The organism is Agrobacterium sp. CNPSo 2736 (genome assembly GCF_004005385.1).
GTDB lineage: Bacteria > Pseudomonadota > Alphaproteobacteria > Rhizobiales > Rhizobiaceae > Agrobacterium > Agrobacterium leguminum.
In genome coordinates this window covers 339186-421656 of record NZ_RZTX01000003.1, presented here as the reverse complement: position 1 = coordinate 421656, position 82471 = coordinate 339186, and the positions used below count along the sequence as shown (strand labels likewise).

Sequence of the window (82471 nt, the reverse complement as noted above, 5' to 3'; positions counted from 1 at the left end):
TATCCTCAGGTAGTCCCGCAGCGCTGATCAAGGCGGGCAACACACTTTCTGTCGACACGGTCGATCTTACCAATGCCTATAGTGCAATCGAAGCCGGCTCCGGCATGACGCTGAATGGCTCGGGCACGCTGACCAATCTCGGGCTGCAATTGCAGCGCACGACTTCGCTCAATTGCAACCAGCACGGCGGCTGCCAGTATTATCCGGATGTCATTTACGAATGGACGGAAACGAAAACGACCGGCGACACAGGTGGCCATGAAGGTTCATGGCAGGTCGCCGTGCCTGGCCCCAGCCCCTTCGGAACGCGGGATGCGTCAAAGGATATCGGGCCTGGACGAACCGTGGAAAGCGTTGAGGCGATCGGTGGCGTTACCGCGACGATCCGCTCTGGCGGGGCGCTTGGTATCACCGGTTTTGCCGCCGTCAACAATACTGCTTCGGCCGGAACAATCGCCGACCATGCCACCGTTGCTACACCTCAGCCTTCTAGCGATCCGACGGCGTTGCTGGCCGGCTTAACAGCGAGCGGAGCGCTATTCACGCTTGGCGCCGTTGCTACCCCGCAGTCCGGCGGCTTTGGCGGCACCGTTCCCGGCCAGACATTCCTCTATGAGACCCGTGCCGCCTTCCTCGACGTCTCGAAATTCTATGGCTCCAGCTATTTCCTTGGCCGCATCGGCTACCAGCCGGATCGCCAAATCCAGTTCCTTGGTGACGCCTATTTCGAGAACCAATATATTGAGCAGCAGCTCAGACTGGCGACAGGCTCCGGTTTTACCGGGCAGGATTCGATTACCCAGATAAAACAGCTGCTTGACAACGGAGCCGCCTATCTGGGAGCGAACCAGCGCCAGCTCGGCCAACCGCTGACGGCTGAAGAGATCGCCAGCCTCACCGAATCCGTCGTTGTTTATGAGTGGCAGACGGTGAACGGCACGACCGTTCTTGCGCCGGTGCTGCATCTTGCCGCTGACGACAGGGAAAGATTGAACTCCGCTGGCGCGCTGATCGCGGGCAATCAGGTAACGATCGACACTGGCTTGCTTGCAACATCAGGGATGATCGCATCGACTGGCGATCTTACCGTTTCCGGTTCATCGATTGCGGCAATCGGCGGCTCCTTCAGCGCAGGCGGTAATGCTTCAATCAAGGGCGACGAGGGCATTCTGCTCGCCAACGCAAAGGTGACGGCCGGCGGCAATCTCGGACTGACGTCGAATGGAGACATCAATATCTCCGTTACCGAGAGGTCGACAACCAGCACCTTACGTGACAAGCGCAGCACGACGACGGTTGTGAGAACCACAAGTCAGGGTTCCGAGATCACCGCGGGCGGATCGATCACCGCCAATGCGGGTGGCAGCCTCAACCTCATCGGCAGCACGATTGCCGCTGATGGGACGGTCGGTCTGAAAGCGACCGGTGACGTGACAATTGCCGGAGCTGTCGACACCACCACGATCGATTACACCTACAGGAAAAAGGGCGGCCTGTTCGGCGGAAGCAAACAGACGACGAGCCACACGCAAACCGAGACTGCCGTCGGATCATCGGTCAGTGGCGGGAAGGGCGTGTCCATTACCTCGGATGGTGATACCGTCGTCTCCGCCTCGAGGGTGATAGCCGGCGATGATACCAACAAAGCGGATATCAACGTCAGCGCAGGGGGCGATCTGCTGATCGCGTCGGGCAAGAATACTGCTGAGTTCGAGCAGAGCTCCTCATCCAAGGGCTTCCTCTCGAAAAAAAGCTCGACGCAGTACAACTATGATGAAGCCACAGTCGGCTCCGAGCTTTCCGCATCCGGCAACATCAAGCTGGATGCTGGCGGCAACGCTGTCATCGCCGGCTCGAACATAACGGCAGGCGATGCGATCAGCGTCACGGGCGACAGCGTCGCCATCATCGGGGCCGAGGAACAGCATGCGCTGGAGAGCAGCAGCAAAAAATCCGGCCTGTTTGCCGGTTCCGGCGGCGGCTTCCTTTCACTCTGGGGCAAGGAACAGAAAGAAAAAAGCCAGTCGTCCACCCTCAACGTTGGCTCCGCGCTGACTGCTGGGACCGACGTAACCCTCGCGGCACGCGAAAACGACGTCAATGTCATCGGCTCGTCCATCATGGCGGGGCGTGACCTCGCGCTGGAGGCTGCCCGTGATGTCAACATCACGCCAGGGGCAGAAAGTGCCGCATCGGCGGAGAAGGAGCAGCGTTCCGGTTTCGGTCTCTCTTTCAGTTCAGGCAGCGGCAGCGCCTCTGTGGGCATTGGCTATGGCAAGTCTGTCGATCAAACGAGCCAGTCTGCCGAGACCAACGCCAAATCCACCCTTTCTGCCGGTCGTGACCTGACAATATCTGCGGGCCGCGACGCCAACGTGCAGGCGGCTGAGGTGTCCGCTGAGCGCGATGTTGCTATCCTCGCAGAACGTAACGTCAATCTGCTCTCGGCGCAGGACAAGTCGAACTACGAACACATGCATGAGGAGATGTTTGCCGGCGTCAGCCTGTCGGTGTCCTCTGGGCTTGCGAGTGCTGCGGGCAGTCTCGCTAACGCTGCTGGAAAACTTGGCGGTCCGAACGGTGCCTATGCTCTCGCACCGGCTGCCCTTGCGGCGTATCGAGTAAAAGACATCCTCAAGCAGATCGACGGCGGTTCGCAGCCGCTGGCCTCTGCAAGCCTATCCGTCGGGTTTACCTACCAAAAGAGTAGCGCAACGCTTTCGACATTAACGCCGGTTGTCACAACGATTGAGGCAGGGGATTCAGTCAGCATAGTCGCGAATTCTGGTGATTTGACCGGTCGTGGTGTTCAGATTGCAGCAGGCTCCCAAAACGATCCGACATCAGGAAATGTGCTTCTCATGGCTGGTGGCTCCATTCTGTTGGAAAGTGCCCAGTCTGCTTCATCGTCTTCGAGCCGCAGCCAGTCTGCCAATGCTTCAATTGGAGTCAATCTCACGAACGGCGGTCTGAGCGGTGGTTTTGCAGCGGGCAGCGGTAAGCAGGACGCCAACAGCGTCACTCATCTCAACACCCATGTCACAGGCACCGGTAATGTCACACTGGCTTCTGGCAACGACACCACGCTTGCGGGCGCAGTTGTGTCCGGCGACAAGGTCACGGCTGCTGTCGGCGGCGATCTCAACATCGTCAGCCGCCAGGACACGATGGTTTACAACGAAAAAACGGTTGGCGGTGGCCTCAATTTGTCACCAGCGGGTAAGGTCGGTGGTGGAGTTCAGAAAACCGATGTTGAAGGTAATTACGCCAACGTTTCCGAACAGAGCGGACTAATCGCGGGCTCCGGCGGATACAATGTCAAGGTCGGCGGCAATGTCGACCTCGCCGGTGGCGTCATAGGTTCAACAGCCGATCCTACCAAAAATACGCTTTCCGCCGATTCATTGACCTGGTCGGACATAGCCAACCGCTCCGAGGCGTCGAGTTCCAGTCTTGGAGTATCTCTCACACCTGGCGGCATTCCCGTTCCTGTAGTCGGCCAGCCAGCCAAGGAGGAGGATCAAGGTGTTGCCCGTGCCACACTGACACCAGGTCAACTTACGCTCACCAATCAGACACAGGATCTGGCCTCACTTAACAAGGACCTCTCTAAAGCCAACACAACAGTCGACCCGTTCGACATAGAGCGGCTGAAGGCGAAACAGGAGAGTGCAGCTGCCCTCTCGGCGCTTGCCAACATCGCCGTTGGTGACATCTCCGCTAAACTCGGTTTTGCCGAAGGCAGTCCGGCGAAGATTGCTCTTCATGCGGCAGTTGGAGGGTTGGTCGCACAGCTTGCGGGCGGCAATGCCGGATCTGGGGCGTTGGCAGGTGGATTGAGTGAAGTCGTCAATGGCGTCTTGCAGCAGGTGTTGAGCGCTAATCCGAACCTGACCGACGACCAGAAAAGCGCCATCACTCAGTGGGTGGCGGCAATCGTTGGTGCGGCGGTCGGAGGCGAAACCGCCGCAGCCGCCGGGCTAGACAACGTTAATTATAATTACCTCAATCATGCAGATAATGAAAAGTTGAATGAGGCCAAGGTTTCGTGTGCCGGAGGGGATCAGTCAGCGTGCGCGGAGAAAGCACGACTTGAGGCAAAAGACGAACAGCAGCAGAGGGAATACCTCGATTGCCGAAGTAATGGATACAGCGGCGCAGGTTGCTCAGCTGTTCTAGCGGATGCCGTAGCCGCACTCTCCAGCTACGCTGGTGTCGTGTCTTATTGGTCCTCATCAAGTGAGCAACAAGCGAATTTCGATCGTCTCAATGCTTCGGGCGGACTGAGCCAAATTCTAAAGATTTTGGCACCGAATGGCACGAGTGGTCTAAGCAATGAACAAGCGGAACAACTTGCTGGGACGATCAATCTCTTAGTAACCGATCCTCTCATGATCCTTGGATTACCGGAGATAATTCAGAAAGCCAGCGGCGGTGACCCGGCGGCGATGGTGCAAGTGGTCACGCTCGCAACCCGCTTGAAGTTATTCGGATCGGGTGCAGGTGGATCCACCGTCGGTGGTTCAGTCAACGAAATTCCGGGCGACTGGAAGCGAGTCAGTGGAGCTGGAGCGACAATTAACACGCCGAAAGGTTTCGCCTCCTACGTGACTTCGCACGGTGATATTGTTCATGTTTCACCGGCGGGACTCATCTATGGATACGACAAAACTTTTGTTAACCGGATTGATCACGTCTTGGCACATACGCAGCCGGATATTACAAAACCCACCCATACGGTATTTAACGCCCGGGGCGATAACGTGCTGGCCTTGGTCGATGAGGCGTGGGCCAAAAGAGGTGTCTCGGTACCGGGCGATCCGGGAGCTTTTGTTGTTCCAATGGGGCGGGATATCGGTACGAACGGTGAGAGAAATTTGCGGATTATCGTGGCCGTGGAAAACAATGTGGCGACTAACAAAATAATCTCAGCCTACCCCCAGTGAACAACAGAAGGTAACTGATTATGAAGATAGAATGCCCACGCTGCCACCAAGACTGGGTGAAGAAGGTCCACATAGGAGCGGCCCATAGAACAGTATATTTGTGCTATGAATGCGAAGCGACATGGTTTTGTGATGATTCTATTGAATACGCCACTTTTGTAGATCTATCAAATTATCTCACGCGGCTTGGCTTGAGCGACTCTGGTGACGTCTATGAAACATTTATTGATGACGAGGAGTGGTTAGGCTCGCCGAAGTAGGGAGCTCTGCGATGTGACTAAGTGATCTTACTTCATAAAAATGCGCGGCCAATTAGGCGTGGGTTTGCACCGGGTAATCGGATTGGGCCTCCAATCGAACACGCTGCGTTCAGCCCAATGGCGTAAGTCAGCATGTTTGCCTGCGGCGATTTACTTGCGTGCCCTCTAAACGGCGTGCAGCATCCGAGGAAAATGCGCTTATCCCTGCTGGGCTGTTCACGGCCAAAGGGAGGCCTGTCAAATCGCGCGTCCGATACCGTTGCGCTGCCGCACTTTGATGAATCGCCATTTCGTCTGCGCCACCATGCCAACGACCAGTAGAATAGTAGCTTATCCATTTCGCCTTGGTGGATCGTGGGTCAAGGACGGCAACGTGCGCGCTATGCAATGCTGAGATGTGACGGTCGAGGCGATCGAGTCGCGTGCAGATCAGTTCATGCCTGCGTCGGGTCTTCGGGCGGTTACCGTGTGAGAGTAGTACACAATTTAGCTTGACTACGATTAAATTGCACGTAATAGTTGATACAGTCGTAACATAGGGGAAGTGTTATGAGTCGCAAACTTCTTTCGGAATTTCTGGGAACCTTTTGGCTCGTGTTCGGAGGGTGCGGCAGTGCGGTTTTTGCCGCCGGCTTTCCTGAACTCGGCATTGGCTTCCTTGGTGTCGCTTTCGCTTTTGGTCTGACGGTTCTGACCATGGCTTATGCGGTTGGCGGCATTTCGGGCGGTCATTTCAATCCGGCCGTTTCAGTCGGCCTCACGGTTGCCGGTAAATTCCCGGCGGCGAACCTCGTGCCTTACATAGTGGCGCAGGTTCTGGGGGCGATCGTCGCGGCTGCGGCGCTTTATGTCATCCTCACCGGCAAGGCGGGGGCCGATATTGGCGGTTTTGCCGCCAATGGTTATGGTGAACATTCGCCGGGCGGATATTCTCTCGTATCGGCGCTGCTGATCGAGGTCATCCTGACGGCGTTTTTCCTGATCGTCATTCTGGGCTCAACGCATGGCAGGGTTCCTGCCGGCTTCGCGCCGATCGCCATCGGCCTTGCCCTCACCCTTATTCATCTGATTTCCATTCCGGTCACCAACACATCCGTCAATCCGGCCCGCTCCACGGGACAGGCATTGTTCGTTGGCGGATGGGCGCTGCAGCAGCTCTGGCTGTTCTGGCTCGCTCCGATCCTCGGCGGCGCCATCGGGGCCGTGATCTGGAAAATCTTCGGCGAGGAAGAGAAGGCCGGCCATGCCGGTTCGGTTCAACCTGCGCAGACATGAATAAGAGGCTTTGTTTCCTCGAATGGTCGGGGAAACAACTGAGGAGGATGAGATGGATCTTGCTTCGATATTGGCCCAGATCGTCGGCGGTGCGGTAGGCGGCACGGCAGGCGGAAAGATAGTGAAGGACTCCGATCTTGGTTCGCTCGGCAATCTGATTGCCGGCGCCATCGGCGGTCTCGGCGGCGGAACCGTGCTCGGTTCGCTGCTCGGCGCGGCGGGCGATGCGGCAGCCGGCGGCGTGGATATCGGCGCTCTCGCCGGCCAGCTCGTTGGCGGCGGTGTCGGCGGTCTGATCGTTCAGATCATCGTCGGCCTGATCAAGAACAAGCTCGTTACCAAGTAGAGCGGTTCGGTCGCCTTCAGGATGAAATGACGGACCTTGCCGGAGGAGCTTCGTTCGGCAAGGCGCTGTTTCTGTTATCGATGACGGCGGCAACGTAAGGCCTGAAGCGGCTTTGCCGGTAGCAGCAATGTAACTGAAGCCGCGAGTCGCCGCCGCAGCTGGTCGAAAGAAGTATCAGGACTGTTCTGGCTCTGCCGAAGATGCCGGATCATGAGGTATTTTTGACAACCGGTGCATGTGGCGTCTTGTTCCATGCGAAGGGTTTGGTTTTGAGTTCCACCACGGCCCGCCAGGCCGCGATGGACAGCATCAGCCAATATGCGGGCATTGCCAGCCATCGCCTTCCGACATGCGTTCTTTCATAGGCAATCATTCTGCTGCGGCCCATCAGCACGAAGATCGTGTAGCTTCCGACGATATTCAGCACATCGATAAAAAACAGAAGACCCTGCCAGGTGAGCAGCAGGTCGACGCCATTTTCCCGGATGGCGATGGTCATGAATGCGAGCGAAACGAATAGCAGGGGGTGCGCCAGCGACGACAGAAGCATGCCGCCGATCAGCAGTTGAAAAATCACATAGGCGAACCATCCCATGTCGCGCGCTGTCGCAAAGGGCGCACGGGTCATCACCAGCCAGCTTTGCAGCCAACCCTTGTACCAGCGTGTTCGCTGGTTCAGCCACACGGTTAGTGAGGTCGGCGCATCCTCCAGCGTTTGCCGCCGGATGACGCCGCAACGATAACCCAGCCGATGCAGCCGGAGGCCGAGATCGGCATCTTCAGTTACATTATAGGGGTCCCATGCGCCGGCCTTCCGCAGCACGGCGGTCCGGAAATGATTGGAGGTGCCGCCAAGCGGCAGCGGCAAGCCGTGTGTGGCAAGGGCAGGTAACATGCAGCGGAAGAGGCCGGAATATTCCAATGCGAAACAGGCGCTGAGCCAGGAGGAAGAGGCGTTGCTGATGATAAGCGGCGCCTGCAGGCAGGCCACCTCGTCCGGCTTGTTGCGGAAGGCGGCATGGGCTTCGCGCAATTGCTGCGGATGGGGCCGGTCTTCGGCATCATAGACGACAACGAATGCGCCACGCGCGCCGGAAAGCGCGTAGGTCAGAGCCTTGGGTTTGGTGCGTGGCAGGGAGGGCGGCACCCTGACGACCTCCATATGCGGGCCGGGATTTACCCGCCGGATCGCCTCGATGGTCGCGCTATCGTCGGCCTCGCAGACAAGCTTGATGTCCAGTCGGGATTTGGGCCAGTCCAGACGTTCCAATGCGCCGATGAGCTGCCCGACGACCGCCTCTTCCCGGTAAAGCGCCACCAGAACGGTATAGACAGGCAATTCGTTTTCCTGCCGAAGAGGCAAGACGGTTTTCGCGTCGTTTTCCCGGGGTGCATGGAGGAGCGCGAACAGCCTGAAAAGCAGGGTCAAGAGGTAAAGCATCGTCAGGGTGACATGCAGATACGTAAATGCCGCTTCCGTGTAAAACAGCAGCGACAGAATGAGCAGGGTAAGGAGAACGCCGCTGCAAAAACCCTGCTGGCCGTGAAGCGTGATCCTGGCGGAATGGTGCGGCGCCGTATTGAAAAGCCGCTGGCGGGTTTCAGCCGAGCGGCGGGCCTCACCCGCTTTCCAGATTGCGCTGCGCATGGCCTGCGGGGTTGTCACGGCAAATTCGTCGAGAAGACGTGGACGTTGATCCAGCATGTTTTTCAGCGACGTCATCCGCGCCAGCTCCGGCACGATCAGCAGCGTTGGCGTGCCGTTCAGCGGTGTCAGCCGCAGGAACCTCGGCTCGGAGAGCTGAGTGTCCAGCTTATTCAAGTCCATCACCCGGTCCGGCCCGATTTCCGGGAGAAACGGCAACTGGAGGAATGTGGCGAAAGCGCCGAAATAGGCATCCGTCGTGACGAGACCGCTTGCCAGCAATTCGTCCTCCAAAGTCGAGCCATTTTCCAGAGCCCGTTGTTCGAATGCCTCGATATAGGGCCTGCCAAATCCCAGCGAAGAGAGAAAGCGGGCCTCTCCGGCCTGGTCCTGTTCGCAAACGGTTGAAAGCGGATTTTCACTGGCGTGGGAAAATGCAATTTTTCGTGTCGCCGGCGTCATGCGAAACGAATCTCGTGTATATTGCCTAAAATAATCCATGCATCGCCGCCGCCGTCATGGTAACGCCCCACTTCCTGTCACGGATAGTATAGATGAGAATGATGAATGTAACGCGGAATATAAGTCTCGGATTTACTTTAGCTTTCGCTTTACAATTTACTGGTTTTTTTAGCGATGTACGTGCGGAGGGCCTGTCGGACGGGAACCGGATGCCGGTGCTGTTCGATGCGCAGGAGCGGTTTCCGGGCGGCGATCTTTCTTCCGTTCCCCGCATCAGATTTCTGATGTCGGTCGATTTTCCGCCCTTCAATTTTACCGATCAGGAAGGCCGGCTTGCGGGTTTCCATGTCGATCTGGTGCGTGAAATCTGCGCCCAGCTAAAGGTCGAAAGCAAATGCCAGGTGCAGGCGCTGCCGTTTGACGAGCTGGAGGCGGCTCTGGAAATGGGCGAGGGCGAAGCGGTGATTTCCGGCCTCGCCACCACCGCCGACCTGCGCAAGAGTTTTACCTTCTCGCGGCCCTATCTCCTGATGCCCGCCCGTCTTGCGGTGAACAAGGCGGCGAAATTCACCGGCTCCGGTGCCGATGCGCTTTCGGGAAAGAAGGTGGGTGTGGTTGCCGGCTCGCGGCACGAACAGATGCTGAAGGCGTTCTTTCCAAAGGCCGCGGCCGAGGGCTTCGATGGTTACGAGCCGATGTATGACGCGCTGAAGAAAGGCAAGGTGGATGCCATCTTCGCCGACGGTCTGCGCCTGCCTTTCTGGGTTTCGGGAAGCGCTTCCGAAGGCTGCTGCGCACTCTTCGGCGGTCCCTATATGTCCGACAGGTTTCTCGGTGAAGGCCTGTCCATCATGACCGTCGATCCCGATAACGTGCTTGTTCCGGCTTTCGATCAGGCGCTGGCGGCCCTTTCCCGCAACGGCCGGCTGGAAGAAATCTACCGGCGTTATTTCCCTTATGGGCTCTATTAGGGAGAGCCGGCCACCGGATCGGTTCTTACGCCAGCTCCTATTTTGCTGGCGCGAAAACCTCTTCATTGCGGCGCAGGCGCAGTAGCGCGATCCATACGGCGGCGGCGATGGCGGTTTCCACCATGAAATAGCTACCGATCGTTCCCGAAATGCTGAAGGACCAGGTGAAGAAAGCGACGACGACGGAGCCGATGAGGTTGCCGCTGTTCCAGATCTTCGCGCGAATATCCTGCCGCCCGGATGCGCCGAGCGCTTCGAGCGCGGTGGCGGCAACGGCCATGGGCAGAACCGCCCAGCAAAGCACGCGGGTGATGATGGGCAGCGAAACATATTCATCGCCGAACAAAAGCGGCAGGAAGGGCGCGATGATGAAAATGACGAGCGCACTGCCGGTCGCGATGAAAAGTGCGGCCTTCAGCACGTTATAGGCGCGTTCTATGGTCTTGCTGATGCCCTGCAGGGCGGCGGAAGCCGAACCCGGATAGATCAGCCGGTTGAGGGCCTCGACGGAGAGATAGGAACTGTCGAGAATGCGCCGGGCGATGGAATAGCTGCCCAGCACCTCGGCGCTGGCGATGGCGCCGAGAACGAGAATATCGGCATTGCCGCGCACGGCCTTGAACAGGAACTGGGTGGAAAACAGGACGCCGATGCGGATTTCCTCACGCACGATGCGGAATACCGGGCTGCCGAGTCTTGCTATCGCCTTGACCGAGATCATGGCCGCAATGGTGTGGGCCGCAAGGTTCCACAGCGCCCAGGCCTCCACCGTTTCCACCTTGAAGATGAGGCAGGCGACCACCGCGGCAATGGTGCGGGCGACGGCAAACATCACTTCCAGCTTGTTGGCGGAGGCGAAGTCGGAATGGGCGATGAAGCTCTGCGTGGAAAGCGAGATGACTTTCAGGAGGACGAGGTTCGTGAACAGGATCAGGAAGGTGGTGATCAGCGTGTGCAGCAATGTTTCCGAGGTCGGGAAAAATACCGGGATCGTCACCATGCCGATGATGGTCAGCACCACGCCTGTCGCGGCGCTTAAAAGATAGCTGTGGCCGAGCATGACGGGAAACATGCTGCGATCCTGCGCGACACGGCGGATCAGCGATTCCTGCGAACCGATGCCGCAGATCTGGACGCCGAGATTGGTGACGGCCGTGATGGAGGCGTAAAGCGCGAATTGTTCGACACCGAGATGGCGGGCAAGCAGCGCGAAGGTCAGAAGCTGGGCGGCGCTGGACATGAGGAGCGCTCCGCCGGATGCCATGTAGGTCAATCCCAGTCTGACTAGATGGCCGAGCCGCGGCGTATTGAACGACACCTCATTCTCCATGTTTTCCGGCATTGCCGGGCGAATTCAAAAATGACTGCGCTGCTTTTTAAAATCTGGCGAACTGAAAAAGCCGCAACCGGCCAATAAAGTGAAAGTCCGCGACCCGAATGAATGGCAGTTTATCCTGTCTTATCCCTCTTGAGGTAAGAGAGGGTTAAAGCAATTGCATAATAATGATGATAATGACTGTTTATGGTTATTTGGACATGGCCCTGTTTCAGAAGGGTTTCGTTGTTCGTCACAAGGCAGGCCAATGATCCGACTATCCATTTTCGATGCAGGCGACCATGCCGCGTTTGGCTGATACGCAGCCCGTCTCTGCGCAAGGCAGCGCTATATCCCTTGCCGGCAGCCGGCGCGACGCGTTTTTTTTCGTCGCCACCATGCTCTATATCTGGATTTCCGTCGCGCCTTTCGAAAATCTCGCAGCACCGCCCGTGCCGCACGCCGCCGCAAACCAGCTGACCGGCCTCGTGATCGCATTGATCCTTGGCGTTTTTGCGCTGCGCCACCGGCTGACGGGGCTTCTGCTGCGGCCGCGGCTGCCCATTCTGCTGCTGTTCTTCTGGCTGGCGATATGCTCGGTGGTTGGAACCCAGCCCGGCACGTCGCTGCAACGTCTGATCTTCACGGCGCTCCTGTGCTTCATCACCAGCGTCCTTGTCGTCATGCCGCGCGACCGGCGGCAGTTCGACCGGATGATGGCCATCTTCGCCATCATTCTCTTGGCGCTGTGTTATCTGGGGGTGATCTTCCTCAGCTCGCGCTCGATCCATCAGCCCTATGATCTCGATGAGAAAGCGCTGGCGGGTGACTGGCGCGGTATCTTCAATCACAAGAACGCCGCCGCGCCGGCGATGATCATTCTCTTCATGATCGGGCTTTACCTGCGCAACGCCTGGTCGACGCTGGGCGGCATCGCCATCACGCTGCTGGCGGGGTTCTTCCTGTGGAAGACCAACGGAAAAACCGCGGCCATGCTGCTGCCCGTCACCGTGGCGCTGATCTGGATCATGGAAAGGCATGCCAACCGCACTTTGTTGATGATCGGCGGCCTTCTGGCCTTCATCAACATATCCGCGGTCGGCTCCACCTATTTTCCGAGTATACAGAATTTTGTTGAAGGCCTGGGCATCGATTCCACCTTCACCGGGCGGACGGACATATGGCGGTTATCCTTCGACACTTTCGCGCAATCGCCGATCTTCGGTCAGGGGTTCCAGGCATTCTGGGCGAGCGACCGGCTTCTGTCGCAGGCCGATATTGCCGGCACCTGGGCGGTCACGGCCTTCCATGCCCATAATGGCTATATTGAAAGCCTGCTGAATGGCGGCATGCCGGCCTTCATTCTCACCGTCATCTGGCTGGTCATCATACCCGCGAACGATTTCCGCACGGCGGTGGATAAGGGCACGGATCCGGGCCTGACCCGACTTTTTGCGAGAATTTGGGTGTATGCGTTACTTTCTTCGTGTTTAGAGAGTAATTTCTTTACCGGAACCGGGCCTATCTGGTCTTCTCTTCTAATCGCAATCTATTGTTTGAGGCATCAGGCTTACGACATACTCGAAGAGGGACAGTAATTTGCAGACAGGCCGGGGGGCTTTGTATGACGCAAAAAATCGGGACTTTTACAGACCGGATCAATAACCGGCTGGTGCGCTATTTCCCGGGACCGGCGGTGCGGATCGAAACGTCCGAACCGATCGTGTCCTTCACATTCGACGATGTGCCGGCAAGCGCCTGGAGGGCTGGTGCGCGCATTCTGGAAAACGAGGGCGTTTGCGGCACGTTTTACATCGCCGGCGTGTTTATCGACCAATACGATGAACAGCAGCAGATGATTTCCGCGAAAGGCTGCTCGGAACTGGCGGCAGCCGGCCATGAGCTTGCCTGCCACACCTTTTCCCATCGCAAACTCTCGAGCTTTTCCCGACGGGGGCTTGAGGAGGATCTCGATCGCAATGACCGCGTGCTTGGCTCGTTCGATGCAAGCCGCCACGGGCGCAATTTCTCCGTTCCCTTCGGCATGGCCTCACCGGTCATGCAGCCGCTGCTGCGACGCCGGTTCAGGACGGCGCGCGGCATCATGCCGGGGATCAACCGGGGCAGTGTCGACCCGCATAATCTTGCCGCGGTCGAGTTGCGTTCGGATCAAAATTACCTCGACGCCGCCGATGGCTGGCTGGAGGATGTTCTGCAAAAAGGCGGCTGGCTCATCATCTTCACCCATGATGTTTCTCAGGCGCCGAGTTTTTACGGTTGTCCGGAAGGCAGATTTCAGGGTCTCGTCCGCAGGGCGGTGTCGGGTGGTGCGAAGATCATGACGGTCGATGCCGCCGCAAGGGCACTCGGTCTGTAAAGGAACAGCGCGCGTGCCCGGTCGATACCGCGGAAAACGCAGTTGCGGGTTATTGGCTGGCCCAGATGATGCGGGCGATCCATTCCACATCGGCCATGTCGAAGCTGCGGTTCGGATGTTCCGGGTTGAGCGAAAGAAGCTCGATGTTTTTGGGGCTTTGCCGCGCCAGCACCTTGGCCATCACTTCGCCGTCGCGGCTTTTCAGCACCACGCGGTCGCCGCGCCGCACCTGTGCGCCGGGCTCCACGATGAGGATGTCGCCGTCACGGTAGAGCGGCATCATGCTCTCGCCCTGCACCTCCAGCGCATAGACGCCCTGCCTGCGCTCGGGAGAGGAGGGGAATTCCACCACATCCCAGCCCTGACCCGCCGGAAAACCGCCATCGTCGAAAAAGCCGCCGGAGCCCGCCTGTGCGAAACCGAGCAGGGGAATGGCGTTGCCGGCGCCGGAAGGCTGCATGGTCTGCGCCCTGCCGAAAGCATAACCGAAAAACTGGTCGACGCTTGCCCCCGTCGCCTCCAGCACCTTGGAGACGGATTCCGTCGAAGGCCAGCGTTTGCGGCCATCCGGCCCGAAACGTTTCGATTTATTGAACGAGGTGGGATCGAGGCCGGCGCGCTTCGCCAATGCCGAAGGCGTTAGCTGGTGGCGTTCGGCAAGCGTATCGATGGCGCTCCAGATCGTCTCGTGTGACAGCATGATAGAAAGCCCGCAAGTGGAGCCGATAGCGGAAAGCTCCTGTCGTTTACTGACCGGAATCTAGACCATATCCGGTCAGGAGTAAAGCAAGGAAAGGAATAAAATCCTTTTCTATGCCACCATGGCCGATGTATTTATCTTGGCGAGCTGGATCACCGCCTGGGTGCGGCTGTCGACCTTGAGCTTCAGCAGGATCGCGGAGACATGCGCCTTGATGGTGGCTTCGGAAACATTGAGCTCATAGGCGATCTGCTTGTTCAGCAGCCCTTCGGCCAGCATGCCCAGAACCCGGCTTTGCTGCGGCGTCAGCGTTCTGAGCCTGCCGATGAGATCGGCCACGTCAGGATCCTGTTCCTTGTCGCCCTGATGGCCTGCCGGTATCCAGACATCGCCTTCCAGAACCGCACGGATGCCGTCCCTGATATCATCGATACCCGAGGATTTGGAAATGAAACCGGAAGCACCGAGTTCGATGGAGCGGCGCACGGTGGTCGCATCGTCCGTTGCCGAAACGATGACGATCGGCAGGCTGGAGAATTCCGCCCGGAGCGCCATCAGGCCTGAAAATCCGCTGACCCCCGGCATGGCGAGATCGAGAAGCATGAGATCGGCGTCGTTGCGCGCTGCGGCGGCACTTCGGGCGGCCTCGAAATCCCCGGCTTCAATAATGCTCTGTTGCCCGTCGAGGCCGGATACGGCCTGTTTCAGGGCGCCGCGAAAAAGCGGGTGGTCGTCTGCTATGATAATGACAAGTTCCGACATTCTGGCCCCCTCCCAAGGGCGTTATGCGGTTCTTTTTCTGATACTGGCTCACTCCCATTTGCCGGTGGTCGAAACACGTCCGGCTCCTCCGCGAAAGGTTGCGCCAATCGGTTCCGCATTACAAGGAAAAGCTTGTGGACAGGCGGTCTTTCAGGCTCTCCGCAATAAAAATGCCGTGGAAACTGTGGACAATCTTCGAGCTTTGCGGCAAATCCCGCTGAGTGGAAAGCCTTGGAGAGCCCTATGCAGGAAACGCCCGCGATCATCTATAAAATCGTGCCGGAGACGTTATGGAGCGCGGCAAAGGCGAAGGGCGTCTTCGAAGGTGCGGCCATCGACCTGACCGACGGCTTCATTCATTTTTCAACGGCAAAACAGGCGGCAGAGACCGCCGCGCGGCATTTTTCCGGCCAGGTCGATCTGCTTCTGATCGCGGTCGACGGCGCGGCCCTCGGCGACAAGCTGGTTTATGAACCCTCCAGAGGCGGCGATCTTTTCCCGCATCTTTATGCGCCTCTTCCCTTGACCGCCGTGCTTTGGGAAACGCCGCTTTCGCTCGGTCACGACGGCCAGCACCAGTTCCCGGAGATTTTGTGATGAGCGGATTATTTTCCTCGATCGGCCGCAAGGGCCTGTTTCTGGTCGATCCGGAAAAGGCGCATGGCCTGTCCATTGCGGCGCTGAAAAGCGGCTTCCTGCCCACCTGCATGGTGCCTCACGATCCGCGTCTGCAGCAGACGGTGGCGGGGCTCGTCTTCCCCAATCCGCTCGGCATGGCGGCGGGTTACGACAAGAATGCGGAAGTGCCGGGGCCGCTTCTGAGGCTCGGTTTCGGCTTTACCGAAATCGGCACCGTCACGCCGAAAGCGCAATCCGGCAATCCCAAACCCCGTATCTTCCGTCTGGTTGAGGATGAAGGCGTCATCAATCGCCTCGGCTTCAACAATGAAGGCCATGCCACCGCGCTGGAACGTCTGAAGCAGGCAAAGCTGCGCGGCATCGTCGGTGTCAATATCGGCGCCAACAAGGATAGCGAAGACCGCATTGCCGATTATGTCCAGGGCATCGAGGCGTTTTATTCGGTCGCATCCTATTTCACCGTCAATATTTCCTCGCCCAACACGCCCGGCCTGCGCGATCTTCAGGCGCGCGAAAGCCTTGCAGCACTTCTCGCCGCCGTGCTGGAGCGCCGCAAGGCGGAAGCCGAACGTTTCGGCAAACGCATCCCGATCTTCCTCAAGATTGCGCCCGATCTGACCGAAGAGGGGCTGGACGACGTTGCCGAGGAGGCGCTTGCCCATGATCTCGATGGCCTGATTGTTTCGAACACCACGCTTTCCCGCGAAGGCCTGAGGCCGCGCCCGCACAAGGGCGAGGCAGGCGGCTTGTCCGGCAAGCCGTTGTTCGAGCTCTCGACCACGGTTCTCGCCAAGATGCGCCGTCGCGTCGGCGACAATCTGCCAATCATCGGTGTCGGCGGCGTATCGTCTGCTGAAACCGCGCTGGAAAAGGTGAGGGCAGGGGCCGATCTGGTGCAGCTCTATTCCTGCATGGTCTATGAAGGCCCCGGCCTGCCATCCACCATCGTCAAGGGCCTGTCGCAGCTGGTCGCCCGTGAGGGTGTGCAGTCTATTCGTGACCTGCGCGACAGCACGGTAGACCGCTGGGCCGACCGCAAGCTCGGCTGATTCTGGAGCGGGGTAGGGGCGCGGCGACGCGCTTGCAGGTGAACCCCGCTTCCGTCATCTGATCAGGCGCAGAGCACCATCGCCCAATAGGGCCGGTTGCGGCTGGCCGCGTCATAGGCGACCGCGACGCCGAGGCCGTTATAGGGCCCGAGCATGTTTTCGAGGTGGTGTTGTGAGCCGATCCAGGCCTTGACCACCCGCTCGACGCTGTCTTGCCCGGCGGCCACGTTTTCCGCTGCCGGAAGCGGCACATTGCCGTCTTTCATGCGGATCAGGAAACTGTCGGTCAGGCCGATCAGATGCGCCATCTTCTGCGCCTTGACCATGCGGCCGGCCTGATAGGCGGCAGCACCGCTTGCCGCGCCATTGATGGCAAGCGGCGAAAGCCCCTTGGAGCGGCGCAGATCGTTGACCATGGGAAGGGCCGCCGCCGTCTCGTCGCGGGTGCCGGAGGGCATGCCCTTGTTGGTGGGCATGGAAACGCAGGCGGAAAGAACGGACCCGGCGGAAAGCAGCACGAAGCCGCGCCGTGAAAGCGTTTGAAACGTGGAATGGGTCATGTCAGCGGCGGTAGCTCAGGAGACGCAGGATGATGAAAACCGGAATGACGATGGTTGCCCCGAGGATCAGATAGTCGCCGATTGCGCCCAGCGCATGGAAACCGCTGCGCCACAGGTCGACCACGAAATCGCGCGCGCCGTAGATGATGTTCCATGGCGTCAATCCGAAGATCGCCATCAGAAAGCCGACGAGCAATGAAACCACCAGCAGCTTCACCACGGTACGGGCCACCGTGTCACCCAGCATTTTGTTGACCTCACCGGCCATCAGCACGTCTCCTGTTTTGTCCTGACATATGAAGCACGACGCTTCGATGCAAGTTTCGCCGCACTATATCGCGTCAAATTCGCCAATTCCACGAGGCCGCCATGAAATAGGACTTGAGTTTTTTTATGGCTTGATAAATGACAGCCGACATCTTCTCAGGAATCTTGAATGGCCCCAAACCAGTTTTCTTCCGGTGACGTCATTGCGGACCGCCGGGCGGACTATGCCCGCATGCTGGCGGAGAGCGGTGACTTTCCCGCCGCCGCCGAACTCATGGAACAGGCGCTGGAGCTTGCGCCGCGGTGGACAGCGGGCTGGTTTCGCTTCGGGGAATATCACGAAAAAGCGGGCGAAACGGAGAAAGCCGTGGCGGCCTACGGGAAAGTCGCCGAGCTGGACACCGAAGGGCTCTTTGCAGCCGAGTTGAAACTCGCGGTTCTCGGCGCCGCCGAAACGCCGGAGCAACCGCCGAGCCGCTATGTGGAAGGGCTCTTCGACGACTACGCTGACCGTTTCGAAACCTCGCTCGTGGAAAAGCTGGATTACAGCGTGCCGCAAAAGCTGGCGGAACTGATCGGCAAGGCGGCGAAAGGCGGCGTCTTCGACACCATTGTCGATATTGGCTGCGGCACCGGTCTCCTTGGCGTTGAAATCCGCGCTTTCGCAAACCGGCTGGAAGGTTTCGATATTTCCCAGAACATGCTGGCCAAGGCGGAGGAAAAGGGGCTTTACGATCATCTCGACCAAGCCGATCTTTCGCTGGAGCCGGAGGCCTCGGGGCTTTTCACCCCCACGCTCGCGCAGCACCGCGCCGGCCTTGTGGCCGCCGCCGACGTGATGATGTATCTCGGCAGTCTCGAAACCGTCATGCCGCTCGTTTCCGCCCTGCTTGCGCCCTCCGGTTTCTTCGCCTTTTCGGTGGAGGATGCGGGGGAGGAAGACGGTTTCGTGCTTCGGGAATCCCTTCGTTACGCCCACTCGAAGAGCTATGTGAGCGAGCTTCTTGAGCGGACGGGCTTTTCCCTCATCGAAATCCGCGAAACGACCATTCGCAAGGATGCCGGAAAACCCCTTTCCGGCATTCTTTTTCTTGCCCGTGCCAAAGCCTGAACATTCCGTTTCTTGCCATTTTCGCGATAGGTCAGGCTTCCTTACGTATCCATCTTGCTCAGATGTTTTTTGCAGTGCAAAATATGCCTGAAGCTGAGGAAAAAAGCGTGAGCAGAACGAGAAGCGTTTACGGCATGTGGAGTTCCGATCCGGCCAAACATGCGCCGGTGGAAGACGTGCAGGGCATCGTCACCGGTGCCATCGTCTCGGCGCTCGGTTTTTATCTGCTGAACAAGGTCGGCCTTCTGACCGGCGGCACCGCCGGCGTCGCCTTTCTCCTGCATTATGCCTTCGGCATCAGCTTCGGCCTCCTGTTCTTCCTCGTCAATCTGCCGTTTTATTACCTGTCCTTCCGCCGCCTCGGCCTCGCCTTTTCCTTCAAGACCTTCATCGCCATCGGCCTTGTTTCGGTGCTGACGGAGGTGGAAGCGCGCTGGATGGTGATCGACAGCATCAATCCGCTGTGGGCGGCGCTGCTCGGCGGTCTGCTGCTGGGTTACGGCTTGCTGGCGCTTTATCGCCACCGCGCCAGCCTTGGCGGCATCGGCATTCTCGCCATCTATATTCAGGATCGCTTCGGCATCCGCGCCGGCCTGATCCAGCTCGCCTTCGATGCCTTCGTCATGCTCTGCGCCTTCCTCGTCATCGATCCGGCCACGGTTGTCTATTCGATTGTCGGCGCTTTTGTCCTCAACATGTTTCTCGCCATCAATCACCGCTCGGACAGATATATCGTCGTGCGCTGAGCGACAGCGGTTGAAATCCGTCGCAGTTCAGCGCAATAGCTCGGCAGGGGCCGAAAGACAGGGGAACGGGGCATGGACGATACGACTGCGCGCAGGCGCCTGAACCTATGGGTCTCCGCGCCGGATCGTCATTCACTGCTGGAAGATGCGCAGGGCATTCTCGCGGGCAGCATGCTGGTCTCGCTCGGCGTCACCCTGTTTTCCGCTGCCGGCCTTTTGACGGGCGGCACGGTCGGTCTGGCATTTCTCGTGCATTACGGCACCGATCTAAGCTTCGGTACGGTCTTCTTTCTCGTCAATCTGCCGTTTTATTATCTCGCCTTCCGTCGCCTCGGCCTTGCCTTCACGGTCAAGACCTTCTGCGCCATCGGCATGACGGCGCTGCTGTCGGAATATATGCCCGGCTTTTTCGCCTTTCAGAGCATCAACCCGGTTGCCGCCGCACTTTTCGGCGGGCTGACGGTTGCGGCCGGCATGCTGGCGCTGTTTCGCCACCGCACCAGCCTCGGCGGTTTCGGCATTCTGGCGCTTTATCTGCAGGATCGTTTCGGCTGGCGCGCGGGCCTCGTGCAGCTCGCCTTTGATGGCATGGTGCTGGCCTGTTCGTTCTTCGTGGCCACACCTTTCGTCATCATCTGCTCTGTCCTCGGCGCGCTGGTCATGAACCTCACGCTTGCCATCAATCACAGGAACGACCGCTACATCGCCATGTAGCGGCCGCCCGTTTCGGGTTTAAGAGGTCACGCCGCCTTTGCAGCCGCATCCACCGGATGCTGCGAGCGGAAACCGACGGCGATGCGGTTCCAGGTGTTGATCGCGCCGATGGCGACGGTGATCTTCACGATATCCTCATCGGAAAAATGCGCCTTCAGTGTCTCGAAGGCGTCATCCGGGGCGCCGGTTTCGGCAATCTTCGTCACCGCGTCCACCCAGCCGAGCAGCGCCCGTTCCTGCTGGGTATAAACGGGAGATTCCCGCCACACGCTCATCAGGTTGATCCATTGTTCGGAAAGCCCGTCATGGCGGCTTTCCTTCACATGCATGTCCACACAGAAAGCGCAGCCGTTGATGATCGAGGCACGCAGCTTGATGAGGTGAACGAAACGGCGCTCAAGCCCGCTGCTCTGGACATAATTCTCCAGAGCCATGACGGCCTTGAAGGCTTCGGGGGATGCTTTGGCATAGTTGATACGGGTTTTCATGGGTCTCTCCATTGGTTGGGTCTGTTTGAAGTCATGCGTCATCGGTCCGGAAAGCTGTTGGGCTGACCGGCATTGGTTGGTTAAGGTGTGGCTGTATCAGCGCGTTGCTGTTTTGCGCTCGTTCAGCTCCAGAAAGGCGCAGCCACGCGCGGCAATCCCGCCATCGTCATTGGCGGCGAGATCGCCCAGAATGTCGGCGATGGTGGTTTTGGCGAGTTCTGCCCGATAGGCCTTCTCCGCTTTCAGCATTGCGGCATTGATACCGCAGGGCTTGGTGAAATAACGCCCCGGCAAGGGGTTCGGCCCACGCTGGCGGATTTCCGCGCAGCGGAAGGCGGGTTGCGGCCCTTCGACAGCCAGCACGATATCGAGCAGGGTGATCCTGTCGGTCGTTCGGGCCAGACGGTAACCGCCCTTCGGCCCCGGTACGGTGGCGACAATCCCGGCATTAGACAGCGACTGGAGATGCTTCAGCAAATAGCTCGTGGAAACGCCGTGAAATTCCGCCAGCGCCGCTGCCGACAGCACGCCGCCTTCGGAAAGTCCCGCCAGCATGCCCACGCTGTGAATGGCCTGTTCCACGCCGTCGCCGAGTTTCATCCGACTTGTCCCTGTACGGTTCGTTTCAGTATCGTGGATAAAATTTATCCGCGATTACGCTTTCTGTCAAGCGGTCCCGTTCCGCCCTTCTTTTTTGCAGGTTTTTCACTACCTTGAAGACGTGAAACACACCGAGTCTCCCATTTCCGGCACTCATGTCGGCGCTTTGCCCCTTCCATTCCAGAAATGGTTTGCCGAAAAGGGGTGGTCTCCGCGCGCCCATCAATTGGAGCTGATGGCACGGGCGCGCGGCGGCGAGAACATGCTGCTGATCGCGCCGACGGGGGCGGGCAAAACGCTGGGCGGCTTCATGGCCTCGCTCACCGATCTGGCGGAACGCGGCAAGGTGCCGCCGGGCTCGGGCTTCGTCGGCGTGCACACGCTCTATATCTCGCCGCTCAAGGCGCTGGCGGTGGATATCGAACGCAACCTCACCAGACCCGTCTCCGAAATGGGCCTGCCGATTTTCATCGAGACCCGTACGGGCGATACGCCGCAGGGCAAACGCCAGCGCCAGAAGGTGAAGCCACCGGATATTCTGCTGACGACGCCGGAGCAGGTCTCGCTGCTGCTCGCCAACAAGGAGGCCGAGCGCTTTTTCCGTGACCTGAAATATGTGGTGCTGGACGAGTTGCATTCGCTCGTCACCTCCAAACGCGGCCATCTGCTGGCGCTGGCGCTCGCCCGGGTGCGCCGGCACGCGCCCGATGTGCGGTTCATCGGCCTTTCGGCCACAGTGGCGGAACCGATGGATTTGCGCCGTTATCTCGCGCCGCAGGGGGAGGGTGAGCCGCCCGCTGGGCTTATCACCGTCGAAGGCGGGGCAAAGCCGAATATCTCCATCCTGAGCACGGAGGAGCGCATCCCATGGTCCGGCCATTCGGCGCGTTATGCCATGAAGGATTTGTACGCCGCGCTGAAGGACCATCAGACGACGCTGATCTTTGTCAACACGCGCTCGCAGGCGGAGCTGATCTTCCAGGAACTCTGGACCATTAATGACGACAATCTGCCGATTGCGCTGCATCACGGTTCGCTGGATGCCGGCCAGCGCCGCAGGGTGGAAGCGGCCATGGCGGAAAACAAATTGCGTGCCGTCGTCGCCACCTCCACGCTCGATCTCGGCATAGACTGGGGCGATGTCGACCTCGTCGTGCATGTCGGTGCGCCGAAGGGCGCAAGCCGCCTTGCCCAGCGCATCGGCCGCGCCAATCACCGCATGGATGAGCCGTCAAAGGCCATCCTCGTTCCCGCCAACCGTTTCGAGGTGATGGAGTGCCGGGCAGCCCTTGATGCCAATTATATCGGCGCGCAGGATACGCCGCCGATTGCCGAGGGCGCGCTCGATGTTCTCGCCCAGCATGTGCTCGGCATGGCCTGCGCCGAGCCTTTCGATGCGGACGATCTCTATCGCGAAGTAACCAGCGCCTCGCCCTATGCCGATCTGCCGCGGGCCACCTTCGACCGGGTGGTGGATTTCACCGCCACCGGCGGTTATGCGCTGCGCACCTATGAGCGTTACGCCCGCATCCGCCAGATGAAGGACGGTCGCTGGCGCGTCTCCAATCCGGCGGTCGCACAGCAATATCGCCTCAACCTCGGCACCATCGTCGAGGCGGCGGAACTCAATGTCCGCATGGTCAAGCGCAATGCCAAGGGCACGGTCGGGCGCGGCGGCATGTCGCTCGGCAAGGTCGAGGAATATTTCCTTGAGCAGCTGGTGCAGGGCGATACCTTCCTCTTCGCCGGCAAGGTGCTGCGTTTCGAGGGCATCAGGGAGAATGAATGCCTGGTCTCGCAGGCCTTTTCGATGGACCCGAAGATACCCTCCTATGCCGGTGGTAAGTTCCCACTCTCCACCTATCTCGCGGATCAGGTGCGCTCCATGCTGGCAGACCCGACGCGCTGGCATACGCTCCCGGATCAGGTACGCGACTGGCTGGCGATCCAGAAGGAAAAGTCGATCATCCCCAAGCGCGACGAGCTGCTGGTGGAGACCTTCCCCTTCCGCAAGCGCTTCTTCATGGTCATGTATCCCTTCGAAGGGCGACTGGCGCACCAGACGCTCGGCATGCTGCTGACGCGTAGACTGGAACGCGCGGGCGCAAAGCCCATGGGCTTTGTCGCCACCGATTATTCGCTCGCCATCTGGGCCATGGAAGATATCGGCAGGCGGCTGAAATCCCGCCGCCTTTCGCTTGCAGACCTGCTGGACGAGGACATGCTGGGCGACGATCTGGAGGCATGGCTGGATGAATCCTTCATGCTGAAGCGCACCTTCCGCAACTGCGCCGTCATTTCCGGCCTGATCGAACGCCGCCATCCCGGCAAGGAAAAGACTGGCCGGCAGGTCACGGTCTCCGCCGATCTTATTTATGACGTTCTTCGCAGCCATGAGCCGGATCATATCCTGCTGGAAGCGACGCGGCGGGATGCCGCGGCGGGACTTTTGGACATTGGCCGTCTTGGCGATATGCTGAAGCGAATCAAGGGCCACACCACCCACCGCGCGCTGGAACACGTCTCGCCGCTTGCCGTTCCGGTCATGCTGGAAATTGGCCGTGAGACGGTGGCGGGTGAGGCGATGGACGATGTGCTGGCCGAGGCCGCAGACGAGCTGATCGCCGAGGCCGTGTCCTGAAACATCTGAGCGGAATGAAGGAACAAAGGTAAAAGTGCTGAGCCGGCTGACATTGAGCGACAGATTTTCCAATGGCTTCGAATGCTTTGGCAGCAAAACCGCCATCAAAGGCGTCGCCGCTTGGTGCGATCCCTTGGGCGGGCTTTACCTGCCGGACCTGTCGCTGCTCGTCGTCTCCGATCTGCATCTGGAAAAGGGCGCGGCTTTTGCAAGGCGCGGACGCATGCTGCCGCCATACGACACCATCGCCACGCTTAAAATCCTCTCCTCCCTCATCAGCCGTTACGATCCGAAGATCGTCGTCAGCCTTGGCGATAATTTCCACGACCGCGTCGGTTCCGAGCATCTGCCGCTGCCGCTGCGCGAACTCATTCGCGAGATGGCCCGTGGCCGCGAATGGATATGGATCAACGGCAATCACGATCCCGATGGCACGGTCGATCTGCCGGGCTCTTCGGTGGACGAAATGTTTTACGGCACTCTCGTCTTCCGCCACGAACCGAAGCCGGGCGATGCCGCCGGCGAAATCGCCGGGCATCTGCATCCCTCCGCCACGGTCCGCCGCCGCGAAAAGACGGTGCGGCGGCCCTGTTTCGCCACCGACGGCTCGCGTCTGTTGATGCCGGCTTTCGGGGTCATGAGCGGTGGGCTGGATTTGCGGCACAAAGCCATGCGCGGCCTGTTCGATCATGCCGCTCTCGTCGCGCATCTGATGGGGAGGGATCGCATCTATTCGGTGCGGTTTTCAAATCTTCTCGGCTGAGCGTATTTTCCGGACGTAAAACCGCAACGCAGCTTTACTGGAAATGCTCTATTGCCGGTAGACCAGCACCGGTATCTTCGAATTCTTCAGCACCTTGGCCGTGACGCTGCCGAGCAGCATTTCCACGAAGCTCCTGCGCCGGTGCGAGGCCATGGCGATGAGGTCGCAGCCGCTCCTGTTGGCGGCTTCGATGATCGCCTCGTCGGGCCTGCCCGCCCGCGCCAGCAGCGCTTCGCAATCCAGCCCCATGGAAGTGGCCTGCGCCTGCGTATCCCTCAGCAGATGTTCCGCTTCCTCGCAGCGGTGGAATTCTTCTTCGGCAATGGCGGCAATGTCTTCGACATCGCTGGCAATCACGTGAAAGGGTTCCGATACCGTCACGACGGTCACCTTTGCGCCTGCCTCCCTGGCGAGAGCGAACCCTTGCTCGATTGCGATCTGCGCCAGCGGCGAGCCATCGGTGGGAATGAGAATGTGCTTGAACATGACATTTCTCCTTTTCATCCCGGTCACAACCGCACATTTCGCCTTGAGCTGCATGTATGATTGTAACGCCTTGAATTTTACTGCAAACCGATGGCGGAAGCGAATGCTATCTTTGCCGACAGGGGCGGCAGACGCTCTCTTTTGCGGGATGAAAACCGATCAGTCCTTGCGGAAGATGATGCTGGCGCCCCAGCCGGTCACGACGGCAAGCAGAACGCAGAGTGCGCCATAGGCAAGCGGCGTCTGATGCGCGGCGTCGGTGATCGCCTGCTCCATGCCGGTTTTGACGACGCGCAGTTTCAGTTCGCGCTGGGCGATGAATTTGCCGCTCTTGAAGAGATAGGCGCGGGCGGTGTGCACGCCGTTCGGCACATTGGCCGGCAGGCGCAGGGTCGCCCAGAACAGGCCAGTGCGCTCCAGCCGCACCCCGGTCGTGTCGTTGCGATAAATGCCGCTGGAAAGCTTCAGACGCCGATAGGCCTCCTGAAAATCGAAGACATTGTCGGGCACGCCGGAAAAGACCGCGCTTTTCAGTGACAGATGGTCGACGCCAAGCCCCATGGCGCGGAGCGTTCCGGGCGAGGCGACATCGCTGATATTGCGCGTGCTGGCCATGGAATAGGATTCCGGCAGCGGTGTGAAGGTGATGGCGCTGGTATTGATCCAGATGCCCGCCACGCGTTCCTTTTTGCGCACTGTCATGTAATCACTCGGACCCTCAAGCGTCACGACAATGTCATATTGCCCGATGGCGAGCAGTAGCTGGTCGGTATTGTTCAGCGCGCCGAAAAGCGTGAAATCCGCGCCGCGAAAATCGGAAGCAATTGGAATTTCGGTCGTCGATGCGCCGATTTCGATATTTTCCAGCAGGGATCGCTGCTGCGGGCCGGGCGGCAGGGCAAGCGGCGGCGTCTGGGCCGAAGCGATTTGCCCGAGGGTGAGGCATGAGGCCAGCGCAAGGGCGGCAAGCAGCAAATGGCGGGTCAATAACCTAACCCCCCAACGGCCACCGAAAACAGGTCTTCCGGGCGCACCACCAGCGATACGGCAAGGCGAAGCGCGACGGCGAGAACGAGAAGCGCAAGCAGGGCGCGCAGCTGTTCGCCGCGCAGTTTCTGGCCGACGCGCACGCCATATTGCGCGCCGATGACGCCCGCCACCATCAGGATGAAGGCCAGAACCACATCGACGGAATAGTTGGTCGCCGCCTGAACCACGGTCGTATAGGCGGTTACGAAAATGATCTGGAACAGCGAGGTGCCGACAACCACGCTGGTGGGGATGCGCAGGAGATAGATCATCGCCGGCACCATGATGAAGCCGCCGCCCACACCCATGATCGAGGTGAGGATGCCGATGCCGAAACCCAGCGTGACGATGGGAATGATGCTGAGATAGATCTTCGATTTCTTGAACCGCATTTTCAGCGGCAGGCGGTGCACCCAGTTGTGGTGGCCCGGCCGGCGCAGCGTCACGGTTTCGTTGCGGGCGGCGCGGCGAAGCGCCGAAATGCTTTCCTTCAGCATCAGCCCGCCGACGGTGCCGAGCAGGATGACGTAGAGCAGCGAGACGATGAGATCGAGCTGGCCGATGCTGCGCAGGAAGGAGAATATCCACACGCCGACCGTCGCCCCCACCAGACCGCCCACAAGGAGGACGCTGCCGAGCTTGACGTCGAGCGTTCCGCGCCGGAAATGCGTGATCGAGCCTGACACGGAGGAGGCGACCACCTGGTTTGCACCCGTCGCCACGGCCACCACAGGCGGAATATTGTAGAAAATCAAAAGCGGGGTAATCAGAAAGCCGCCGCCCACGCCGAACATGCCGGAAAGAAAACCGACGGCCGCGCCCATGCCGAGAATGATGAAAATATTCACCGACAGTTCTGCGATCGGCAGATAGACAGTCACGGCTCGGACCTCGGGCAAATGGTTCCGGGCGGCAGGGCTTGTCCGGGTGAGGGGGCCGCGCCGCGATTTACACTTTCTGTCTGAAAAGACCGGGCATGCCCGGCCTTCATCCGTCATGCCCGCGAGGGCCTGACCTGTCAACATTCAACGGTAAATACGTTGATAATTTGGAAAGATAGCGGCCGTGTGTCGGCAGCCGGCCACATTCCTGCGCCGGGCTGAGCGAAAGCGGCCAGGGGGCCGCTTCGCCGGTTCTCGAATGTTTATTTGTTGCGGGCGAGAAGCGCGGTCACCAGCTCGTTGGTAATGCGGCCGTCCGGCGTCTGGCCCACGGACTTCTGAAAGTCCTTGATGGCCGTCACGGTGTTCTTGCCGAGCTTGCCGTCAGGCTGGCCGGCATCGAAACCGTTCTTGTTCAGGATCGCCTGAATGTTGCGGATCGCCTTTTCCATGTCCACGGAGGCGGTTTTCACGCCTTCCTTGCCGGCCCATTCTTCGGGCGGGTTGACGCTGTTGGCATCTTCCGAAAGCGGCTTGACCTTCCAGGCGTCCACCTTGGCCTTTGCGCTCTGAAGCTGCTGCGGGTTCAAGGCCCCTGCCACTTCGTCGCGTTTCTGGGCGGCATCGGCGTCACCATCCCTGGCTGCGATGGCGAACCACTTGTAGGATTCCTCGATGTCCTGCTTCACGCCGCTGCCGCGCGCATAGAGAATGGCGAGGTTGAACTGGCTGTCACGAACGCCGAGGTCGGAAGCCTTGATGAACCATTGCGCGGCGGCGGCGAAATCCGGCTGACCGGCCGCATCGGAGGCGAGCAGGACGGCGAGATTGTGCATGGCGCCAGCATTGCCCTGTTCCGCGGCCAGCGTGTAATAGCGCTTGGCTTCGGGAAGGTTGCGTTCGACGCCGTTCGCCTTCTCGTAGAGATTGGCGAGACGATATTGCGCGGGTGCAAGGCCACGATCAGCGGCGAGCTTGTACCACTTTGCCGCCTCGGTGCGGTCGGCGGCAACGCCGCGGCCATCGGTGTAGCGGGCTGCGATCTCGAACAGCGCCTGCGTGTCGCCCTTGGCGGCCGCTTCTGCAAGCGATGCCGGCTCGATGCCGGCGGGAACGGTGATGGCGTCCTGGGCGGGAACAGCCGTGGCGGCGACCTGAGCCGGAGCCGAAGGTTCGTTCTGCGCGACGGTGCCGGAGTTTGCCGCATCCACTGCGGGAACGTCGGCAACCGGCGGCTCGTCAGGCAGCGGTGCGCCGCCGACGGTGCGGGGATCGATGGTGTTTTGCGCCGGTGCGGTGTTTTCGATGCTGTCTGCGGATGCTGACTGTTCCGGATCGATGGCGAGGTCGGACGGAATGGTCACGGCCTTGTCGCCCGCTTCGGGAAGCGCGGAGACCGGGCCATTGTCCTGCTTCTGCTCGATGACCGGCGCCGGAGCTTCCGCGCCGCCGATCAGCGTCTTGACGAGCGGCATGGCCATCATTGCCAGAAGAATGGCGCCGATGCCGAGCAGCAGCGGGCGGCGATAGCGCGAAAGCCCCGATGCCTCGGCCTTGCGGCCCTTCTTGCCGGTATCAAGCTTCTCCGGCGATGTTTCCATGGCGGCGGCCTGCGCCGCACGACGGGCGGCGGCAATGAAATCCGTCCGTCCTTCGGCGTCTGCGGCCTTGCCGCTGGCGGCCACCTGGCTGGCGCGCACGCGCTCGAGGATTTTCTTGATATCGGGCGCACCCGAACCCGGCTCCAGAAGTTCGTTCTCCTGACCCGCCGGCAGAACGTCGATCGGATCGAGCGACGGGGCTGGCTCGATCTGCGTGCGGGCGGAGGAGGAGGCCGATACGGGTTCTTCTGCGGTTTTGACGGTCTTTGCAGTACCTGTCTTGAAACGCTTCGTCAGGCCGGCAAGCAGGCTCTTTTTTTCCGCCTTCGCGGGCTTCGCCGCAGCAGGAGGCACGATGGCATCTCCATCTTTCCCGTCGGCGTCGAGAATGGCCTGTTCTTCGGCAATATAACCCTCTTCCGGGAAGATTGCGGCCGGCATGGATATATCTTCGTGCGCAGGGGCCAATACAGGCTTCGCGACGCTGCGGGGCGTGGCCTCTTCGCGGTAGACGGGAGCATTGTCGAGGTTATCCAGCCGGCCGGCGATTTGCACCAACGTCTCATGCAGCGCTTCGAATGTGCGGTGCGTGCGCTCTTCGGTGTTGCGGCTCAAGGCTTCGAGATTGCGCAGATCGGTCGCAAGATCGGTCAGCATGGTCATGTCGGCAAGGTTTGCGCCGGCCGAGAGATTGTTGCGGGTATAGGCGTCCAGAACGGCCTCGGCCGCCTGCCGGGCTGCTTCGATGATATATTCGTCGTTGGACGCCATATAGTCTTCGATGGCCGCCATGCGGGCATCGAGTTCAGGCGGCATGCCTGCGGCCTGCATCTGCATCGGCTGGCTGATCAGCGTCGAGAGATGGGCGATCTGGTTTTCGAGGCTTGCCAGCGCGTGGCTGTCGGCAGGCGCGGAATGGGCGGTCTCGTCGAGACGGGCGGCAATATTGCCGAGCCGCTCTTCCAGACGCGAGAAGGCGCTTTCGCTGAGGCCCGATGCCGGCTGCGGCTGGCTGTAACGATAGTCGAGGTCCTCGATCCGACGCGAGAGCAGGTCGAGCCGTTCGGCCAGACCGTCATTGACGGCGCCGTGATCCAGCGCGTCGATCTTGCGGGAAATGTCGCTGAGGAAAGACGTCAGTTCCGCCTGTTGCGAGGGGCGCTGCGAACGCTCCAGAAGCAGGGAAAGCTGGTCCAGCCGCTCATGCAACTGCGCGGCGTCGCGGGCGGTGCTGAGTTCGTCGACTTTGCCGGCCAGCGCTTCAAGGCGGGCGGTCAGGTCCAGCGCCGGTTCAGGTTTTGCAGCGGCAAGGCGGTTGATGTCGCCGAGCTGTTCGGCAAGGCCGTTCAGCCGGTTTTCCAGACGCTGCGCCAGCGCATTGTCCGTTGCCTGCGCATTGGCGCGCGTGCCGGTTGCGGCAATGGCGCGGCTGATTTCGTCCAGCCGCTGGTCGAGACCGGAAAACTGTTCGGTAAAGGCCGCTTCGTTCGGCTGCATGTGCTTGCCGAGCTGCTCCACGGCGCTGGCAATGGCGATCAGCTTGTCTTCAAGCACGCGCACGGCCGGATTGTTGCTCATGCCGCCGAGCTGCGTCTTGATGTCATCGAGACGATAGGCGAGCGAAACGATCTCATCCTGCAACGCGCCGGCGTCGAAACCGCGCAGCGTGTCTTCCACATTGTTCCAGCGGCTTTCGATCCGGTGCACGCTGTCTTCGCGCGCAAGCTGGTCGATCGTCAGGCGCAGGTCCTCGAATTCGTTGCGCAGCCCGTAGGCATCGGGCGATGCCAGATTGCCGAGCTGGTCGATGCTGCCGGCCAGACGTGCGATATCGTCGCGCAGATCGCCGATGAACTGCTGGTCTTCCGCCACCGCGCGAATATTGCGGATCTCGGCGCGCAGTCCCTGCGCTTCGCGGGCGACGCCCTCGGCAATGTCGTGCTTCAGCTCATGCCGCAGATTGACGAGCGCCTGGGCAATCTCCTGCAGCGCCGCGTCATTGCGCTGCGGTTCCTGATAGGGCGGGATGGAACGCGCGCGCGGTGCGGGAGCGGCGGCGGCCTGCTGCGCATCCCTCGGCCGGTATTCCGGTGCAAGCGGTCTGGTAATCGTCCGTTCCGGGCGGGCGGTGGGTTCCTGCGGGCGCTGGAAGCTCGCCTCTAGGAGGCGCTGGCGCTGGCGGATTTCGTTGACGGGATCGAGCTGCGGCGGCGTGACGGCGGCGCGCGCGGCATAAGCCTCGCTTTTCGCTTCGGGCTGAGCGCTCGCGGCCCGGGGGTCGCGCGGGAACTTCTGGCTCATCAGCCCTTCGATACGGGCTTCAAGGCCTTCAATGGTGCGATTGAGCGCATCAAGAGACGATCTGTCGCTTGGCTGTTGGGTTTTCGATCGCAATCCGTTCATCTTTTCGCTCGCTTCGCTTCCGCCCGCCGTGCCCGGTTATCTGTCGCGACGTTGCCTGCCTGGACACGCCGTCGCCGCAACATGCAGCAATCCTAGAGCCGGTATTCGCCCCCGTTGAGGAAAATGCGCCGGAGTACGAAGCAGTTACCTCTGTCGGGAGAATTCACGAAACGTGGTAAAGAAGTGGTTAACTATGGTCGGAATTTTTTAACTTTTGCGGCAGGCGGCAGCCCTGCGCCGGGCAGGACGTCCATTCCGCGAAAAAGGAGAAAGGATAATCCGCTGAAATTTATTTGACGTTTACGCGCACGTCAAATATTGTCATGCCATATCGGCCGGATTATCGCCGGCGCCCACGATGCGGAGGAACATCGGTAATGCCTGTTTACAAGGCCCCAGTTAAAGACACGCTTTTTATCCTGAACGACGTTCTCGGCCTGGAGCGGTATAACAACCTGCCCGGCTTCGAGGATGCAACCCCCGACATGATCGAGGCCATTACCGGCGAAGCCGCAAAGCTTGCCGAAGAGCGGCTTTTCCCGCTCAACCTTTCCGGCGATCAACAGGGCTGCAAGCGCGCCGATGACGGTTCGGTCTCCGTGCCGGATGGTTTCAAGGATGCTTATGACGCCTATTGCGAAGGCGGCTGGATTGGCCTTGCCGTTCCGCCGGAATTCGGCGGGCAGGGGCTGCCCTATACGCTTCATGCCGCCATCGGCGAATATATGTCGTCGGCCAACCTGTCGCTGATGATGTATCCCGGCCTGACGCAGGGTGCGATTGCCGCCATTCTGGTGCATGGCACGCAGCAGCAAAAGGACACCTACCTGCCGAAGATGGTGGAAGGCACATGGTCCGGCACCATGAACCTGACCGAACCCCATTGCGGCACCGATCTCGGCCTGCTGCGCACCAAGGCCGTGCCGCAGGCTGACGGCAGCTACAAAATTTCCGGTCAGAAGATCTTCATCTCCGCCGGCGAACATTCCATGACGGGCAATATCGTCCATCTGGTGATCGCCCGCATCGAAGGTGCGCCTGAAGGCACGAAGGGCATTTCGCTCTTCGTCGTGCCGAAATTCCTCGTCAAGGAAGACGGCACGCTTGGCGAGCGTAACGGCGTCACCTGCGGTGCCATCGAGCACAAGATGGGCATTCACGGCAACGCCACCTGCGTCATGAACTACGATGACGCGACGGGTTATCTGCTGGGCGCTGAGAACAAGGGCCTTTCGGCCATGTTCGTGATGATGAACGAAGCCCGCCTCGGCGTTGGCCTGCAGGGTCTTTCCGTCGGCGAGATCGCCTATCAGAACGCAGTCGAATATGCCCGTGAGCGCATTCAGGGCCGCTCGCTTTCCGGTGCGAAATTCCCCGACAGGAAGGCCGATCCGATCATCGTGCATCCCGATATCCGCCGCACGCTGATGACCATCAAGGCCTATAACGAGGCCGGCCGCGCCTTCCTGCTCTGGACCGCGCTGCAATCCGATATCGCCCATCGCTCGACCGACGAGAAAGAGCGGCAGGCGGCGGACGACCTGCTCGGCCTCGTCACCCCGATCCTGAAAGGCGTGCTGACCGACAAGGGCTTCGACCACGCCGTGATGGCGCAGCAGGTCTTCGGCGGCCATGGCTACATCGAGGAACATGGCATGAGCCAATATGTCCGCGATGCACGTATCACCATGATCTACGAGGGCGCGAACGGCATTCAGGCGCTCGATCTGGTCGGCCGCAAGCTCGGCATGAATGGCGGCCGCGCCGTCATGGCGCTGTTCAAGGAAATCGGCGATTTCTGCGAGGAAAACCGCACCGATGAAAAGCTCGCCCTTTACACCAAGGGCCTGAAGAAGGGCTTGAACGATCTGCAGGCCGCAACCATGTGGTTCATGCAGAACGCCATGGCCAAGCCCGACAATGCCGGTGCCGGCTCGACAGACTATATGCATCTCTTCGGCATCGTGGTGCTGGGCTACATGCAGGCGCGCATGGCGAAAGCGGCCAGCGAAGCGCTTGCGGCAGGCAGCGCTTCGGACGAGGATTACCTCAAGACCAAGCTTGTCACGGCGAAGTTTTATATGGAGCGCATCATGCCGGAAACGGCGCTGCGCAAGGCCCGCATCGAAACCGGCGCGGACACCATGATGGAACTGGCTGCGGAAGCATTCTGATGAGGCTGGCGTTTCCAACGCCGCAGGGAGAGAAACAATGACCGACGTTTTTATCTACGACCATGTCCGCACCCCGCGCGGACGCGGCAAGAAGGATGGCAGCCTGCATGAAGTGCCCTCCGTTCGCCTTGCCGCCAAGACACTGGAAGCCATCCGCGACCGCAACGGGCTGGACACTTCTGCCGTCGACGACATCATCATGGGCTGCGTCGATCCTGTCATGGATGCCGGTGCGGTGATCCCGAAGGCTGCCGCCTTCGAGGCGGGTTATTCCAACAAAGCCCCGGGCATGCAGATCTCGCGCTTCTGCGCCTCGGGTCTCGATGCCATCAATTTCGCGGCCGGCAAGGTCAAGGCGGGGTCTGACGACATCGTCATCGCCGGCGGCGTCGAAAGCATGTCGCGCGTCGGCATGGGCATGTCTGGCGGCGCCTGGTACATGGACCCTTCGGTCAACTTCCCGGCCTTCTTCATGCCGCAGGGCGTTTCGGCCGATCTCATCGCCACGAAATACGGTTTTTCCCGTGACGATGTCGACGCCTATGCTGTCGAGAGCCAGAAGCGCGCGGCGCATGCCTGGGATAAGGGCTATTTCAACAAGTCGGTTATTCCGGTGAAGGACTCAAACGGTCTGACGATTCTCGACCGTGACGAGCACATGCGCCCCGGCACGGACATGCAGGCGCTGGCTTCGCTCAACCCGTCCTTCCAGATGCCGGGTGAAATGGGTGGTTTCGAAGCCGTCGGCATCATGGCGCATCCGGAAGTGGAGCGGATCAATTACGTGCACCACGCCGGCAATTCGTCCGGCATCGTCGATGGCGCGGCCGCCGTTCTGGTTGGTTCCAAGGCGGGCGGCGAGGCGTTGGGCGTGAAACCGCGCGCCCGCATCAAGGCTTTCGCCAATATCGGTTCCGATCCGGCGCTGATGCTGACCGGCCCGGTGGATGTGACCGAAAAGCTGCTGAAAAAGACCGGCATGTCGCTTGCCGATATCGACCTTTTCGAACTCAACGAAGCCTTCGCTGCCGTCGTGCTGCGTTACATGCAGGCTTTCGATATCAGCCACGACCGGATGAACGTCAATGGTGGCGCCATCGCCATGGGTCATCCGCTCGGGGCAACCGGCGCGATGATCCTCGGCACGGTGCTGGATGAGCTGGAGCGGCGCGACCTGAACACTGCGCTCGTCACGCTCTGCATCGGCGCTGGCATGGGCACGGCGACGGTTATCGAGCGGGTTTGAGCCACCCAGGCTCCTCATCCCTGTGCTCGTCACAGGGATCCAGCAGCGCCGCGTCTGCGGCGCGAGAGAGTCTTCCAGCCCAAAGACTTGGGCTGACTGGATTCCTGTGACGAGCACAGGAATGAGGGATCGGGAAGTCCGGCGAAACGAAATTCAGGGAAGAGGAATCCCAAATGAGCACTTATACCAATTTCACCATCGAGACGGACGCAGACGGCATTGCCCTCGTCACCTGGGACATGCCGGAAAAATCCATGAACGTCTTCACGTCAGAGGTGATGGACGAGCTGAACGCGATTGTTGACGCCACCGTCGCCGACGGCGCCGTCAAGGGCGTCGTCTTCACCTCCGGCAAAAGCACCTTTTCCGGCGGCGCCGATCTTTCCATGATCAAGTCGATGTTCTCCTTCTACAATGATGAGAAGACGAAGAACCCGGATCAGGCGGCGGCAAGGCTGTTCGAACTGGTCGGCCGCATGACTGGCCTGTTCCGCAAGATCGAGACCAACGGCAAGCCCTGGGTTTCCGCCATCAACGGCACCTGCATGGGCGGCGCTTTCGAACTGTCGCTTGCCTGCCACGGTCGGGTCGCCTCCAGCGCCAAGAACCTCAAGATCGCCCTGCCGGAAGTCAAGGTCGGCATCTTCCCCGGCGCCGGCGGCACCCAGCGCGTGCCGCGCCTGACGGACGCGCAATCCGCACTGCAGATGATGACGACGGGCCAGTCGCTGACCGGCGCGCGCGCCAAGGCCATGGGGTTGGTGCATCAGGTGGTGGAGCCGGATCAGCTGGTCTCCACTGCAAAGCAGATGATCAAGGACGGCCTGAAACCGGTCGCACCCTGGGATGAAAAGGGCTTCAAGGCCCCCGGCGGCGGCATCTGGACGCCGGCCGCGGCCCAGCTCTGGCCCGCCGCACCGGCCATCCTGCGCCGCGAAAGCGCGGGCAATTATCCGGCCGCACTCGCCATCCTCAAATGCGTCTATGAGGGCCTGCAATTGCCCTTCGATACGGCGCTGAAGGTGGAGCAGCGTTATTTCACCGAAATCCTTCGCTCGAAGGAAGCCTTCGGCATGATCCGCTCGCTGTTCATTTCCATGCAGGAACTGGGCAAGGGCGCACGCCGCCCCGCCGGCCAGCCGAAGACCGAGTTCAAGAAGGTTGGCGTCGTCGGCGCAGGCTTCATGGGAGCTGCCGTCGCTTACGTCACCGCTGCCGCCGGCATCCCCGTTGCGCTGGTGGACCGCGATCAGGAAGCCGCCGACAAGGGCAAGGGCCATTGCGAGGAAAGCGTCAAGACCGCCATCGGCAAGGGCAGGCTGACGCAGGAGGAGGGCAAGGCCCTGCTCGACCTCGTCACCCCGACATCCGATTACGCCGCACTCGCGGATGCCAATCTCGTCATCGAGGCCGTCTTCGAAGACCGCGATGTCAAGAAGGCCGTCATCGAGGCCGTGGAAGCGGTGCTTCCCGAAGGTGCAATCTTCGCCTCCAACACCTCCACCCTGCCGATCACCGGACTTGCGAAGAACTCGAAGCGCCCGACCGATTTCATCGGCATCCATTTCTTCTCGCCGGTCGAGAAGATGATGCTGACGGAAGTCATCCTCGGCAAGGAAACCGGCGACAAGGCGCTCGCCGTCGCGCTGGACTACGTGGCGAAGATCAAGAAGACGCCGATCGTCGTCAACGATACGCGCGGCTTCTTCGTCAATCGGTGCGTGCTGCGTTACATGGCGGAAAGCTACGACATGCTGATCGAAGGCGTACCCGCCGCCATGATCGAAAATGCCGCGAAATTCGCCGGCATGCCTGTCGGCCCGCTGGCGCTGAACGATGAGGTGGCGATCGATCTTTCCTACAAGATCCTGAAAGCCACCGTCGCCGATCTCGGCGAAAAGGCCGTCGATCCGCGCCATATGGAGCTGGTGAAAAAGCTGGTGGAAGGCGAGGGCCGTTTTGGCCGCAAGAACGCCAAGGGCTTTTACGACTATCCGGAAAAGCCCGCCAAGAAGTCCCTCTGGCCCGGCCTGAAGGACCTTTATCCGCAGCAGAAGCCTGAAGCGGTGGATATGGAGGTGCTGAAGCAGCGCTTCCTCGTCACCGTGGCACTGGAAGCCGCCCGCACGGTGGAAGAAGGCATCGTCACCGATCCGCGTGAGGCGGATGTCGGCTCCATCCTCGGTTTCGGTTTTGCGCCCTATACCGGCGGTGCGCTGTCCTATATCGACGGCATGGGCGTGAAGAACTTCGTGGCGCTCGCCGAGAAACTCAGCGAGACCTACGGCCCACGCTTCAAGCCGACGCCGCTGCTGAAAGACATGGCCGCCAAGGGCGAGACCTTCTACGGTCGCTTCGATCCCTATGCCAGCGCCGCCAAGGCGGCCTGAGGCTTCAAGTGAGACATTGAACAGGCCCTTCGGGGCCTGTTTTATTATGCCTGTCTCCCCGCTTTCCGTGCATCCTTTGCCCGGCTGAGGCGTTGAAAAGGCTGACCGGGCAAAAGCGCCCGCCGCCGCAATTCAGCACGCCCCAGGAGACAGCGATGAAGGCCCCACTGCGATCCCACGGTTTCGACAAGCCCTCGGACCTTGACGACCATCTGGCTGAACTGGACGAAGAGGCCGAGGCTGTGGCTGCCGAGGCAAGAGCGGAAAAAACCGCGACCAAGAGAACGCGTGCCGCCAAAGCCATCGATCCGTCGCTGCGAGCCGAATTGGACGAGCTTCGCAGACAGGTCGACAAGATCCGCCGCGATGTCAAACGGCTGGAGGCGGCCCGGCACTCCCGCCACAGGCCCGCACCGCCCCACCATGAGCGCGACCGCGAGAATTCCCGCCTGATGACGGTGGTGCGCTCCGTCGCCGTCACCTCACTCGCCAGCCGTATCTTCGCTTCCTCGCCCGTCATGGCGGCGCTGGTGGCCGTGGTGCCTTTCGTGCTTGGCCTTGCCGTACGGCGCAGCGAAGGGGCATAGCCGCTCTGGATTGCACCCCGCGCGTGGCTAGGGCCCTTTCCGAACCCGCCGCCTGCCAGATGCCGGATGCCGATCAGGCCCGGCGGATGGCGGAGAGCGGTTCTCCCAGCCGCAATCCGGCCTCCGCCGGGCGCTCATTCCAGCCATCCACAGGCGCCGTGAAAAAACTGTCAAAAAACTTCGCGATGACGCTTGCCATGTCCGAACAAGATGTTATAACCCCGCTCACTTTCGGGGCACCAAACAGCCCCGCCCGCCAAAAGCGGAGGTTCTTCAAGGACCTGAAGTGCCCGGATAGCTCAGTTGGTAGAGCAGCGGATTGAAAATCCGCGTGTCGGTGGTTCAAATCCGCCTCCGGGCACCATTTATCTCAATTACATTTTTGATGAATTGCGTGCATGGCGACTTGCCCATTTGCAGGCAAATTTCGATGAGTAGCTACCGCCATCATATGTTTTTGACAGGCCCGGTGTTGCCATGACCAACCCTGTTTGTTGCAGGCAGTTGGAGAGAAGCCCGCAAATGGATCGTGTCACAAGCCCACCTCTTTTACCGCCCGGCATTGTCTATTTTGACGGTTTTCTCTCTCCAGAGGAGGAGGCCGCCGTCGCCCACAGGCTGGATGCGGGTGTGTGGAGCACAGAGTTGAAACGTCGCGTGCAGCATTTCGGTTATCGCTACGACTATAAAGCGCGCGCTGTTACCGCGGATGCGTATATCGGGCCGTTGCCGCCATGGCTTGGCGTGTTCGCGGAGCGGCTGGTTACCACAGGTTATTGTCGGGATTTGCCCGATCAGGTTATCGCTAACGAATATCTTCCGGGGCAGGGCATCAGTGCGCACATCGATTGTGTGCCCTGCTTTGACGATACGATCGTGTCGATAAGCCTTTTATCCACATGCGAGATGGTTCTCCGCGAATTGCGTGGACCAGCCGCATGCGGTGTTTTGCTTCAACCCCGGTCAGGCGTCTTGCTGAGAGATTCCGGTCGCTACGGCTGGACCCATGAAATTCCGGCTCGGAAATCGGATATAGTGAATGGGGTCAGGAACGCTCGAGGCAGACGAATTTCCCTCACTTTTCGCAAAGTCATCAAGCTAAAACGGTCTTGACCCGGGCGAACTACAGATGCTCCCGATTATCCGTATTCTGCTCCGCCCGGTCCCGGTAAAGCGCGGCGCGCCCCAGCAGCATCAAGGAAACCGGCGTCGTCACCGTCATGAAAATGCCGATGAAGATTTCGTGGAAGGCGAAGCGGTCGCCGGAGACGGAGAAATAGATGATCGAGGCCATGACGATGCCGCCGGTGCCCCAGCTGGTGCCGAGTGTGGGTGCGTGCAGGCGCTCATAGAAGCTGTTGAGCCTGGCGAAGCCGATGGTGCCGATCAGGGTCAGCGAGGCGCCGAGCAGCACGAAGAAGGCCACGGCAATGGCGGCCCAGAGGGGAAATTCGTGCGCCTCGCTCATTCGATCACCTCCCCGCGCATCAGGAATTTGGAAAGGGCGACGGTGGAGACGAAGCCGAGGATGGCGATCAGCAGCGATGCCTCGAAATAGATGTCGTTGCCGGTGCGCAGGCCGAAGGTCAGCAGAAGCAGCATGGCGTTGACATAGAGCGTATCCACGCCCAGCACGCGGTCCTGCGCGCGCGGGCCGATGGCGATGCGATAGACCGAGATCGCCATGGCGATGGCGAGCACGAACTGCGCCAGCGAAAAGGACCAGAAAAGGATAATCGAACTCATTCGAATATCTCCATCAGCAGTTTTTCATAACGGTTCTTGATGAGGCTTATCCAGGCCGCCTCATCCACATCGTCGAGAACGTGAAGCAGCAGCGTTCCCTGGCTGGAATTATATTCGAGCCATGCGCTTCCCGGCGTCGAGGTCAGGATCGTCGCCAGCACCGCAAGCGCCATCGGGTCGCGAATATCGAGCGGCACGGCCAGGAAGCCGGATTTGCGGTCTCTCTCGCGCTTGAACAGGATGATCTTCACGACCGAGAGATTGGACCTGACGATATCGTAAAGCACGATCAGGATCAGCTGCACCAGCCTGTGCCAGTTGCGGATGCGCGGCTTGGCGGGCCTGAGCGACGCCATCGCCCAGGAGGCGACAAGCGCAACACCGGTGCCGAGCAGCAGATGCCCCGGCGAAAAGCTGTTGATCGTCATCCAGAAGAAGATCAGCGAGATCGTCAGCAGCGGGTAGGGCAGGACACGGCTTATCATGGCTCTGCCTCCGGGTTGCTTCCCGCCCTCGGCGCGGAAATGACGCCCTGAATATAGCTCGCCGGCAGGTCGAGAATACGCGCCGTTTCCTGCATGTATCGCATCACCGGTCCCGCCTGCACGGTCATGGCAAGCGTCAGGCCGAGCAGCAGCATGACGGGGGCGATTTCGATGACGAGAACGCGGGGCACGGTGCCTTCGATGGAAGCCCAGAAGGTGCGGATGCCGGCGCGCGTCATCGAGATCAGCGAGGCGAAACCGGCAAAGACGATCAGGAAAACCAGCCACCAGGACAGTGTGGAAACGCTGTCATTGGCGCCGAGCCCGGAAGGGTTGAGAATGGCGGTCAGCATCGAGAATTTGGCGATGAAGCCCGAGAGCGGCGGCAGGCCGGCCAGAAGAATGCCGCAGGCGGCAAAACAGGCCCCGAGCACCGCCATGGTGGCGGGCATCGTCACGCCGACTTCCTCCTCCTCCTCTTCCTCGTCGCCCTCGCCATAGGCCTCCATGGTCACGGCAAGAACGTTCGCGCCGGCATCCTGCCCGCGTTCGACGAGTTCGATCAGCATGAAGAAGGCGCTGATGGTGAGGGTGGAGCTGACCATGTAATAAAGCGCGCCGGCCGCAACAGTCGGGTTGCCGGTGCCCATGGCGGCAAGCAGCGTTCCCGACGAGACGAGAACCGAAAAGCCGGCAAGCCGTCCGAGCGCCTGCGACGCCAGAACGCCGATGGCCCCGAAGATGATGGTGGCGATGCCGCCGACCAACAGCGCATCATGGCCGAAACCGGCCGATTCCCCGGCTGTCTGCCCGAAAAGCAGGAAGGACAGGCGGGCGATGACATAAATGCCGACCTTGCTCATGATGGCGAAGAGCCCGCCCACCGGGGCCGACGCCGCGCCATAGGCCGAGGGCAGCCAGAAATTCAGTGGCCACATGCCGGCCTTGACCAGAAAGGCGATGCCGAGGATGGCCGAGCCGGTTTCCAAGAGCATGCGCTGATCGGGGTTGAGCCCCTCGATGCGATGGGCGAGATCGCCCATGTTCAGCGTGCCGGTAACGCCATAGATGAGGCTGACGCCGATCAGGAAGAACAGGGCGGCGACGAGGTTGATGGCGATGTAATGCAGCCCGGCCTTGACGCGCTGCTGGCCCGAACCATGCAGCAGCAGACCGTAGGACGCGGCCAGCATCACTTCGAAGAAGACGAAGAGATTGAAGAGGTCGCCGGTCAGGAACGCGCCGTTGACGCCCATCAGCATCATCTGGAACAGCGAATGGAAATGCGCGCCCGACCTGTGCCACTTCGCCATCGAATAGATCAAGGACGGGATGGCAAGCAGCGTCGTCAGCAGCACCATCAGGCCCGAAAGACGGTCTGCGACGAGCACGATGCCGAAGGGCGCCGGCCAGTTGCCGAGCAGATAGACGCCGCTCGACACCACGGCGGCGATCTCGGTATTGACCGTCGAGTTCACCTCGCGGAACAGCAAGATGGCGACCACCAGCAACAGCACGGTCGAGGTGAGGCTGATGGCGGCTTTCGCCACACGCTGGCGCTCGTCGAAGAACAGCAGAAGGGCCGCGGTCATCAGCGGCAGAAGAATGGGCGCGATGACGATGTGGAAGGGGAACGACATCATTTCGTCTCCCTCCCGTCCACATGGTCGGTGCCGGTGAGGCCGCGGGCGGCGAGCAGCACGACGAGGAACAATGCGGTGGTGGCAAAGCCGATGACGATGGCCGTCAGCACCAGCGCCTGTGGCACGGGGTCGGCGAGCGTGGAGCTGTCGACGCCGTTCACCAGCACCGGCGGCGCATTGGTCTTGATGCCGCCGACGCCGAAGATGAAGAGGTTGACGGCGTAAGACAAAAGCGAAAGTCCGACGATGACCTGATAGGTGCGCGGGCGCAGCACCAGCCACACGCCGGAGCCGGTCATGATGCCGATGCCGATTGCGAGAATGAGTTCCATTACACGTCCTCCGCTTTTGCGGCGTCAGGCGTGCGAACGCGGTAGTTGCGCAACGATTGGTGTGCCAGTGCTATCAGGATAAGAACGGTGGAGCCGACCACCAGCGAGAAGACGCCGAGATCGAACAGCAGGGCGGATGCCGTCGGCATTTTGCCGATATAGGGTATCTCCGTATACTGGAAATAGGAGGTCAGGAACGGGTAGCCGAAATACCAGGAGCCGATACCCGTCGCCGCCGCCATCAAAAGACCGAAACCCATCCAGCGCAGCGGCAGGATGCGGATGCGGTCCTCCGCCCAGCGTGCGCCGCCGGCGAGATATTGCAGCAGGAAGCCGATGGCCATGGTGATGCCGGCCGCAAAGCCGCCGCCTGGCAGGTCGTGGCCGCGCATGAACAGGAAGATCGAGAAGGTGATGATAACAGGGAACATCCACTGCATCACGATGGACGGCACATAGAGATAGTCGCGAACCGTATCGCCATTGCTGCGGTCCGGCCGTTCGGCATCGAAGGCATTCTGCATCTGCTGCTGTTCCGGCACCCCGATGCTTTCATGGGCGGGGCGGAAACGGCGAAGCAGCGCAAAGACGGTGAGCGCGACGATGGCCAGCACCGCGATTTCCCCGAAGGTGTCGAAGCCGCGGAAATCGACCAGAATGACATTGACGACATTGGTGCCGCCACCTTCGGTATAGGCGCGCTCGAGGAAATAGGTCGCAATGGCGTTTGGCACCGGCAGCGTCATCACGGCATAGGCGATGACGGACATGCCGATACCGCTGCCTGCGGCGAGCAGGAAGTCGCGGGCGCGGCGAAGCTGCGCGGGCAGCTCATCGCTGCTATCGACCTTCTCGACGCGTTTCGGCAACCATCTGAGGCCGAGCAGGATGAGAACCGTGGTGACGATTTCCACCAGAAGCTGGGTGATCGCCAGATCCGGTGCGGAAAGCCAGACGAAGGTGAGGCAGGTAACGAGGCCCGAGACGCCGAGCATGACGAGCGCGGCGAGGCGATGATATTTCGCCTGCCAGGCCGCACCCATGGCCGCGATCATGCCGATCAGCCAAAGGATGGCGAAGATCGGGTCGAAGGTCGTGACGCGCGGCAGCGACAGGGAGAATTCCGAAAGGAAGAGAGGCGAGAAACCGGCGAGAAGCGCCACGAGGATAAGAAGCCTCAGCTGCGGCTGCAGACGCCGCGTGCCGAGCGTGCTTTCCAGCCACCGCGCCCATTTCCACGACACGGTGACGAGAATGCGCTCGAAGATGCGCTGTCCCCGCAAATGCCGGAAGACCGGCGGGCCGTCGTCGCAGCGCGAGAAATAACCGCCGAGCAGGACATAGATCGTAACGCCACCGATCAGCGCCGCGATACTCATGATCAGCGGCAGGTTGAAACCGTGCCAGATCGACAGGCTGTAGACCGGCGTTTGCGCACCCAGAACCGAAAGCACGGCCGAATGCAGGAACGGGCCGATGGAGAGGCTCGGAACGATGCCGACGATCAGGCAGGCGAAGACGAGGAATTCGATGGGGAAACGCATCCAGCGCGGCGGCTCGTGCGGATGCGGGTTTGGCAGATCGACGGGCTTGGGGCCGAAGAAGACCGTATGGATGAAGCGCAGCGAATAGGCGACGGCGAACGCGCCCGATAGCGTCGCGACATAGGGCAGCGCCCGGTCCAGGAGCGAGTCGGCATGGGTTTCGACGGCCTCGGCAAAGAACATCTCCTTGGAAAGGAAGCCGTTGAACAACGGTACGCCGGCCATGGCCGCACTCGCCGCCATGGCGAGCGTCGCGGTTGCCGGCATATAGGTATAAAGCCCGCTTAAGCGCCGCATGTCGCGCGTGCCCGTCTCATGGTCGATGATGCCGGCCGCCATGAAGAGCGATGCCTTGAAGGTGGCGTGGTTGACCATGTGGAAGATGGCCGCCACTGCCGCAAGCGGGCTGCCGAGGCTGAGCAGCGTGGTGATGAGGCCGAGATGGCTGATCGTCGAATAGGCCAGCAACCCCTTCAGATCCTGCTGGAACATGGCGAAATAAGCGCCGAGCAGCAGGGTTATGATGCCGGCCGCGCCCACCAGCCAGAACCATTCCGGCGTGCCCGCCAGCACTGGCCAGAACCGTGCAAGCAGGAAAACCCCGGCCTTCACCATGGTGGCTGAATGCAGATAGGCGGAAACAGGTGTGGGCGCCGCCATGGCGTTGGGCAGCCAGAAATGGAACGGAAACTGCGCGCTCTTGGTCAGCGCGCCGCCCAGAATGAGGATGAGCGCCGGTACATAGAGGGAATGGGCGCGGATGGCCGCACCGGCCTCGATGATCCTGTCGAGGTCATAGCTTCCCGCCATATGGCCGAGGATCAGCAGGCCGGCCAGCAGGCTGAAGCCGCCAATGCCGGTCACCGTCAGCGCCATGCGTGCGCCGTCGCGCGCACCGGCGTTCTGATGCCAGTAGCCGATCAGCAGGAACGAAAAGATGCTGGTCATTTCCCAGAAGATCGACAGCAGGATGACGTTGCCGGAGAGCACCACGCCGAGCATCGAGCCCATGAAGGCGAGCAGGAAGGCGAAGAAACGGGGGATCGGGTCTTCGGCCGACATATAATAACGCGCGTAGAGCACCACCAGCAGGCCAATGCCGGTAATGAGCATCGTGAAAATCCAGGCAAATCCGTCCAGCCGCAGCGTAAAGTTCAGGCCGAGCTGGGGCAGCCATTCCACATCATACTTAAGAACCGCGCCGCCGCTGACGCTCGTATAAAGAAAAATGCTGCTGACAAGGCCGAAAAGGGCGACTGCGCCCGCGACGGAGGCGGGACCGGCGGCCGCACCCTCGCGCGGCATGAAGGCCGTCAGAAGCGCGCCAACGAAGGGCAATGCGACAATGAATGGAAGAATGGTTGCAAGTGTCATATGCGGCGGCGGTTTTCTCTCTGGAATGGGAGCCTACGGCGGGTTTCCGACGACTCCGATCCCTCAAGGTTCGCAATGAACCGAATGATGAGGACCGCCGGAATGACTAATACATAATATGCGGAGGCGCGCGTGGAACCACGCTGGCAAAGTCTCGGGAAGCTTGTGGCACGATGGCAACAGCAGCGAGCGAGACGTCGGCATTGTCCCTGAGGCTGGGGGCGGGTGAGGCAAACGCGTCCAGGCGAAAGCCCGAGCCCGCATCGCCGGCCCTGCAGCCGAAATCATTGCCGCTATCGCAATCCTTTTCGCGAAGAGAAACGGAACGGCCCGGATCGACGCTCTGCAATCGTTCGAGACGGCTGGTTTTGGAAAGGGGCTTTACGCCGGCCGGCGCCTGAAAGCCGATCATGACGAGCAGGCTTGCGACCACGAGGCCGATCAACACTTGTGGATGGCGCCTTGAACTGCGGCCTTTCTCCATCCATGGCAAGTTGGCATCTCCTTGATCGTAAAGGTCTCTTTAAAGCATCACCGTTGAGCGAATATCCTGTTGATTTGTTTTAGGGGAAGCCGGACATGCTTGTCCAGCGCGCATGCGGGAAAAACCGCCCGCGGCGTCCGATTCCTTTTCGTTTTTGCCCGTTTGCGGCAAAGTGAGGGCGGCATTGGCTAAAAGCTTTTACAAATTTTACCGTTTGACGCCGACGCCTGTGTTTCTTAACTTTCAAGCAAGGAATTAACCATAAAGATTGATGGTATTTCCACGGCGGAATGGGGTTCTCTCCCCTTCCAGGCATGACGCCGCACTGCCGTACCGGGGCCGATCCGGTATTTTCGTTTCTTGGTTCAAGAAGGTCTGGCAAGCGTCGATGCCGCATCGTCCGCGATGGGTATGTTCGTTCAAAAATCCCCTTAGGGTGCTGGCGTTCTGAACCTTGGCCAATTTGGCCGGGTTTTACCGGCCGTCATGTTGTTGGGGACGTCGGTTGGGGCAGGATTTGCCATCAGATCAAGCGCGCAGATCGGCAGGCGGAAGCCTGGCGGGACGGTTGCGTTTTGCCGGCCTCGACGAGACGCAATCCGATTTCCTGCGCAGCTATCGCAGCATGCTGGAGCCTTACGTCAAGGCCGGCCTGCGGGACGTGATGACCCGTTTCCAGTCCATGCCGGACTGTTCTCCGTCTTTCGAAAGTGAAAACCAGCTCGACCGCCTGCACGATCTGCAATCCTCGCACTGGAGCGTTCTGACCGACGCGCGTTTCGATGCGCTTTACGCCGAGCGGGTAAAGGTTCTTTCCGACAATGCCAGCCGCATGGGTCTCGATCCGCGCTGGCAGATCGCCAGCCATGCGGTGGTTCTGGAACATCTCGTCGGCGGGCTGGTGGCCGAGCATGCGCCGCGCTCCATCCTGCCCGGCAACCGCAAGAAAACCCGTGAACTGGCGGAAGCCGTCAAGAATGTCGTCCGTCTGGTGATGGTCGATACCGAGATCGCCGTCTCGCTGCGCTTCAACGAATTGCGCCTGCGCCATGGCCGCGAACTGGCGGAACAGCGCGACAGTGACCGCTCCGAAGCGGCGAAGTTGCTGGGCACGGCATTGACGGCTTTTGCCGCAGGCGATTTGCAGGCCCGCATCGGCGGCGAAGTGCCGGAAGCCTATCGCGATGTTGCGGCTTCCTTCAACACGGCTCTGGAAACGATTGGCGCATCGCTGATCGCGGCGCAAAACAGCATCGGCGAGGCCGAGGCGCTCGGCGCGCGCTTTGCCGATATGGGCCGCTCCATGGCCGAGCGCTCCCGCCAGCAGGCTGAAGCCCTTGCCGAAACCTCCCGCGCCATCCAGACGATGATCGGGAACGTTGCTGAAAACGGCGCCCGCATATCGGCCACGGAAACGGCTGTTTCCCGCGCCCGCGAGGCGGCGGTCGAAAGCGGTAAGGCGATCGGCGAGGCGATTGACGCCATGTCGGACATCGAACAATCCGCCGAACAGATCGGCAGGATCATCGGCACGATTGACGAGATTGCTTTTCAAACGAACCTTCTCGCCCTCAATGCCGGCATCGAGGCGGCGCGCGCGGGTGAAAGCGGACGTGGTTTCGCGGTCGTCGCGCAGGAAGTCCGGGCGCTCGCCCAGCGTTCCGCCGACGCTGCAAGGGAAATCAAGAGCCTTGTCGGCACCACCAAGACGCAGGTCGAGGGCGGTGTGCGGATGGTCAACCGCACGCAGGACGCAATCGGTGGCGTCGTCCGGCAGGTCTCGGGCATCAACGACATGATCGCGGAAGTCTCCCGGCATACGGCCGAGCAGGCCGGCGAACTGCAATCGGTTGCCGCCGATATCGGCGAGCAGCAAAGGCAGGCAGGCCGGAACGCCGTCGATATCAGCGCGAGCGCCTCCGAGGCCGACGCGCTTCAAACCGTCATCCTCGAACTCGGCCGCACCATCCGCGAATTCCGCATCGCCCGTCAGGGACAGGCGAGAGCGGCGTCCGGTGCGGACCGGCAGGACACTTCATTTATGGCCCGTGCGGATAATCGCACGGATTACGGCCAGGATTACCAACAATTCAGACGTCAGGGAGTCATGTAATGGCAGCCAGAAAAGCAGCTGAGGCGACGCTGAAACTGTCACCGGTGCTGGATCTCAACGAAGCATCGGCCCTGCACGGCAAGCTGATGACGCTGAGGGGAGCACCTTTGTCGGTAGATGCGTCCGAGGTGGAGCGCATCGGTGCGCTTTGCGCCCAGGTCCTCATGGCCGGCGCGAAATCCTGGGAAGAGGACGGCAAGCGCTTCGGTTTTGCCAGGGTGTCCGATGCATTCGACAAGACGATGAAACTGATAGGCGTCGATATTGACCATTTGCTCCCCAAGGAGATGCAAAAGTGAAGAAAAAAGTTCTTACCGTGGATGATTCCCGGACGATCAGGAACATGCTCCTGGTCACGCTCAACAATGCCGGTTTCGAAACCATTCAGGCTGAAGACGGCATTGAGGGCCTCGAAGTGCTCGAGCAGAGCAACCCCGATGTTATCGTGACGGACATCAACATGCCCCGTCTCGACGGTTTCGGCTTCATCGAGGGTGTACGGCGCAACGAGAAGTATCGGGCTATCCCGATCCTCGTTCTGACGACCGAAAGCGACGCAGAAAAGAAGAACCGCGCCCGTCAGGCCGGTGCGACGGGCTGGATCGTCAAGCCGTTCGACCCTGCGAAACTCATCGATGCCATTGAACGCGTAACCGCCTGATACGGGACATTTCACGATGGATATGAACGAAATCAAGGAAATCTTTTTCCAGGAATGCGAGGAGCAACTCGCTGAACTGGAATCGGGGCTTCTTAAATTGAATGACGGCGACCGCGATCCGGAAACCGTCAACGCCGTTTTCCGTGCCGTTCATTCCATCAAGGGCGGGGCGGGTGCCTTCGGTCTCGATGATCTCGTGGCCTTCGCCCACGTTTTTGAAACGACCCTCGACTGCGTCCGCTCCAACAAGCTGGAGCCGACACAGGATGTTCTGAAAGTCATGCTGCGCTCCGCCGACGTGCTGGCGGACCTGACCAATGCGGCCAGAGACGGCGGCAGCGTCGATGAAAGCCGCACCCGCGGCCTCGTCAAGGAGCTGGAAGCGCTGGCAAACGGCGAAACCGTGCAGGTTTCCGCGCCCGTGGCAGCGCCGGCCGCCGTCAAGGCGCCGCAACCCGTCGCCCCCAAGCCGACGGATGAGAGCGGCTTCGAGCCGATCCCGTTCTCCTTCACGGACTTTGCCGACGAAACCACGCCGTTGATGGAAGCGCCGTCCTTCCAGATCACCTTCAAGCCGCACGCGTCGCTTTATTCGAAAGGCAACGAGGCCGCCCTTCTCCTGCGCGATCTTTCGCGCATAGGCGAAATGAGCATCAATTGCGACATGTCGGAGCTGCCTTCTCTGGACAAGCTCGATCCCGAAGCATCCTATCTTTCCTGGACGGTTTCGATTGCGACCGACAAGGGCGAAGAGGGCATCCGCAGCGTCTTCGAATTTGCCGAATGGGATTGCGATCTCGAAATCGTGCCGGTTGTTTCGGATGCCGCAGACGACGCGGAAGAGCTTCCGATGATCCCGGTGCCGTTCGATCTTTCGGCCCTCGATAGCGGACCGGAAGAGCAGCCCGCTGTTGAAATCGCCCCGGCTGAAGCCTCCTACGTTGCCGCAGCGGTCGAAACGGCCGTTGCGACAACGCAGATCGCCCAGAGCGTCAATGCGGCAATCGAAAAGCGTGAAGCGGCGGCAGCGCCTGCCGCAGCCCAGGCGAATGCCAATGCAGCGGCCAATGCCAGCGCCGGCCAGACCATCCGCGTCGACCTCGACCGTGTCGACCGCCTGATCAACCTCGTCGGCGAACTCGTCATCAATCAGGCGATGCTGTCGCAGAGCGTCATCGAAAACGATGCGAGCGGCACCTCCGCCGTCAATATGGGTCTGGACGAACTACAGCAGCTGACGCGCGAAATTCAGGACAGCGTCATGGCGATCCGCGCGCAGCCGGTGAAGCCCGTCTTCCAGCGCATGTCGCGTATCGTCCGCGAAGTCGCAGACATGATCGGCAAGCAGATCCGCCTCGTCACCGAAGGTGAAAACACGGAAGTCGACAAGACGGTCATCGACAAGCTGGCCGAACCGCTGACGCATATGATCCGCAATGCCGTCGACCACGGCATCGAAACGCCGGAAAAGCGCGAAGCGGCGGGCAAGAACCCGGAAGGCACCATCAAGCTTTCGGCCAAGCACCGTTCGGGCCGCATCCTGATCGAGCTTCAGGACGATGGCGCGGGCATCAACCGCGAGCGCGTTCGCCAGAAGGCAATCGACAACGACCTCATCGCCGCCGACGCGAACCTGACGGATGAAGAGATCGACAATCTGATCTTCGCTCCGGGCTTCTCCACCGCCGACAAGATTTCCGACATTTCCGGCCGCGGCGTCGGCATGGATGTGGTCAAGCGCTCCATTCAGGCGCTTGGCGGTCGCATCAGCATCTCCTCGCGCCCCGGCCATGGCTCGACCTTCACCATGAGCCTGCCGCTGACGCTTGCCGTTCTCGACGGCATGGTGGTGACCGTTGCCGGCCAGACGCTGGTGGTGCCGCTGACGGCAATCGTGGAGACCCTGCAGCCGGAAGCGAAGAACATTCATTCCTTCGGCGCGAACCAGCGGCTGATCTCCATCCGCAACTCCTTCTGCCCGCTGGTCGATGTCGGCCGCGTGCTGAACTTCCGCCCGACCCAGGCCGATCCGGTCGAAGGTGTCGCGCTTCTGGTGGAATCGGAAGGCGGTGGCCAGCGCGCCCTGATGGTCGACGCGATCCAGGGCCAGCGTCAGGTTGTCATCAAGTCGTTGGAAGCCAACTATACCCATGTTCCGGGCATTGCCGCCGCCACCATCCTCGGTGACGGCCGTGTCGCGCTCATCCTGGATGTCGATGCCATCGTCAGCGCCTCGCGCGGACAGCCCCTGAAGCAGGAAATGTCGCTCGCGGCGACAGGTTGAAAGCGGATCATCCATGGCAGCACTTAATTTCAGCGACCAGCGCCAGTCTCCCGACGAGGTTCTTGCCAGCGGCGAATATCCGCTGACGAGACGCGACCTTTCGGAAATCGCGGCGATGATCTATGCCGATGCGGGCATCTATCTCAACGACACCAAGGCGTCGCTGGTCTATTCCCGACTGTCGAAGCATATCCGCAACCTCGGCCTGTCGGGTTTCCGCGAATATTGCGCATTGGTGTCCTCGCCGGATGGCGCGCAGGCGCGTCGTGAAATGCTGTCGCATCTGACGACGAATTTCACCCGTTTCTTCCGCGAGAACCACCATTTCGAACATCTGCGGGACGAGGTCCTGCCGGGTCTTATCACGCGGGCGAAGAGCGGCGGTCGTGTCCGCATCTGGTCGGCTGCCTGTTCGGATGGGCAGGAGCCCTATTCCATCGCGCTCACCGTGCTCGCCATGTTCCCGAATGCGGCGGATTACGATTTCAAAATCCTGGCGACGGATATCGACCCCAAGATTCTGGCGCAGGCCCGGGCAGGGGTCTATGACGACAATGCGCTCGAAACCGTATCTCCGGCCATGCGCAAGCAATGGTTCACGGAAGTCGACGCCGGCGGTCGCCGCAAGTTCCGCATCGACGACAAGGTCAAGCGTCTCATCACCTTCAACGAGTTGAACCTGATGACGCAATGGCCCTTCAAGGGCAATTTCGACGTGATCTTCTGCCGCAACGTCGTCATCTATTTCGACGAGCCGACGCAGATGCGCATCTGGTCGCGTTTTGCCGGGCTGCTGCCGGAAGGCGGTCATCTTTATATCGGGCATTCCGAACGCGTCTCCGGTGACGCCAAGAACCTGTTCGACAATACGGGCATCACCACCTACCGCTTCACTGGCCACGCTTCGGGGAGGAAGGCATGAGCGCACTCGCACGGGTACTCGTCGTCGATGATTCGCCCACCATGCGCGGCCTGATTTCGGCTGTCCTCAAGGCCGATCCGGAAGTCGAGGTGGTCGGGCAGGCCGGCAACGCCATGGAAGCACGCGCGGCCATTAAGCAGCTCAATCCCGATGTCGTGACGCTCGACATCGAGATGCCGGAAATGAACGGGCTGGAATTTCTCGAAAAGATCATGCGCCTGCGGCCCATGCCGGTCATCATGGTCTCGTCGCTGACCCATCGCGGCGCGGATGCTTCGCTTGCCGCGCTTGAAATCGGCGCCTTCGACTGTGTCGGCAAGCCGGCTCCGGGCGATGCACGCCCCTTCGGCGATCTGGCCGACAAGGTGAAGGCCGCCGCCCGCTCGCAACATGCCGCCTACCGTGCGGCGCGCCCGGAAGCCGCAGCCGCGCCGCAGCCGGTCCCGGTCAGTGAATATCGCGCTGGGCGCAAGGTCGTGGCCATCGGTTCCTCCACCGGCGGTGTCGAAGCGTTGATCGCCGTGCTGCAGAAATTCCCGGCCAATTGCCCGCCGACCGTCATCACCCAGCACATGCCGCCGACCTTCACCAAGAGTTTTGCCGAACGGCTGAACCGCATCTGCGCCCCCGTGGTGGAAGAGGCGACGGACGGTGCGCGTCTGCAGACCGGCAAGATCTATCTTGCGCCGGGCGGCGAGCGCCATTTGCAGATCGCCAACCGGTCCGCACCCTGCTGCCGGCTTGTCGAACGCGATCCCGTCAACGGCCACCGGCCCTCCGTCGATGTGCTGTTCGATTCGGTGGCCGAGCTTGCCGGCCGTAACGCCGTCGGCGTCATTCTCACCGGCATGGGCCGCGATGGCGCAGCCGGGCTGTTGAAAATGCGTCATGCCGGTGCGCGCACCGTCGGTCAGAACGAAAAAACATGTGTCGTCTACGGCATGCCCCGCGTGGCCTATGAACTTGGCGCCGTGGAACAGCAACTCCCGCTGGCCTCCATCGGCGAAGAAATCCTGAAACTAACCACTGCCCGCAAAGAAGGTGCTGACTAATGTCTCTCGCAGAAAAGATCAAAGTTCTGATCGTCGACGATCAGGTGACCAGCCGGCTGCTGCTCAGCGATGCGCTGACACAGCTCGGCTTCAAGCAGATCACCGCCGCCGGTGACGGCGAGCAGGGAATGAAGATCATGGAGCAGCAGCCCCATCATCTCGTCATTTCCGATTTCAACATGCCGAAGATGGACGGTCTCGGTTTCCTGCACGCCGTCAGGGCCAACCCGACCACCAAGAAGGCCGCCTTCATCATCCTCACCGCGCAGGGTGACCGCGCGCTGGTGCAGAAGGCAGCCCAGCTCGGCGCCAACAACGTGCTGGCCAAGCCCTTCACGATCGACAAAATGCGCGCTGCCATCGAGGCGGTTTTCGGATCGCTGAAATGATTGAAGCTGCGGCCAAGCGCGTACATATCATTCAGGGCGAGTACAAGGTCGTCAGCGATCCCGATGTGGTGCTGACGACGATACTCGGTTCGTGCGTGGCCGCCTGTCTGAGAGACCCCGTTGCCGGCTTAGGGGGCATGAATCACTTCCTGCTGCCGGGAACGGGCAATGTGACCGGCGGAGATGCCACGCGTTACGGCGTGCATCTCATGGAGCTCCTGATCAACGGGCTCCTGAAGCAGGGGGCGCGGCGCGACCGGCTGGAAGCGAAGGTTTTCGGCGGCGCAAAGACGATTGCCAGCTTCTCCAACGTCGGCGAGCAGAATGCCATCTTCGCCATGCAGTTTCTGAAGGATGAAGGTATTCCGGTCTTAAGCTCCTCCACAGGCGGGGACCACGGCCGAAAGATCGAATTCTGGCCGGTCTCCGGGCGCGCGCGTCAGCACCCGCTCAGCGGCGCGGAAACCCAGAAGACGGTTGCCATGGAAACGCGTCCGGTGCCGGCCCCCAAGCCAGTCGCCAACGACATCGAATTTTTCTAGTCACGGAGTTTCCAATGCAGCTTGCAGAGCACACCGCCGCCACTCCGTTCGAAGAAGCCCTGCCGGACGTTCTGATGCGCGTGGTATCGGAACTGCACGACGTCGCCTATCTCATCGAGCGCATCGAGCCGCAATTGCTTGAAGTGACCAGCGGTCAATTGTCCAGTGAAGGCGTCAAGCTGCTGCAGGGCATCGACCTTGCCGTCCAGAAAACCCGCGGCCTTGCGGAATTCATCGATACCATCACCGGTTCCATCCCCGGAGACTGGATCGTGGATGTCTCCACCGCGCTTAGCCTCGTCAAGCTGGCCGAAATGCAGAAGGCGCTGGGCGCTGCCTTCCGCCATGGCCATTCCCAGCCGCTGGACAAGGCTTCCGGCGACTTCGACCTGTTCTAGACCATATTCCCGCCGCGTTCCTTTCCTTGCTGAATGCGGAGAAAGGCAACGCTCGCGCAAGCTTCGCACCCTATTGTCACGACGGGGCCAAAAGGTCTCGGACTCTATGAATGACGGTGCGGAACAGAATGAATCTGTTAAATCAAATCCCTCAGGTCTTGAAGAATGTCGCGGCGCTGGGGCAGACGCGGCTGCTGATGCTGGGCGGCGTGGGCGTTGTGTCCATGGCCATCATCCTCGCTGCAGCTCTTTACGTGAACCGTCCCGCTTACGAGACCCTCTATGTGGGGCTTGAAAAAAGCGACCTTAACAAGATCAGCATTGCGCTCGCCGAATCGGGTCTGGACTTTCAGGTGGGGACCGATGGTTCCAGCCTTCAGGTTCCCGTTGGCCTCACCAGCAAGGCAAGATTGCTTCTGGCTGAGCGCGGCCTGCCCGACAGCGCCAATGCCGGTTATGAGCTTTTCGACAATGTCGGCTCCCTCGGCCTGACCTCCTTCATGCAGGAAGTGACGCGCGTTCGCGCCCTTGAGGGCGAGATCGGCCGCTCCATCCAGCAGATTGACGGCATTGCGGCCGCACGCGTCCATATCGTCATGCCTGACGTCGGCAATTTCCGCCGCGGCGAACAGAAGCCCACCGCATCGGTCATGATCCGCGCCAGTGCTTCGGCCGGCCGCAAGGCGTCCGCCTCCATCCGTCACCTCGTCGCCTCGGCCGTTCCCGGCCTTGAAGTCGACGATGTGACACTGCTTGATTCGACCGGCCAGCTTCTCGCTTCCGGCGACGATGTCACCAATGCCGCCATGAACCGCTCGCTGACGCTGGCGCAGAATGTGCAGCAGGAAATCGAAACCAATATCGACAAGGCGCTGGCGCCTTTCCTCGGCATGGACAATTTCCGCTCCAGCGTCACGGCGCAGCTGAATACCGACAGCCGCCAGATTCAGGAAACCGTCTACGATCCGGAATCGCGCGTCGAGCGCTCCGTGCGCACGGTAAAGGAAGACCAGAAGTCCCAGGAAACGCAGCCGGATACGGCCGCGACCGTGGAGCAGAACGTACCGCAGGCCGCGCCCCAGGGCGGCGGCGGCGGTCCGCAATCCTCCGACCAGTCGGCCAAGAAGGAAGAGCAGACCAATTACGAGATCAATTCCAAGACGGTAGCCACGGTCAAGAATGGCTACACCGTCGAGAAGATTTCGGTCGCGGTCGTCGTCAACAAGGGCCGGATCGCCAAAATGGTCGGCGAGCCCGCCGATCAGGCGAAGATCGACGCCTATCTTGCCGAAATGCAGAAGATCGTCACTTCGGCCGCGGGCATTTCCTCCGACCGTGGCGACATCGTCTCGCTGACGGCGATGGACTTCCTCGAAACGCAATTGCTGGATGAGGCCGCAACCGGACCCGGCATCATGGAAGTGCTGAGCCGCAATTCCGCTGGCATCATCAACTCGCTCGCCTTTGTCGCTGTCGCCTTCCTTGTCGTCTGGCTCGGTGTACGCCCTCTGGTTCGCACCGTGACCGGCAACGGGGCCGCCGCAGGCCAGCTCAGCCAGGAGGCCGCCGGTCTCGAACTGCCGGATTTCTCTCCCGGCATGGATGCGGGCGCAGGCGGTCTCATGGAAGGTTTCGGGGCGGATTTCGGCTTCGACAGCACCGACGACCTTCTGGCGGGCGGCGATGGCGAGGGCACATTCAACCGCCGGGTTCGCGAAGGACCCGAGCGCAGGCTCTCCCGCATGGTGGAAATCAGCGAGGAAAGAGCCGCCAAAATCCTGCGCAAATGGGCGGTGGAAAAAGCTGCATAATATCGAAAAGGCCGGTTTTACCCGGCCTTTTTTCCGTTTTTGGGCTTTTTGCTATGCTTGGCGGGCGAGCCGTGGCAATCTCGTTTCAGGACAGTGTTTACAAAAAATTCAGCAACGATACAGTTTGCTGGGAATTGGCTGAGAATGCCGTTTATGGATTGAACAGCTTTTCAGTATGTTTTTTTAGCAATAGACGAACAGCGAAATACGTGGAAAGGCTGGTGTCAGGTAATGGCAAATCCCAGTCCGTTCCATAAAATGAAGTGATTCGGTCTCCGGGGGCTTGCCGTCCCATTTTGGTAAGCTTCTCGAATGGAATGATTCCATCCCGAGGTATAATCTCCCACTGGGAGCAAGAGGGCGTAGGCGATTGAAAGTCGATGTTGATATCCGCAGGCTGTCTGCCAAGCCTATGGAGGGCATGGGTAAGCCCTTGCCGCGCGATCAGCTTGCTAAAAACGTCGCAGCCACGGCTGCTGCCGGTAACGTTGCAGGCGCACTGGATCTGCTCGTAACCTACGCTGGCGCCTCGCATTATCTGCTGGCGCGGGATGATCTTCTCGAAGAAACCGGACTGAAATTCATCGTCACCTCCGACTGGCCTTTCGATCTGGTCCGCAGGCTCGGTATCGAGCTGGCCAACAGCCAGAACAGATCGAGCGAAATGGAGAAATGCCTTTCGCTTCTGCAGCCGCGGCTGCTCTTCCTTCCCGACGATGTTTCGGTTCCCTACGGCATAGACCGGCAATATTCGGCGCTGTCTTTCTGTGTAGGACGCATCCGGCTTTCGCTGCTGCTGCTGTTTCCCGAAGAAGCGGTGCCTTCGCCGGAACGGCTGCGCGAAATCGCCCTGCTGACGGGCTATTGCGTCAGCTTCGGCATTGCCAGCGAAGCAAAGACCGTGCGCGATATCGATCTCACGGAGCGCGAACTCGAATGCCTGTTCTGGATCGCGGAAGGCAAGACGAGCGATGAAATTGCGATGATCCTTGGCATTTCGCGCAATACGATCAATAATTACATTACAAGCGTGATGCGTAAAACCGCGACGAAAACCCGCTCGGAGGCAATTGCCTACGCCGTGCGCAACAACCTCGTATAATGGTCGGACGGATGGTACAGACGAAAGACAATGAGGGTTCAGGTCAGACGGGCATGTTTTACCGTAGCCCTATCGTGACGAGCCGGTCGGATCTTTTTCCGAAGCTCGTCGCCATGCAGAAGCTGGTCGGCGCACGCAATTTCGTGGTGACGAAGGCTGCCGCTTCCGGTTTCCCCAACAAGAAGAAGCTGACCTGCGAGCTGGAAAACTGGGGCATGAATGCCGCAGAGCAGAGCGCGCAGTTCATCCGCGCCGTCGGCGACATTCTTCTCGATCATATCGAGACGTCGCTCCTGCCGGTCATCTGGCGCAACAAGAATGCCGGCGGCTTTGCCGACCTTCCCGATGTGCCCGCACTTCTGCGCCGCATCGAGAACGATACCTTGCCCTATGCGGGGCTGGCGCTTCCGGTGCGGCTCGGCACCATCGGCAACGGTTATATCGTCTTCTGCGGCACCAACCTCGTTCTCGACAATGAGGTCGTGATCGAACAGCACATCAAATGCTGTGAAATCATGGTGGACATGCTGGCGCTGGACGAGCGCAAGGCGGCGCCTTCGGAAGCGCTGAGCGAGAGGGAAATCGCCTGCCTGCAACTGGCGGGGGACGGCCGTATCAGCGAAGAAATCGCGGTCAAACTCGGGCTTTCCGTGCACACCGTCAACGCCTATCTCGGTTCGGCGACGATCAAGCTCGATTCCGTCAACCGCATCCAGGCGATCGCCAAGGCCATCCGGCTCGGTTATATCCACTGACGGCGGACGGGCTTTCCCGTCCCTCATAAGCCGGTAGGTGCCGCCCCGGCTTGTGCCCCCTAAAAGGCGCTATCGACACTTCGCGTTTTTTTAACAGTTGCCTATTAGAACTTTTATAAGTTTGGCTTTGGGGAACTGTTTCATGCACAACCGGCTCTTTAAGTCCGTTGCCGGCAAGGTCGTCGCGTTGACGATCGGCCTGATCACGCTCAGCGTGGCGGCAGTTGGTTTTTCGACCTACATTCGCTTGAAGGACAACATCATCACCACCGCGTTGCGTGATACGCACAGCGCAATGCGCGGCATGGCCATCCTCTATGAGATGAAGGTCGGCGGCGTTGCCCTCGAAATGGTGGATGGCGAGTTGAAGAGCGTCGGTCGCGCCAGCATCGGAACGATGCGTGACAATGATCTCGTCGATCGCACGGCAGCCGGCAACGGCGGTATCTCTACTGTTTTTGAAGCCAAGGCCGGCGAGTTCATTCGTCTGACCACCAATCTGAAGAACGAAAAGGGTGAGAGAGCAGCAGGCACCAAGCTTGCTACCGATCATCCCGCTTTCCCGAAAGTTTCCAAGGGAGAGGCCTATTTTGGCACCGCCACGCTGTTCGGCACCAGCTATATGACCGGTTATATGCCGGTTACGAACAAGACCGGCGCAACCGTCGGCATCCTGTTCGTGGGCGTTCCCATGGATGTCTACGATGCGCAGATATACAGCCTGCGCGACATGATGCTGATCTGTGGCGCGCTCGCCATGCTTGGCGTCGGCCTGCTCGCCTATTTCGTCATCAAGCGCACGCTTCAGCCGCTTGGCAAGCTGACCGATGCGGTGAAGTCCCTTTCGGACGGCAATCTCGACACGCCGATCCCCTACGCCACCAACACCAATGAATTCGGCAACATCGCCCGCGCGCTGGTGATTTTCCGCGAGAATGCGATCGAGAAACTGGCGATCGAGGGCAAAAGCGCCGAGGAACGCTCCGCAGCCGAGTCCGAACGTCACCGCAACGACGCCGAGAAACAGGAACTCGACGGCCAGATCGAATTTGCGGTCAGCGAGATCGCTTCCGGCCTCGGCAGGCTTTCGCGTGGCGATCTGAGCCGCACTATCGAGACGCCTTTCGCCGGTCGTCTCGACCGCCTGCGCACGGATTTCAACGAATCCCTTCTCAATCTGCGCGATGCGCTGGGGCAGATCCGCGAGCGCACGCTGATCATCCAGCATAGCGGTTTTGAAATCGAGCAATCGTCGGTCGACCTGTCGAAGCGCACCGAAAATCAGGCCGCCTCGCTGGAAGAGACCGCCGCCGCCGTGGACGAAATCACGGTTACCGTCAGATCGTCGGCCGAGCGGGCGCGGGAGGCCAATGAGGCTGTGCGCATCACCAAGCAGAGCGCCGACAGTTCCGGTTCGGTCGTCAGCAACGCCGTCGACGCCATGGGCCGCATCGAAGACGCCTCGCGCAAGATCGAGCAGATCATCGAGGTCATCGACGACATCGCCTTCCAGACCAATCTTCTTGCGCTCAATGCCGGCATCGAGGCGGCGCGTGCGGGTGAGGCGGGTAAGGGTTTTGCCGTGGTGGCGCAGGAAGTGCGTGAGCTCGCCCAGCGCTCCGCCGACGCGGCCCGCGAGATCAAGCAGCTCATCAACCAGTCGACGCATGAGGTCAGCTCCGGTTCGAAGCTGGTGCAGGAGGCGGGCACGGTTCTTTCCGCCATCAGCCAGCAGATCGTTACCGTCAGCCAGCATGTCGAAACCATTGCGACGGCGACGCAGGACCAGTCCTCCGCGCTTCATAACGTCAACAGCTCCGTCAACCAGATGGACCAGATGACGCAGCAGAATGCGGCGCTTGCCGAACAGTCGAGCGCGGCCAGCCGGGTACTCTCAGGCGAGGTGGAAGCGCTGCTCGATCTGGTGCAGCGGTTCCAGATGGAGCAGGGTTCGGCGACCGGCAGGGATCGCTACAACCAGGCGGCCTGATAGGTCTGTTTTTGAAGGTCAAAACCGCTCCCGGATCGCAAGGTCCGGGAGTTTTTATTCGGCCGCTGCCCGCACAGTACCGGATATCTGGTTGATATAGGCCCGCAGCGCCGCCGGTTTGACCGGTTTGTGCTGAACCGAAATCCCGTATTTTTCGGCATCGCTGCGCACTTCCGGGCTGCGATCCGCCGTCACCAGCAGGGCAGGGATCGTCTTGCCGTAAAATGTCCTGATGAGGCGGATGGCACTGATGCCGTCGCCATCGTCCAGATGGTAATCGGCGACGATGACGTCGGGGGCTGCGGCCAAAGTGAGGAAGGGCTCCTCAAGCGTCGCCACGGAACCTGCGGGTAAAACCTCACAGCCCCATCCCGTCAAGAGCAGCGTCATGCCCTCGAGGATTTTCGGCTCGTTGTCGATGCACAGGACCCGGACGCCCTGAAGGCGGTCGCTGGCTGCGGGACTGATTGTCCCGCCATCGGCTTTGGCCGGTACGATGCGATCCGCCTCGCGCGGCAGGTGGATGCGGAAGGTTGTGCCTTTTCCGGGGGTGGAAATCAGCTGGACCGGATGGTGCAGCATGCGCGACAGCCGGTCGACGATGGAAAGACCGAGCCCGAGGCCGGATGCCGTTCTTGCACCCTCGTCCAATCGGGCGAATTCCTTGAAGACAGTGCGAAACTTGGAAGAGGGAATGCCGATACCGGAATCCGTCACCTGAATGACCACTTCGCCGCCCCGGCGGCGCGCACCGACGACCACCTTGCCCTTCAACGTGTATTTGATGGCGTTGGAAACGAGATTCTGTATCAGACGCCGCAGGAGATTAGGGTCGGAGCGGACCGTGAGTGAGGTTGGCATGACCACGAGGTCGAGGTTCTTCTCCTGCGCCATCGGCGCGAAATCGGTTTCGATGCGTTTCAGCAGCTCATTCAGCGGCACGGATGTCATGCGCGCCTTCATCGAGCCGGTGTCGAGACGGGAAATATCGAGAACCGCGCCGAGAATGGTTTCGACCGATTCCAGCGCCGAATCGATATTATGGACGAGATCGCTTTCTCCCGATGCGCCAAGCCGTTCGACCAGCGAAGAGGAATAGAGGCGGGCGGCATTCAGCGGCTGGAGAATATCGTGGCCGGCGGCGGCGAAAAACCGTGTCTTGCCGATATTCGCCTCGTCGGCGGATGCTCTCGCTTCCGCCAGTTCGCGGTTGACGCGGGTAAGCTCCACGGTTCGCTCCGCCACGCGCTGCTCCAGCGTCTCGTTTGCCTGTTTCAGCGCCTGATCGCTCGCCACACGCTGGGTGATATCGGTGAAGGTGGCGACGATGCCCTTGTCCGGCATGGTGTTGGAGCGCACTTCGATGATGCGCTCGCCGCCCGCCAGCACCAGCGAGAAGGGCAGGTCCATCGTCAGGAAGCTGGTAATCAGCTCATTCGTGTCGCCATCGGGCATATCGCCGCGTTCCTGCAGCATCGAAACGATATCCGTGAGCGGTACGCCGACCTGGCCGAATTGCTCGGGCAAATCCAGCAGCGTGCGGAAGCGCCGGTTCCAGATGGTGAGCTGCTGCGAACTGTCAAAAACCGCAATGCCCTGGTCCATCTGGGCGAGCGCGGTCTGCAGCATGTCCTGATTATATTGCAGGGCCTCGCTCGCCTGGTCGAGTAGCCATGCCGTGTCCGCGCTGGTGTCTTCCGCCTTCTGAAGAATGATCGAAAGCACCAGACGGGCGGAGGAAGAGCCGATGGCGCTGCCCAGCAACTGTTCGGAGAAATGGATCAGCGCCATGTCCGCCGGCTGGTCGTCATTGAGCTTCCTGCCCGCCGTCTTTTCATAGGTCGCGAGTGACCGCAACATGCGCTCCTCGCCGAGATAGCGGGCGACCGCGCTTTTGAGGTCGCCGACACTGACACGGGTTTTCCAGCCGCGTGTAGCGAATTGCGATTTTGAGTGGCGCTTGACGAAGATGCCGGACTGGATGCGCTCCACCGGCCTCGGATTGCGCGAAAGCGAGCCGAGCACGAAGGCAAGGCTGTTGACGAGCAGGCTGAGAATGACGGCATTCACGAACGGGTCGGCTTCAGGCCCGTTGAACACCGTGCTGCCGGAAAACAGGAAGCCGAGAATATTCGCCGCGACCTCGGAATTATCCGGCCCGCCGAAGCTCGGCAGGAACAGCAGATAGGCCCAGACGAAAAAGCCGGAACTTAAGCCGGCGATTGCGCCGCGCGCATTGGCGCGCCGCCAGAACAGCCCGCCGAACAAAGCAGGGGCCATCTGCGCAATGGCGGCGAATGCCAGAAGGCCGATGGAGGCAAGGCCCGTGGCGCTGTCGGCGGCGCGATAATAGCCATAGCCCAGAAGCAGCACCGCAAAGATTGCCGTCCTGCGGATGTTGAGCAGCGTCTTGGCGAAGTCGTCCCGGTGCGGAGAACGGTTCAGCAGCTTCTGCCGCAGGAAGATCGGCATGACGATATCGTTGGAAATCATGATCGACAGCGCCACCGAAGCGACGATCACCATCGCGGTCGCCGCCGAAAATCCGCCGATGAAGGTGATCAGCGACACGACCGGCATCTGATGATTGAGCGGCAATTGCAGCACGTAGAGATCGGCATCGCCATTGGCGCCGAGCGTCAGAATGCCGGCCAGCGCAATCGGCAGCACGAAGATGTTGATCGCGATAAGGTAGAGCGGCAGCAGGAACCCCGCCATGCGCAGCTCCTGCGGCGTGCGGTTTTCAACCACGGTGACGTGGAACTGGCGCGGCAGCAGGATGATGGCGAAGCCGGAAAGCAGCGTCATCACGATCCAGCGGCTGACGGGCGTGTGATAGGATATGGCCCGCATGGCCTGTTCGTTATCGGAGGCGAGCTGCCACAGATGCACGGGACCGTCAAAGAGCACGAAGAGCACATAAAAGCCGACGGTGCACATGGCGACGAGCTTGACCAGCGATTCCATCGAGATCGCCAGAATGAGCCCGTCCTGATGTTCGGTGGCATCGGTGTGGCGGGTGCCGAACATGACGGCAAACCCCGCCATGACGATGGTGACGACCAGCGGCAGGTCGAGGAAATAAAGATTGCCGCTGCCAATGCCGTAATCGCCGGGATCGACCATCGTCGCCACCGAGCTGGAAACGGCTTTCAGCTGCAGCGCGATATAGGGAATGGCGCCGACGAGCGCGATAATGGCGACGATCATCGCCACTGTGGAGTTCTTGCCGTAACGGGCGGCAATGAAATCCGCAACGGACGTCAGCTTTTCCGTTTTCGCCAGTTCGACGATGCGGCGGATGATCGGCATGCCGATGGTGAAGGCAAGGATCGGACCGGTATAGATGCCGAGGAATTCCAGTCCCCTGTCTGCCGCAAGCCCCACGCCGCCGAAATAGGTCCAGGAGGTGCAATAGATCGCCAGGCTGAGCGCATAGACGAACGGACGCCCTTTATTCGGAGCGTTTCTTTTGCGGCTCTTCCTGTCCCCATAGCTTGCAACCGCAAACAGCAGCAGGACATAAGCGAAGGCCGAACCGAATATGATCCACCCAGGAAGCACGCATCCTCCCCATGCAAGAATTCCCGAATATCAGCATAGGCGAATTCTCTGCCGTTGAGAATGAGCGCGGTCTGAGCATAAAGTTCAAGGTGAGCGTGCAAAAAAGCTAATAAATGCAATCCCGCGGATTCCAAATGAAGCCCGGACCCTATATGGTTCGACCCGTAGGGACAGTCACATAGCTTCAGCTCGCGAAGCAGGAGAGAGGGACAATCTGAATGCTTAACGAATTTAAAACCTTCATTGCCCGCGGCAATGTCATGGATCTGGCCGTGGGTGTTATTATCGGTGCGGCTTTCAGCAAGATCGTCGACTCCGTCGTCAACGATCTCATCATGCCGATTGTCGGCGCCATCTTCGGCGGGTTCGACTTCTCGAACTACTTCCTGGCGTTGAGTTCCAATGTCAACGCCACCTCGCTCGCCGCCGCCCGCGAGCAGGGCGCCGTCTTCGCCTACGGCAACTTTCTGACGGTTCTCATCAACTTCCTAATCCTGGCCTGGATCATTTTCCTGATGGTCAAGGGCGTCAACAAGCTTCGTGATTCCGTTGAGCGCAAGAAGGTCGAGGAAAAGCCGGAAGCAGCACCGCCGCCGGAAGACGTCAAGCTCCTCACCGAAATCCGCGATCTGCTGAAGACGCGTTGATTGTCGCCATCGTCCCCGGCCTGATGTGCCGGCCCATGAGGCCGGCGATCTCCTGCCGGGGATGACCCATAAAGAAAATCCATGATCGCCTCACGGAATATCATGCACATGGCTGATTCGATGCGATAAGAAGGCGCCAAACGGAGTGTCTTTAATGTCCATTTTGAACAGTCTGAGTGCGCGCTCTCTGGCGGCTCCCGAGAGCGGCATTGTTGAAGTCGTGAATTATGCCCGGGGGCGGGACAATCTCCTGCCGCTCTGGGTCGGCGAAGGCGATCTGCCGAGCCCGGACTTCATCAATCAGGCCGCCATTGATGGGCTGAACAACGGCGAAACCTTCTATACCTGGCAGCGCGGTATTCCCGAATTGCGCCAGGCGCTGAGCCGCTATTATCAACGTCATTTCGCGACGTCGCTGCCGCCGGAACATTTTTATGCGACCGGTTCCGGCATGCAGGCCATCGTGCTTGCCGTGCAGGCGCTGACCTCGCCCGGTGACGAAATGGTCTATCTGTCTCCGACATGGCCGAATATCGTGGCCGCCATCGGCGTGGCGGGTGCGAAGGCGGTTCCGGTCGGTATCGATTTCCGCGACGGCCGCTGGAATCTCGACATCAACAGGCTGGAAAGCGCGATCACGGATAAGACGAAGGCGCTTTTCATCAATACGCCCTCCAACCCGACCGGCTGGACGGCGACGCTCGACAATCTCCGCGACGTTCTGACGCTCGCCCGCAAACACGATCTGTGGATCGTCGCCGACGAGATTTATGCGCTTTATCACTATTCCGGCAGCCGTGCGCCGTCCTTCCTCGACGTCATGGAGCCGGACGACAAAATCGTCTTCGCCAACTCCTTCTCAAAGAACTGGTCCATGACCGGCTGGCGCGTCGGCTGGCTTGTCGCCCCGCCGGCCATCGGTCAGGTGATCGAGAATCTCATTCAATATTCCACCTCAGGCGTGGCGCAGTTCATGCAGCGCGGCGCTGTCGCCGCCCTCGATCACGGCGATGGTTTCGTCCGCGAAAATTACGAACGCGCTCTGACATCCCGCGATATTCTCTGCGATGCGCTCATCGCGACGAACCGTGTGGAAACCCTGAAGCCGGACGGCGCCCTTTACGCCTTTCTCAAGATTGACGGCGTGACGGACAGCCGGGCGACGGCGCTCGATATCGTCGACAAGACCGGGGTCGGTCTTGCGCCCGGCACGGCCTTCGGCCCGGGAGGGGAACTGTTTCTCCGCGCCTGCTTCCTGCGCAACCCCAGGCAGATAGAAGACGCGGCCGATCGGCTGGCATCCTATATCCTCGGCAGGTAAGCGTCGGCTTTGCGTTCAATGGTTTCCCCTGCCGTGCCGGGATCGCGCTGGGGTAGGGAAATCGACAACAAAATCACAGCGAAGACCTAAAACTGCAACCCCACGGCGCAACCATCGACGTGGGGTATTTTCTGTGATATGCGCTCCTTGTTCCATTTATGAGAACATTTTCACTAATAAATAAAAAGCACTTCATTGCGCTAACCAATCGTAACCCACCTTTTTAATGGGGCGGTGGATTGGTCGCGTATTCGCTGTGCAAGTAATCAATGATGAAGAATTATTGGCTTTGATGAGCTCAAGAAAAGCAAACAGGGAAGTAGTATCATGGCTGTTCTGGTCACGGGTGGGGCCGGTTATATAGGAAGCCACATGGTGTGGGCTTTGCTCGATGCCGGGGAAGAGGTCGTTGTTGTCGACCGGCTTTCGACGGGCTCGCGCTGGGCTGTTGCGCCGGCGGCGCGTTTTTATCTGGGCGATGCGGCGGACCGCGCACTGCTGGACCAGATTTTCGAAGAAAACCAGATCGAGACCATCTTCCACTTCGCGGGCTCCGTCAGCGTTCCTGAATCGATCAGCCAGCCGCTCGAATATTACGAAAACAATACGGGCACGACCCGCGCCCTCGTCGCTGCGGCAGTCGCCCATGGCATCCGCAATTTCATCTTCTCCTCGACAGCCGCCGTCTATGGAAACCAGCCCTTTGACGGCCCGGTTCCTGAAACCGCGATCCTCAGCCCGGAAAACCCCTACGGCCTGTCGAAACTCGCCTCTGAAATCATGCTGCGCGATGTCGTGCAGGCGCATGATTTCAACTATGTGGCGCTGCGTTATTTCAACGTCGCCGGAGCCGACCCGCAGGGCCGCGCCGGGCCTTCGCCCACGGGCGTGGCAAACCTCATCAAAGTGGCCTGCGAAGCCGCAACCGGTCGCCGCGACCGGGTGGAAGTTTACGGGACGGATTACCCGACCGCCGATGGCACCGGCGTCCGCGACTATATTCATGTCAGCGACCTGATCGACGCACATATGCTGGCCATGGCGCATCTGCGCGCCGGTGGCGGCACCCGCACGCTCAATTGCGGTTATGGCGTCGGTTATTCGGTTCTGGACGTCCTGCAGGCCGTGCAGCGGGAATCGGGACGCGATTTCCCGATCATCCATTGTCCGCGCCGCGCGGGCGATATTGCGGCCATGGTGGCGGATTCGTCGCGTATCCAGTCGGAACTGGGCTGGCGCCCCCGCTTCAACGATCTGGCGACCATCGTTCGCACCGCGCTTCAGTGGGAGGCCAAACGTCAGGCCCAGCAAAGCGACCGGATTCCGCCCGTGCGGCGCAAGCTGGCTGCAATAGGCTGAGCGGCCTTCGCCTCACCGGACACGGTCTTTCTTGGCGGACGCATAGAGCGCCGGCCGATCCGGTGGAGCGGCTGGGCTAAGCCAGCGATCCCGGTCAAAGAAGCTGCGTGTCAGCTTCAACCCCGGCGATTGTTCGTTTGCGAGCAAAATCACGTTCAGGCGATGCGGCGCCGTCGGTTCCGGTTTTATGGAAACCGAAATACCGAAATGCTGTGCCTGATAGGGCTGCATCCGGCGTGCCGGCTCCAGCATGTCCGCCAGATCGGCCCAGCGCGTCTGTCCGATGATCGTGGCGAGCGCTTCATCGAGCTTCGCCAGAACGGCCGCCCCATCCGGCGTCTTGGGCGCAACCGCCTTCATCCTGATGGAGCGAATTTCTCCGGAGGCTTCGCCCCTTATTTCAAGAAAGAGCGATGCCCGCTCGGCCGGGTCTGATGCGCTTCCTGCCGCAAGATCGGCCATGCATTCGAAGCTGCGGATGTTGACCGGGCTCGCGTGCCAGCCCCGCGGGTTGGAGAAACCCGCGGCGGTAAAGCGCTCGCAAAGCTCCTTGCCGGAAACAACGAAATCGCGGGCGAAAGATGCTCTGTCGCCCACCTGCTCGAACTTCAGCAGATGCGGCGGCAGAGAGACTTTTGGGGTGGCGAGTTTCTGCCGTTTGACAGGCTTCATCTTCGGTGGCGTGGCGGACTGTATGGCGGGCGCCAGATTGAGATAGGCCAGCAGGCTTTTGAGGTGCTTCTTGTCATTGGCCAGCAGCACCGTCGCGCCTATGGCAAGGCAAACGGCCAGCACCGCAAACAGCAGCGCGCCATGGCTCACTCTCTTCTGCAAGCCTGCGTCCATCGCAAGACCTTAAGGGGCTGGCGGAAAAAGGCGTCAGCCGGTTCTGATATGGTTTTTCGGGCTGTCGGCAACCCGGTGAATATGTGGTGCGAGCGGTTGCTCTGAAAATCTTATGCAATTCACCGCCGAAGTTTCCGGCAGTGCAGGTTCTCATTCGGCGTTATTCTTGCCGCCGTCCTGTCCGCCGGCGCTGCTTTCATCGTCCGCAACCGGAATGGCGTAGGAGCCGTTCAGCCAGCGAGCGAGATCGAGCGAGCGGCAGCGATCCGAACAGAAAGGGTAGTCTTCGCGCGTCGATGGCCGCCCGCATTCCGGGCATGGCTGGGATTTGCGAAGCGGGGTGACGTTTCCAGCGCCTTCAGTGGGGGACTTTGCCATGGCCTATCCTTCGAGCCAGCCCGAAGTCACCTCAAATCCTTCTCCGGAAAGAAGCGACATGGTTTCATAAAGCGGCAGGCCGACGACATTGGTATAGGAGCCGGTCAGTTTCTGCACGAATGCGCCGGCAATGCCCTGGATGCCATAGGCTCCCGCCTTGCCGCGCCACTGGCCCGACGCGATGTAAGCCTCGATCTCCCGCGTGGAGAGGCGCTTGAAGCGCACCTTGGTCTCCGCCACCTTCTGCCGGATCTTGCCGCCGGGGGTCACGAGGCAGATGCCGGTATAGACCCAATGGCTGCGTCCCGAGAGAAGATGCAGCGCCGCCGAGGCCTCTTCCGTATATTCGGCCTTGCCAACGATGCGGCGACCGACGGCGACCACCGTATCGGATCCCAGGACATAGGCGTCTTTCCACGCCTGTTCGTTCTTCAGCGCCGCCTGCGCGGCTTCCGCCTTCTGCAAGGACAGACGGCGGCAGAGCGTGCGTGGATGCTCGAGCTTGGCCGGCGTCTCGTCTATATCCATCGGCATCAGACGTGCCGGTTCGATACCGATCTGATGCAGCAGCTCCAGACGCCGCGGCGAGCCGGATGCCAGAACGAGCTTTTGTTTTGAATTGGTCATTGCGCTGCCCGGGCGTCCGATGCGGAAGGTGGATTACTTGAAGCGATAGGTGATGCGGCCCTTGGTGAGGTCGTAAGGCGTCATTTCGACCAGCACCTTGTCGCCGGCCAGAACGCGGATACGGTTCTTGCGCATGCGGCCCGCCGTGTGAGCGATGATTTCGTGGTCGTTCTCAAGCTTCACGCGGAATGTTGCGTTCGGCAGCAATTCGGTTACGATGCCCGGGAATTCAAGGACTTCTTCTTTTGTCATGTAAGGGTTTTCTTCCTGTTGATAGTGCCGGACATATCGAGTCCGGGAAAATTGCGCGGAAACTACACAATCCCGGCACATTTGTGAACCTCTAAAGCACCGGCTTGAAAATCGCGATTGATTTTAACAGGCCGAGGCAGTTTTCAGTCTTTTGAAAGCGTATCCGCCACCGGCTGCTGCCGCCCCGGCAGTCGTTCCGAGATCAGCTTTGCCAGATGGTCCCGCACCTCGCGATAGGCGTCGAGGATTTGCTCGCGCGTGCCCGTGATCACCGTTGGGTCCATGGTCGGCCAGTAGACTACGTCCAGTGAATTCGAGCGCGTCAGTTCCAGTGCGGCGTGATGGGCTTCGGGCGTCAATGTAATGATCAGATCGAAAAAATCATCCTCGATCTCGTCCAGAGTGCGTGGTTTGTGCTTGCCGAGCGAAAAACCCTGTTCTTCCAGCACCGCATCCACGAAGGGATCGCGCTCGCCGGCCCGCACGCCTGCCGACTGGATGTAGATGCCGGGCGCCACCAGCCGTTTGGCGATGACCTCCGCCATGGGGGAACGGATGGAGTTCATGCCGCACATGAAGAGGACCGATTTGGGCGCTCGTCCCTCGTTTGGCGCTGCGGCAGGATCGATCATCTCTAACCCCGCCAATAAAGCACGCAGACAAGGGTGAAGAGGCGGCGCGCCGTGTCGAAATCCACCTTTATCTTGCCGGAAAGCCTATCCATCAGCGTCTGCGAGCCGTCATTGTGAATGCCGCGCCGGCCCATGTCGATTGCCTCGATCTGGCTCGGCGTAGAGGAGCGGATCGCCTCGTAATAGCTTTCGCAGATCAGGAAATAATCCTTGATGATGCGGCGGAACGGCGTCAGCGACAGAATATGGGTCGCGACATCCTTCTCGTCTTCGGTGCGGATTGAAAAAACCAGCTTGGCATCGACCAGCGATATATGCAGCCGATAGGGGCCGCCATCGTGGCCAAAGGGTTCGAAGCTGTTTTCTTCGATGAGGTCGAAAATGGCGACGGCGCGTTCATGCTCCACATCGGGCGTGGACCGGCCGATGCTGTCGTCCAGTACCACGTCGCAAAGCCGGAAATCGCCTGAAGCCATCGCTTAACTTTCCGGATTGAGGCGAATGGAGACGGAACGCGCATGCGCGTCCAGTCCCTCGGACCGGGCAAGGGTGATGGCCGCGGGCGCAAGCTGTCGCAACTGCTCCGGTCCAAGCCGCAGGATCGAGGTGCGCTTGACGAAATCCAGCACCGAGAGGCCAGAGGAGAAGCGCGCCGACCGCGCCGTCGGGAGCACGTGGTTGGAGCCGCCGACATAATCGCCGATCACTTCCGGCGTATGGCGTCCGACGAAGATCGCGCCCGCATTGCGGATATGCGCCATCAGGGCATCCGGGTCATCGACGGCAAGTTCCAGATGCTCGGCGGCGATACGGTTGGCGAGCGGAATGGCGTCGGTGAGCTTTTCGACCAGAATGACCGCGCCGAAATCGGCCCAGCTTGCCGCCGCCGTCTCGGAGCGTGACAGGCGCTTCAACTGCCGCTCGACAGCGGCTTCAACAGCCTTGCCGAGCTCGGCATTGTCGGTGATGAGGATGGATTGCGCACCGCGATCGTGCTCCGCCTGCGCCAGAAGATCGGCGGCGAGCCAGTCCGGATCATTGTCGCTGTCGGCAATAACCAGCACTTCGGAGGGACCGGCAATCATGTCGATGCCGACGGTGCCGAAGACCTGACGCTTGGCGGCCGCCACATAGGCATTGCCGGGGCCGACGATCTTGGCGACCGGCGCGATGGTCTCAGTACCATAGGCAAGTGCCGCCACCGCCTGCGCGCCGCCGATGCGGTAGATTTCCTCCACACCGGCGATGCGCGCGGCGGCAAGAACGGCGGGGTTTATCACGCCGCCATTGGCCGGCACCACCATGACGATGCGCTCCACACCGGCAACCTTGGCCGGCACGGCATTCATCAGCACCGAGCTTGGATAGCTGGCGGTACCACCCGGCACATAAAGGCCAACGGCCTCGATGGCGGTCCAGCGCGAGCCGAGGCCCACGCCGATATCGTCCTCGTAAATATCATCCTTCGGCATCTGCCGTGCATGGTGTTTTTCGATACGCCGGGCGGCAAGTTCAAGCGCCTCGATGACGCTCTTGTCGACGGCGGCAAAGGCCGCGTCGATCTCGTCCGCCGTGACACGCATCGAGACCTTGGTGAAATCGATACCGTCGAATTTCTGGGAATAATGGGCAAGGGCCGCATCGCCGCGATGTCGGACATCGTTGATGATGTCGCGAACGGTTGCGTTGACGTCTTCGGAAACTTCTCTCTTGGTTGTCAGGAAGGCCGCGAATTTCCGTTCGAAATCCGCCGACGCCTGCTCCAGCCAGATTGCCACGCCATTACCCTTTCATTGTCCCCGCGGGCGATCCCGCGAGGTGCACGAACTTACCGCAGAAAAATTGCGGCTCTGGTATGTGGCATAAATCGAAACGGTGACGAAAGGCAACCGTTGCAATGGCGCGGTGTGCTTATTCGCTGTCTGGATGATGCGGTTTGGCAGCCGTTTCCCAGGCGCCGCTCACATCGGTCAATTGCGCCTCGATGCATTCCACATCGAGCGCAATGGCGCCGCCGCCCGAAAGCGTCAATTCCACGGCTCCATCAGGTCCTTCGCCGTTCTGTACGAAGCGGATGGCAAGAAGCGACAGCACCTGTTCCCTGTCGGCGCGGTTGATGCCGTGCGAGCGGACGGCGGAGACGCGTTTCAGGAAAACGACGCTGCGGCAGCGTTCCGGCGGCAGGTTCTTTTTGTCAGTACTTTCCCAGACGAAACGGTTGGCGGAAAGCGTGAACTGGCCGTGCTTCGGCTCGAAGGCAACATCCTTCAGCTTAAAGACACTATCCTGCATATGCGTCGAGATGACGGAGAGATCTTCAGTATCCAGCGCGAGCAATTTCAGGCCGCTCATCTTTTTCTTCCTTCTTCTGCGGTGCGGACCGCTATTTCCATGACTTACATTGGAAATAGGCAGTCCGGGCCCACTCTGCAACGGGTAGAAAACGGATGAGCGGCGAAGACAGGATCAATCGCTGACGCGTTCGACCAGTGCACCGCAGCGGGTGAGCTTTTCCTCGAGGCGTTCGAAGCCTCGGTCGAGGTGGTAGACGCGCGAAACCATGGTCTCGCCTTCCGCCACGAGGCCGGCAATGACCAGCGACACGGAAGCGCGCAGGTCGGTCGCCATGACAGGCGCGCCCTTCAGGCGGGAGACGCCCTCGATGCGGGCCATCTGGCCGGAAAGCGAAATCTTCGCACCGAGACGGGCGAGTTCCTGCACATGCATGAAGCGGTTTTCAAAGATGGTTTCGGTGATATGAGAAACACCCTGCGAACGGGTCATCAGCGCCATGAACTGCGCCTGCAGGTCGGTGGGGAAGCCGGGGAAGGGCTCGGTGACGATATCGACCGGCTGGATGCCGTTGCCGTTGCGCACGACGCGAAGGCCGGTCTCCGTCTCACTGATCGTGGCGCCTGCAAGCCTGAGCGTGTCGAGCGCGTTGTCGAGCAGCGCTGCGCGCGTGCCTTCCAGCACCACGTCACCGCCGGTCATTGCCACTGCCATGGCATAGGTGCCGGTTTCGATACGATCCGGCAGAACGCGGTGGCGCGCGCCGGAAAGCGAGGAAACACCTTCGATGGTGATGGTGGAGGTGCCGGCGCCTTCGATCTTCGCACCCATGGCGATCAGGCATTGCGCCAGGTCCACCACTTCCGGCTCGCGGGCGGCATTGTGGATGACGGTGGTGCCGCGGGCAAGGCTTGCGGCCATCAGCATCACATGCGTCGCGCCGACGGAAACCTTCGGGAAGGTGTAAACCGCACCGATCAGGCCGCCCTTGGGTGCCGTGGCGTTGATGTAGCCGCCATCGATCTCCATCGTTGCGCCGAGCGCCTCAAGGCCCTCGATGAACAGGTCGACCGGGCGCGTGCCGATGGCGCAGCCGCCGGGCAGGGAAACGCGGGCGCGGCCCTCGCGCGCCAGAAGCGGGCCGATGACCCAGAAGCTCGCGCGCATCTTGGAGACCAGCTCGTAAGGTGCGGTGGTATCGACAATGGTGCGGCAGGTGAAGTGCACGGTGCGGGAATAGGCCTCGCCCTGGCTTTCGCGGCGGCCATTGACGGAAATATCGACGCCGTGATTGCCGAGAATGCGGATGAGCTGTTCCACGTCCGCCAGATGCGGCACATTTTCGAGCGTCAGCGTGTCGCTGGTCAGAAGCGATGCGATCATCAACGGCAAGGCGGCGTTTTTGGCGCCGGAGATGGGAATGATGCCGTTTAGCTTGTTGCCACCCGTAATTCTGATGCGATCCATGCGTCCCTACGGGCCTGTGCCCGCCTTTCTTTATCGTGCCTTGCGGAAAGGCGCGTCCTTAGACGAATTTCCGCAGCGTTTCAATTTATGCTTGGTGAATTCTCTATGAGGATGATTCGTCCGTTTTTGCGGCAGGCAGGCCAATCGTCTCGTCTTCTTCGCCGGCACGGCGCGCACGAACTTGCTGTTTGCGCTTCAAAAGATTTTCACGAAGCTTCTTGGCCGCCCGCGCCTTGCGCTCCGCCTCGCGCTGCCGCGCCTTTTCGCCAGGCCCCGCCTGCGGCTTGCCATCGGCCATCGGGGCGGATGCTTCCGCGGAAGCGCCGGCGGAAACCGCTGCCTTTGCCTGTTTGTCATGATGTTCGTTCATAGATTCAGCAATATCTGAAAAATGTATTTTTCAACAGGGGGCACGCTTTTTTGCCCCGCTTGATGAAGAATATCGTTTTGCGACTTGCGCTCGTCAAAAACCTATGGCAATAGGCCGCCACGCTTGATGCTGAAGCAAACGCTTCGGCACCGGATGCTGCTATAGCTCAGGGGTAGAGCACTCCCTTGGTAAGGGAGAGGCCGAGAGTTCAAATCTCTCTAGCAGCACCATTTCTCTCTAAAATTTCAAATGTTTACGTGGTTTTTGAACAGATCGCCTGCGGCGGTTGATGCATGCGCGCGCCGCGCAGTTCGGGGCAAATGGAAAACCGCGCCCCTTGCGAAGCGCGGTTTCCATATCCGAATATTCTGTTGCTGCCAGAGCGGGACGAAACCGCCCGTAGCCATCGGGCGCCGCTTACTGACGGAATAGCGACAGGATATTTTCGGAGCTGGTATTGGCGATGGAAAGCGACTGGATGCCCAGCTGCTGCTGTGTTTGCAATGCCTTGAGGCGTGTTGATTCTTCGTTCATATCCGCATCCACCAGGCGGCCGATGCCACTGTCGATGGAGTCGGTGAGCTTGGAGATGAAATCTTCCTGCAGGCCGATGCGCATCTTGATGGAGCCGAGAGCGGAGGAGGCGCTGCTAAGCGACTGAAACGCGGTTTCGACATCGGTGAGAAGATTGCCGATCGTGTAGGTTGGGGGCGTTGCGCTATCGAAAAGCTTGAGATCGATGTCCCACACGGAAATGCCCGAGGCCGTCCCGACCTGTCCGATGATGCCCTTCGTCGTATCGACCGTTGCAGGTGTGCCGGTCAGGCCGAAAATCACGTTGGCTGTTTCCGTCGCGGTCGTCGTGTCGACAAGGGTATAGTCGGTTTTCGTCACGCTGACCGAACCGCTGCCGTCACGGACAAAGCCGGAAACCACGGTCTTGTCGCCGGTGCCCAGCAACCAGTTTTCGCCGCTGAAAGACGCGCCCTGCGCAATCGATTCCAGCTGCTTTTTCAGCTGGTCGATTTCTTCCTGAATCTTCGTCTTGTCGACGCCCTCTTCGGTTGCCGCGACGATTTTCGATTTGATTTCTTTCACGACTTCGACGGCGCTTTCCATTGCGGAATAAGCGACATCGATCTTCGCCGCACCCAGTCCCAGTGCATCCTGAACCGCGGAAAGGGCCATGTTGTCCGAACGCATGGTGGTCGCGATCGACCAGTAAGCAGCGTTGTCGGAAGCCGTTTTAACGCGCAGCCCGGAAGAAACTCTGGATTGTGTGTCTTCGAGCTGGCCGCTGATTGCACGCAGTGTCTGAAGCGCCGACATGGCGGCGGTGTTTGTCAGAATACTTGTCATAATTGCCCCTCTGAGCTGGCTAAATGGGAAGGGACATTCCGGGATCGCCGGAAACGACAACGCGGCGTGATGCCTGTTAACCTCTTTTTCGTCTTGGTTAACGAGTCGTTTCGATGGCTTGATTTAGCGGTGATTTGGTTAATGAAGTCTTAACCGGGAAATTTATGAATTTTGCAGTCAAACGCACAAACAAAAACCGCGCCTTTCGGCGCGGTTGATTTTTTCGCTTTCGGTCTTCGATTAGCGGAAGAGCGACAGGATGCTTTCGGAGTTGCTGTTGGCGATCGAGAGAGCCTGAACGCCGAGCTGCTGCTGGGTCTGCAGGGCCTTGAGGCGGGTGGACTCTTCGTTCATGTCGGCGTCCACGAGGCGGCCGATGCCCTGTTCGACGGAGTCGGACAGCTTGGAAGCGAAGTCTTCCTGCAGGCCGATGCGCATGGAGAGCGAGCCGAGCTTGGCTGCGGCGCTCGTCATCGCCTTCAGGGAGTTTTCAACCAGCGTCAGGGCTTCGGCCATGTTGGTGGCGCGGTCTGCGGCTGCATACTGGGTGATGTCCAGCGTAAAGACGGACTGGGCGGCGACGGTCGTGAACGTTCCGGTCGTGCCGAGGATGCCGGAGGTGTCGGGAACGCCTGCAGCGTCGACGGAGCCGAAAAGAACGTTGCCGGTCGCCGTGTTGTCGAGGGCGTATTTCGTGGTCGTGACGCTAACGGCACCGCCGGTGGAGCGAACGAAGCCAGCGACGACCGACTTGTCCGGGTCCGTGCCGGGCGTTGTTGCGCCGAGGGTCGAAGGTCCTACGAGCCAGTTTTCGCCGTAGAAGGATGCGCCCTGTGCGATCGATACGAGCTGGTTCTGCAGCTGATCGATTTCTTCCTGAACCTTGGTGCGGTCGACGCCTTCTTCAGTTGCCGTGACCAGCTTTGCCTTGATTTCCTTAACGACTTCGATTGCCGATTCCATGCCGGCAGAAGCGGTGTCTACCTTGGCGGCGCCGAGGCCGAGAGCGTCGGAAACCGAGGAAAGCGCCATGTTGTCGGAGCGCATGGTGGTCGCGATCGACCAGTAGGCAGCATTGTCAGCAGCTTCGCCAACGCGGAGGCCGGAGGAAACGCGTGCCTGGGTGGATTCCATGTTCTGGCCGATGGTGCGCAGAGTCTGGAGTGCAGACATTGCTGCGACATTGGTAATAATGCTCGTCATAGTAGTGTGCCCCTTGAATGGCTGATTAAAGAAGGGACATTCCGGTTTCACCGGGAACGGCGCACAGCATCATGCCTGCTAACTGGCTGATTTTTAACGTTAGCTCGCCGTTTCGATGAGCTTAGGTAACGCCAGTTTGGTTAATGAATTGATAAGCGGGAAAAGAAAATCAACATTATGAAAATTCAAAATTACAACTCTCGCGCGTGCGCGCGCGTATCCCGAAATATTTAAAAAAAAGATAAGGCCGCATCCTTATTCGGGATGCGGCCTGTCTGGTGCATGCGGTTCGATTCAGCCTATCGAACCTTTATGCCTTCTACCCGGATATGCATTTGGTCAGCCCCCGAATGCATGTGGGAAGAAAATGGGTCCCCCAGCCCCGAAGGGCTATGAGAAGTTCAGCTCTTAGCGGAAGAGCGACAGGATGTTCTGCGAGTCGCTGTTGGCGATCGACAGAGCCTGGATTGCCAGCTGCTGCTGCGTCTGCAGAGCCTTCAGCTTGGTGGACTCTTCGTTCATGTCGGCGTCGACGAGGCGGCCAACACCCTTTTCGATGGAGTCGGACAGCTTGTCGGCGAAGTCGGTCTGCAGGTCGATGCGTGCAGACAGCGAACCGAGCTTGGCGCCGGCGCTGGTCATCTTCGTCAGGGCCGTTTCAACGGAGTAAAGAGCGTTGTCCAGGTCATCGGTGCCGACGTTGAGGTCGAGAACGGAAATCTGGGTGTAGGTCTTGGCGCCGACGGTGGTGGTTGCACCGGTAGCGTTCAGGATACCGGAGTTGGCATCGATCGTGCCCGGCGTCGCTTCGGTGTAGAGCATGGACGTGGCATCCAGCGCGTAGTCCGTCGTCTTGACGCTGACATTGCCGTTGTCGTCACGAACGAAGCCGGATACGACCGTCTTGGTGGCGTTGGCGGTGGAAACGAGCCAGTTTTCACCGTTGAACGAAGCGCCGGTGCCGATCGACTTCAGCTGATCGAGAAGCTGGGTAACTTCTTCCTGAATCTTGGTCTTGTCGACGCCTTCTTCCTTTGCGGCAACGACCTTGGCCTTGATCTGGGTGACAACATCGATAGCGGCTTCCATACCGGCAGATGCGGTGTCAACCTTGGCGGCGCCCATGCCCAGTGCGTCAGATACTGCACCGAGAGCCTTGTTGTCGGAACGCATGGTGGTCGCGATCGACCAGTAAGCAGCGTTGTCCGAAGCCGAACCAACCTTCAGGCCGGAAGAAATGCGGTCCTGCGTGGTCGACAGGTCGGAAGCGATGGAACGCAGGGTCGAGAGAGCGGCCATTGCGTTGGTGTTGGTGAGAATGCTTGCCATAATAAATGTGTCCCTTGTTTTTACGAGATACTGGAGTGGGGACATACCGGGTTTGGTATTACCGGTCGCAACGTTTCGGCTTCATGCCACTCGGTTCGGAAATGCTTAGTTTCAGAAACCAAACCCGCTGCGTGTAGAAAGAAATTCGCAGCGAAAAATTGCCCAATTATTAATTTGAGGGCCAAGAAATATTGGAAAATACTTATGGTTACTTTTTGATTTAGTTAAATGGTAATTTTTTTATTTAAAAAGATAGTTACCAAGTCGCCAGAAAAACTGGTAACCAAAGCGTAAAAACGCACAAAACCCGCGTAGCTGGGCACGCGGGGTTAAAAAACAGGGTTAACGGGTGTCAATCAGGCACAGAGGCCGTCAGTTGAACGATCTGACGAGACTGCCGACCAGCAGGTTCCAGCCGTCGATCAGCACGAAGAACAGGATCTTGAACGGCAGGGAAATCGAGGTCGGCGGTAGCATCATCATGCCCATCGCCATGGTGATGGTTGCGACGATCAGATCGATGACCAGAAACGGCAGGATGATGAGAAAGCCGATCTCGAAACCGCGCCGGATTTCCGACAGCATGAAGGCCGGAACGAGCACGCGGTAATCGACGACATTGTCGGTCATCACTTCCTGGCCGCGCTCGCGGGCGATGTCGACGAAAAGCTTCAGATCCTTGTCACGCGTATTGGCGTTCATGAAGGTGCGGAAGGGTTCCGCGATGCGCTGCACGGCCTGCTGTTCGTTGATCTGGTTCTGCAGAAGCGGCTGCACGCCGTCGGTCCAGGCTTTGTCGAAGGTGGGCGACATGACGTAGAAAGTCATGAACATCGCCATCGACAGCAGGATCATGTTGGACGGGGTCGAAGCCAGTCCCATGCCGGAGCGCAGGATCGAAAAGGCGATCACGAAGCGCGGAAAGCTCGTGACCATGATCAGGATGCCCGGCGCGACCGACAGAACCGTCAGCAGGCCGAAGGTGCGGATGATCCATGCCGCAACGGAGCCGTCTATCTGCGTGTTGAACAGATCGGACGGGAATTGCTGGGCACTGGCAAGACCCGGCAAGGCAAGGAGGACGGCGATGGTTACAAGAAATCGAATCATTCGATGACAAAGGTCCGGAACATGACCTTGGATACGCGCCCTTGAGAGCGCAGGTCAACTCGTTCCTGAATGTCATCCTTAAGATATTGAAAGCCGCGCGGCCCTTCGAGCTGCTGAAGGGAAACGGTGCGGACATAGGCCATGATGTCCTGGTGGATATCTTCCGCCAGACCCACCTCGACCGGCCCCTTGAACATCAGCGCCACTTCCAGCCGCACCCAGTTCGTCGAGGGGTAGGCGAGGTTGGTGGTGATGGGATCGAGCTGGACGATGCCGTTCGCCTCGGCTGAGATTTTCTCGATACCCTCTTCCTTTTTCTCGCCGTGTCCGCCGGCGGCAGCCGGGGCATGCGCCTCCGCGCCGGCGATCTTCGGCGCGATCATGCCGCCCACCAGCCAGCCGCCGCCCGCGCCGAGCAGCGTGAGGATCGCAACGCCTGCGATGGTCATGACCAGAGGGGAGGATTTTTTCTTGCCCTCAGCCTGTTCGTTTTCCATGGGTCAGTCCCGTTCCCGTGTGCCGAGGTCAGAGCGGCGAGAACAGGTCGACGACCTGCTGCCCGACCGGGGGCTGCTGCACTTCCGTCAGACGTCCGCGACCGCCATAGGAGATGCGCGCTTCGGCGATGCGTTCGTAGGAGATCATGTTCTGTGCATCCACATCCTGCGGCCTGACGATACCGCCGACATTGAGGATGCGGATTTCGTGGTTCACGCGCACTTCCTGCGAACCGCTGATGATGAGGTTGCCGTTTTCCAGAATGCCGGTCACCACTGCGGCCACCAGCAGCGTCAGCTTTTCAGAACGCTTGGTCTTGCCCTTTGCCTGGGTATCGGTGTCGGAACCGTAATTGATGCTGGAATCCGCATCCGGCGTCCATCCCAGAATCTGAGCTTTCGCCTTCCAGTTCAGCCCGCTGGAATTGGTGCGGTTGCGCTCGGTCTCGTTGTCGAAATCGGCCTTGTCGTTGATCTGGATATTGACGGTCAGGATGTCGCCGATGTTGAGCGCGCGCAAATCCTTGAACAGGGCGCCCTGGCTGTCGCTCCACAGCGAATAGCCGCTGGCCATGTGCTTCGGCTGCTTCGGATACATGCCCATTTGCGGCGTCTGGCTGAATTGCAGGCCGCTGCCGATCGGGCTCATCGCGGGTGCGTTGCCGATTTCCTTCAGGGTCTGGTTGTTCTGGCAGCCGGCAAGCAAGGCGAGCGGCAGGAGGAGGGCCGGAAGACGACGCGTGCTCATGAAGGATCCTTCGAAGTGTTTTTATCGGTTGCCTGCGACATGATGCCGGCGACGACAGCGGCTTTCTGCGCATCCATCTCGCTGAGGATGAGGCCCGACTGGCGGGGTGGCAGCTGCATGATGATGGCGGCCGCTATTTCCACATGCATCTTTTCGAGCTGGGGCGCGGCGGCATCGGCCTTCATCGTCTTATAGATATCGACGAGATTGCTTTTCGCCTGATTGAGGAAGTGTTCGCGGCGGGCCAGCCAGTCCTCATATTCCGCCTTGCGGTCTTCCAGCACGGCAATGCGCTCATTGACGTCGGACTGCAGCTTTTCCAGCTCCTGCTTTTGCAGCAGATAGCGCTGGTCGCGGGCCGCATCGGCGATGTTGGTGCAGAATTTCTGGATTTCATCCTGCGTGCTGAGTTCCGAAACCACGTTCTGCTGGCTTTCGGCGCCAGCAGCGGGAAGCAGGAAAAGCAGCGAGGCGACCGCCGCGAAGCGGACAAGGCCATTCGGGAAAGCGTTGTTCTTCCGAGTTTCCATCATTGCAGCACAAGCTCCGCCTGAAGGGCGCCGGCGGATTTGATGCCTTGCAGAATGGCGATGATGCCGTCCGCCTTGAGCCCGATGCTGTTGAGACCGGCAACCAGCGTGCGAAGGTCAGGCCCTTCGACGATGGCGACCTTGCTGCCTTCCTGCAATGCCATGATATCCGTCTGCGGCTGCACGGCCGTCTGGCCGCGCGAGAATGGCGCTGGCTGGATGACCTGCGGCGTTTCCGTTACCTGCACGGTCAGCGTTCCGTAGCTGACGGCGACGCGGGAAATGCGCACATCCGCGCCGATGACGATCGTGCCGGTGCGCTCGTTGATGACGACCTTGGCTGGCGTATCCGTTTCCACGGTCAGGTTTTCGATTTCCGCCATCAGCCGGGTGAGATCCGCGACACGGGGCTTCTGCACCGCGATTTCCTGCGAATCGCGCGGTTCGGCGATGGGATCGCCATAACGGGCGCGGGCAAAGGCGTTGACGACATCGGCGACGCGCACCGCCGTCGAAAAATCGGGATTGCGCAGCTGAAGAACCAGATTGACCGAATCCTTGAATTTCGACGGCAACTCCCGCTCGATGATCGCGCCGTTCGGCACGCGGGCGGAGGTGGTGACGCCCTGCGTCAGCGTCGCGGCATCGCCCTGCGCCGAAAAGCCGTTGACGATCAGCGCGCCCTGGGCGACCGCGTAAATCTGGCCGTCCGCGCCGGAAAGCGAGGTCATGATGAGCGTGCCGCCGCGCAGCGACGAGGCGTCGCCCAGCGAGCTGACCGTCACGTCGACACGGCTGCCGGGGCTGGCGAAGGGCGGCAGATTGGTCGTCACCATCACGGCGGCGATGTTCTTGGCATTCGACTGGCCGCCCTGCGTGGTGATGCCGAGATTCTGCAGCATCGCGCGCATGGATTGCTCCGTAAACGGCGAGGAGCGCAGGCTGTCGCCCGTGCCCTGCAGGCCGACCACGAGACCGTAACCGATCAGCTGGTTGTCACGCCCCGCCTGCAGCGATGCGATATCCTTGATGCGGGATGTATCCGCATGCGCTGCCGGAACGGAAAGGAAGGGCTGGGCCGAAAACAGAAAGGCCGCGGCCAGGATACGAAGCACTCTCATTTCGCCATCACCTGAATGGTTCCGTCCTTCATGACCGTGCCGTTGACGATGACGCCGGAATCGATGTTGCGCACCCGCACGATTTCGCCGAGCGAGCCGTCGGTCATCGGCGTTCCCGAAGCCATCAGCGTCATGTTGCCGATGGTGAAGACGAGTTTGACGCTGGTGCCGCGCACCACCAGCGAGGGTTCGCGCAGGGCCGCAACGGGGATCGTGCGTCCGGGAAGCAGGGTCTGCTTGGAGATCATGCCTTCCACTTCGCTGATGTCGCTCGCATAACCCGAGGAAATATTGGGATTGGTCACTTCCACCGGCTTCACCTGTTCGGGCGTGATCGTCTCGCCCGGATAGATCGTGCGGGTGGGAACCAGCGCCATCGGCGCCTGGGCAAGAGCGGGTGCCAGGGCGCCCAGTGAAAAGGCAGACGCAAGGCATATACGGACGAGCGCCGTTCTGCTGCTGCTATGTTTCCGGCCAAACCTCATGTTCGCCTGCCTTTCCGTTCTTACTTCAGGTTCTTGCTGACAATCGAAGCCATTTCGTCAGCGGTGGTGATGACCTTGGAATTCATCTCGTAGGCGCGCTGCGCCGTGATCAGGTCGGTGATCTCCTTGACGGCGTCGACGTTCGAGCCTTCGAGATAGGACTGCTTGATGTAGCCGTAGCTCGGATCGTCAGGCACGCCGATCACCGCGTCGCCGGAAGCCGGCGTCTGGGCGAAGAGGTTGTCGCCGAGCGGCTTCAGGCCGGCTTCGTTCGCAAAGTTGGCGATGGTCAGCTGGCCAAGTTCGGTGAAGTCAGCGGCATTGCCGATACGGGCCGTCACCTGTCCCGTGCGGGTAACGGTGATGTCCTGCGCGTCGGTCGGGATATTGATGTTCGGAATGACGTTATAGCCATCGATCGTCACCAGATTGCCATCGGCATTCTTGTTGAAGGCGCCGGCGCGGCTGTAGAGCGTCGAACCGTCCGCCGCCTCGATCTGGAACCAGCCCTGGCCGATGATCGCGACATCCAGCTTGTTGCCGGTCTCGATCAGGTTGCCCTGGGTGTGGATGTTGCGCACGGCCGAGGTCTGCACGCCGAGGCCGATATTGGCGCCTTCGGGCACGATCGCCTGGTTGGCGCGGTTCGGTACGCCCTGCATGCGCTCGGTCTGGTAAAGAAGATCGGTGAACTCCGCACGCGCGCGCTTGTAGCCGGTGGTGTTGATATTGGCGATGTTGTTGGCGATGACTTCCAGATTGGTCTGCTGGGCGTCCATACCGGTGGCAGCGATGGCAAGAGCTCTCATGTCAATATTCCTGCTGGGCTAGATCTGCATCTTGGTAATGTCGAGATAGGCCGACACGATCTTGTCTCGGAGCGCGATGGCGGTTTGCAGCGACTGTTCGGCCGAAAGCATGGCATCGACCACTTCACGCGTATTCGCCTTGCCCTGAATGCCTTCGAAGGAAGCGACTTCCGCCTTCTTCAGATTGTTCATCGCATCCACCGACACGTTGCCGAGAACGCTGGCGAAGCTTGCGCCCGTCTGCTGGGCGGGCGTCGTCTGCTCGCTGCCGAAAACGCTTTCCGTCAGCGAGGAAATGCCGCTTGCGCCGCGGGTGAGCGAAAGGGAACTGACTTGCTTGATACCGTCGATCATTGCGATGCCTTCAGAAGGTCGATTGTGGAGGCGACGAGGTCGCGTGTCTGGCGGATGACCTGAAGATTGGCGTCGTAGCTGCGGTTTGCTTCGCGCATGTCCGCCATTTC

The 82471-nt window shown here is 60.2% G+C and carries 75 protein-coding genes, 2 tRNA genes and 1 pseudogene (1 of these 78 running past the window's edge); 36 read left to right on the top strand and 42 right to left on the bottom strand.

Annotated features, from left to right (window positions below):
• Positions 1-104 precede the first annotated feature (104 nt).
• From EM858_RS08415 to EM858_RS08405, 3 genes are all read left to right on the top strand, one after another.
• The gene (locus tag EM858_RS08415) at positions 105-4946 is read left to right on the top strand and encodes a hemagglutinin repeat-containing protein (protein ID WP_245482987.1); all 4842 of its coding nucleotides are present in this window, start codon (positions 105-107) and stop codon (positions 4944-4946) included.
• An 809-nt stretch (positions 4947-5755) separates the two neighbouring features.
• The gene (aqpZ, locus tag EM858_RS08410; RefSeq protein WP_080817969.1) at positions 5756-6481 is read left to right on the top strand and encodes an aquaporin Z; all 726 of its coding nucleotides are present in this window, start codon (positions 5756-5758) and stop codon (positions 6479-6481) included.
• 52 nt (positions 6482-6533) lie between these two features.
• Entirely contained in the window at positions 6534-6827 is a 294-nt protein-coding gene (locus EM858_RS08405) for a hypothetical protein (protein ID WP_003519942.1), read from the top strand.
• A gap of 208 nt (positions 6828-7035) precedes the next feature.
• Here the strand turns inward: EM858_RS08405 and EM858_RS08400 are convergent, their stop codons facing one another.
• Positions 7036-8973 carry a glycosyltransferase family 2 protein gene (locus EM858_RS08400; protein WP_164865362.1) on the bottom strand — a complete coding sequence of 646 codons (1938 nt, stop codon included), beginning with the start codon at positions 8971-8973 and terminating at the stop codon, positions 7036-7038.
• A gap of 170 nt (positions 8974-9143) precedes the next feature.
• Between EM858_RS08400 and EM858_RS08395 the strand changes: the two genes are divergently transcribed.
• Positions 9144-9905 (top strand): transporter substrate-binding domain-containing protein, encoded by a 762-nt coding sequence (locus EM858_RS08395; RefSeq protein ID WP_035265120.1) that lies wholly within the window; start codon positions 9144-9146, stop codon positions 9903-9905.
• A 37-nt stretch (positions 9906-9942) separates the two neighbouring features.
• Here the strand turns inward: EM858_RS08395 and uppX are convergent, their stop codons facing one another.
• Positions 9943-11235: a Wzx-type polysaccharide biosynthesis protein UppX gene (uppX, locus tag EM858_RS08390; protein WP_035265123.1), complete on the bottom strand. Its 1293-nt coding sequence runs from the start codon at positions 11233-11235 to the stop codon at positions 9943-9945.
• A 287-nt stretch (positions 11236-11522) separates the two neighbouring features.
• Here uppX and uppY point away from each other — a divergent pair, with 287 nt between their 5' ends.
• Positions 11523-12818, top strand: a complete 1296-nt coding sequence (gene uppY, locus EM858_RS08385) for a Wzy-type polysaccharide biosynthesis protein UppY (RefSeq protein ID WP_127756399.1) — start codon at positions 11523-11525, stop codon at positions 12816-12818.
• Positions 12819-12844: 26 nt separating this feature from the next.
• The gene (locus tag EM858_RS08380) at positions 12845-13597 is read left to right on the top strand and encodes a polysaccharide deacetylase family protein (protein WP_127756398.1); all 753 of its coding nucleotides are present in this window, start codon (positions 12845-12847) and stop codon (positions 13595-13597) included.
• Between the two features lie 49 nt (positions 13598-13646).
• On the opposite strand, the gene EM858_RS08375 is transcribed toward EM858_RS08380, so the two are convergent.
• Both EM858_RS08375 and EM858_RS08370 read right to left on the bottom strand, forming a co-directional pair.
• Positions 13647-14297 (bottom strand): helix-turn-helix transcriptional regulator, encoded by a 651-nt coding sequence (locus EM858_RS08375; RefSeq protein ID WP_080817957.1) that lies wholly within the window; start codon positions 14295-14297, stop codon positions 13647-13649.
• A gap of 111 nt (positions 14298-14408) precedes the next feature.
• The gene (locus tag EM858_RS08370; protein WP_035265127.1) at positions 14409-15059 is read right to left on the bottom strand and encodes a response regulator transcription factor; all 651 of its coding nucleotides are present in this window, start codon (positions 15057-15059) and stop codon (positions 14409-14411) included.
• A 243-nt stretch (positions 15060-15302) separates the two neighbouring features.
• Between EM858_RS08370 and EM858_RS08365 the strand changes: the two genes are divergently transcribed.
• Positions 15303-15656, top strand: coding sequence for a DUF952 domain-containing protein (locus tag EM858_RS08365; protein WP_059759483.1), 354 nt, complete (start codon positions 15303-15305; stop codon positions 15654-15656).
• On the top strand, positions 15656-16747 hold the full coding sequence (locus EM858_RS08360; RefSeq protein ID WP_127756397.1) for a quinone-dependent dihydroorotate dehydrogenase: 1092 nt from the start codon (positions 15656-15658) through the stop codon (positions 16745-16747). Before EM858_RS08365 ends, EM858_RS08360 begins: the two co-directional genes overlap by 1 nt.
• Positions 16748-16809: 62 nt before the next feature.
• On the opposite strand, the gene EM858_RS08355 is transcribed toward EM858_RS08360, so the two are convergent.
• Complete coding sequence (locus tag EM858_RS08355) at positions 16810-17307, bottom strand: CAP domain-containing protein (protein WP_003519931.1); 498 nt, start codon at positions 17305-17307, stop codon at positions 16810-16812.
• Position 17308: 1 nt separating this feature from the next.
• The gene (locus tag EM858_RS08350) at positions 17309-17575 is read right to left on the bottom strand and encodes a DUF6460 domain-containing protein (protein WP_003493739.1); all 267 of its coding nucleotides are present in this window, start codon (positions 17573-17575) and stop codon (positions 17309-17311) included.
• Positions 17576-17743: 168 nt separating this feature from the next.
• On the opposite strand from EM858_RS08350, the gene EM858_RS08345 reads away from it, so the two are divergent.
• The 3 genes from EM858_RS08345 to EM858_RS08335 all read left to right on the top strand — a co-directional run bounded on the left by EM858_RS08345 (position 17744) and on the right by EM858_RS08335 (position 20145).
• Positions 17744-18685, top strand: a complete 942-nt coding sequence (locus EM858_RS08345) for a class I SAM-dependent methyltransferase (RefSeq protein WP_164865361.1) — start codon at positions 17744-17746, stop codon at positions 18683-18685.
• A 134-nt stretch (positions 18686-18819) separates the two neighbouring features.
• Positions 18820-19431 (top strand): YitT family protein, encoded by a 612-nt coding sequence (locus EM858_RS08340; protein ID WP_035236585.1) that lies wholly within the window; start codon positions 18820-18822, stop codon positions 19429-19431.
• Positions 19432-19503: 72 nt separating this feature from the next.
• The gene (locus EM858_RS08335) at positions 19504-20145 is read left to right on the top strand and encodes a YitT family protein (RefSeq protein WP_080817948.1); all 642 of its coding nucleotides are present in this window, start codon (positions 19504-19506) and stop codon (positions 20143-20145) included.
• A 26-nt stretch (positions 20146-20171) separates the two neighbouring features.
• Here the strand turns inward: EM858_RS08335 and EM858_RS08330 are convergent, their stop codons facing one another.
• Both EM858_RS08330 and EM858_RS08325 read right to left on the bottom strand, forming a co-directional pair.
• On the bottom strand, positions 20172-20633 hold the full coding sequence (locus EM858_RS08330; RefSeq protein ID WP_078051285.1) for a carboxymuconolactone decarboxylase family protein: 462 nt from the start codon (positions 20631-20633) through the stop codon (positions 20172-20174).
• A 96-nt stretch (positions 20634-20729) separates the two neighbouring features.
• A complete protein-coding gene (locus EM858_RS08325) occupies positions 20730-21233 on the bottom strand; it encodes an Rrf2 family transcriptional regulator (protein ID WP_127756396.1) in 504 nt (167 codons plus the stop codon).
• Between the two features lie 121 nt (positions 21234-21354).
• Here EM858_RS08325 and EM858_RS08320 point away from each other — a divergent pair, with 121 nt between their 5' ends.
• Together EM858_RS08320 and pdeM are read left to right on the top strand one after the other, a co-directional pair.
• Entirely contained in the window at positions 21355-23874 is a 2520-nt protein-coding gene (locus EM858_RS08320) for a ligase-associated DNA damage response DEXH box helicase (protein ID WP_127756395.1), read from the top strand.
• Between the two features lie 34 nt (positions 23875-23908).
• Positions 23909-24637: a ligase-associated DNA damage response endonuclease PdeM gene (pdeM, locus tag EM858_RS08315; protein WP_127756394.1), complete on the top strand. Its 729-nt coding sequence runs from the start codon at positions 23909-23911 to the stop codon at positions 24635-24637.
• Positions 24638-24685: 48 nt separating this feature from the next.
• Here the strand turns inward: pdeM and EM858_RS08310 are convergent, their stop codons facing one another.
• From EM858_RS08310 to podJ, 4 genes are all read right to left on the bottom strand, one after another.
• A complete protein-coding gene (locus EM858_RS08310; protein WP_127756393.1) occupies positions 24686-25123 on the bottom strand; it encodes a universal stress protein in 438 nt (145 codons plus the stop codon).
• Between the two features lie 159 nt (positions 25124-25282).
• A complete protein-coding gene (locus tag EM858_RS08305) occupies positions 25283-26110 on the bottom strand; it encodes a TIGR02186 family protein (protein WP_127756392.1) in 828 nt (275 codons plus the stop codon).
• Positions 26107-27033, bottom strand: a complete 927-nt coding sequence (locus EM858_RS08300) for a sulfite exporter TauE/SafE family protein (RefSeq protein ID WP_003522786.1) — start codon at positions 27031-27033, stop codon at positions 26107-26109. The genes EM858_RS08305 and EM858_RS08300 overlap by 4 nt, the downstream gene beginning before the upstream one ends.
• 263 nt (positions 27034-27296) lie before the next feature.
• Positions 27297-31037, bottom strand: a complete 3741-nt coding sequence (gene podJ, locus EM858_RS08295) for a cell division protein PodJ (RefSeq protein WP_127756391.1) — start codon at positions 31035-31037, stop codon at positions 27297-27299.
• Between the two features lie 377 nt (positions 31038-31414).
• Between podJ and EM858_RS08285 the strand changes: the two genes are divergently transcribed.
• The 6 genes from EM858_RS08285 to EM858_RS08255 all read left to right on the top strand — a co-directional run bounded on the left by EM858_RS08285 (position 31415) and on the right by EM858_RS08255 (position 38547).
• Complete coding sequence (locus EM858_RS08285; protein WP_127756390.1) at positions 31415-33211, top strand: acyl-CoA dehydrogenase C-terminal domain-containing protein; 1797 nt, start codon at positions 31415-31417, stop codon at positions 33209-33211.
• Positions 33212-33248: 37 nt separating this feature from the next.
• Positions 33249-34457 carry an acetyl-CoA C-acetyltransferase gene (locus tag EM858_RS08280; protein WP_127756389.1) on the top strand — a complete coding sequence of 403 codons (1209 nt, stop codon included), beginning with the start codon at positions 33249-33251 and terminating at the stop codon, positions 34455-34457.
• Positions 34458-34630: 173 nt separating this feature from the next.
• A complete protein-coding gene (locus EM858_RS08275) occupies positions 34631-36847 on the top strand; it encodes a 3-hydroxyacyl-CoA dehydrogenase NAD-binding domain-containing protein (RefSeq protein ID WP_127756388.1) in 2217 nt (738 codons plus the stop codon).
• A gap of 155 nt (positions 36848-37002) precedes the next feature.
• A complete protein-coding gene (locus tag EM858_RS08270) occupies positions 37003-37434 on the top strand; it encodes a hypothetical protein (protein WP_127756387.1) in 432 nt (143 codons plus the stop codon).
• A 288-nt stretch (positions 37435-37722) separates the two neighbouring features.
• A tRNA-Phe gene (locus EM858_RS08260) sits at positions 37723-37798 on the top strand.
• A 158-nt stretch (positions 37799-37956) separates the two neighbouring features.
• Positions 37957-38547: an alpha-ketoglutarate-dependent dioxygenase AlkB gene (locus EM858_RS08255; protein WP_127756386.1), complete on the top strand. Its 591-nt coding sequence runs from the start codon at positions 37957-37959 to the stop codon at positions 38545-38547.
• A gap of 10 nt (positions 38548-38557) precedes the next feature.
• Here EM858_RS08255 and mnhG read toward each other — a convergent pair whose 3' ends face one another.
• The 7 genes from mnhG to EM858_RS08220 form a co-directional block, all read right to left on the bottom strand.
• Positions 38558-38902: a monovalent cation/H(+) antiporter subunit G gene (gene mnhG / locus EM858_RS08250; protein WP_003522773.1), complete on the bottom strand. Its 345-nt coding sequence runs from the start codon at positions 38900-38902 to the stop codon at positions 38558-38560.
• On the bottom strand, positions 38899-39180 hold the full coding sequence (locus tag EM858_RS08245) for a K+/H+ antiporter subunit F (protein ID WP_127756385.1): 282 nt from the start codon (positions 39178-39180) through the stop codon (positions 38899-38901). Before EM858_RS08245 ends, mnhG begins: the two co-directional genes overlap by 4 nt.
• Positions 39177-39665, bottom strand: coding sequence for a Na+/H+ antiporter subunit E (locus tag EM858_RS08240; RefSeq protein WP_003522771.1), 489 nt, complete (start codon positions 39663-39665; stop codon positions 39177-39179). Before EM858_RS08240 ends, EM858_RS08245 begins: the two co-directional genes overlap by 4 nt.
• Complete coding sequence (locus EM858_RS08235) at positions 39662-41308, bottom strand: monovalent cation/H+ antiporter subunit D (protein ID WP_164865360.1); 1647 nt, start codon at positions 41306-41308, stop codon at positions 39662-39664. The genes EM858_RS08240 and EM858_RS08235 overlap by 4 nt, the downstream gene beginning before the upstream one ends.
• A complete protein-coding gene (locus tag EM858_RS08230) occupies positions 41305-41640 on the bottom strand; it encodes a Na+/H+ antiporter subunit C (protein ID WP_020810384.1) in 336 nt (111 codons plus the stop codon). The genes EM858_RS08235 and EM858_RS08230 overlap by 4 nt, the downstream gene beginning before the upstream one ends.
• Entirely contained in the window at positions 41640-44558 is a 2919-nt protein-coding gene (locus tag EM858_RS08225) for a monovalent cation/H+ antiporter subunit A (protein ID WP_127756384.1), read from the bottom strand. Before EM858_RS08225 ends, EM858_RS08230 begins: the two co-directional genes overlap by 1 nt.
• A gap of 106 nt (positions 44559-44664) precedes the next feature.
• Positions 44665-45042 (bottom strand): hypothetical protein, encoded by a 378-nt coding sequence (locus EM858_RS08220; RefSeq protein ID WP_127756383.1) that lies wholly within the window; start codon positions 45040-45042, stop codon positions 44665-44667.
• Between the two features lie 454 nt (positions 45043-45496).
• Here EM858_RS08220 and EM858_RS08215 point away from each other — a divergent pair, with 454 nt between their 5' ends.
• From EM858_RS08215 to EM858_RS08155, 13 genes are all read left to right on the top strand, one after another.
• Positions 45497-47155 (top strand): globin-coupled sensor protein, encoded by a 1659-nt coding sequence (locus EM858_RS08215; RefSeq protein ID WP_323131199.1) that lies wholly within the window; start codon positions 45497-45499, stop codon positions 47153-47155.
• On the top strand, positions 47155-47454 hold the full coding sequence (locus EM858_RS08210; protein WP_003522766.1) for an STAS domain-containing protein: 300 nt from the start codon (positions 47155-47157) through the stop codon (positions 47452-47454). Before EM858_RS08215 ends, EM858_RS08210 begins: the two co-directional genes overlap by 1 nt.
• Complete coding sequence (gene cheY1, locus EM858_RS08205) at positions 47451-47816, top strand: chemotaxis response regulator CheY1 (RefSeq protein ID WP_003493773.1); 366 nt, start codon at positions 47451-47453, stop codon at positions 47814-47816. The genes EM858_RS08210 and cheY1 overlap by 4 nt, the downstream gene beginning before the upstream one ends.
• A 16-nt stretch (positions 47817-47832) precedes the next feature.
• Entirely contained in the window at positions 47833-50100 is a 2268-nt protein-coding gene (locus tag EM858_RS08200; RefSeq protein ID WP_127756381.1) for a chemotaxis protein CheA, read from the top strand.
• Positions 50101-50113: 13 nt separating this feature from the next.
• Positions 50114-51022: a protein-glutamate O-methyltransferase CheR gene (cheR, locus tag EM858_RS08195; protein WP_127756380.1), complete on the top strand. Its 909-nt coding sequence runs from the start codon at positions 50114-50116 to the stop codon at positions 51020-51022.
• Positions 51019-52074, top strand: coding sequence for a protein-glutamate O-methylesterase CheB (gene cheB, locus EM858_RS08190; protein WP_003522763.1), 1056 nt, complete (start codon positions 51019-51021; stop codon positions 52072-52074). Before cheR ends, cheB begins: the two co-directional genes overlap by 4 nt.
• Positions 52074-52463 (top strand): chemotaxis response regulator CheY2, encoded by a 390-nt coding sequence (gene cheY2 / locus EM858_RS08185; RefSeq protein ID WP_003503467.1) that lies wholly within the window; start codon positions 52074-52076, stop codon positions 52461-52463. Before cheB ends, cheY2 begins: the two co-directional genes overlap by 1 nt.
• Positions 52460-53005, top strand: a complete 546-nt coding sequence (gene cheD / locus EM858_RS08180; protein ID WP_003522762.1) for a chemoreceptor glutamine deamidase CheD — start codon at positions 52460-52462, stop codon at positions 53003-53005. Before cheY2 ends, cheD begins: the two co-directional genes overlap by 4 nt.
• A 14-nt stretch (positions 53006-53019) precedes the next feature.
• Positions 53020-53403, top strand: coding sequence for a hypothetical protein (locus tag EM858_RS08175; protein ID WP_035262798.1), 384 nt, complete (start codon positions 53020-53022; stop codon positions 53401-53403).
• Positions 53404-53531: 128 nt separating this feature from the next.
• Positions 53532-55214, top strand: coding sequence for a flagellar basal-body MS-ring/collar protein FliF (fliF, locus tag EM858_RS08170; protein ID WP_035262795.1), 1683 nt, complete (start codon positions 53532-53534; stop codon positions 55212-55214).
• Positions 55215-55584: 370 nt separating this feature from the next.
• The gene (locus EM858_RS08165; RefSeq protein ID WP_035262791.1) at positions 55585-56316 is read left to right on the top strand and encodes a helix-turn-helix transcriptional regulator; all 732 of its coding nucleotides are present in this window, start codon (positions 55585-55587) and stop codon (positions 56314-56316) included.
• 53 nt (positions 56317-56369) lie between these two features.
• Positions 56370-57071, top strand: coding sequence for a helix-turn-helix transcriptional regulator (locus EM858_RS08160; RefSeq protein ID WP_164865359.1), 702 nt, complete (start codon positions 56370-56372; stop codon positions 57069-57071).
• Positions 57072-57213: 142 nt separating this feature from the next.
• Complete coding sequence (locus tag EM858_RS08155; RefSeq protein WP_080817891.1) at positions 57214-59061, top strand: methyl-accepting chemotaxis protein; 1848 nt, start codon at positions 57214-57216, stop codon at positions 59059-59061.
• A 54-nt stretch (positions 59062-59115) separates the two neighbouring features.
• Here the strand turns inward: EM858_RS08155 and EM858_RS08150 are convergent, their stop codons facing one another.
• Positions 59116-62625: a hybrid sensor histidine kinase/response regulator gene (locus tag EM858_RS08150; protein WP_127756378.1), complete on the bottom strand. Its 3510-nt coding sequence runs from the start codon at positions 62623-62625 to the stop codon at positions 59116-59118.
• 218 nt (positions 62626-62843) lie between these two features.
• Between EM858_RS08150 and mscL the strand changes: the two genes are divergently transcribed.
• From mscL to galE, 3 genes are all read left to right on the top strand, one after another.
• Entirely contained in the window at positions 62844-63272 is a 429-nt protein-coding gene (mscL, locus tag EM858_RS08145; protein ID WP_127756377.1) for a large conductance mechanosensitive channel protein MscL, read from the top strand.
• A gap of 154 nt (positions 63273-63426) precedes the next feature.
• Positions 63427-64593 (top strand): pyridoxal phosphate-dependent aminotransferase, encoded by a 1167-nt coding sequence (locus tag EM858_RS08140; RefSeq protein WP_127756376.1) that lies wholly within the window; start codon positions 63427-63429, stop codon positions 64591-64593.
• Positions 64594-64920: 327 nt separating this feature from the next.
• A complete protein-coding gene (gene galE / locus EM858_RS08135) occupies positions 64921-65952 on the top strand; it encodes a UDP-glucose 4-epimerase GalE (protein ID WP_080817881.1) in 1032 nt (343 codons plus the stop codon).
• A gap of 12 nt (positions 65953-65964) precedes the next feature.
• Here galE and EM858_RS08130 read toward each other — a convergent pair whose 3' ends face one another.
• From EM858_RS08130 to EM858_RS08085, 10 genes are all read right to left on the bottom strand, one after another.
• The gene (locus tag EM858_RS08130; RefSeq protein WP_164865358.1) at positions 65965-66798 is read right to left on the bottom strand and encodes a DUF6030 family protein; all 834 of its coding nucleotides are present in this window, start codon (positions 66796-66798) and stop codon (positions 65965-65967) included.
• A 150-nt stretch (positions 66799-66948) separates the two neighbouring features.
• Complete coding sequence (gene yacG, locus EM858_RS08125; RefSeq protein WP_065654468.1) at positions 66949-67176, bottom strand: DNA gyrase inhibitor YacG; 228 nt, start codon at positions 67174-67176, stop codon at positions 66949-66951.
• A gap of 3 nt (positions 67177-67179) precedes the next feature.
• Positions 67180-67803: a Maf-like protein gene (locus tag EM858_RS08120; protein WP_020010410.1), complete on the bottom strand. Its 624-nt coding sequence runs from the start codon at positions 67801-67803 to the stop codon at positions 67180-67182.
• 33 nt (positions 67804-67836) lie between these two features.
• Positions 67837-68055, bottom strand: a complete 219-nt coding sequence (gene infA, locus EM858_RS08115; RefSeq protein ID WP_003503453.1) for a translation initiation factor IF-1 — start codon at positions 68053-68055, stop codon at positions 67837-67839.
• A 143-nt stretch (positions 68056-68198) separates the two neighbouring features.
• Positions 68199-68687, bottom strand: a complete 489-nt coding sequence (locus EM858_RS08110) for a low molecular weight phosphatase family protein (RefSeq protein WP_003503450.1) — start codon at positions 68685-68687, stop codon at positions 68199-68201.
• A 2-nt stretch (positions 68688-68689) separates the two neighbouring features.
• On the bottom strand, positions 68690-69163 hold the full coding sequence (locus EM858_RS08105) for a UPF0262 family protein (protein WP_080817879.1): 474 nt from the start codon (positions 69161-69163) through the stop codon (positions 68690-68692).
• 3 nt (positions 69164-69166) lie between these two features.
• Positions 69167-70465, bottom strand: a complete 1299-nt coding sequence (gene hisD, locus EM858_RS08100; protein WP_127756375.1) for a histidinol dehydrogenase — start codon at positions 70463-70465, stop codon at positions 69167-69169.
• 133 nt (positions 70466-70598) lie between these two features.
• Entirely contained in the window at positions 70599-71039 is a 441-nt protein-coding gene (locus EM858_RS08095; protein ID WP_004432481.1) for a DUF2948 family protein, read from the bottom strand.
• Positions 71040-71153: 114 nt separating this feature from the next.
• A complete protein-coding gene (murA, locus tag EM858_RS08090; protein WP_127756374.1) occupies positions 71154-72446 on the bottom strand; it encodes a UDP-N-acetylglucosamine 1-carboxyvinyltransferase in 1293 nt (430 codons plus the stop codon).
• 103 nt (positions 72447-72549) lie between these two features.
• The gene (locus tag EM858_RS08085; RefSeq protein ID WP_127756373.1) at positions 72550-72816 is read right to left on the bottom strand and encodes a hypothetical protein; all 267 of its coding nucleotides are present in this window, start codon (positions 72814-72816) and stop codon (positions 72550-72552) included.
• A gap of 155 nt (positions 72817-72971) precedes the next feature.
• On the opposite strand from EM858_RS08085, the gene EM858_RS08080 reads away from it, so the two are divergent.
• A tRNA-Thr gene (locus EM858_RS08080) sits at positions 72972-73046 on the top strand.
• A gap of 187 nt (positions 73047-73233) precedes the next feature.
• Here EM858_RS08080 and EM858_RS08075 read toward each other — a convergent pair.
• The 12 genes and pseudogenes from EM858_RS08075 to flgC all read right to left on the bottom strand — a co-directional run.
• Positions 73234-74175, bottom strand: coding sequence for a flagellin (locus EM858_RS08075; protein ID WP_080817870.1), 942 nt, complete (start codon positions 74173-74175; stop codon positions 73234-73236).
• Positions 74176-74415: 240 nt separating this feature from the next.
• Positions 74416-75378, bottom strand: coding sequence for a flagellin (locus EM858_RS08070; RefSeq protein WP_080817867.1), 963 nt, complete (start codon positions 75376-75378; stop codon positions 74416-74418).
• Positions 75379-75786: 408 nt separating this feature from the next.
• Positions 75787-76707 carry a flagellin gene (locus tag EM858_RS08060; RefSeq protein ID WP_127756372.1) on the bottom strand — a complete coding sequence of 307 codons (921 nt, stop codon included), beginning with the start codon at positions 76705-76707 and terminating at the stop codon, positions 75787-75789.
• A 372-nt stretch (positions 76708-77079) separates the two neighbouring features.
• Complete coding sequence (gene fliP / locus EM858_RS08055; protein WP_059760555.1) at positions 77080-77817, bottom strand: flagellar type III secretion system pore protein FliP; 738 nt, start codon at positions 77815-77817, stop codon at positions 77080-77082.
• Positions 77814-78314 (bottom strand): flagellar basal body-associated FliL family protein, encoded by a 501-nt coding sequence (locus EM858_RS08050; RefSeq protein ID WP_035259607.1) that lies wholly within the window; start codon positions 78312-78314, stop codon positions 77814-77816. Before EM858_RS08050 ends, fliP begins: the two co-directional genes overlap by 4 nt.
• 28 nt (positions 78315-78342) lie before the next feature.
• A complete protein-coding gene (gene flgH / locus EM858_RS08045; protein WP_078051262.1) occupies positions 78343-79062 on the bottom strand; it encodes a flagellar basal body L-ring protein FlgH in 720 nt (239 codons plus the stop codon).
• Entirely contained in the window at positions 79059-79595 is a 537-nt protein-coding gene (locus tag EM858_RS08040; RefSeq protein ID WP_004432496.1) for a MotE family protein, read from the bottom strand. Before EM858_RS08040 ends, flgH begins: the two co-directional genes overlap by 4 nt.
• Positions 79592-80632 (bottom strand): annotated as a pseudogene (locus EM858_RS08035) (flagellar basal body P-ring protein FlgI); the annotation flags it as partial. The gene EM858_RS08040 and the pseudogene EM858_RS08035, both read right to left, overlap by 4 nt.
• Positions 80633-80709: 77 nt before the next feature.
• Positions 80710-81198 carry a flagellar basal body P-ring formation chaperone FlgA gene (gene flgA, locus EM858_RS08030; protein WP_080817854.1) on the bottom strand — a complete coding sequence of 163 codons (489 nt, stop codon included), beginning with the start codon at positions 81196-81198 and terminating at the stop codon, positions 80710-80712.
• A 20-nt stretch (positions 81199-81218) separates the two neighbouring features.
• Positions 81219-82007 (bottom strand): flagellar basal-body rod protein FlgG, encoded by a 789-nt coding sequence (gene flgG / locus EM858_RS08025; protein ID WP_080817852.1) that lies wholly within the window; start codon positions 82005-82007, stop codon positions 81219-81221.
• 18 nt (positions 82008-82025) lie between these two features.
• Positions 82026-82361, bottom strand: a complete 336-nt coding sequence (locus EM858_RS08020; RefSeq protein ID WP_080817849.1) for a flagellar hook-basal body complex protein FliE — start codon at positions 82359-82361, stop codon at positions 82026-82028.
• Positions 82358-82471: the 3' end of a flagellar basal body rod protein FlgC gene (gene flgC / locus EM858_RS08015; protein ID WP_004432501.1), read on the bottom strand. The gene runs 306 nt beyond the window's last position; 114 of the gene's 420 nt are visible here — the last part of the coding sequence; its start codon lies beyond the right edge, outside the window; it ends in the stop codon at positions 82358-82360. Before flgC ends, EM858_RS08020 begins: the two co-directional genes overlap by 4 nt.

What these genes read in the sequence shown, in the direction of transcription:
- EM858_RS08415 (WP_245482987.1), top strand. Translation starts at nt 105, where the DNA reads ATGACGCTGAATGGCTCGGGCACGCTGACCAATCTCGGGCTGCAATTG.
- aqpZ (WP_080817969.1), top strand. Translation starts at nt 5,756, where the DNA reads ATGAGTCGCAAACTTCTTTCGGAATTTCTGGGAACCTTTTGGCTCGTG.
- EM858_RS08405 (WP_003519942.1), top strand. Translation starts at nt 6,534, where the DNA reads ATGGATCTTGCTTCGATATTGGCCCAGATCGTCGGCGGTGCGGTAGGC.
- EM858_RS08400 (WP_164865362.1), bottom strand. Translation starts at nt 8,973, where the DNA reads ATGGATTATTTTAGGCAATATACACGAGATTCGTTTCGCATGACGCCG.
- EM858_RS08395 (WP_035265120.1), top strand. Translation starts at nt 9,144, where the DNA reads ATGCCGGTGCTGTTCGATGCGCAGGAGCGGTTTCCGGGCGGCGATCTT.
- uppX (WP_035265123.1), bottom strand. Translation starts at nt 11,235, where the DNA reads ATGGAGAATGAGGTGTCGTTCAATACGCCGCGGCTCGGCCATCTAGTC.
- uppY (WP_127756399.1), top strand. Translation starts at nt 11,523, where the DNA reads ATGCCGCGTTTGGCTGATACGCAGCCCGTCTCTGCGCAAGGCAGCGCT.
- EM858_RS08380 (WP_127756398.1), top strand. Translation starts at nt 12,845, where the DNA reads ATGACGCAAAAAATCGGGACTTTTACAGACCGGATCAATAACCGGCTG.
- EM858_RS08375 (WP_080817957.1), bottom strand. Translation starts at nt 14,297, where the DNA reads ATGCTGTCACACGAGACGATCTGGAGCGCCATCGATACGCTTGCCGAA.
- EM858_RS08370 (WP_035265127.1), bottom strand. Translation starts at nt 15,059, where the DNA reads ATGTCGGAACTTGTCATTATCATAGCAGACGACCACCCGCTTTTTCGC.
- EM858_RS08365 (WP_059759483.1), top strand. Translation starts at nt 15,303, where the DNA reads ATGCAGGAAACGCCCGCGATCATCTATAAAATCGTGCCGGAGACGTTA.
- EM858_RS08360 (WP_127756397.1), top strand. Translation starts at nt 15,656, where the DNA reads ATGAGCGGATTATTTTCCTCGATCGGCCGCAAGGGCCTGTTTCTGGTC.
- EM858_RS08355 (WP_003519931.1), bottom strand. Translation starts at nt 17,307, where the DNA reads ATGACCCATTCCACGTTTCAAACGCTTTCACGGCGCGGCTTCGTGCTG.
- EM858_RS08350 (WP_003493739.1), bottom strand. Translation starts at nt 17,575, where the DNA reads ATGGCCGGTGAGGTCAACAAAATGCTGGGTGACACGGTGGCCCGTACC.
- EM858_RS08345 (WP_164865361.1), top strand. Translation starts at nt 17,744, where the DNA reads ATGGCCCCAAACCAGTTTTCTTCCGGTGACGTCATTGCGGACCGCCGG.
- EM858_RS08340 (WP_035236585.1), top strand. Translation starts at nt 18,820, where the DNA reads ATGTGGAGTTCCGATCCGGCCAAACATGCGCCGGTGGAAGACGTGCAG.
- EM858_RS08335 (WP_080817948.1), top strand. Translation starts at nt 19,504, where the DNA reads ATGGACGATACGACTGCGCGCAGGCGCCTGAACCTATGGGTCTCCGCG.
- EM858_RS08330 (WP_078051285.1), bottom strand. Translation starts at nt 20,633, where the DNA reads ATGAAAACCCGTATCAACTATGCCAAAGCATCCCCCGAAGCCTTCAAG.
- EM858_RS08325 (WP_127756396.1), bottom strand. Translation starts at nt 21,233, where the DNA reads ATGAAACTCGGCGACGGCGTGGAACAGGCCATTCACAGCGTGGGCATG.
- EM858_RS08310 (WP_127756393.1), bottom strand. Translation starts at nt 25,123, where the DNA reads ATGTTCAAGCACATTCTCATTCCCACCGATGGCTCGCCGCTGGCGCAG.
- podJ (WP_127756391.1), bottom strand. Translation starts at nt 31,037, where the DNA reads ATGAACGGATTGCGATCGAAAACCCAACAGCCAAGCGACAGATCGTCT.
- EM858_RS08285 (WP_127756390.1), top strand. Translation starts at nt 31,415, where the DNA reads ATGCCTGTTTACAAGGCCCCAGTTAAAGACACGCTTTTTATCCTGAAC.
- EM858_RS08280 (WP_127756389.1), top strand. Translation starts at nt 33,249, where the DNA reads ATGACCGACGTTTTTATCTACGACCATGTCCGCACCCCGCGCGGACGC.
- EM858_RS08275 (WP_127756388.1), top strand. Translation starts at nt 34,631, where the DNA reads ATGAGCACTTATACCAATTTCACCATCGAGACGGACGCAGACGGCATT.
- EM858_RS08270 (WP_127756387.1), top strand. Translation starts at nt 37,003, where the DNA reads ATGAAGGCCCCACTGCGATCCCACGGTTTCGACAAGCCCTCGGACCTT.
- EM858_RS08255 (WP_127756386.1), top strand. Translation starts at nt 37,957, where the DNA reads ATGGATCGTGTCACAAGCCCACCTCTTTTACCGCCCGGCATTGTCTAT.
- mnhG (WP_003522773.1), bottom strand. Translation starts at nt 38,902, where the DNA reads ATGAGCGAGGCGCACGAATTTCCCCTCTGGGCCGCCATTGCCGTGGCC.
- EM858_RS08245 (WP_127756385.1), bottom strand. Translation starts at nt 39,180, where the DNA reads ATGAGTTCGATTATCCTTTTCTGGTCCTTTTCGCTGGCGCAGTTCGTG.
- EM858_RS08240 (WP_003522771.1), bottom strand. Translation starts at nt 39,665, where the DNA reads ATGATAAGCCGTGTCCTGCCCTACCCGCTGCTGACGATCTCGCTGATC.
- EM858_RS08235 (WP_164865360.1), bottom strand. Translation starts at nt 41,308, where the DNA reads ATGATGTCGTTCCCCTTCCACATCGTCATCGCGCCCATTCTTCTGCCG.
- EM858_RS08230 (WP_020810384.1), bottom strand. Translation starts at nt 41,640, where the DNA reads ATGGAACTCATTCTCGCAATCGGCATCGGCATCATGACCGGCTCCGGC.
- EM858_RS08225 (WP_127756384.1), bottom strand. Translation starts at nt 44,558, where the DNA reads ATGACACTTGCAACCATTCTTCCATTCATTGTCGCATTGCCCTTCGTT.
- EM858_RS08220 (WP_127756383.1), bottom strand. Translation starts at nt 45,042, where the DNA reads ATGGAGAAAGGCCGCAGTTCAAGGCGCCATCCACAAGTGTTGATCGGC.
- EM858_RS08210 (WP_003522766.1), top strand. Translation starts at nt 47,155, where the DNA reads ATGGCAGCCAGAAAAGCAGCTGAGGCGACGCTGAAACTGTCACCGGTG.
- EM858_RS08200 (WP_127756381.1), top strand. Translation starts at nt 47,833, where the DNA reads ATGGATATGAACGAAATCAAGGAAATCTTTTTCCAGGAATGCGAGGAG.
- cheR (WP_127756380.1), top strand. Translation starts at nt 50,114, where the DNA reads ATGGCAGCACTTAATTTCAGCGACCAGCGCCAGTCTCCCGACGAGGTT.
- cheB (WP_003522763.1), top strand. Translation starts at nt 51,019, where the DNA reads ATGAGCGCACTCGCACGGGTACTCGTCGTCGATGATTCGCCCACCATG.
- cheY2 (WP_003503467.1), top strand. Translation starts at nt 52,074, where the DNA reads ATGTCTCTCGCAGAAAAGATCAAAGTTCTGATCGTCGACGATCAGGTG.
- cheD (WP_003522762.1), top strand. Translation starts at nt 52,460, where the DNA reads ATGATTGAAGCTGCGGCCAAGCGCGTACATATCATTCAGGGCGAGTAC.
- EM858_RS08175 (WP_035262798.1), top strand. Translation starts at nt 53,020, where the DNA reads ATGCAGCTTGCAGAGCACACCGCCGCCACTCCGTTCGAAGAAGCCCTG.
- fliF (WP_035262795.1), top strand. Translation starts at nt 53,532, where the DNA reads ATGAATCTGTTAAATCAAATCCCTCAGGTCTTGAAGAATGTCGCGGCG.
- EM858_RS08160 (WP_164865359.1), top strand. Translation starts at nt 56,370, where the DNA reads ATGTTTTACCGTAGCCCTATCGTGACGAGCCGGTCGGATCTTTTTCCG.
- EM858_RS08155 (WP_080817891.1), top strand. Translation starts at nt 57,214, where the DNA reads ATGCACAACCGGCTCTTTAAGTCCGTTGCCGGCAAGGTCGTCGCGTTG.
- mscL (WP_127756377.1), top strand. Translation starts at nt 62,844, where the DNA reads ATGCTTAACGAATTTAAAACCTTCATTGCCCGCGGCAATGTCATGGAT.
- EM858_RS08140 (WP_127756376.1), top strand. Translation starts at nt 63,427, where the DNA reads ATGTCCATTTTGAACAGTCTGAGTGCGCGCTCTCTGGCGGCTCCCGAG.
- galE (WP_080817881.1), top strand. Translation starts at nt 64,921, where the DNA reads ATGGCTGTTCTGGTCACGGGTGGGGCCGGTTATATAGGAAGCCACATG.
- EM858_RS08130 (WP_164865358.1), bottom strand. Translation starts at nt 66,798, where the DNA reads ATGGACGCAGGCTTGCAGAAGAGAGTGAGCCATGGCGCGCTGCTGTTT.
- yacG (WP_065654468.1), bottom strand. Translation starts at nt 67,176, where the DNA reads ATGGCAAAGTCCCCCACTGAAGGCGCTGGAAACGTCACCCCGCTTCGC.
- EM858_RS08120 (WP_020010410.1), bottom strand. Translation starts at nt 67,803, where the DNA reads ATGACCAATTCAAAACAAAAGCTCGTTCTGGCATCCGGCTCGCCGCGG.
- infA (WP_003503453.1), bottom strand. Translation starts at nt 68,055, where the DNA reads ATGACAAAAGAAGAAGTCCTTGAATTCCCGGGCATCGTAACCGAATTG.
- EM858_RS08110 (WP_003503450.1), bottom strand. Translation starts at nt 68,687, where the DNA reads ATGATCGATCCTGCCGCAGCGCCAAACGAGGGACGAGCGCCCAAATCG.
- EM858_RS08105 (WP_080817879.1), bottom strand. Translation starts at nt 69,163, where the DNA reads ATGGCTTCAGGCGATTTCCGGCTTTGCGACGTGGTACTGGACGACAGC.
- EM858_RS08095 (WP_004432481.1), bottom strand. Translation starts at nt 71,039, where the DNA reads ATGAGCGGCCTGAAATTGCTCGCGCTGGATACTGAAGATCTCTCCGTC.
- murA (WP_127756374.1), bottom strand. Translation starts at nt 72,446, where the DNA reads ATGGATCGCATCAGAATTACGGGTGGCAACAAGCTAAACGGCATCATT.
- EM858_RS08085 (WP_127756373.1), bottom strand. Translation starts at nt 72,816, where the DNA reads ATGAACGAACATCATGACAAACAGGCAAAGGCAGCGGTTTCCGCCGGC.
- EM858_RS08075 (WP_080817870.1), bottom strand. Translation starts at nt 74,175, where the DNA reads ATGACAAGTATTCTGACAAACACCGCCGCCATGTCGGCGCTTCAGACA.
- EM858_RS08070 (WP_080817867.1), bottom strand. Translation starts at nt 75,378, where the DNA reads ATGACGAGCATTATTACCAATGTCGCAGCAATGTCTGCACTCCAGACT.
- EM858_RS08060 (WP_127756372.1), bottom strand. Translation starts at nt 76,707, where the DNA reads ATGGCAAGCATTCTCACCAACACCAACGCAATGGCCGCTCTCTCGACC.
- fliP (WP_059760555.1), bottom strand. Translation starts at nt 77,817, where the DNA reads ATGATTCGATTTCTTGTAACCATCGCCGTCCTCCTTGCCTTGCCGGGT.
- EM858_RS08050 (WP_035259607.1), bottom strand. Translation starts at nt 78,314, where the DNA reads ATGGAAAACGAACAGGCTGAGGGCAAGAAAAAATCCTCCCCTCTGGTC.
- flgH (WP_078051262.1), bottom strand. Translation starts at nt 79,062, where the DNA reads ATGAGCACGCGTCGTCTTCCGGCCCTCCTCCTGCCGCTCGCCTTGCTT.
- EM858_RS08040 (WP_004432496.1), bottom strand. Translation starts at nt 79,595, where the DNA reads ATGATGGAAACTCGGAAGAACAACGCTTTCCCGAATGGCCTTGTCCGC.
- flgA (WP_080817854.1), bottom strand. Translation starts at nt 81,198, where the DNA reads ATGAGGTTTGGCCGGAAACATAGCAGCAGCAGAACGGCGCTCGTCCGT.
- flgG (WP_080817852.1), bottom strand. Translation starts at nt 82,007, where the DNA reads ATGAGAGCTCTTGCCATCGCTGCCACCGGTATGGACGCCCAGCAGACC.
- EM858_RS08020 (WP_080817849.1), bottom strand. Translation starts at nt 82,361, where the DNA reads ATGATCGACGGTATCAAGCAAGTCAGTTCCCTTTCGCTCACCCGCGGC.